Raw genomic sequence first — 113,475 nt, 5'->3', positions numbered from 1 at the left:
GTCGGCCACCGTGTGACTGCGGGCGCGGCGCCGTTCACACCGGCCAGGTGTGGACGGGGCTGCCCTCCCGCATGTTCTCCACGTACTGACGCAACATGGCGGCGAGGGCTTCCCGGCGGCTCAGCCCGGCGTTCTCGTGCCGGACCACCTGCGCGCGCTGCCACGACGCCCCCGTCTGCCGGGTGACGCACCGGCCCTCGATGACGCTGAGGTACCGGTCGCGGGCCTTCGCCGACAACCCGAACGCCGCGAGTCCCTCGTCTGCGATGGGCAGCAGCCGCCGCAGGACGAGTTCGTCGGCGCCCGCGAATCCGACACCGGGCCAGTACAGTTCGGCGTCCATGCCGTATTTCGCGCCGGCGTGCAGGTTCTCCTCGGCGGCGTTGAACGACATCCGCGACCACACCGGCCGATCCGATTCGGCGAGCCCGCGCAGCGCGCCGTAGTAGAACGCGGCGTTCGCCATCGTGTCGAGCACGGTCGGGCCCGCGGGCAGCACCCGGTTCTCGATGCGCAGGTGCGGTTTGCCGTCGTCGCTGTCGTACACCGGGCGGTTCCACCGGTAGATGGTGCCGTTGTGCATCTGCAGTTCGTTGAGGTCCGGCACCCGGCCCGCGTCGAGTTCGGCCGACGGGTCGACGTCGGACACCTCCGGCAGCAGCGCCGGGAAGTACCGGGAGTTCTCCTCGAACAGGTCGAAGACCGACGTGATCCACCGCTCGCCGAACCACACGCGCGGCCGCACACCCTGGTTCTTCAACTCCAGCGGACGCGTATCGGTGGCCTGCGCGAAGATCGGGATGCGGGATTCGTGCCACAACGCCTTGCCTGCCATGAACGGTGCGTTCGCCGCGAGCGCCACCTGGGCGCCTGCCAGGCACTGCGCGGCATTCCAGTGGGCGGCGAATTCGTCCGGCGCGACGCGCAGGTGCAACTGCAGCGACGTGCACGCGGCCTCCGGGAGCACCGAATTGGCGTCCACCTTCAGCTGTTCGGCAGACCGCCCCTCGAGCGGCACGCCCTCGAGGTCGAGTTCGATGTCCTCTCCGCGCGCGGCGAAGATCTGGTCGTTGAGCTGCTCGTAGCGGGGGTTCGCGGTGATCCACTCGCGGCCGAGATGCTCGAGTTCCAGCGTCGGCAGCATGCCGACCATCACCAACTGGGCGTCGTGGCCGTGGATCCGGGCGTCGGCGACGTGCAGCGACGCCCGCAGGGTGCGTTCGAGCTCGAACGTCCCCTCACCGTTCAGCGGACCGGGGCGGACGTTCATCTCGACGTTGAACTGGCCGAGCTCGGTCTGGAACACGGCATCGTCGTCGATCGACTCGAGGACCGCGAGATTGGACATCGCGGGCGTCATGTCGGAGTGGACGAGATTGAACTCGATCTCCATGCCCAGCATGGGCCTCGGCGGGTCGACGTCGTCGGCGAACGCCCCCTCCCGCAGCATCCTCTCGAGCGCGTCGACGCACATGAGCACCTTCTGCCGGAACAGGCGCCGGTCTTCTCGGGTGAATGTCCGAGACGTCACTTCGCGACCCATACCACTCCCCAACTGCGCGTCGAACTGCGCTCACGGGGGAGCATATCCGTTCAGCCCGCGCGAATGCGGGATGGCGGGCTAACCTCGAACCAGACGCTGGTGAGCGGAAGGACCGGAGATGACGCCTGATACCGACTCCAAGAAGAAACCAGAGTTCTCCGTGGGCACGCGCGTGAAAACGCGGCACTCGGCCGATCACGAACTGGCCGAGAAGAAGTGGCCCCTGGAGGCCGGCGTCATCGTCGACGATTTCGCCGGCGTCCAGGACATCAGCAACGATTCGTACGGCCGGGACTGGGCCGTGTCACGCCGCTGGGCGATCGCCCTCGACAGCGGACCACTCGTGTTCCGCAACGACGACGATCTCGAGCCGGAGTAGGCCCTTACGCGTTGGCGCCCGCGTTGCCCCAGGTGACGGACACGCCGCGCTCCTGCAGCCAGCGGCCAGGATCGATCTTGTTTCCGTTCGCGTCGTGCACCTCGAAGTGCAGGTGCGGTCCGGTGGACTGGCCGCGGTTGCCGACGTGGGCGATTTCCTGCCCTGCGGTGACGCGCTGCCCCACGCTCACGGTGTAGTCGTTGACGTGTCCGTAGACGGTGACGGTGCCGTCGTCGTGCAGGAGACGCACCCACAGTCCGAAGCCGGACGCCGCGCCGGCGTCGATGACCTGGCCGTCGGCCGCTGCGAGCACCGACGTGCCGATGGGCGCCGCGATGTCGATGCCGCCGTGGTGGGCTCCCCAGCGGGAACCGAAGTCGGAGGTCAGCTTGCCCGACACCGGCTGAACCGTGTGAGGCTTGACCGGGTTGACGGAGGACAGCCACTGCTGAGCCTGGGCGCCGAGGTCCGGGCCCCCGAGGTTCTGGGCGGCGGTGCCCAGGTCTGCGGGCAATTCGAAGCCGGCGGGAAGGACACCGGCCGGGATCTCGAACGGCAGGCCCGGCAGGGTCTGCGCACCGTTCGTCTCGTGGGAGTCGACGGGGGCGGCGGCGGCGTTTCCGGCACCCAGCTGGGCTGCACCGACGACGATGGCTCCGGTGGCGGCCGCGACAGTCGCGGCCTTGATGCCCACACCCGCTCCGGCCTGCTGGTTGCGATGGCGCCCGCGCGCCGCGTCCGGATCGATCTCGAAGCGAATGGAAGACCCGCTCGCCCGGTGGTGGGAACCCACAGTAAATACCTCGTCAGTCGTCGGATTGCAGCCCTCCCCGTCCGGGGTGGGCTCCTCTGTCTGGCGACGAATGTAACAAAACGATATAGGTCCGCGCCACCGTTACCGAACGTTTATGTTCGGCGCTCCTCGAGTTCCGCCTTGAAGGCGGCGTACCGAGCGCGGTGCGGGGCGCGCCGGCGAATTACCGCCCACGCGATCCCGAGCACGATGAACCATACCGGGGTGACGAGGAGCGCCTCGAGGGTGTCGTCCTCCTGGGTCAGGGCCCAGATGAGAAAGACGAAGAACGCCAGCACGACCCAGCACATCACCACACCGCCGGGCATCTTGAACTTCGAGGCCTCGTGCAGTTCGGGGCGGCGCTTCCGGTACACGAGATAGCTGGCCAGGATCATCGTCCACACGAAGATGAACAGCACCGATGAGATTGTCGTCACAGTCGTGAACGCCTCGATGACCGAGTCGCCGGAGAACAGCAGCGCGATCGCCGACAGCAGGAAGGCGCACGAGAACATCAGCGCGTTGGCCGGGACCTTGCGGGAGCTGAGCCTACCGAGTCGGGCCGGTGCGTCCCCCTCCTGCGCGAGGCCGTAGACCATCCGGGACGTCGAATAGATTCCCGAGTTGGCCGAGGACGCCGCGGACGTCAGCACCACGAACTGGATGACTCCCGCCGCGATTCCCAGACCTGCGAGCGTGAACATCGCCGTGAAGGGGCTCTCCCCGGGGACGACCTCACGCCACGGCGTGACCGAGATGATCACGATCAGCGACACCACATAGAACAGCAGGATGCGGATCGGGATGGAGTTGATCGCCTTCGGCAGGTTCTTCTCCGGATCCTTCGCCTCGGCCGCCGTGGTGCCGACGAGTTCGATACCGACGAACGCGAAGACCGCGATCTGGAATCCGGCCACGAAGCCCATCGCGCCGGTCGGGAACATGCCGCCGTCGTTCCACAGGTTGTCGAATCCCGCCTCCGAGCCGCCCGGCGACGTGAAGTGCGTGAACACCATCACGAGTCCGACGACGATGAGGCTGAGGATGGCGATGATCTTGATCAGCGCGAACCAGAACTCGGTCTCGCCGAACGCCCGGACTGTCGGCAGATTCAGCAGCAGCAGCGCCGCGATGGCGATCAGCGCCGGGATCCACAGCTGGAGGTCGGGCCACCAGTACCGCACGTAACCGGAGATCGCGATGATGTCGGCGATCCCCGTGACGATCCAGCAGAACCAGTACGTCCACCCCGTGAAGAACCCGGCCCAGGGGCCGAGCAGGTCTGCCGTGAAGTCGGAGAACGACTTGTAGTGCAGGTTGGAGAGCAGCAACTCCCCCATTGCCCGCATCACGAAGAACAGCATGAAGCCGATGATCATGTAGACGAAGATCACCGACGGTCCGGCCAGCGAGATCGTCTTCCCGGACCCCATGAACAGGCCCGTGCCGATTGCTCCGCCGATCGCGATCAGCTGGATGTGCCGGTTGGCGAGCTGCCTGGAGAGATGCGGTTCGCCGCCCGCTCCCGTCCCCGGGTCGCCGCCCGATCCGATCGAGTCCGTCGAGGAAGTGCGGTCAGCCATGGAACACCTGCAACCCTTCTCAGTCCTTGCTGTCACCGTCCGAAAGCGTGCGTCACGTTACGCCGGGGACTTGACAGAAGCCGAGTAGCTAAGGCTAACCTCATTTCGTTACTTCGAGGCGAGGAGCCTGCACATGATCGAGGACCTGATCGAGATCGCGTACGCCCAGGGCGCTGTCACCTGTGTGGCTCAGGCCGCAGGCGGCGTCGACGAGTACGAACTCGCTCGGGTCGATTCGGTCGCGTCCAGCGTCACGGTGTCGGTACGGGCCGACGGCAAATTCGCGAAGGCCACGAGCATCGAGGGATACCTCAGCCTCGGCCAGGTCGTCCGGGCGTGCGGACTCGACTACGGGCACGCCACCCGCCGGTACATCCACTGTTGACGTCCTCTCGGCCGTGAACGACCGAGATTCCCCCCGGGACTCGCGTCCCGAGGTTCCTGTTTCACCGACGGTTGCCGCCCCGCACCTTAGGTGCGGGGCGGTCTCACACCATCTCCGCAGGCTGCCACCGTCAGTCCGACGGCCAAAATATTCCTTGCCGCGTTCACATCCCGATCATGGACCGCGCCGCACCGGCACGTCCACTCCCGCACGTCCAGCGGCATCGCCAAGGCGACCTCCCCGCACACCGAGCAGGTCTTCGACGACGGATGAAACCGGTCGATCACCACCACCCGCCGCCCGTACCAGTCGGCCTTGTACTCGAGCATCGACCGGAACTCGGACCACCCCGCATCCGAGATCACCCGAGACAACGACCGATTCTTCACCATATTCCGCACACTCAGATCCTCGACGGCGATCACTTGATTTTCGCGCACCAGCCGAGTGGAGAGTTTGTGCAGATAATCGCGGCGCCGATCAGCGATCCGGCCATGAATCTTCGCGACCTTCAGTCGGGCCTTGGCCCGGTTCCGGGACCCTTTCTCCTTCCTGGCCAGTGCTCGTTGCGCCTTCGCCAGCCGCTCGCGGTCCGCGCGCTCGTGTCGCGGGTTGGTGATCTTCTCCCCCGTCGACAGCGTGTACAGGCTGGTGATCCCGGCGTCGAGCCCGACCACCCGATCGGCCGGCTCGAGTTCGCTGATGGTGTCCTCTACGAGGATCGAGATGTGGTACTGACCACGAGCATTACGCGACACCGTCACCTGCGACGGCACCGCCCCCTCCGGTAGTGGCCTCGACCACCGAACGTCCAGGGGTTCGGTCTGCTTGGCCAACCGGATCTGCCCATCCCTGAAAATGAAGCAGTTCGAGTAGTAGGTCGCCGAATCCTTCGACTGCCCCTCCTTCTTGAACTGCGGGTAGCGGGCCTGCGTGCGCCAGAACCTCTCGAACGCACCCTGCAACTGCCGCAGCGACTCCTGCAGCGGCCCCTTCGACGGCTCCGCCAACCACGCGGTCCCCGCGTCCCGCTTCCATCCGGTGAGCATCTTCGAGGTGTCCGCATAGGTGACCCGCCGCCGCTCCTGCGACCACGCCCGCGACCGCTCCGCCAACGCCCGGTTGTAGACATACCGGGTGCACCCGAACGTCCGAGCAAGCTGTTCCGCCTGCACCGCAGTCGGATAGAAACGGTACTTGAACGCCCGCTTCACCACCCTCCCCGCCATGACCCAGACACTAACCCCACAGTCCGACAAATCCAGATCAGCTATCCCGGACCTCAAGGACCGGGTCTGCGCCGAAAGACTCACGGATCAACCCAGGTGCTCCCCGAAGAAACCGTCGATTCTGGTCCACGCATCGGCGGCGGCTTCCGGGTCGGGCACCATCCCCGTGACCTTCATCAGGGGACGCATCACCTTCGGTCCGGCCAGTGCGTCGTTCAGGAACGTATGGCCGGCCGTCGGATACTCCTTCACGTCGTGGACCACACCGGCCCGGGTCAGCGCCGACTCCAACTTGGCCGCCGCGTTCCGCAGGGCGAAGTCCTTCCCGCCGTAACTGGCCACCACCGGACACGCCCCCGCCACCGCCGCGTCCAGGTGACGCGGCAAGACCCCGTAGTTCGGGGCTGCCGCGTCGAACCCGGTGCGCAGGGTCATCAGAGCGAACCCGCCGCCCATGCAGAACCCGATGACCCCGATCTTCCCCGTGCAGTCCGAAGACCCGGACAGCCACTGACGCGCAGCCTCGATGTCCCCGTACGCCCGGCCCTTCCCCGAGAGCATCGCCCGCATCGTCGACACCAGGCAACGTCGCGCACCGCCCGCACTGAACAGATCCGGCGCCAGAGTCAGAAACCCCGCCGACGCCAGCCTGTCCGCCTGACGCCGCATCACGTCGTCCAAACCGAACGCCTCGTGCACCATCACCACACCCGGCCACGGACCCTCACCCGACGGCCTCGCCAGATAGCCGTGCAAGTTCAGCGAACCGTCGTGCCGCGCAGCGAGGTCGGTCAAGTCGATCTCGGACATGTGCGTCTCCCGTTCCGTCGTCACTTCCAGAACTTCTGCGACAACCATGCCCTCCCCATCGCGAGCGCACCACCATTCCCGCTACACTCACCTCGGTGTGCGCCCCGCGCGTGCACCGCGCCTTCGTAGCTCAGGGGATAGAGCAACCCTCTCCTAAAGGGTAGGTCGCAGGTTCGAATCCTGCCGAGGGCACTCTCCTGCATACGGTCGTCCACGCGCCTCTGCTGCGGTAACGCAGGTCACGCCGCGGGCGATACGACGGGTAGGTCGGGACGACCGAGGAGAGTCTCATGAACCGGGTGGACATCGCCATGTTCCCACCGCCGATCGCCAACCTGCTGCGCCTGTTGGCCGCGCCGACGAGCAACGGGGCGGGATCATGATCGGCATGCTGCCCGACCTGCCGTACATGGGGTTGGACTGGGAGTTCTTCTTCCCGACCAATCTGTACATCGCGTTCATCAACTGGTGGAATCCTTTCTAGCGCACGGTAGCCCGGTCAGCGGGGCCCGCGTACGCGCCGCCACCACCTGGCCTTCCGCTCCGCCTTCTCTGCCTCCTCCATCTCGTGCCGCATCTGCTTCAGGACTGCCGGGGCCTCGAGCGCGCTGAACGCCCGGGATTCGGTTCTGAACTCCTTCAGGTACGTGCAGCACACGAATCCAGGGCCGAGCGAGCCGAGAGAGAAGGGAATCGACACCAGCAACCAGTTCCCGCCGTACGCGTGGCCGAGCGTCACACAGATCAGGGCGACAGCACCCAAGGCGAACTGGAGATACAGGAACTTCCCGCCCTGCCGCCTGGCATGTTCCATCCCCGACAGGTGATAGTCCATGTTCAGCCTGTGGATCTCGATCTCCCGCTGGGTCCGAATGATGTAGTCGTCGAACGTCTCGCCGTCATTGAGATAGTCATCCATCGGGCCGCCTTCGTCGCGTGGGAATCGCAGCGTAGGCGTGCCCACCGACATGTCGTGGACAGCCATAATCTTTGCGTAAGGGCGACGCCGCCATCATGGTCTTTCAGCGACGACGGCGACTACGACCGGCCGACGCTCCGGGACGAGACCGTCGGTCACGGCACCTCTCTCAGCGTCGGCAGCGACGGCGAGGTCGACGAGGGCGGCGAATGACGGTGTCAGTCGATCGCGAAGAGCCGCGCCGCGTTGTCGTGGCACACCGCCCGCAGCCACGGCTCGCCGAGGTCGAATCGGGTGAGACCCTCGAGCGCGTCGAGGTACGGATACGGAATGTTGGGGAAGTCGCTGCCGAACACGATTCGTTCCTGCAGTTCCGACAGCCGGTGCACCTGGTCGCGCGGAAACGGTGTCGCCGCTTCGGTGTAGTCCGTGAACGTCATCGTGGTGTCGAGATACACGTTGGAGTACTGATCGGCCAGGTCCAGGAATTCCCGGTACTCCGGCAGCCCCATGTGGGCGATGATCAGGTGCAGCCGCGGGTACCGCGACAGCAGTTCGGCGATCGGGCCCGGGCCCGTGTGGGTGCCGGGCGCCGGCCCCGATCCGCAGTGGATGACCACGGGGACACCCGCCTCCTGCAGCACACCCCACACGGGGTCGAGGAGGGCATCGTTCGGCGAGTAGTCGCCCACCTGGATGTGGGACTTGAACACACGCGTCCCCGACTCGATCGCCTCCGCGACGTACGCGGCCGCGGACTCCTCCGGGTAGAACGTGGACGTCCGCAGGCAGTCGGGGGTCTGCGCGGCGAATTCGGCCGACCACTGGTTGAGCCACGCGGCCATCTCCGGCTTGTGCGGGTAGATCATCGACGTGAACCGGCGGACACCGAACCCGCGGAGGTGCTCGACGCGGACGTCCTCTTCGTGCCGGTAGTGGATGGGCCACTCACGTCCGGTGAGGGGACCGACTGCGTCGAAGTAGCCCCACACCTTCTCCATCACGTTCGCGGGCATGAAATGGGTGTGGACGTCGATGATGCCGGGCAGCCCCAGCGCACGCCAGAACTCCCGCACCCGCAGATCCTCGGACAACACTCTTCTCCTCGACGCAGTGCCGGACCACGGAACCCCGGCGGATCGGAACGGGGGCCGACTCAGAACAGCGTGAACGCGTCCTCGGGCTCGGGTGCCGGCGCGACAGGCGCCGGTGCAGCGGCAGGGGCGGGTGCAGCGGCAGGGGCTGCGACCGGCGCCGGCGCGACCGCACCGGATGCGACGGCACGGGCCGCCTCGCCTGCGAGGACGTCGGCCATCTCGTTGTAGTGGTTGCCGACGTGGCCACGCACCCAGCGGAACCGCACGGGCCCGGGGCGTTCGCTGATGGCCCGGTCGATGGACTGCACCAGCGCGAGGTTCTTGACGGGAGCACCGCCCGCCGTCTTCCAGCCCTTGCGTTTCCACCCGGGCAGCCATTCCGACGCGCACTTGATGGCGTATTGGGAGTCGGATTCGATCAGCAGCGGATCGTCGCCGGGATGCGCGGTGATCGCTTCGAGCAGCGCCCGCAGCTCGGCGATCTGGTTGGTCCCGGAGGGTTCGCCACCCGATTGGCTGGGACCCTCGTGATTGACCCATGCCCAGCCGATCGCCCCACCGGGGTTGCGGAGGCAGGATCCGTCGGTACTCACGATGATCATGGCTGGGACTTTACGTGCGCGCTCCGACAGCCGCCGGTAGCGGTCGCCTTCACAGTGGATACGCTGCATTCGATGACGGCTTCGCTCGAGGTGGTCGAGACCACCGTGACCGCGCGGCGTCCCCTGGACGTCGCCATGTCGTTGCAGCCGCTGCAGCGCGGGAAGGGCGACCCCTGCCACCGCCGGACGGCCGACGGCGCGATCTGGCGGACGTCGGTGCAGAAGTCGGGCCCGGTCACCTATCGCCTCACCCAGATCGACCGTCATTCGGTGCGCTGCCAGGCGTGGGGTGCGGGTGCTCCCGAGCTGGCTGCGGGGCTGGGCCGACTCGTCGGCGAGCACGACGAGTGCGCGGACTTCGCCCCCGACCATCCGATCCTCGTCGAGGCGCACCGGCGTTTCCCGCACCTGCGGCTCGGCCGTACGGACCGGGTGCTGGAGGCCCTCGTGCCCGCGATCCTCGAGCAGCGGGTGCACGGCATCGCGGCGTTCGCGGCGTGGCGGCATCTCGTGTGGAAGTTCGGCGCGCCTGCTCCCGGACCGGCTCCGGACGGGATGCGACTTCCCCCGACCGCGGACGTGTGGCGGCGGGTTCCGTCGTGGGAGTTCCACCGGGCCAACGTCGACCCCGGCCGATCCCGCGCGATCGTGCGCTGCGCGCAGGTCGCCGACCGGCTCGAGAAGATCGTCGACCTCCCCCGCGAGGAGGCGAACCGCCGGCTGATGTCCATTCCCGGCGTCGGGGTCTGGACGGCGGCCGAGGTGTCGCAGCGCGCGCTGGGCGATCCCGATGCCCTGTCGGTCGGCGACTATCACCTGGCCGCGATGGTCGGGTGGTCGCTGCTCGGGAAGCCCCTGGACGACGCCGGGATGGTGGAGTATCTGGCGCCGCTGCAGCCGCACCGCCAACGCGCCGTGCGACTGCTGGAGGTGAGCGGGCATGCCGTCAAACCCAAGTTCGGCCCCCGCACGACGGTCGTCGACCACAGCTGGCACTGAACGTCATTCACGCACTCCACGTGGCCGCATTCCGCCACCTGTGAACACCTGTTCAAGTGTTCATACGAACAACTAGACTTCGAAGGATCAGCTGCCGGCCGGAGGAGACGCCGTGGAATCCGTGGCAATGCACATGAGCGACGGCCTGATCAACGCACCGACCTCCCTGCTGTTCGTCGTCGTCGCCGTGGCGGGACTGTCGATCGCCGCCTGGCGCGCGCGCTCGGAACTCGACGAACGCACCGCACCGATGGCCGGTCTCGTGGCGGCCTTCATCTTCGCGGTCCAGATGGTCAACTTCCCGATCCTTCCCGGTGTGAGCGGCCACCTTCTCGGCGGCGCACTCGCCGCTGTACTGGTCGGCCCGTACACCGGCATGCTCTGTATCTCGATCGTGCTGATCGTGCAGGCCCTGCTGTTCGCCGACGGCGGGCTGACAGCGCTGGGGGCGAACATCACCAACATGGCGATCATCGGGGTGGTGGTCGGCTACGGCGTCGCGGTGGCGTTGCGTCCGCTCGTCGTGCGGCAGGAGCGACTGCGCTTCCGCGTCCTCGGCGGGATGTCGTTCGCCGCGGCCCTGTGTGGAACGGTGGCGGCGGCGATGGGCTTCGTGCTCGAGTACGCGATCGGCGGACACGCCACGTCCGGGGAGTCGACCTCGCTGGGCGCGGTGGCCGCCTACATGCTCGGGGCGCACGTGCTGATCGGCATCGGCGAGGGCCTCATCACGGCCGTCACGGTCACGGCCGTCGCGAAGGCGCGCCCCGACCTTGTGTATCTGCTGCGGACGGCACCCCGGCGGGTGGAGGTGCGGGCGTGATCTCCCTCCGCCGCTTCCTGATCGGCTTCGCGCTGGTGGCGCTGCTCGTCGCCGGCGCGGTCTCCTACCTCGCCAGCTCCAGTCCGGATGGTCTCGATGCCGCGACGACGCGCGGATGCGAGACGGTGGAGACCGACAACGGGGAGGCGCTCGTGGGTGACTGCATCGCCCGGAACGCGTCCGCGCATCACCTGTCGGACTCGCCGCTCGCCGACTACACGGTGGGCGGCCGGGCGCATCTCACCGGGGTCGCGGGCGTCATCGGCGCGACCGCGACGTTCGCCGTCGCGGGTGGCCTGTTCTGGCTGCTCGCCCGCGCGCGGTGCAACCGAACGAGCCCCTGACCGTGGGAGCCGGTCACGCCCATCCGCTCTACCTCGACGGCGCCTCCCCCCTGCACCGACTGCCCGCCGAGGTCGAGATCGTCTGCGCCGTCGTCTTCGTCTTCGCGGTGGTCGCGACACCACGCGAGGCGTTCTGGGCGTTCGCCGGCTACCTCGCCGTCCTGATCGTGATCTGGCGGATCGCCGGCATCGCGCTCAGGTGGATCGGGCCGAGGATGCTGATCGAGTTGCCGTTCGTGACACTCGCGGTGCTGCTGCCGTTCGCCGAGGGCGGCGCCCGCGTCACGGTCGCGGGACTGTCGCTGTCCGTCGCGGGCCTCTATGCGGCCTGGGGCATTCTCGTGAAGGGCACTCTCGGCGTCCTCGTCTCGCTGACGCTCGCTGCGACGACACCGGCCCGGGACCTGCCCTTGGGTCTGGCGCGACTGCGCGTGCCCGCGATGCTCACGACGATCGTGGTTCTGATGCTGCGCTACCTCGACCTGCTCACGGCCGAGATCGAGCGGATGCGCACCGCCCGGCTGTCCCGCGGCGACGACCCCCGGACGTTCCGGCAGATCGGCGCCACCGCCCGGGGCGTCGGCGGTGTGTTCGTGCGTTCCTACGAGCGCGGCGAGCGCGTCCACCTGGCGATGCTGTCGCGGGGGTTCGCGGGTTCGGTTCCCACGATCGGGGCGCCCCCGGCGACCGCTGCGGCATGGCGGGCGGGGCTCGTGCCCGCGGTGTGCGCGGTGGGGATCTGTCTCACGGCGTGGGTGCTCCGATGACCGCGGCCGTGCACCTCGAGGGCGTCTCGTTCGCGTATCCGGACGGCCGGGCCGCGCTGCACCGGATCGACCTCACGGTGGAACCCGGCGAGCGGGTGGCCGTCCTCGGCCCGAACGGGGCGGGCAAGACCACACTGATGTTGCACCTCAACGGCATTCTGACGGCCACCGAAGGCAGCGTCACGGTGGGCGGGCTGGCGCTGTCGCGGGGTGCGCCGCGGGACACGTTGCGCGAGGTCCGGCGGCGGGTCGGCATCGTCTTCCAGGATCCCGACGACCAGTTGTTCATGCCCACCGTCGCGCAGGACGTCGCGTTCGGTCCGGTCAATTTCGGCGTCACCGGGTCGGCGCTCGACGAGCGGGTGCGCGACGCGCTGGCGGCCGTGGACATGACGGCGCATTCCGATCGCAACCCCGCGCACCTGTCGGTGGGCCAGCGACGCCGGGTCGCGCTGGCGACCGTCCTCGCGTGCGCCCCGAACGTCCTCGTGCTGGACGAGCCCTCGAGCAATCTCGACCCCGTCGCCCGGCGCGAACTGGCCGAGGTTCTGCTGGGTATCGACACCACGCACCTGCTCGTCACGCACGACCTCCCGTACGCCGCCCAGTTGTGCACACGCGCCGTGATCCTCGACGAGGGTTGCCTGGTGGCCGACGGTCCGATCCTGGACTTGCTCGGCGACCCCGCGTTGCTCGCGCGGCATCGCCTCGAGTTGCCGTGGGGTTTCCGGCTTCCCACCGCCGAGCCTCATTCGCCCGGCGAACGATCCGTGACACCGCCGACCGGGTAGCCCACGATGGGGTGACGAAGCTTCGCCCGCACTCCGACCGGAGGTCAGCGATGTCCACACCCGAAGCCGATGCCGCGACGGTGTCCCAGCGCATTTTCGACGCGTCGCTCGGGGCCATCGACCTTCTCGCCGTCCACCTGGGAGACCGCCTCGGCTGGTACCGCAGTCTCGCGTCGGAAGGCCCGGCGACGGCGGACGAACTGGCGGAACGCACCTCCACTCATCCGCGGTACGCGCGCGAGTGGCTCGAGCAGCAGGCCGTGTCGGGACTTCTTACGGTGGACGCCGCGGATCCACCGAAGTTCACGCTTCCGGCCGGTGCCGCCGAAGTGCTCACGGACGAGCAGAGTCTCAACTATCTGGCACCGCTCGCGCGGATCTTCGTCGCCGCGACCACGCAGATGCCCGCACTGCTGGAGGCGTATCGCACCGGCGGCGGCGTGGGGTGGTCCCAGTACGGTGCGGATGCTCGCGAGTCGCAGGCCGATATGAATCGGCCGTGGTACGAGCAGGTTCTTCCCGGCGCGCTGGCGTCGGTTCCCGAGGTGGACGCGTTGCTGGGGGCGCCCGGTGCCACCATCGCCGACGTCGGATGCGGCGGCGCCTGGTCCACGATCGCACTCGCGCGCGCCTACCCGGACGCCACGCTCCACGGCTACGACATCGACACCGCGACCGTCGAACTCGCGAGGTCCAACGTGCGCGAGCGGCCGGATGTCGCCGACCGGATCACGATCACCGAATCGGACGCCGCGGGAATCCCCGAGGGCAGTTGCACCGCGGCCTTCGCGTTCGAGTGCATCCACGACATGCCCGCTCCGGTCGAGGTGCTGTCCGCGGTCCGCAGGGCGCTGGCCCCCGGCGGTGCGATGATCGTGATGGACGAGGCGGTCGACGACGAATTCTCCGCGCCGGGAAGCGACGTCGAGCGACTGATGTACGGCTTCAGTCTCACCGTGTGCCTGCCCGACGGCATGAACCACACTCCGAGCGCGGGCACCGGAACGGTCATGCGCCCGAGCACATTGCGCGGCTACGCCGAGTCCGCCGGTTTCGGCACCATGGACGTCCTGCCGATCGAGGATTTCGGGTTCTTCCGGTTCTACCGGCTGACGGTGTAATCGTCGCACCGACACCCGATACGTACGTATTTTGCGGAAAGGCCGAAAACTGGGGCGTCCGAAGGGGGAAGATGTCTGCAGTAGGCAGGTTACGGACGCTTTCGCCGGTCGGGGCAACTGTGAAGCGCCAGGTCGAACCAGATTTGTCGTTTGTCATCCGCTACTACGCATGGGAAACACCATGAAACTGCATAGAGTGACAGCGCCGGCAGCGCTGCTGATCGCCACCCTGTGTGTCGGAATGGGTACCGCGTACGCCGCCCCCACTCCCGCCGACCAGGCCGTCATCTCGCACACCAGCCTCAGTGCCGACGGCCGATCGGTCGGCACCGCACTCGACGCGGGATATTTCACCCTGTCGAGGACGGCCGCCGCGGTCGACATCTCCAACGATTCCGGAACCACGGTGGCCACGATCCCACTGCGTTACTCGATCGCCGGCGTGCAGTTCGCGATCGATCCGCTCGTCACCGACGGCGGCCGGTTCCTGAGCCTGACGCCCACGACGACCCCGGTCGCGGGAACACTCGCCCTCACCCCGGTCGACAGGGATTCCGCGTACGCCAACATGATGACGCAGCTCGAGATCGGCTGGGTGAACGGCGGCGGGACCGCGACCGCGATCGGCGCGGGCATCGGATTCGTCGCCGGGTGCATCTTCCTCATCCTCGGCGGATGTCTCCCCGGTGCCGCGGTAGGCGCAGCGATCGGCGCCGTCACCGGTATCAGCAACGCGAACCCCGCTGCGACACCGGCGGTTTACGAATTCCTCGGAACCCTGTAGCGGGGCTTCCGTTCCGACCTCGAGCGACGATTCCGGGAGGACTATGGGTAAGTTCGCACACGGGGAGCATCACCGCGCACCCACATATGCATGTAGCCGTTCCGGTTTTCCAGCGAATATGGTCCACGCACAACGATGTTCGGTGCTCTCAGGTGGGGACCGTGTTCGTCCTACGACATGGTGGGAATTTCCATGAAACTCTTGAGAACTCTGGCATTGTCCATATTCGTCGTGTCCGCGATGGCCGTCGGGGCGGGAACGGCGTACGCCGATCCGGCACCGCAGGGAATCGACTGGTCGCAGCCGCTCATGACCCCGGCCGCCGATGGCGGTAGCAGCCAGGTGGCCGAGCAGTTCTTCCCGGAGAACGAGACCAAGCAGGACGCCTTCGACAAGATGACCAACGAGATCAATACCGGCTGGAACAACGCGGGCCTGCAGGGCATGGCGATCGGTTCCAACGTGGGCATGGCCATCGGGTGCGTGTCGATCTTCCCCAACTTCATCGCAGGCTGCATCGTCGGCGCAGTGGTCGGCACCATCGCCGGCGCCGTCATCGGCATCGGCGTGGGTAACCCCAATGCCCAGCCTGCCGTAGAGCAGTTCTTCGCTACACCCTGAGCGAAGAGCGGGCTGCAGCCCCGGCCTCACTCGGGCCGGGGCTGCGGCGTGTCCGCCCACGACTAGTTGATACATGACCAATTAGTGCGCTAACTGATCTGCTCGGTCAGCCGACGACACCCTCTGCACGCCGGTTCGCGATGTCCTCCGCCGACCAGCCCAACTCGCCGAGGATCAGATCGGTGTGCGCGCCGAGCGCGGGCACGTCCCCCATCCGCATCTCCACGTCGGAGAACGTCATCGGCGGCAGCATCGCCCGGATCGGCCCGGCCTCGGTGCCGACGTCACGCCAGCGGTCGCGCTGGTCGAGTTGCGGATGCTCGATCAGCCCGCCCAGGTCGTTGAGTTCCGCCGCCGGGATCCCGGAGTCCGCGAGCGCCTGGTCGAGAGCGGCGCTCGTGAAACGTTGCGTCTCCTCGGCCACCAGGGCGTCCACCTCCGCCCGGTGCTGCACCCGCAGCATGTTGGTCGCGAACCGGGGATGGTCGGCGAGGTCAGGGCGTTTGAACACGTCCGTCACCAGTTGCCGCCAGCCGCGGTCGTTCTGGACACCGATGAGGATCTGTCCGTCCAGGGTGGGATACGAGTCGTACGGGACGATCGCCGCATGACCGAGCCCGACGCGCGGGATCTGCTTGTCGGCGTACATCTTCATGTACATCGGATGGCCCAGCCACTCCGCGGTCGCGTCGAACATCGACACGTCGATCCGCGCTCCCACACCGGTGCGCTGCCGCCGGAACAGGGCACCGAGCACCGACGTCACCGCATACATTCCCGCGGCGATGTCGGAGACCGGGACACCCGTCTTGGTGGCGGTGTCCGGAGTGCCTGTCACCGAGATCATCCCCGTTTCCGCCTGGACCAGCATGTCGTACGCCTTGCGTTCGCGCCGGGGTCCTGCCGACCCGTAGCCCGACATGTTCACGACGATCAGTTCCGGATGCTCGGCGCGCAGTGCGTCGGCGCCGAACCCGAGACGGTCGGCGGCGTCGGGGGCGAGATTCTGGATGAAGACGTCGGCCTTCTCGATCAGCTTCGCGACGGTGTCCCGCCCGACCTCGGACTTCAGGTCGACGCCGATCGACTCCTTCGACCGGTTCAGCCACACGAAGTGCGAGGCCTGCCCGAACACCGCGTCGTCGTAGTTGCGGGCGAAATCGCCCTCCCCCACGCGTTCGATCTTGATGACCCGCGCGCCCATGTCCGCGAGATGGCGGGTGGCGAGCGGAGCGGCCACGGCCTGCTCGAGTGCCACGACGGTGATGCCGTCGAGCGGCAGCAGTCCGGGGTCGTTCTCCATGTCGGGATTCACCTTTCCTCTTCGGCTCCCGTGTGATTGTGATAGTGCGTGGCACCGATGGTGTGCAGCAGTTCGTGCACGGTGTCGTCGGTGAGCCGGTACCGCATCGAACGGCCGTCCCGAGTCGCCGACACCCATCCCTGGTTACGGAGCAGTCGCAGCGCGTGCGAGACGGCGGTCCCGGTCATGTCGAGGGCCGCCGCCAGGTCGCCGACGCAGATGTCGGGGGCGTGGTGCAGGCACAGCAGCAGCCGGAGGCGGTTGCCGTCCGAGAGCAGTTCGAACCGGTTCGCCCAGCCGTCGATGTCGGGGGTGTGCAGTGCCGCCGCCGCACGCCGAACGTCCTCGGGGTTCAGGGCGGGGGTGGCGGCCATCACGCCAGTCTACAAACGCCGCGAGCCCGCCCGGCCCGGCATCCATAGGCGATTCCTCACTGTCCGTTCGGCTCTGTGACTTTGTTTCGGCACGCACACCGGTGGTCGACTGGCACGACACGTCACCCGGTCCCCCGGCGGCGTCGACGACTCATCGAGGAGCCTGATGTGAGCGGTCTGCATCTTCCCCAGCGCGTGCGGCACCATGCCGCGGAACGGCCGGGAGCACCCGCGGTGACGTGCGGTGACACCACGCTGACGTACGCGGAGCTCGACTGGCGGACCAACCGGATCGCAACAGCGCTGTCGGCGTTGACATCCCGGGGCGGCCGGGTCGGGGCACTGCTCCGGATGCGCACCGAGGGCGTCGAGACGTTCGTGGCCGCCGCCAAGTCGGGGCTCGTGTTCGTCCCGCTCAACTGGCGGCTCCCGGCAGCCGAGGCCGCCGCGGTCGCGGCCGATGCCGGGCTCGAGGTGCTGATCGTCGAATCGGAATTCGCCGCCACCGCCGACGCAGTCCGCGACGCGCTCCCGCGGGTGGTCGTGGTGGTCGTCGACGCGGCCGACGGCGACACCCTTCCGCCCGGCGCCTGGTCGTGGGATCGGCTGGTCACGTCGGGCACCGCCACCGACCCGGGGCTCGGGGACGACCCCGCCGCCGAGGTGCTGCAGCTCTACACGTCGGGCACGACCGGGCTTCCGAAGGGTGTGGTCGCGACGCATCGCAACCTGCACAACGAGCCCGACGGCCTGCTCATCTACCACTGGAAACCCGGTTCGGTGGCACTCGACGCCTTGCCGCTGTTCCACATCGCGGGCGCCGGCTGGCTGAGCACCTGCCTGTCCGCAGGCGTCCACGTGGTGCTGCTCGGCACATTCGACGCCCGGCAGGTCGCCGAACTGATCGAACGGCACCGGATCACCCACGCCTTCCTGGTTCCCTCGACCATTCAGATGCTCCTCGACGTGCCCGACCTCGAACGCTACGACGTGTCGAGCCTCGAGCTGGTCGCGTACGGTTCGGCGCCGATCACCACCACGCTGCTCCGGCGGGCGATCGATCGCCTCGGCTGCGGATTCGTGCAGCGTTACGGCATGACGGAGACGACGGGCTCGGTCACCGCACTCGCCGCCCGGGACCACAACCCGTCCGGGGACCGCGCGCACCTGCTGCGGTCGGCAGGCAGGCCCATGCCCGGTGTCGAGGTCGAGATCCGGGACGTGGTGACCGGCGCCCGGCTCCCGGCGGGCGAATCCGGGGAAATCGTGTGCCGCTCACGCAACAACGTCGAGGGCTACTGGAAACGGCCGGACGAGACGGCGAACCTTCTCACCCACGACGGTTTCCTGCGCACCGGCGACGCCGGGCACATCGACGCGGAGGGCTATCTGTTCGTCACCGACCGGGTGAAGGACATGATCATCACCGGAGGCGAGAACGTGTACCCGATCGAGGTCGAAACGGTGCTCGCCGAGCACCCGGCGGTGGCCGAAGTCGCGGTGGTCGGTGTGCCGCACCGGACCTGGGGTGAGTCCGTGACGGCGGTCGTCCGGCTCGCCGACCCGTCGGACGCACCGGACGAGCAGGACCTGATCGCGTTCACCGCCACCCGGCTCGCGTCGTACAAGAAGCCGCGCGAGATCGTCTACGTCGCCGAACTTCCGCGGGGCGCGAGCGGCAAGGTCCTCAAACGCGCCCTACGCGAAGGACTCCGCGACACGGAGGTGCCGTCGTGATCGTCACCGAGGACGTCGGTACCGTCCAGCGTGAGGCCTGGGCCCGCGGCGTGCTCCCACCCGTCGAGCAGGTGCGCCCCGGATTGTGGTCGATCCCGGTGCCGATGCCACGAAACCCGTTGCGGTACGTCCTGATCTACGCGCTCACGATCCCCGACGGTCTCGCGCTGATCGACGTCGGCTGGGATTCCGAGGAGTCGTGGCGGGCGCTCGTCGACGGGATCGCGCAGACCGGGCACCACGTCACCGACGTCCGGTACGCCGCCGTCACCCACCTGCATCCCGACCATTTCGGCCTCGCACCCCGGCTGCGGGAGGTCAGCGGGGCGGCACTCGCGATGCACGGCGCGGATGCCGCACTGCTCGGCCACCGTTCGGCGGCGGACACCACCGCCGACGAACACACGTGGAACACCCAGCTCAACCAGCTCGGGGCACCCACCGGCATCCTCGCCGCCGCCCGCGTCGACCTCGTCCGGCTGGGGCCGGGCGAGTCCATGGACGTCGTACTCGGCGACAACACTCCGCTGGGCCTGCCCGGCTGGGATCTGCGCGCAGTCTGGACACCCGGGCACACGCCCGGTCATCTGACGTTCGTCGACGACACCCACGGGCTCATGTTCAGCGGCGACCACATGCTGCCCCGCATCAGTCCCAACATCTCCACCGTCCCCGGCGAACTGGAAAATCCGCTGCACCGGTACCTGCTGTCGCTGCACGCCACCACCACGATGCCCGACGGTGAGGTGCTGCCCGCGCACGAGTACCGGTTCCGGGGGATCGCCGACCGTGCCCGGCAGCTGATGGGTCATCACGAGGAACGCTTCACCGAGATCGTCGCCGCTCTGGCCGTGTGGCCCGAATCGACGGCGTGGGAGATCTCGCAACACATTTCGTGGTCGCGGCCGTTCGACTCCATGTCCGACCGCCTGCTCCGCCTCGCGGTCCGCGAAACCCACGCCCACCTGCTCGTTCTCGCCGACCGCGGAAGCATCCGCTCGCTCGGCGGCCGCCCCGAACGCTGGACCCCTACCTCCCGTAAGGAAGACACCCCATGAGCGTGGTTCTCACCGAATTCGCCGACGGCGTCGCCGTCATCACCCTCAACCGCCCGGAGGCGAAGAACGCCGTCGACCTCGAGGTCGCGAAGGCGCTCGCCGCCGCGATCGACGAATTCGAGGCGCGGCCCGACCTGACCATCGCGATCCTCACCGGCGCCGGGGGAACGTTCTGCGCGGGCATGGATCTGAAGGCGTTCAGCCGCGGCGAACGGCCGTCGCTGCCCGGCCGCGGATTCGGCGGACTCACCGAGGCCCCGCCGACGAAACCGCTGATCGCCGCCGTCGAAGGATGGGCGCTCGCCGGCGGTTGCGAGTTGGCGCTGTCGGCCGACCTGATCGTCGCGGCCCGCGACGCCAAGTTCGGCATCCCCGAGGTCAAGCGGGGGCTCGCCGCGGCCGCCGGCGGTCTGCTGCGACTGCCGAAGGTGCTACCCTATCCGATCGCGATGGAGATGGCGATCACCGGCGATCCCCTCACCGCCGAGGTCGCGCACGCGCACGGACTCGTCAACCGGCTCACCGAGCCCGGGCAGGCGCTCGACACCGCCCGCGACCTGGCGGCCCGGGTCGCCGCCAACGGTCCCCTCGCCGTCCGGGCCACCAAGCAGGTACTCGCGATGTCGGCCGCCTACACCGACCCCGACGCGTTCGCCGGGCAACGCCGCTTCCTCGATCCGGTGTTCACCTCCGAGGACGCCCAGGAGGGTGCGCGTGCGTTCGCGGAGAAGCGCCCGCCGGTGTGGCGTGGCCGATAGCCGCATGACCGGCACGGCCCGCGTCACAGCTTCCGTACGATGACGGCGTGGACCTGCATCTCGTCACCTACTTCGTCGCGGTAGTCGATCACGGCGGGATCACCAGGGCCGCGCAGTCCCTCTACATCTCGCAACCGTCCCTTTCGCAGGCGATCCGCACACTCGAACGCCGCCTCGGTGTCACCCTGTTCGACCGCACCGGGCGACGTCTCGAGCTGACCGAGGACGGCCGCACGCTCGACGTCGCCGCCCGGCGCATCCTCGCCGACGTCGAGCGGGCCAAGGCCAAGGTCGCTGCGGTGCGCGAACTCGTATCCGGCCGCGTCGACGTCGTCACGTACGCGGCGTTCTCGATCGATCCGATCGTCGACCTGGTGCGCCGGTTCCGTGAGCAGTACCCCCGGGTGACGGTCCGCGTCATCGACGCCGACGGCCCCACCGGCGTCCTCGGTGCCCTGCGCCGCGGCGAGGCCGAACTCGGGGTGATCGATTTGTCCGTCGACCACAGTGCACTGCACTCGGTCCCCATCGGCGATCAGGAACTGGTACTGGCCCTGCCGAACGCCCTCGCCGACACTCTCCCCGATCCGGTGCCCCGCTCGGCGGTCCGGGACATTCCCCTGATTCAGGATCTCGGGGACAAGAGCGACGCGGCCCTGATCACGGATCTGGTGGGTGATCCCGCGAACGTGGTCGTCGACTGCACCCACCCGGGCGCCACGTGGGAACTGGTGATGCGCGGCGCGGGGGCCACGGTCCTGCCCCGCCTGGTCGCCGAGGAACAATTGCGCGGGGTCGCGATCCGGTCGATGACGCCGAAACTGACCCGGCCCGTCGGACTCGTCCAGCGGTCCGGCCCGGGATCACCGGCAGCCTCGGCGTTCGTCTCGATCGCGCAGGCCACCCAGGCCACGGGCACCCGAGAGGGGAACTGACCGCATGGAGTTGCGTCAGGTCGAGTACTTCCTCGCCGTCGTGGAACACGAAGGCATCAACGGGGCCGCCGCGTCGCTCGGCGTCGCACAACCCACCATCTCGCAGGCACTGCGCGGGCTCGAGCGGGAACTGGGCGTGCAATTGTTCCACCGCATCGGCCGCGGCATGGTGCTCAGCGCCGCAGGCCGCAGTTTGGTCGGGCCGAGCAGGCAGATCCTGCGCGACGTCACCGCCGTCGAAGACCTCCTCGCCACCTCCGACGGGGCACTGGCCGGCCGGCTCGATGTCATGGCGTTTCCGGCGCTGGCGATCGGTCCCCTCGTCGACCTCGTCACCGAATTCCGGCGAACCCACCCAAATGTGCTGGTGCGCTTGGGTGAATTGAAAGACGAGGCCCAGGCAGCCTCGCTGATCGAGGACGGGCACTGCGAATTCGTGGTGGCCCACCTCCCGCTCGACGACGCCCGGCTGGACGTCCTCGAACTCGGCGAACAGGAGTACTGGCTCGTATACCCGCCGGGCACCGACCTGCCGGAGGGCCCGGTTCCGCTCGCCGACCTCCCCGACGTCCCGATGGTGTTCGTTCCCCGCGGCCACTCCGTCGCGGACGAGATCGAGGAATCGATCCGCCACGCCGGGGCACGACCGCACCTCGCGGCGCTGTCCGATCACCGCGAGGCGCGGCTTCCCCTGGTACTCGCCGGGATCGGCGGGACCCTGCTGGAACGGTCGATCGCGGAGGCGGCCCGGGACCGCGCCGTGGTCCGCCGGGCGGAGCCGACGTTTGCCCGCACCTTCGGGATCGCGTTCGACCCCGACATGCTCTCCCCCGTCGGGCACGCGTTCGTCGAACTGGTGCGGGCGCACACCTCGAAGACCTGAACACAGCTCATAGGTTTCGCCTCATCCTGTGTGTCCCAGAACGACATTGCGATGGAACGTTTCCGGTGATCGACTGACCGGGAGCGGCACGGCGCCGGCCAACCCGGGCGTCGCCGAGAACCGCGCCCACGTCTGGAGCCGCGCATGAGCATCGAATCCCTCCCCTCCACCGCAGGGGCCGCATCCGCAGAATCCGACGTCCTGGTCGGCCGGGACGGCGCGGTCGCGACGATCACGCTGAACCGGCCCACGCGGCGTAATGCGATGACCCTCGACTCGTGGATCGCCTTGCGCGAGACGCTCGCCGAACTCGCCCTCGACGACGCCACCCGCGTCGTGATCCTCACCGGTGCGGGCAGCGACTTCTGCACCGGCGCAGACCTCGACAAGCGCGCCCCGATGCACCCGCTGACCCGGATGCGGCAGATCAACGCGACGGCGCTCGCGGTCGCGGAGTTCCCCAAACCGCTGATCGCGAAGGTGCGCGGCTACGCCGTCGGAGCCGGCTGGAACCTGGCGCTGCTGTGCGATCTGCTCATCGCCTCGCGCGACGCACAGTTCAGCCAGATCTTCGCCAAACGCGGCCTGTCGGTGGATTTCGGAGGCTCCTGGCTCCTGCCGCGCATGGTGGGACTGCACCGCGCGAAGCGCTTGGTCATGCTCGCCGAGATGCTCGACGCCGAGCAGGCGGACGCGCTGGGACTGGTCAGCGAACTCGTCGAACCGGAAAAACTGGATGCCACGGTCGCCCGGTTCGCCGCCGGCCTCGCGCAATCGCCGACCGTGGCCGTCATGCAGTCGGCGCGACTGATCGAGGACGGCACGACGTCGTCGCTGCGGGACGCACTCGAGAACGAGTCCCGTTCGCAGGCGGTCAACTTCGCGACCGACGCACCGGCCGCATTGCGCGCCTTCGTGGAAAAGCGTCCCCCCTCCTTCAGCGGGGAATGGCAGGTGCCGCAACCGTCGTAGGAACCGCTAGATGATCGCACCGTCGATCGTGCAGAAGCTGTGGCACAGCCGGGTGACGATCCGCGGCCCGCGTTCGGGATCGAACCACCGATCGATGTGCGCCCAGTGGTAGGGGTGCGTCATGTACGGCCCGGACAGTCCGTCGAGGTCGGCGTACTCCTGCTCCCAGACGTGGGTCCACCGCGCGGCGCCGGCCGACTCGTGCACCCGGCTCAGCTGCGAGGTCCCGATGGTGCGGATGTAGTCCGACATCGCCCGCGTCTCGGATTCGAACTGCTGCACCACCGCCGGGTCGGCGGAATTTTCGACCGAGACGAGGAGCGTCCGGTACACGGCCGGCTCGAAAGCGCGTGGGGCGGGAGTGGGAACGCCCGTGTAGCCGACGCTGTCGACGTGCCCGATCTCGGGGACGGACAGCTGTGCGGCGATATCGGGTTCGACGGCGCGCCAGTCGGATTCGTCGTCGAAGTGAAGGTGCGCGATCACGTCGCCGCCGTTGATGCCGCCGGGCAGGGTCGGTGCCACGAGGACACGCCGGGCCCGGGAGGCCGCTACGTCCTGCAGCCTGCCTGCCACCGACGCAGCGGCGCTGCCGTCCGAGTCCGCGCCGAGGTGAATCAGCTTGGTCACCTTAAACATCGGTCGCGACCTCCACGTCCGCGGGCGAGCAGGACACCGTGCGTCGCCGGGTGGTGAGAAGCTGGTCGGCGTCCTCCCACCAGCCGAGCACCTCCGCGTCGTGGCGCGCGAGAAGGCTCTGATGCCACCAGGCGCGAGCGCCGCGCACGGTCCAGCTGACACTGACGGTGTTGGACTGGTCCTCGAGCCACACCGGCGGGGAGACGAGCACGCGATCGAGGGTCAGCCCGCGCGCAATCGCGCCGGGCGCATAGCGTTCCAGGTAAGCGTCGAGAAAAGCGCGCGCCCGACCGGGCGACACCACCATCTCGTCGACGACGTACACGATCGGCTCGGCCGAAACCATCAGCGCTCCCTCCTTCCCGCTACCAGGACGGTAGGGGACGAAGGGAGCGCGTCACAGGGTTGCGTCCACCCAGCGGGAGCTACGTCGCCGCGGTCGCGAGTTGCTCGCGCAGCTTCGTCTTGAGGATCTTCCCGGCCGCGGAGGTCGGCAACTGCTCGACCACCACGACGTCGCGTACCTTCTTGTACGGCAGCACCCGCTCGGCGACGAACGCGGACACCGCGTCCCCGTCGATCCTCACACCGGGCAGCGGCACCACGAACGCCACCGGCTCCTGGCCGACGCTGCCTGCCTCCCTGCCGACGACGGCGGCGGAGGACACGTCCGGGTGCGAGACGAGGATCTCCTCGAGCTCACGCGGATACACGTTGTAGCCCTTGTAGATCAGCATGTCCTTGGTGCGGTCGCAGATGAACAGGTACCCGTCCTCGTCGAGGTAAGCGATGTCGCCGGTGTCGAGCCAGCCGTCGACGAACTGCTGCGCCGTGATCTCCGGGTGGTTCAGGTAGCCGTCCGTGACCTGCGGTCCGCGGACCCACAGCTTGCCGCGGTCGCCGGCCTCCAGTACGGCACCGGAGTCGTCCTGGGCGCGGATCTGCACCTCGGTGTCGAAGACCGGCAACCCCACGCTGCCGAGTTTGTAGGCGACGGAGCCGGTCAGCGGTGCGGAGGCGACCAGGCAGGTTCCCTCCGTCAGCCCGTATCCCTCGACCACGCTCGCCGACGGGAACGCCCGGCTCAGCGCCCCGAGGGTCACGTGATCGATCGGTGCGGCACCCGAGGAGACCACCCGCACCGAATCGGTGTCCCGGGTCGCGGCGTCGGGATGCGTGGCGACCGCGTGCCACATCGCCGGGCTCCCGGTGATGTACGTGGCGCGGTGCGTCTCGATCAACTCCAGCATCCGCCCGGGCTCGAAGCGTCCGGCGAACACCTGCGTCGCCCCGCACAGCAACAGGAACGACATGTTGATCAGCGCATGCGCGTGGAACAGCGGCGACACGACGACGGTCGCGCCGTCGCCGGGCACCACCCCGCGGTCGCCGAGACTCTCGATGGGACGCAGTTCGATGCCGCCGTCGTCGGTGGCGCAGACCTCGTGGCCCGCCCGCCAGGCGATCATCTGGGTGACGTTGGCGAGGACGTTGCGGTGCAGCACCCGCACCCCCTTCGACAAGCCGGTGGTGCCGCCGGTGTACGCGAGGTGGGCCACGTCGTCCCCGGACACTGCCGGGGTGAACGGTGCGGCGGCGTACCCGCGGACGAACTCGTCGAACCCGAACTGGCCGCGACCGACGCCCGCGGGGAGGCCGGCCACCACGATGGTGCGCACGGTGGTGCCGCTCGCCGCCGCGGTGAGGGTGTCCAGTTGCCCGGGCTGGGTGACGGCGGCGACCGCCCCCGTGTCGATGATCTGCGAGCGCAGGCCGGGGCCCGGCTGCAACGGGTTGACCAGGGTGACGGTCGCGCCGGCCCGAAGCGCGCCGTAGTAGGCCACCACGAATTCGATGCAGTTGCCGAGGTGCAGGAGCACCACGTCGCGTTCGGTCACTCCCGCGTCCCGCAGCGCGGCGGCGAACGCTCCCGACCGCTGGTCCAGCTCGCGGTAGGTGCACACCGTGTCGCCGTCGACCACTGCGGCCTTGTCGCCGTACAGGTTCGCCATGCCGGACGGGAACGCCGCCAACGTCAGTTCGGGGTAATGCAATACCGGTGCAGCAGAATTCACGTTGGGTCCTTAGTTAGTCAGCGAGGTGCCATGCGGATGGCGCCGTCCAGGCGGATGGTCTCGCCGTTGAGGTAGCCGTTCTCGAGGATCTGGCAGGCGAGCTGCCCGAACTCGCTCGGCTTGCCCAGACGCGACGGGTTCGGCACCGACTTCTCCAGCGACGCCCGCACGTCGTCGCGCAGCCGGGCGAGGAGCGGGGTGTCCATGATCCCCGGGGCGATGGTGCACACCCGGATGTTACGGCTGGCAAGGTCCCGGGCCGCGGTGACCGTCATGCCCACGATGCCTGCCTTCGATGCGGTGTAGTTGATCTGGCCGATCTGGCCTTCGAACGCGGCGACGGACGCCGTCAGCACGACCGCGCCGCGCTCGCCGTCGATCTCCTCCTGCCGCGCCATCCGCTCCGCCCCGAGCCGCAGGGCGTTGAACGAGCCGACGAGGTTGAGCCGGATCACGAACTCGAAGTCCTCGACGGAGCCTGCCTTGCCGTCGGAGTCGAGGATGCGCATCCGGCGTCCGGCGCCGGCGCAGTGCACGAGGCCGCGCAGTCCGCCGCGGTCGTCGGCGACGTCGAGTGCGCCCGCGAACTGCTCGGAATCGGTCACGTCGGCGGGGGCGAACTGGGCGGCGCTGCCCAATTCCTTCGCGGCCGCCTCGCCGTCGGAGTTCGGCAGGTCGATGAGCGTGACCTGGGCGCCCGCGTCGACGAGCCGGCGGGCTGTCGCGAGGCCGAGACCGGACGCGCCGCCGGTGACCGCGGTCGAAATTCCCTTGAGTTCCATCGTGCGTGTGTTCCCTTCGAAAGGTGTTGTCGGATCAGAGAAGTTCGAGAATGGTGGCGTTGGCGAGGCCACCCGCCTCACACATCGTCTGCAATCCGTACCGAATGCCGTTGTCCCGCATGTGGTGGACGAGCCTGGTCATGAGGATCGCCCCGGAACCGCCGAGCGGGTGCCCGACCGCGATGGCTCCGCCGAGCGGATTGAGCCGGTCCTTCGCGGCGCCGGTCTCCGCCTGCCACGCCAGCGGGACGGGAGCGAACGCCTCGTTCACCTCGAATGCGCCGATGTCGTCGATCTTCAGTCCCGAGCGGGACAGCGCCTTCTCCGTCGCGGCGATGGGTCCGGTCAGCATGATCACCGGGTCGTCGCCCGCGACGGCGCACGTGTGGATGCGGGCCATCGGGGTCAGGCCCAGTTGGGCGGCCTTCTCGCTCGTCGTGACGAGCAGCGCACCGGCGCCGTCGGAGATCTGCGAGGAGTTGCCGGCGTGGATCACGCCGTCCTCCTTGAAGACGGTCTTCAGCTTGCCGAGCGATTCGAGGGATCCGCCGCGGCGGATCCCCTCGTCGCCTGCGAGGACGTCGGAGAGCGGTGCGAGTTGCCCGTCGAATGCGCCCCGGTCCGCGGCGTCGGCCGCGAGTGCGTGCGATCGCAGCGCGTACTCGTCGAGCGCCTGACGGGACAGCCCCCACTTCTCGGCCATCATCTCGGCGCCGGTGCCCTGGCTGAACCCGCCGACGCCGTACCGGTCGAGGACGGCCGCCGGGAAGTGTTCGCCGTTCGTGCTGGCGCTGCCCATGGGAACCCGGCTCATCGACTCCACACCACCGGCGACGACGATGTCCTCGTGGCCTGCGATGACCGTGGCGGCGGCGAAGCTCACGGCCTGCTGGCTCGATCCGCACGCCCGGGTGAGGGTGGTGCCCGGCACCGATTCGGGCCAGCCGGCGGCGAGCACGGCGGTGCGGGCGACGTTGCCCGCCTGCTCCCCCACCTGGCTGACGCAGCCCCAGACGACGTCGCCGACCTGATCCGGGGAGAGTCCGGTGCGCGCCGCGAGGGCCTCGAGGACGTGCGCCGACAGGTTTGCGGGGTGGATTCCGGACAGGGAACCGCCACGCCGCCCGATGGGCGTGCGGACGGCGTCGACGATCACTGCATCGCGCATGGTGTGTTCCTTCGATCTGAGGGGGTGACTCGAATCAATCACGGGCGAAGTCGTCAGCACAACGACTTTCGGCCGATCGCAGCGTTAGTTCGTGCCTATGCCCGCAGCGTCGCCCCGGACCAGTTTCTTGTCGCGCTCGGGGTTCGCGAAGAGCAGCGCCCCGACGGCGCACACGGCGGCGACGAGTCCGAGGGCCTGGAACGCGGTGGCGTACCCTTCGGCGGGCGAGGCGGCCGCGTCGACGATCAGACCCGTCGCGTAGGGGGCGACGAGACCGCCGATCGCCATGACGGCGAGGAAGACGCCCAGCGTGCCGGCGGTCTGGCGGGGCGGGCAGATCTCCGAGATCGCCGCGTTGAGCAGCGGGAACACCGACGCCGCGAAGCCGTAGCCGACGGAAACGACGAGGACGGCTACCGCGGGTGCGGTGATCGACGGGAGGGCCAGCAGGATCGCACCGCAGATCAGCACCCCGACGGCGGGGACGACGACACGGACCACGCGGGACGTCGAGCCGCGCGCGAGCAGGCGGTCGCCGATCACGGACGACAACAGCATCAGGATCAGCCCGGCGATGCTCGGGAACGCGAACATGGAGCCGGCCTGGAGGCGGCTGTACCCGAGGCCCACCTCGAAGTACGACGGCAGCCACGTCAGAACCACGGCGACCAGTGCGTACACGCTCATGACGAGAAGCGCGCCGAAGATGAACGTGCGGGTCCGGAAGATGCGGCCCCACGGCACCGCCGGTTCGCCCGCGTCACCGGCGGCCGCCGAATCGGCGCCCTTGCCGCTGCGGATGTACGGGCCTTCGCTCCAGACGGTCAGCCAGACGACGCACCACAGAACTCCGATGGCGGCCAGTGCGACCAGCGCGTAGCGCCACCCGAACGTGACGGTCACGAACGCGAGAGCAGGCGCGACGGCGATCTTCGCGATCGATGCGGCACCGGCGAGCAGCGCGCTCGGCAGTCCGCGCTTGGCGGGTGCGTGCCACGAGTACGCACCCGTGTGGAGCAGCGCGGAGCTCGGACCTTCCGCGAGCCCGAGCAACAGGCGACTGACCAGCAGCACCCCGAAACTCGCGACGACCACGAGCGGAAGAATTGCGACGGACCAGGCGATCGCGAGCAGCAGCAGCGCCCATCGCAGCGACATCCAGCGGTTCAGCGCGCCGGCGAAGAAGCCGCCGACGGTGAAGGTCAGGAAGAAGAGGCTGCCCACCAGCCCGATCTGCGAGGCGCTCAGCCCCAGTTCGTGGGCGAGGGGCTGGGCGATGATGCCGAGGACGGCCTTGTCGGCGTAGTTGACGACGTAGAGCAGCACGAGGAGCGCGGTCAGGCCCCAAGCGCGGCTGCGGGACTCGGAACCGATGGCGACGGTCCGGTCGAGGGTGGCAGTGGAGCGGGTCACGTGGTGATCCCTTCGAAGAATGTGGTGGCGTGGGTCACAGTATCTCGATTCATTGAACGGACCGGGAAGCCGTCGATCAATACGTACTCGGCGAAGGCACCGGCTACGTCTGCCTATGAGTCGCCGAGGTGCGGGTGCATTGGACTGCGCTATCCGACAGATAGCCCGAACGCCCCTAGCCGGGCCCCCGCGGATCGGGCATTCTGAATTCCATGAGCCGCCTCGCCCACACTCTCGATCTGACCGAGTTCCAGACCGAGATCGTCGACACCGTACGCACTTTCGTCGATCGCGACATCATCCCGGCCGCACAGGAACTCGAGCACTCCGACACCTACCCCCAGGCCATCGTCGACAAGATGCGCGACATGGGCCTGTTCGGGCTGATGATCCCCGAGGAGTACGGCGGGCTGGGCGAATCCCTGCTCACGTACGCGTTGTGCGTCGAGGAGCTCGCCCGCGGCTGGATGAGCGTGTCCGGTGTGATCAACACCCACTTCATCGTCGCGTACATGATCCGTCAGCACGGCACCGACGCCCAGAAGAACCATTACCTGCCGCGGATGGCGACCGGTGAGGTGCGCGGCGCGTTCTCCATGTCCGAGCCCGAGCTGGGTTCCGACGTCGCCGCGATCCGCACCAAGGCCAAGCGCAACGCCGACGGCGACTACGTGATCAACGGCCAGAAGATGTGGCTCACCAACGGCGGCAGCTCGACGCTCGTCGCCGCGCTGGTGCGCACCGAGGAGGGCGCCGCGAAGCCGCACGCCAACCTGACCACCTTCCTGATCGAGAAGCCCGCCGGTTTCGGTGAGGTCCTCCCCGGACTCACCGTCCCGGGGAAGATCGACAAGATGGGCTACAAGGGCATCGACACCACCGAGTTGCTGTTCGACAACTATCGCGCGGCCGCCGGCGACGTCCTCGGCGGAACCCCGGGCCGCGGGTTCTCGCAGATGATGGACGGCGTCGAGGTCGGCCGGGTCAACGTCTCCGCCCGCGCGTGCGGGGTCGCGATCCGGGCGTTCGAGCTCGCCGCCCGATACGCACAGCAACGCAGCACGTTCGGCAAACCGATCGCGGAGCATCAGGCGGTCGCCTTCAGCCTCGCCGAGATGGCGACGAAAGTGGAAGCCGCGCATCTGATGATGGTGAACGCGGCCCGCCTGAAGGACTCCGGGGAACGCAACGACGTCGCCGCGGGCATGGCCAAGTACCTCACCAGCGAGTACTGCTCCGAGGTGACCCAGGCCAGCTTCCGCATCCACGGCGGCTACGGCTACTCGAAGGAATACGAGATCGAGCGCCTGATGCGCGAGGCACCGTTCCTCCTCATCGGCGAGGGCACCAGCGAGATTCAGAAAATGATCATCAGCAAGGGCGTACTGCGCAGTTACGCACTGTAATCCGAAGGAGAAAACCCGTGCAGCGTACGGTGTTCAACGAAGATCACGACGCGTTCCGGAAGACCATCCGCGACTTCATCGCCAAGGAAGTCGCGCCCGTCCACCACGACTGGGAGGGCGAGGGACATCCGCCGCGCGACTTCTACCGCCGCCTCGGTGAACTCGGCGTGCTGGGCATCCAGGTGCCGGAGGAGTTCGGCGGAGGCGGTGAGAAGAGTTTCAAGTTCGCCGCGGTGGTCGGCGAGGAGACGGCGGCCGCCGGCGTCACGTTCGGCAGTTACTCCGTGCACACCAATCTGATCCTGCCGTACCTGCTCGAGTACGCCAGCGACGAGCAGAAGCAGCGGTGGCTCCCCGGATTCGCGTCCGGCGACATCATGTTCGCGATCGCGATGACCGAGCCGGGCACCGGTTCCGACCTCGCGAACATCGCGACGTCGGCGAAACTGTCGGCGGACGGGTCGCACTACGTTCTCAACGGCGCGAAGACGTTCATCACCGGTGGCGCGCTCGCCGACCGGATCCTCGTGGTGTGCCGCACTGCGCCCAGCACTCCGGAGGACCGCCGGGCCGGTCTCACCATTCTCGTCGTCGACACCACGTCCGAGGGTTTCGCGGTGGGCCGCAAGATCGAGAAGATCGGCCTGAAGGCGTCGGACACCGCCGAACTGTCCTTCACCGACGTGCAGGTGCCGGTGGCGGACCGCCTCGGCGACGAGGGGGCCGGTTTCAGCTACCTCACCCACAACCTCGCGCAGGAACGTCTGTCCATCGCGCTCGGCGGGTCGGCGACCGCGGCCGCGGCGTTGCAGCACGCGATCGCGTACGTCAAGGAACGCAAGGTGTTCGGCAAGCCCGTCGCGGCGTTTCAGAACACCAAGTTCGTGCTCGCCGAGTGCGCCACCGAGGTCGAGGCGATCCAGCTGATGGCCGACCGCGCACTCGAACTGCACGACGCGGGCGAACTGACGGTCGCCGACGCCGCGAAGGCGAAACTGTTCTGCACCGAGGCCGCGGGCCGGGTCATCGACAAGTGCCTGCAACTGCACGGCGGTTACGGCTACGTCCTCGAATACCCCATCGCGCGCCTGTACGCGGACACCCGCGTGTCCCGCATCTACGGCGGGACGAGCGAGGTCATGAAGACGATCATCGCGAAGGATCTCGGCCTCTGACCCCACACACCAACAGTATGGGCGTACTGTTTGAAGGCGTGGACGACATATGGGATCCGGACAAGTACCTCGCCTTCGCGGACCATCGGGGGCGCCCGTTCTACGAGTTGCTGTCGCGTGTCGACGCGCGGTCACCCCGCCGCGTGGTCGACCTCGGCTGCGGCCCGGGGAACCTGACCGTCAGCCTCGCCCAGCGGTGGCCGGACGCCGTCCTGGAGGCGTCCGACAGCTCACCCGAGATGGTCCGGGCCGCGCGTGACCGCGGCCTCGACGCCGCCCGGCTGGACGTCCGCGACTGGACGCCACAGCCCGACACCGGCGTCGTCGTCTCCAACGCCGCCCTGCAATGGGTGCCCGAACACCGGGAGTTGCTGCGCCACTGGCCGGCACAACTGCCGTCGGGGGCGTGGATCGCGGTGCAGGTCCCCGGCAACTTCGACGCGCCCTCGCACGCGATCGTCCGGGACCTCGCCGGGACCGAGCGGTGGTCCCGGTGGTTGACGGACGTGCCGTTCCGGGCGGACAACGTCGTCGACGATCCCGTCGGGTACGCGGGCCTGCTCGCGGACGCCGGGTGCGCCGTCGACGCCTGGGAGACCACGTACGTCCAGCAGTTGACCGGGGAGAACCCGGTGCTGGAGTGGATCACCGGAACGGCGCTCCGACCGGTCAAGGATGCCCTCTCGGCGCCGGACTGGGACCGCTTCCGCGAGGAACTCGTCCCGCTCCTCGACGAGGCGTATCCCCGGCGACCGGACGGGAGCACGTTCTTCCCGTTCCGGCGCATCTTCGTCGTCGCCCAGGTGCAGTAGAGACCGGCTCAGCCGTGGTGTCTCCGGTACGCGGCGGCCGCTCCGGGGTGCAGCGGCACACCTGCGGTGACGATCAACGACTGACGGTCCAGGAACTGGCTGCCGGTCGCCTGATCCGGCACCAGTTCCGCGGCGTGGTCGATGAGCACCTCGACGATCGCGCCCGCGGCGCCGTCGGACACGGCGGGGTCGGCGAGCAGCAGGTTCGCGAGACCGATCGTCGCGACCGACGTCTGCTGTCCGTACGTGCCGGGCGGAATCAGCACCGGCTCGTAGCGTGGGCCGAACCGCACCCGCAGTAGTTCCAGTTCGGCGGACAGGTCGAGCAGTCGCAGCGGGATCCCGAGATCCGCGAACGACGGTGTCGGCACCCCGCCCGCCCACAGCACCGCGTCGACGGTGCCGTCGCGCAGCGCCTGCCCCGCATCGGTCATCGACAGGTGCAGTCGCGTCACGTCTCCCCGGCCCGCCAGGCCCAGGACGTCGAGGATGCGTTCGCCCGTCAGTTCCGCTCCGGAGCCTGTGGCGCCCAGACTGATTCGGGCACCCCGCAGCTGCGCGGTGCCCGCGATCCCGGAATCGGCGCGCACCGCGAGCTGCATGTAGTTCTCGTACACCTTGCCGAGGGCGGTGAACGCGGCGCCGGCCTCCATCGCCGACACGGCGGCATCGGCGAGGCTCAACGCCAGTTCCGCGTCCCCGGACGCCAGCGCCGCCAGATTCTCCATCGACCCCGCGGTCCGGACCGGGACGATCCGCACCGGCAGTGCGGCACGTTCCGCGGCCGCGGCCGTCAACTGGGCGAACTCCCAGAAAAATCCGCCCTCCTCACCCGCGGCGAGTCGCAGCGGATCGGTACCGCTGTCCGAGCACGCGGCGAGTACCGCACCCGTGGCCGCGGTCGCACCCGCCGCGAGGACACCGCGCAGCAGTGTTCGTCGCGTGATCACGGCGCCACCGCCGGGAGTGCCAGCGTCACCCGGAGCCCGTGTGGCCGTTCCGCGACGACCGACAGCGTTCCACCGGCGCCCTCGACCAGTGCGGTCGCGATGGACAGTCCGAGCCCGGTGCCCTGCTGCGCCGCCCCGGACCCGCGGAAGAACCGCGCAGACAGTTTGCCGATCTCGTCCTCGCTCACCCCGACCCCGTCGTCGCTGACCCGGATCTCGATTCCGGCGGCGGACCGTCCCGTGTCGATCCGGACCGTCGAACCCCGACCGGCGTACGCGTGCGCGTTGCTGAGCAGGACGTCCAGGACCTGGGACAGGTGACTGTCCCGGAAGTCCGCGACCAGCGGTTCGGCCGGCGGCCGGAACACGAGGGCCATCCCCGATTCCCCGAGAGCCTCCGTCCAGGCGTCGGCACGGTCCGCGACGACGGCACCGACGTCGCACCCGCCGCGCGCGGACTCGTCCTCGCCGGCGTCGGCGGGTGATTCGGCGACGGCGAGCGCGAGCAGTCCGTCCAGGATTCCGCCGAGCCGATCGACCTCCATCCCCGTCCGGCGGTAGGTTTCGGCGCCGGCCTCGGCGACGTGCGGGCCGAGAGAGTCGAGCCGGATGTGCAGGGCCGCGAGGGGGTTTCGGAGTTGATGGGCGGTGTCGGCGATCAGCTGGCGCTGCGCCTGCCCGGACGCCTGGACGGCGCCCGACATGGTGTCGAACGCCTTTGCGAGTTCCTGCACCTCCGGCGGTCCGCTGTATCGTCCGGGCGGCCGCCCGGAGTTGCGACCCGTCCGCGGGCGGGGGGACGGGACCGCCTCGGTGAGGGCGCCGACCCTGGCGGTGAGCGCCCCGAGCGGGCGAACGGTCCACCGGGACAGCGCGATCGCGACGGCCGTGACCGCTGCAAGCGCGCCGAGCGCCCCCGCGACGATCACCAGCCACGACGTCCGGATGGATTCCCGTGCGGCGCGGGTGGACACGTCCAGGACGACGGCGCCGTCCACCTGCGCCCCGGTGCCGACGGGCACGGCCGACAGCACCCGGTTCGCCGACCACGGGGTCAGCGAACCGCTGATCCCCTGCTTCTGGTTGCGCAGTCCCGCCGTGATCGCCGCGGCGACGTCGGAGTCGTCCGGCGACAGTCCCGCCCCGGCGCGGACGTTTCCCCTGGCGTCGACGATGAGGACGCCCTCGCCGTACAACTCGTGGTAGCGGGCCACCTCCTCGCGCAGCAGCGTGGTACTTCCGGGGGCCTGGGTCTGCCCGGCGAGGCTCGCGAAATGCGTCGCGTCCGCCTCCCGGCTCAGCCGCAGGGCCTGGGTCCGTCCGGCACTGGTGGCCAGCGCCAGCGGGACCGCGAAGGCCACCACCGCGACGGCCGCGAACACCAGCAGGACGGCGAGCACACGGCGGCGCACGTCACGTGCCCCAGCGGTAGCCGTACCCGCGGATGGTCGAGATGAGGCCGGGGCGGCCCAGTTTCGCGCGCAGCCCCGTCATGTGCACGTCGAGGGTGCGGGAGATGGCCACGTACGCGTCGCCCCACACCGCGTCCATCAACTGCTGACGGCTCACCGCGGCGCCGGGACGGGTGACCAGTACCTCGAGAAGCTCGAACTCCTTGGCTGTCAACGCCACCGGAGCGCCGCCGACCTCCACCTCGCGTGCCGCCAGATCGACCACCACGTCGCCCTCGGTGACCGTCTGCTCTGCCGAACGTCCGGTCGCGCGCCTGCGCTGGGTCACGACGTCGAGCCGCGCAAGCAATTCCGCGAGCCGCGCCGGCTTGACGAGGTAGTCGTCCGCCCCGCCGCGTAGCCCCCGCACCACCGACCGTTCGTCGTCGCGGGCCGTGAGGATTACCACCGGAACGTCGCTGACGGCCCGCAGCTGCCGGAGCACCTGCAGGCCGTCCGCGTCGGGGAGACCGAGGTCGAGGATCACCGCGTCCATACCGCGATGGCCGAGAAGGAGATCGGAACCGCGGCGCATGCGCACCGCCTCGTGGCCGTGGGTTCCCAGCGCCTCCACGAGTGCGTCGCCGACTCCGTCGTCGTCCTCGACCACCGCGATCTGCACGTCACTTCCCTTCGATCAGCTCCGCGAGTCGACCAGCTCGACGTCGTCGTCCGGGGTGTCCGCCCGGCTGGACGTCCGGTCGAGGGGCGAACCGTTCGAAGTCTCACGCATGAAGACGTAGACGACGAGCGAGATGGCGATGCACCCCGTCACGTAGTAGAAGAATAGCGATTCGTGGCCTGCCCGCTTCAGGGCGAGGGCGACGGTCTCGACGGTTCCACCGAAGATCGCCAACGTGAGGGCGTACGGCAACCCGACACCGAGCGCACGAACCTTGGTCGGGAACAGCTCCGTCTTCACGATCGCGTTCACCGACGTGTATCCGGTGACGACGATCAGTCCCAGCATCATCAGCGCGAACGCGACCAGCGGATTCGTCGTCTTCCCGAGCACCGTCATCAGCGGCACGGTGAGGATGGTTCCGCCCACCCCGAAGAAGATGAGCAGCTTCCGGCGGCCGATGCGGTCGGACAGTGCGCCGCCGATCGGCTGCAACACGATGAACACCAGCAGGGCCGCGAAGTTGATCCACGCCACCGTGTCCTTGGAGATGCCGGACGTGTTGATCATGTACTTCTGCATGTACGTGGTGTACGTGTAGAACGCCACGCACCCACCGAGCGTCAGGGCGCAGACCAGCAGGCACTCGCGGGGGTACTGCAGCAGCATCCGCAGCGAACCCTCCTTCGGCCCACTCGCCGTCGCGTCGTCTTCGCGCTTGGCCTCCACCTCTTCGGTGAACGCCTCCGACTCGTCCATCGTGCGACGGAGCCACATCACCGCGACGGCACCGGCGGCGCCGATCAGGAACGGGATCCGCCAGCCCCACGACTGCATGGCCTCCGCCGGCAGTGTCAGCTGCAGAATGATCTGCACACCCAGTGCGATCAGCTGCCCGGCGACGAGCGTGACGTACTGGAAGCTCGAGTAGAACCCGCGCCTGCCCGGCGAAGCGACCTCGGCCAGGTACGTGGCGCTGGTGGCGTACTCGCCGCCGACCGACAGTCCCTGCAGCATCCGGGCGATCACCAGCAGCACCGGCGCCACGATCCCGATGCTCGCATAGGACGGCGTGACGGCGATGACGAGCGAACCCGCCGCCATCACCGTCACCGACAAAGTGAGCGCCGATCGGCGACCGCGGCGGTCCGCGTACCGTCCCATGATCCAGCCACCGATCGGCCGCATGAGGAACCCGACCGCGAAAACGGCTGCCGTGGACAGCAACTGCGCGGTGGTGTCGCCCTCGGGGAAGAACTCCTTCGCGAAGTACACGCTGAACGCCGCGTAGACGTACCAGTCGTACCATTCGATCAGGTTGCCGACCGAACCCTTCAAAACATTGCCGATGACTCGGCGCTCACCCGTCGATGTGGTGCTCACGCGGGACTCCTCTCGATGCCCTGGATCTCTGCGTTCACACCACAGTGGGTCACGTCACATCGATACGGAAGGGCCGCGGAGCCTTCCTAACACTCCCTTAGGAAAGAGCCCCCGTGAGTACTTGTTAACCGCGGGCGGTTAACAAGTACTCACGGCTGGGGTGTCCTCGCCCAGCCGCGGCGGCGCGCTGCGATAGCTCGCCGGGGTGGCGCTGAGCCGGATCGGGTTCGCCACCTGCCGCACCGGCCGGTCCCTGCGCGGGTCGTCGATCTCGACCACCGGGTTCAGCCCGAGCCGCTCGGCGAGCGCCACCGCGTCGGCGATGTCGTTGAGCGGCCCGCACGGGACGCCCTCGTCGGTCAGCTTCTCGAACCACTCGTCCGCCGAGCCCGCGGACAGCGCCTCGGTGATGTCCCGGACCAGTTGCTCGCGGTGCGCCACCCGTTGCGTGTTGGTCGCGTACCGCTCGTCGTCGGCGAGTTCAGGAATACCGAGAACCTCGACGAGAGAGGCGAACTGACGGTTGTTCCCCACCGCGAGTACCAGCGGACGGTCGCCGGTCTCGAACACCTCGTACGGCGCGATGCTGGGGTGCCGGTTTCCCATCGCCTGCGGGACGACACCGGCGCCCACATACCCCGACGTCTGGTTCGCGAGGGCGGACAGCAGCGACGACAGCAGATTCACCTCGACCCGCTGCCCCTCCCCGCTCCGGTCGCGGTGCCGCAGCGCCGCCAGGATCCCGACCGCGGCGTGCAGCCCGGTGATGACGTCGACGACGGCCACCCCGACCTTCGTCGGAACGCCGGGTTCCGGACCGGTGATGCTCATCAACCCGCCGACGGCCTGGATGAGCAGGTCGTATCCGGGGAGCTTGTTCTGGCCGCCGAACCCGGTCACGGAGCAGTAGACGACGTCCGGATTGATCTCCCGCACGGCGTCGTAGCCGAGCCCGAGCCGGTCCATCGTGCCGGGTAGGAAGTTCTCCACCACCACGTCGGCCCGGGCGGCCAGTTCCCGCGCCTCTTCCAGGTCGACGGGGTCGCGCAGGTCCCACGCGAAGGACCGCTTGTTGCGGTTGACGGACTGGAAGTAGGTGGACTCGTCGCCCACCCACGGCGGACCCCACTGCCGCGTGTCGTCGCCGACGCCGGCGCGCTCGATCTTCACGACCTCGGCGCCGAGATCGGCGAGCAGCATCGTGGCGTACGGCCCGGCGAGCACCCGACCGAAGTCGGCGATCAGCAGGCCCTCCAGCGAAGCAGTCACCGGAACGCTGCCTCGCCCGTCAGCGCACGGCCGATCACCAGCTGGTGCACCTCGGACGTTCCCTCGTAGGTCAGCACCGACTCGAGGTTGTTGGCGTGGCGGATCACAGGGTATTCCAGCGTGATTCCGTTGGCGCCGAGGATGGTCCGGCACTCGCGGGCGATGGCGATGGCCTCGCGGACGTTGTTCAGCTTGCCCGTGCTGACCTGCTCGGGGCGGGCCTCGCCGCGATCCTTCAGACGTCCGAGGTGGTAGGCCAGCAGGTGTCCCTTGCCGACCTCGAGGGCCATGTCGGCGATCTTCACCTGAGTGATCTGGTAGGCGGCGAGCGACTTGTCGAACACCTGACGGTCCTGAGCGTAGGAGATCGCGGACTCGAGGCAGTCGCGGGCGGCGCCCATCGCACCGAAGATGATGCCGAAGCGGGCCTCGTTGAGGCAGCCGAGCGGACCGGACAGTCCCTTGGCCTCGGGCAACATCGCGGATTCGGGCAGCCGGACGTCCTCGAGCACGAGTTCCGACGTGACGGACGCCCGCAGCGACATCTTGTGCTTGATCTCGGGCGCGGAGAAGCCGGGGGTGTCGGTGGGCACGACGAATCCGCGGATGCCGTCGTCGGTGCGCGCCCACACGACGGCGACGTCGGCGACGGATCCGTTGGTGATCCACATCTTGGTGCCGTTGAGGATCCAGTCGTCACCGTCCCGCTTGGCGTTGGTGCGCATCCCTGCGGGGTTGGAGCCGAAGTCGGGTTCGGTCAGGCCGAAGCAGCCGATCGCCTTGCCTGCGGCCATGCGCGGCAGCCATTCCTGCTTCTGGTCCTCGCTGCCGTAGTGGTGGATCGCGTACATGGCGAGCGAGCCCTGGACGGACACGAGGCTGCGGATTCCGGAGTCGACGGCCTCGAGTTCCAGGCAGGCCAGGCCGTAGGCGGTGGCGCTCATGCCGGCGCAGCCGTATCCCTCGAGGTGCATGCCGAGCACACCGAGTTCGCCCAGCCCTTCCGCCAGTTCACGCACGGGCAGCGCGGCCGCTTCGAACCATTCGCCGATGTGGGGCCGGATCCGATCGTCGGCGAATCGGCGCACGGTGTCGCGGATCGCGATCTCCTCGGTGTCGAGCAGCGAGTCGAGGGCGAACAGCTGGGACAGGGTCTGCGAGTCGGACATGTGTTCCTCCACGGGGCCGGTGGGGCTGGTGTGCAAACGTTCGCGAGAACGATTGCACGAACGATTTCGTCACGTAGACTAAGTCGCGTTCCGGCGGACGTCAACCACGAGGCCGCCGGGTCCCCGACCCCGAGCGCGAGGATTGCCCGTGAACCTGCCGGATCGCCCGACCCGCACCTCCGGGCGTCCGCCGACCCTCCGCGAGATCGCCGAACGTGCCGGCGTCCACGTGTCGACGGCGTCGCGGGTGCTCCGGCAGCCCGAACCCGCCGACGGCTGGTCCGACGCCGCGCTGCGGGTGCGCGAGGTGGCGGTGGAACTCGGCTACCAGCCCAACCTGTGGGCCGCGAGCCTGCGCACCCGCAAGACCACCACCCTCGGCGTCGTCATGCCGCGGCTCACCGACGGGGTGGTCGCGACGATGTTCCAAGGCATCGAGGAGACGGCCACGCAGGCCGGCTACTCCGTGCTGCTGTCGAGCCCACCCGACGACCTCGACGCCCAGCGCCGCGCCATCGAGTTTCTTGTCAGCAGGCAGGTCGACGGCCTGCTGCTCAGCAGCCTGCACAGCCCCGGCCGCGAGTTCGTCGACTCGCTGTCGGTGGGGGCGCTGCCGATGCTGCAGCTCAACCGGCACGCCGACGTCGGTCTGCCGTTCGTGTCCGGCGACGACCACCGGGGCGGCTACCTCGCCGGACGCCATCTCCTCGACCGCGGGTTCACCGAGATCGCCGCCATCGCCGGGCCCGACCACGCGAGCACCTCCCGCGATCGGCTCGCCGGATTCCGGGACGCGCTGGCCGAGAACGGCATCGAACTGGGACCGGAGCGCGTCGTCCGCTCCGACTTCGACGTGTCCGGCGGTGTCGCCGCCGCCACCGTTCTCCTCGAGTCGGATTCGCGCCCCGAGGCGATCTTCACCGTCAGCGACACCATCGCGATCGGCGTCCTCGGCGTCGCCCGCGACCTCGGGCTGCGGATCCCCGACGACCTCGCACTGGTCGGGTACAACGACATTCCGGTGGTCGCCCAGCTGCCGGTGCCGCTGACGACCGTCCGGTCACCCGCCCGCCTGATCGGCGCGACGGGGGTGCGTCATCTGCTGTCGCTCATCGCCGGCAACGACGTCGAATCGGTGAAGCTTCCGGTCGAGTTGATCGAGCGGGCGTCCACCAAGAAGTAGTGGTCAGAGTTTCGCCCGCAGTTCCCGCTTGAGCAGCTTTCCGCTCTGGTTGCGGGGCAACTCGTCCACGAACACCACCTGCTTGGGCACCTTGAACGGCGCGATGCGCTCCTTGACGTGGGCGATCAACCCGTCCCGCGTGATGTCGGACGCGTCCTCCCGCAGCACCACGACCGCGGTGATCGCCTCGATCCACTTGTCGTCCGGCGTCCCGATGACGGCGACCTCGGCCACGTCCGGGTGCGTGTAGATGGCGTCCTCGACCTCCCGCGACGCCACCAGGATGCCGCCGGTGTTGATGACGTCCTTGATGCGGTCGACGACGGTGATGTACCCCTCCGGGTCCCGCGTCACCAGATCGCCCGAGTGGAACCAGCCGTCGCGGAACGCCTCCGCGGTGGCGTCGGGGTTGTCCCAGTACCCCAGGCACAGTTGGGGCGAACGGTAGAGCACCTCGCCCGGCGTGCCGTCGGGAACGTCGTTGCCGTCCGGATCCACCACCCGGGTCTCGACGAAGAACACGGCCTTGCCGCACGACGACGGCCTCTCCTCATGCTCGGCGGGCTGCAGCACGGTGGCGAGCGGCCCGATCTCGGATTGTCCGAAGCAGTTGTAGAAGCCGAGGTCGGGGTAGCGTTCGCGCAGCCGGTTCAGCACCGTCACCGGCATGATCGACGCACCGTACTGCGCCTTCTTCAGCGACGACAGGTCGCGGGTCTCGAGATCGGGATGTCCGGCGAGCGGCACCCACACGGTCGGGGCCAGGAACAGCGAGCCGATGTGATCCGCCTCGATGCGCCGCAGGATCTCCGGAATGTCGGGGGTCTGCATCAGATTCACCAAGGCGCCCACCGACAGGTACGGCATCATGAACACGTGCATGCCCGCCGAGTGGTACAGCGGCATGCAGATCAGCGGATTGTCACGCTCGTCCAGCGCGAGGGCGATCACGGAGGACACGTACTCGTAGACGAGTCCACCGTGAGTCATCATGGCGCCCTTCGGCTTCGACGTCGTCCCCGACGTGTACAGCAGCTGCGCCAGGTCGGTGGACGCGACCGGCACGGCCACGGCGGGCACGTCGCCGGAGCCGCTGTGGGCGAGCAGGGAATCCTCGGCGTCACGCAACGGCACCACGTGACGCAGGTCCAGCCCGTCCCGGATCGAGTCGAGGGTGCCCCGCAGCGCCGGATCGACCAGCACCGCGGTGCTCCCGGACTGCGACACCAGGTAGGTCAGCTCTTCGCCCTTGAGCGCATAGTTGACGGGGACGTGCACGAGACCCGCACGCGCGCAGGCCAGGAACCCGATCGTGTACGCGTCCGAGTTGGTGCCGTACGCGGCGACGCGCTCACCGGCCGACAGTCCCAGCGACTGCAGGTAGGCGGCGGCGCGGCTGACCGCGTCGTCGAGTTCCCGGTACGTCCACGTGCGGTCCTCGAACGTCAGCGCCCTGCGGTCGGGGAACTTGGCGGCCGAGCGCCGCAGCACTCCGTCGACGGTATCGGTGCGCGCATCCAGACTCATGCACGAAGGTTATAGGACGTCCAACTACCTTGCCAGAGGTTTCGGGCTACCTCCCAGCCGACACCAGCATTGGCGAATGCATGTCGTAGTACGTCACGTCGTCGGTCAGCCGGCCCTCCTCCTCGAACAACGACCTCAGGTCGTCCGGTATCTCCAACTTCTCGTGGGAACGGGCCTCCGCTTCGGACGTGAAGTACACCGCCTCGACGTACCCGCCGTCGCCGTAGGTGCACAGCGTTCCACCGAGGATCTCCGGTCGCAGCTCGTGCACCCGGTCGGCGGACTCGTCCAGCAACTCCCGCATCCGGTGCGCGTCCGTCGTGTGGCCCTCCATGACCTGCACGAACGTCGCGTCGTCCGAACCGCCACCCATCCACTCGGCCACCTCGGGGCAGTCCATGAAGGACACCGGGCCGTCGAAGCACCGCTCGGTCTCCGCCCACCAGGCGCCCTGCTCGGGGCGCTCACTGTTGAGCCGGGCAGCCTCTGCCGATTCGAATCGCGCCAGCGCGATGAACGTTCCGTCGTCGCACAATCCCTGGGTGCATCCGAGGAAGCCCGTCGCCCCCGGACGCACGTCCTCGGTCCAGCGGTCCATGCACCGGACGAGGCCGGCCTCGTCCGACACCTTTCCTTGAATGATTTGGATGAACATCGATGTCACCTCCCGCGGGACCGTCGCCCGCAGTGAGAACATTCTCGGTGGCCGGCCTGTCGCGGTCCACCGTCGGCGGGCGCCGACGGCCCGCGGCCGCAGCCACTGCACCCCTGATCTTTCGCCGGTTCGCTACACCGCGCAATGCAGGCAGGGCCTGTCGCGGAGGGCTATTTGCCCTGCCACTGCGGGGTGCGCTTCTCGACGAACGCCTGCATGCCCTCCTGGGCGTCGCAGGTGACGGCGTTGGTCGCCATCGTCTCGGCCATCGCCTGGTACGCCTCGCCCTGGGGAAGGTCGATCTGGCGGTAGAACGCCTGCTTGCCGATCTTCACGGTGAGCGGGCTGGCCTTCGTGATCTTCGCGGCGAGCGCCCGGGTCTGCCCGTCGAGGTCCTCCGGTGCGACCACCAGGTTCACCAGGCCCCAGTCCGCCGCGGTCTCGGCATCGATCGTTTCGCCGGTGAGCAGCATCTGCAGGGCGCGCTTGCGTCCGATCGCGCGGCTGAGCGCCACCATCGGGGTGGAGCAGAACAGGCCGATCTTCACTCCGGGTGTCCCGAACACGGCGTTCGACGACGCCACCACGAGGTCGCACGACGCGGCGAGCTGACAGCCCGCCGCGACCGCCGCACCCTGCACGGACGCGATGACCGGCTGCGGAATCTCCTGCACGGCCTGCATCATCTCGACGCAGGTGTCGAAGATGGCCTGCTCGTCCTCGAGGGTGCGGCCGATCATCTCCTTCAGGTCGTGACCCGCGGAGAACACCGGTCCTGCAGCCCTGATGACGACGACGCGGGTGGTGTCGTCGTCGCCCAGCTTCCGAAGCGCTGCGGTGACGTCCCGCATGGCTTCGGACGACAGCGGATTGCGCTGTTCGGGGCGGTTCAGGGTGAGGAACGCGACGCCGGTGTCCGGCAAGGCAGTGGTCTCGACGAAGTTCTGGGCAGTGGTCTCGACGAAGTTCTCGGTCATGACTACTGCCTACCACCCGTGAGTACTTCTTAACCGCCCGCGGTTAAGAAGTACTCACGGGTGGAGCAATGCGGGCCCGCACCTCACCGAAGCCGATGCGGGTGCCGTTGGGGCCCGGTGCGGTGGCGGAGATGGCGATCTCGTCGCCGTCCTCGAGGAACGTGCGCTTCTCGTCCCCCACGACGACCGGATCCTGACCACCCCACGTCAGTTCGATGAACGCTCCGCGCTGGTCCTTCTCGGGTCCGGAGATGGTGCCCGATGCGAACAGGTCGCCCGTGCTGGCGGCGGCGCCGTTGACGGTGGTGTGCGCGAGCATCTGCGCCGGCGACCAGTACATCTGTGCGTACGGCGGCCGCGACACGACGTGCCCGTTCCACTCGACGGCCAGGTCGATGTCCAGACCCCACTTCTCCTCGCCGCGCAGGTACGGCAGCGGCTGCGGATCCTGCGTCGGGGTGTCGATGCGAGCCGCCTCGAGGGCCGCCAGCGGCACCACCCACGGGGAGATGGACGTCGCGAAACTCTTCCCGAGGAACGGGCCGAGCGGAACGTACTCCCAGGCCTGGATGTCGCGGGCGGACCAGTCGTTCACGACGACCGCGCCGAACACGTGGTCCGCGAACCGATCCGGCGTGATGGTCTCCCCCAGCTTCGTCGGGACGCCGACGAGGAAGCCCATCTCGGCCTCGATGTCGAGGCGGCGGGACGGCCCGAAGTCGGGCGCGTCCTGATTCGGGGCCTTGCGCTGCCCGCACGGCCGGACCACATCGGTGCCCGACACGATGACGGTGCTCGACCGCCCGTGGTATCCGACCGGCAGGTGCTTCCAGTTGGGCATCAGCGGCTCGGAGTCGGGGCGGAACAGTCGTCCGAGGTTGGTGGCGTGATTCTCGGACGCGTAGAAGTCGACGTAGTCCGCGATGGCCACCGGCAGGTGCATCGTCACGTCCTCAACCGCGAACACCGCGGTGTCGGCGACGTCGCCCTGGACGAGTTCGGTGACCTGCCGGCGAACCTCGCTCCAGCGGGCCGGGCCCTGCGCCATGAACGCGTTGAGGGTGGGCTGCGCGAAGACGTCGTCACCCAGGGTGACGGCGAGATCCACCACGGAATCTCCCACCCGCACACCGACCCGGGGGGCCGAGTCCGCGGTCGAGAACACACCGTACGGCAGGTTCTCCAACCCGAACAGCGAATCGGCGGGAATGTCGAGGACGGTCATGCGTGGGCTCCTTCATCGGCGGAAGCGTGTTCATCGGCGAGGGCGGACAACGGCACGAGGTGCAGTGCGACGAGATCCTCGAGGGGCTCGAGGATGCTGCACGTGCCGAAGGATCGGAAGGCGGTGCGGACGGCGCCGACGACGTCGGCGGGGAGGTCGCTCAGTTCGCGGGCGATCCGGGTGCCGTCACGTTCGGCGAGGGTCGCGGCCACCCGGTCGGTGTCGGCGCCGTCGAGTGCGTGCCGGGTGGCGAGAAGCACGTTGAGGAAACCGTGCTGCTCGAAACCGGTGCGCGGATCGGTGTTGCGGACGGCGTGGTGCAGTCCGGCCGTGGCCTTGAACGGGACACCTGTCGTGACGGCGGAGCGCACAGCGGACGCGAGTTCCCTCTCGTCCGGGTAGGCCTCGGCGACAACGCCTCCCGTGCGGAATTTCGCCGCGAACGGGCCTCCGACGAGTGCGGCGAGGAAGTCGGCCCGGCGCTCGCCGCGCGGAACCTCGACGAACACCTCACAGCCGGAGGTCAGCTCCGCCGCGGCGTCCAATGCGGCGAAGAACTCCGCGGCCGTCTGTTCGGCGGGCGGCGCGATCTCGAGCGCGACGGCGGTGGCACCGTCGATCTGCGCGAGGCGGTCGAGTGCGGGTTCGAGGGTGGCCGGGCCACCGGGCAGCGTCAGACTCAACTCGATCGCGCCGGCTGTCAGTTCGTCCAGTCGTGCGACGGGGAACACGAAGGGGCCGACGAGGTCCCCGTACGGCGCCGACAGATACCTGGTGTGCGCGGGCAGAGCGTCGGGTAGCGGCGCGTTTCCGGGTGGAAACAGGGCGGCGTCGTCGCAGAGACCGGAGAAGAGAGCGGGGATCACTGCTTCGGCCCCCGTCCTGCCCAGGTCCACGCGTAGCCCGAGTCCTCGCAGGCCAGTGCGCCCTCGCCGAGTTCGAGCGGACGGAACGTGTCGACCATGACGGCGAGTTCGTCGAAGAACTCGGCCCCGATGCTGCGTTCGTACGCGCCCGGCTGCGGTCCGTGCGCGTGGCCGCCGGGGTGGATCGAGATGGAGCCCTGCCCGATGCCGGAACCCTTGCGCGCCTCGTAGTCGCCGCCGACGTAGAACATGATCTCGTCGGAGTCGACGTTCGAGTGGTAGTACGGCACCGGAATCGACAGCGGGTGGTAGTCGACCTTGCGGGGCACGAAGTTGCAGATGACGAAGTTGTTGCCCTCGAATGCCTGATGCGCCGGCGGCGGCTGGTGCACGCGCCCGGTGATCGGTTCGTAGTCGGAAATGTTGAACGTGTACGGGTACAGGCACCCGTCCCAGCCCACGACGTCGAAGGGATGCTGCGGGTACACCATTCGCGTGCCGACGATCCCGTGCGACGTCCGGTGCTTGACGAGCACCTCGACGTCCGTGTCCTCGGCCTGCAGTGTGTCGGACGGTCCGTGCAGATCGCGCTCGCAGTAGGGCGCGTTCTCGAGCAGCTGACCGAACCGCGACAGGTACCGCTTCGGCGGGACGATGTGGCTGTTGGCCTCCATTGCGTAGGCGCGCAACGGTTCCGGGCCCTGCGGGATCCAGCGGTGCGTGGTCGACATCGGAATCAGGACGTAGTCGCCCTGCTTCGCCTCGAGCGCACCGAACACGGTTTCGACGGTGGCGGCCCCGGATTCGACGTACACCATCTCGTCGCCGATCGCGTTGCGGTACAGCGGCGACTCCTTGGCGGCGACCACGTAGGAGATGCGGACGTCGGCGTTGCCGAGGATCAGCCGGCGTCCGGTGACCACGTCCGTGTCGGCCCAGACCGTCTCCGGGAAGAGGTCGTGCAACTTCAGGTGGCGCGGCTTGAGCGGGTGATTGGGGGTGGTGCTCTGGTCGGGCAGCTCCCACACCGTGGCGTCGACGATCGCCGACGGGATGTGGCGGTGGTAGAGCAGCGAGGAGTCGGAGGAGAAGCCCTCTTCTCCCATCAACTCCTCGAAGTAGAGCTGACCGTTGTCGTCACGGTGCTGCGTGTGCCGCTTGGGCGGAATGTTGCCCACGTGCCGATAGAACGCCATGACCGGCCTCCCTAGAAGTGCGTGTCCGTAGTAGTAAACACATTAACTAAATTGGGGGCGTGATGGCAAGCACAGATTTTCCGGGAGGCGCAGCAGGGTCAGTTGCGGCCGCGGACGTCGAACTGACTGCGGTTGGTGATCAGCTTGTCGAGCAGCATGACGAGAATGCGCTGCTCCGGCTCGGTGAGGACGCTCGCCCACGCATGCTCGCGCTCGTTCTGCTCACGGTAGATCTCGCCGATCTCGCTGCGCCCCTTCTCCGTGAGCGACAACTGGACCGACCGGCCGTCCCGCTCGTCCGGGGACCGCTCCATCAGACCCCCACTGACCAGCGTTTTCGTCAGATTCGACACGGCGGCCCGGCTCATGCCGGTGAGCTTGGCGGCGGTCTTCGACTCGACCGGACCCGCCAGCCACGTCACGAACATCAACCGGAACGCCGACCACGACAGCCCGCGCGGTCGGTGGATCGACGACTCCAGGTCGTACGTCACCACGTTCGACGCGCGGTTCAACGTCAGGAGCACCTGGGTGGCGAGTTCGTGCGTCGAACCGTATTCGGTGCTCAGACGCCTGTTCGCCAGTTCGATGAACGACCAGAAGTCGAGGCTCTCGGGCACCTCGACAGGCACCGGCGCTACGTCATCGGTCATGGGGGAACCCTATCGCGAGCCGGTGGCAGGCCCAGCGCCCGCCACCTCCGCTTTTAGTATATCTATGAACTAGTTGCGCTGACGCACCCGTGAGTACTTATTAACGTCGGGCGGTTAATAAGTACTCACGGGCGCGTCAGCGCTCATAGCCCTTCCGCATGTCCTCGACGATGCGCGGGCGGTCGAGGGTCGAGGGCTCGAGTTCGCGGCGGGGACGGTCGCGCGGGAAGATCGCGGACGCGGCGAGGGTCGGTTCGTCGAGGAAGTGGAGTTCGGGGACGTCGCGGGGCAGGCGCAGCGCCGGCGGTTCGGGGCCGCGCCGGGCGAGGACGTACCCCCAGTCCCCGAAGCTCGGCACCAGCACGTGGTACGGCGTGACGGCCAGGCCCGCCGACGCGACGGTCGACGTGGTGCGCCAGAACGCGTCGGGCGTCGAGTAGGGACTGCCCGACTGCACGACCATCAGTCCGCCGGGGTTCAGGGCCGCGGCGGCGAGACCGTAGAACTCGGTGGAGTACAGGCGGCCGAGCGCCGGGGTGTCGGGGTCGGGGAGGTCCACGATGACGGCGTCGAATCCCGAGTCGGGTGCGTCCCGCAGCCACCGGAACGCGTCGTCCAGGACCACGTGCACGCGCGGATCCCGCAGAGCACCCTGGTTCAGCCCGGACAGTCGCGTGTTCGCGAGTTCGATGACCGCCGGGTCGAGTTCCACCTGCACGATCTCCTCGACCCCCGGCAGTCGCAGGACCTCTCGGGCTGCGAGGCCGTCGCCCCCGCCGAGGATCAGTACCCGTTTGGGGTCGTCCGCGATCGCGGGGTACACGAGCGATTCGGTGTACCGGTGTTCGTCGACGCTGGAGAACTGGAGGTCGCCGTCGAGGAAGAGCCGCACGTCTCCGCCGCGTTCGGTGACGACGATCTCCTGGTACTGCGACCTTTCCGCGGCGACGACGGGATCGGTGTAGAGGCGTTGCCGGGACGTGGTCTCGATGCCGTCGGCGCGGACCAGCAGCACGGCGATGCACGCGGCGGCGACGAGCAGCGCCACGACGGCGAGGAGCCGGGTGCGCAGGCTCAGCTGCCAGCGCAGCAGGATCAGCGCCACGACCGCGGCGGCGACGAGATTGATGATGCCGGTGATCGCGGCGCCGCGGATCATCCCGGCGACGGGCAGCAGGACGAACGGCCACAGCAGGCCGCCGACCAGGGCGCCCGCGTAGTCGGCGGCGTTGAGGTTTGCCAGCACCTTTCCGGTGCTCTCAGCGCCGGTGTCGCTGCGGCCCGACTGCAGCAGCGTCATCAGCAACGGCACCTCGGCGCCCACGAGCACACCGATCAGCGCGGTGGCGAGCACCAGAATAATTGCGCTGGAACCGAAGAACGTGAACGTCACGTACAGGGTCACCGCGCTGAACCCGCCGACGAGTCCGAGAACGATCTCGACGACCACGAACGACGCGGCCGCGGTGGACAGCAGCGGTTTGGCGGCGAGGGCACCGACCCCGAGTGCGGCCACGAAACCCGCGACGATCAGCGACGTCTGGGTGATCCCGCCGCCGGTCAGGCTGACCGACAGCGTCAGCAGGGCCAGTTCGTAGATCAACCCGCACGCGGCGCACGCGGCCACAGCGGCGAGCAGGAACGCCCTGGACCGTCCACTGAGAGCGCGGGTGGTGGAGGAATTCGGCTCTGCCGCTGTGGTCGTCACGAGATCAGGTGAGTGCGGCGGCGTTCACGAGGCCGATGGCGAAGAGGCTCGCACCGACCGCCCAGGCGGCACCGCACATCTGCGGGTTCCCGACCAGTCCGACCAACTGGCCGGGCAGCAGCACATTCATCAGTCGCAGCGCGATGACCTGCAGCAGTACCCCGAAGAGGCCGTAGACCGCGGAGTCGGCGAGTCCCTGTGCGAATCCGTCGGAACTGGTGAGGATCGCGGTGACCACGACGACGGCGAGGGCAAGGTGGTTCGACGCCAGGAGGATTGCCGCGTTGGGGTTCTTGTCGACGTACACCTGGTGCCGGAGATTGCCGGGGGTGGCGAGGTCGAGCACGGCGAAGCCGACGCCGAGGACGGCGATGCCGATGACGAAGTACGCCAGGGTGCCGAGCATGCCGACGGCGAGCAGTCCGACGTCGACGCTGCCGATTTCCGTTGCTGCCGCGGTGTAGGTGGTATTCACGCGCTTCTCCCGAGTCGAGTGGTCTCTGTCATTTCGCGCTGCCGGATCCGCCGCTGCCGCCGGCGCCGCCCGCCGGTGAGCCGGGGTGGAAACCGGGCCCCAGATAGGCGAACCCGCCGCTTCGGTAGCGTCCGTCGATGTCTTCGACGCGCACGAGGCTGCCGCCGCCCGGCGCGGCGCTGACCGTGACGATGTCGTCGTCGTAGCGCAGGTATTCGCTGCCGCCGTCCGCCTTCCGAGCCGCCGGGGGCTCCTCCGCGACGATCGACGAGACGGTGGTACCCACCGGGTCTTTCGACGTGTACGTCTTCGCGTCGCCCGCGGTGTTCTGCAGGGCGTACGTGTCGGCGATGTAGTCGCGCACCCCGCCGCCGCACGCGGTCGCGGCCAGCACCAGGAGCAGCATCGGGGCGAGCCGCACGCGTGTCCCGAACCTGCTCACGGCAGCCACCTGCTTCGCGTTTTCACGATCACCCCACCCTTGTCTACCGGATACAGATGCCAGGTCTGCCAGGCCCATCCGCCGGAATGCTCACGCGTCGCCGTGAGCGCGGTCAGCGCGGTGTGATCTCCGGGAAACGCCCCGCAGATCCACCCCTCCACCTCGGTGGCCTGCCGCCGCAGCCAGTCGGCGGTCTGCTCGAGGCGGGCGCGGTCGACGATGTCGGTGGTCGAGTCGAATCGGTACCCGCCCGCGCTGTCGGACACCGGGAGCGGTCTGCCGCCTGCCCGGATCGCGTCGCACGACACCTGCTCGGTGATCCGGCTGCCCGCCGCGGACGCCGTCACCGCGTGCGACGCCCCGAGCACGCCGAGGGTCACCCGCTCGTCGCCGTAGGTGATGGTGAGTTCGGCCAGCGGAAGCGGCGTTTCGGCGTTCACGACGAGACCGAGCGCCTCGGCCGTCACATCCCGGGATTCGATGTCGAGGACGTGCAGTGTCACTGCGGCGGACCGGAATGGATCACGGTGAGCTCGCCCCGGGTGACGGCGCGGCCCGTGGAGACCTCCCACGACTGCGTCCGCGCCCAGCGCTCGAAGGACAGCAGGCCGGTCTTGTCAGCGGTCGCGTAGTCGGCGTAGTCGACGATGCCCTGGGGTGCGGTCCCGGTGGTGCCTTCCGCCGTGAACGAGGCGGTGCCGCGCTCGATCTGCCGGTGCACGACGTCGTCGAGGATCACGTCACCGCCCGGTTCGAGGCCCGTGCCCTCGCGGCGCATCCACAGCGTCATGTCGAGGTTGCCCTCGTCGTTCTCGACGGTGAGCCATCGCTGGCCGGTCGACCCGTCGAGGAGGTGTTCGTGCCAGATGTATCCCTCTTCGTCGAGGGTGATGGTCCCGCGCACGACGTGATCGATTCCGGCGTACGTGATGATGTCGCCGACTCCGATCTTGTACGGGTCGTAGACCTCCGGGTAGTCGGCGAGCGGATCGACCCTGGCAGCAGGCGCCGTGTTCTTTCCGGACCGATTCCGCAGGATCAGCACGATGCCCACGATCACGACAACGATCAGCAGCAGTAACAGCAGCTTGGTCAACGATCTCTCCTGGTCGGCGGATCCGGCGCGGGAGGCCAGTGCCCGGCCCCCACCGGTCAGTCACCTTACTGTGCGCCGGACACCCGCACACCTGGCGATTGCAGAAGCCAGGTTGCAAAGGCTAACCTAACCGAATGCGCGAGTGGTGGGGCGGAGCGCTGTCGTTCACCGAGATTCGCGCGGAATACGCCCAGAAATCAACAGAACCGACAGTGAGGAACCATATGGCCATCCCACCCATTTCGACCTACACGATCCCGGAGATCCACGAGGTCCCCGAATCGAAGGTGACCTGGCGCCTCGACCCCCGGCGCTCCGCACTGCTGGTCCACGACATGCAGAACTACTTCATCGACGCGTACGACGTGCGTGCGGAGCCGATGTCGACCGCGATGGCCAACATGGTCCGGATCCGCGAACTCTGCTCGGAAGCCGGGATTCCCGTGATCTACACGATGCAGCCCGGCGACCAGCATCCGTCGCGTCGCGGAATCCTCGCCGACTTCTGGGGCCCGGGACTGACGTCGGGTCGCGACACCGAGGTGGTCGAGCCGCTCGCCCCCCGCGACGGCGACATCCAGGTGACCAAATGGCGGTATTCGGCCTTCCAGCGCACCGACCTCCGGCAGTTGCTCGGCCATCACGGCCGCGACCAGTTGATCGTGACGGGCGTCTACGCGCACATGGGCTGCATGCTGAGTGCCGCCGAGGCGTTCATGGCGGACGTCCAGCCGTTCCTGGTGTGCGACGCGACTGCGGATTTCAGCCGTGACGAGCACCTCATGGCGCTCACGTATGCCGCGAAGCGCTGCGGTTCGGTGACCACCACGGATGCACTGGTAACCGCACTCTCCCCGCTCGAAGTCGGCTGAGCCGCGGCGGTCGGATCACCACAGTTTATGTGGTTAGGCTAACCTGATACGCCGAGCAGCTGAAAGCCCGAAAGCCCCAAGCCCGAAAGCCGAAAGCATCAGGAGCGCCTGTTAGATGTCCCTTTCGATATCGTCGCCGTCCACCCTGCAGACCGGGGCGGACACCGACGTCAGCTTGACCGCCGCCCAGCGCGAACTGTGGGCCGGGCACCAACTGGACCCGACCCGGTCGGCGTTCACGACGGCCGAATACGTGGAGGTCGCGGCCCCTGTCGACCTCGACGCTCTCGCCGCGGCGATACACACGGTGATCGCGGAGGCCGAGGTGCTCTCGACCCGCTTCGTGGCCGAGCCCGACGCCGATTCGGCCGACGTGATCCAGGTGCACGATCGACATCACGCGCCCGAACTCGAGCGCCTCGATCTCGACCGGGCCGCGGCGGTGGAGTGGATGTGCGAGGACGTGCGCCGACCACTCGACTTCGACACCGCTCCCCTCGTGCGCACGGCACTGATCACGGCCGAATCCGGTGCAATCTGGTACCTTCGCGCCCCGCACGCATTGCTGGACGCGTACGGGTATTCACTGCTCACCCGCCGTGCCGCGGCGCTGTACGCGGCCCGGCTCGCGGGCACCGAGCCCCGACCGGCGAAGTTCCCGCCGCTGCGGGAGCATGTCCGGGCGGCACACGAGTTCGACGCCGCGACCCCCGAGGGCGCGCCGCCTGCCGCCTCGCGTCCGGTCGGATTCAGTGACACGGTACGCAGACCCGTGCCCGATCCGCATCGGCACACGATCGCGATCGACCCCGACGTCGCTCAGAGCCTGCGCGCCGCGGCCGCCACGCAGGCGACCACGTGGGCGGAGGCGGTGTACGCAGCCGCCGCCGCGTACCTGGGCTCCCACACCGGCGCCGAGGAGGTGACGCTCCGCATTCCGGTGCTGGCCCGCAACGGAATCGAGCTGGCGTCGCCCGTGACGGCCACGAACATCGTGCCGCTCCGCATTCCCCTCCACGCACGACCGACGTTCGCCGACGTGACCGGCCGGGTGGCCGCGGCACTGTCCGACACCCGGCCGTTCCAGCGCGTCCGGGACGCCGGGAGCCGCGTCACCGGCGGAGCGGTGGTGAACGTCAAACCGTTCGCCGCCAGAATCGCTTTCGGCCCCACCTCCGGGTCGGTGCACCAACTGGCCACCGGTCCGGTGGAGGACGTGGTGATCTCCGCCTCCGGCGCCGGCGACGAACTCACGCTCGAATGGGCCGGAAACCCCGAGGTCTACACGGACGTCGAGATCCGGAACCACGCACACCGCTTCGCGCACTACCTCCGAAGCATCTCCGTGGCAACGGAACCCGTCGCGGTCGTGGACGTCTGCGCCCCGGACGAACTGCACTTGTGGCGGTCGGCGGCCGGACTCGACCGGACCGGCACGGCAGCGGCACTTCCCGACAGCATCGTCTCCGCCGTCCTCGCGCAGGTGCGCACCCACCCGCACCGGGTCGCGGTGAACGATCTGACGTACCGGGAACTCTCGGAGCGCAGCGCCGCCCTGGCGCGCCGGCTGAGGTCGGCCGGTGCCGGACGCGGCACGGTCGTGGCCGTCAGCCTCCCCCGCGGCACCGATCTGATCGTCGCCGTCCTCGCGATTCTCCGCAGCGGCGCGACCTACCTGCCGATCGATCCGTCCTCCCCGGCCGAGCGGGCCCGGTTCATCCTGCGGGACGCGCAGCCGACGCTGGGAATCGGATCCGCCGATCTGCTCGGCGACCTCCCCCGCGTCGAGGAGGGCGCGCCGCAATCCGGCGTCGGAGAACTCGAAAACCCGGTGCGCGCCGACGACATCGCGTACATCATCTATACATCCGGATCCACCGGTGTGCCCAAGGGCGTTCCGATTCCGCACCGCAACGTGATGCGCCTGTTCGAGGTGTCCCGGGAATGGTTCACGTTCACCGAGGACGACTGCTGGCCGCTGCTGCATTCGTATGCGTTCGATTTCTCCGTGTGGGAGATCTGGGGCGCACTGCTGCACGGCGGCCGCCTCGTCACGGTCGACGAGACCACCCTCACGTCACCGGCCGACCTCGCCGCCCTTCTCCTCGACGAGGGTGTCACCGTCCTGAACCAGACGCCGTCCGCGTTCGGGCATCTCGTCGACGCTCTCGTCCGCGCGGACTCGTTCGACCGACTGCGGCTGCGGTACGTCGTGTTCGGCGGTGAGGCCCTCGATCCGGCCGTCCTGCGCGCCTGGTTCACCGCCTCGGGTCCGGGTGCGGAAACGACCCTGATCAACATGTACGGCATCACCGAGACCACCGTCCACGTCACCGCCACGAAGGTCACCGGCGCCGACGTCGTGGACATCGGGGCGCCGCTCGGCGACCTGTGCACCTACGTTCTCGGGCCGGGACTGCGCCCGGTGCCGCCCGGCGTCACCGGCGAAATCTACGTCTCCGGGCCCGGACTGTCCCCCGGCTACCTCGGGCGTCCCGACCTGACGTCGGCGCGGTTCGTCGCCGACCCGTTCGCCTCCAGTGGGACGCGCATGTACCGGACCGGCGATCTCGCCCGGTACGACGCGACCGGTGCCCTCCACTACCACGGCCGGATCGACGACCAGATCCAATTGCGCGGCTACCGTGTCGAACTCGGCGAGATCACCGCCACGATGACCGCGGTTCCCGACGTGCAGGCGGCGGTCGCGACGGTGCACGAGCAGGCCGGCGGCGACCAGCGGATCGTCGGATATGTCGTTCCCCGGCCGGGCAGCACGCCCGACACGGTCGAGGAGGACGTGCGGGCACACCTCGTCCGCACGCTGCCCGGGTACATGACGCCGTCCGCGCTGGTGCTGCTCGACCGGTTGCCGTTGACCCACAACGGCAAGGTCGACAAGGACGCGCTGCCCGCCCCTCGTTGGCTCGGACAGTCCGTCGACACACCGCGGACCGACACCGAAGCCCGGATCCTCCCGCTGTTCACGTCGATCCTCGGCGCCGAGCAGGTCGGCGTCCACGACGACTTCTTCGCGCTCGGCGGAAACTCCCTCCTCGCCGCCGCCCTCGTGTCCGCGATCACCGCGGAACTCGGTGTGCCGCTGCGGGTCGCGACGGTTTTCGAGAACCCGACCGTGGCCGCCGTCGCCGCGCAACTGGAGGACGCCGGCGAGCGGGTGCAGGCCGGCAGGCCGTCCCCGCGGGACCTCCCCGAGGGCACGCCGGTGCCGTTGTCACCCGCGCAGGAACGCCTGTGGTTCCTCGACAGCGCGGCCGGTGGCGGAACGTACCTGCTGGCACTGGCGGTCGATTTCGGGGACGGCCTCGAACCGGATGCGCTGTCCGCGGCGCTCGCGGACGTCGTGACCCGGCATCAGTCGTTGCGGACGGTGTTCCCCCTCGTCGACTCCATGCCCCACCAGGTCGTGCTTCCCGCGGCACACGCGAAGGTCCGGCTCGAACGCGTCGACAACGTCGGCAACATCGAGGGGCACATCGCGGCGATGACGACGGTGGGGCTCGGACTCACCGACCAGCCGCCGCTGCGCGCGGTGCTGTACGAACCGCAGCACACGCTGGTCCTGTTGATGCACCACATCATCGGCGACGAATGGTCGCAGTCGAAGCTGCTGGACGATCTCGCGTTCGCGTACAACGCCCGCCGCGCCGGACGGGCACCGGAGTTCACGCCGCTGCCGCTGCAGTACCCGGACGTCGCCGTGTGGCAGCGCGAACGCATCGGCGCCGGCGACGACGCGACCCCGCTGCTGACCGGCCAGCTCGACTACTGGCGTGAGCAACTCGCCGGGCTGCCGCTCGAACTGGGCTGGCGCACCGACCGCCCGAGACCTGCCCTGCCCACCAATCGCGGCGCGAGCGTGCACCGCACGCTGTCGCCGTCGCTGCACGCGGCCGTCGATGCGCTGGCCGCCGAGCGGCGCGCGAGCTTCTTCATGATCGTCCATGCCGCGGTGGCCGTACTCCTCGAAAGGCTCGGCGCCGGGGAGGACATCGCCCTCGGGGTGCCCGTCGCGGGTCGTAGTCACCCCGACCTCGACGCGATGGTGGGCTGCTTCATCAACACAGTGGTGCTGCGGACCGACGTCTCGGGCGACCCGACGTTCGACCAGTTGCTGGACCGGGTCCGGGCTGTCGACCTCGACGCCGTCGACCACGCCGACGTACCGTTCAACCGCATCGTGGAACTGGTCAATCCCCCACGGTCGTCGGCCCGCCACCCCCTGTTCCAGGTGATGCTCTCGCACTGGAAGCAGGACGCCGCGGCGGAGCAATTCGACGGAACGACCGCGGCCGTGCGGATGCTCGACGCGACGTCCGCGAAATTCGATCTGGCGCTCCGCTTCCAGGAACGTCCGGAGAGCGGCGGCGTCGACGTCACGTTCGAGTACTCCACCGAACTCTTCGACGTCGCAACGGTCGAATCCCTCGCCGACCGACTCGCCGTGGTGATCGAGCGCCTCGTCGCGAATCACGAGCAGCGGATCGGTTTGCTCGACGTCCTGACCCCGCAGGAGCGGGAGCGGGTGCTCGGCGAATGGTCGCACTCGGAGCACTCCATTCCCGCCCGCACGTTCGACGAGTACTTCTCGGAGCAGGTGGCCCGCACCCCCGACGCCGAGGCCCTCGTCGTCGGATCGAGCGTGCGGCCCGCCGTCTCGCTCACCTACCGGCAGCTGGACGAACGCGCGAACCGGATTGCCCACCTGCTGATCTCGCGGGGCGCAGGCCCCGGCGACGTGGTCGCGCTCGCCCTCGACCGATCCGCCGAGCTGATCATCAGTGTCCTCGCCGTGCTGAAGAGCGGTGCCGCATATCTTCCCGTCGACCCCATGTACCCGGCCGACCGGATCGCGCACATGCTCGCCGACGGCGCCCCGATCGCGATTCTCACCTCGTCCGTCGGTGTGCCCGACCGCACGCCGCTGGGCACCGCCGTGCCCGTTCTCGACCTGGACGATCCGGACCTGCAGGCGCTGCTCGACACCCAGCCGGTCGGCACCCCCACGGACGCCGACCGCACCAGGCCGCTGCAACTCGACGACGCCGCGTATCTCATCTACACGTCCGGGTCCACGGGAGTTCCCAAGGGCGTGGTCGTCCCCCACCTCGGCATCGCGGACCTGCTGTCGCTGCAGTCGGACGTGATCGGCATGGACCACACCACGCGTGCGCTGCACTTCTCGTCCATCAGCTTCGACCTCGCGTTCTGGCAGATCATGTGGGGGGTGCTCTCGGGCGGGACGCTGGTGGTCGCGACGGACGCCGACCGCATCCCCGGCGAGCCCCTCGCCCGGGTCATCAACGAATACGACGTGAACTTCGTCGGTGTGCCACCGTCTTTCGCCGCCGCGTTCCCGCCGGAGCATCCCATCCCGGAGGGCGTCGACCTGATGCTCGGCGCCGAGAAGCTCACCCCGCAGCTGATCGAGCGGTACGCACCCGGCCGCCGGCTGTTCAACGCGTACGGACCCACCGAGTGCACGGTCAACGCCACCCTCGCCCTCGTCGAACCGGGACACGAAGGTCCCGTCCCCATCGGCGTCGTCGATCCGGGCAAGCACGCCTACGTCCTGGACCACGCGCTGCGGCCGGTACCCCCGGGCGTGTCCGGCGAGCTGTATCTCGCGGGCGACAGCGTCACCCGCGGATACCGCAACCAGAGCCCCAAGACGGCGGAACGGTTCATCGCCGACCCGTTCGCGGAGCCGGGCAGCCGCATGTACCGGACGTCGGATGTGGTGTGGTGGGGCCGGGACGGTCAGATCTACTTCACCGGCCGGGCCGACTCGCAGGTCAAGGTGCGCGGATTCCGTATCGAACTCAACGAGATCGAGGCCGTGCTGTCCGGTGACCCGGACGTCGAGCACATCGTCGTCGTGGTCCGCGAGGACCGGCCCGGTGATCAGCGGCTGGTCGCGTACGCCACGTCGGTGCCGGGTGGCCGGATCGACCCCGACCAGTTGCACCGCCGCGCCGCCAGCCGGTTGCCGGACTACATGATCCCGGCGGCGTTCATCGCCGTCGACGAGTTCCCCACCCTGCCGAACGGCAAGCTGGACCAGTCTTCGCTCCCCGTTCCGCACCTGTCCCTGCAGGTGTCCGAGCGGGGGCCGCGCACGGCCCGCGAAGAGGTGCTGTGCCAATTGTTCGCGGAGGCCCTCGGCATCGAGCGGGTCGGCATCGACGACAGCTTCTTCGACCTCGGTGGCCACTCGCTGATGGCGGCCGGGTTGATGAGCGCGATCTCGAAGCGGCTGTCCGTCACCGCGACGGTGGCCTCGCTGTTCGCGGCGCCGACCGTGGCCCAGCTGGCGGGCCGTCTCGACGACGATCACGACGCCGACGCACTCGCCGTCCTGCTTCCGTTCCGCACCGAGGGATCCAAGGCGCCGGTGTTCTGCTTCCACCCCGCCGGCGGAATCAGCTGGGGCTATTCAGGCCTGCTGCGGCACATCGACGACGACTACCCGCTGTACGGCGTGCAGGCCTCCAACCTGTCGACGTCCAAGCGGCCGCCGGAAACGCTCGAGGACATGGCCGCCGAATACATCGAGCACATGCGGACCGTGCAGCCGACGGGCCCGTACCACCTCCTCGGATGGTCGCTGGGCGGCGTCGTCGCGCACGCCATCGCGGGCGCACTGCAGGATCAGGGCGAGAAACTCGGCATGCTCGTCATGCTCGACTCCTTCCCGTCGGACGCGTGGGCGTCGATGCCGACGGAGCAGGACGCGCTCGCCGCGCTGCTCTACATGGTCGGCTACGACCCCGAACCGCTCCTCGCCTCCGACACCGAGCCGCACCGCGGCGGTGGACTCGACCGGCAACAGGTGATCGACATCCTGCGCGGCGAGGGCAGTGCCCTCGCCGGGATCAACGAGCACACACCGGCCGCGATGATCGACAACTTCGCGAACGCCGTGCGCCTCGAATCCGAACCCTCACAGATCGTCGTGGACTCCGACATGCTCTTCTTCACCGCGGCCAGGAATCCTGCGACCGCGGCGACGTACGACTTGTGGCGGCCCTACCTGACCGGGACCATCGTCAACCACGACCTCGACTGCGAGCACAAGGACATGACTCAGCCGCGGTGGATCGGCGAAGTCGGTTCCGTCGTGAACGAGGCGCTCGCCTCGTTCGGCTCGCCCATGAACCCCATCAACAAAGAACAGGGAGATCGATGAAAACGTCCGGAAGATACTGGCGTAGAGCCGGAATCGTGATGATGGCGGCAACCGCGCTGTTCGCGGGTGCCTGCAGCGAGTCGACGTCCGACTCGACCGACGCGGCGGGATCCGCCACCGGACAGGCCGACGCGTCGGCCTTTCCCGTGTCGATTCCGTCGGCGCTCGGCACCGCCGAGATCCCGGAGGCACCGGAACGCGTCGTCACGCTCGGCTGGGGCAGCGAGGACGCGGCACTGTCGCTCGGCGTCGTGCCCGTCGCCGTGCAGAACATGAAGTCGGACACCGGAACCGACGACGGCCTGCTGCCGTGGTCGCGTGCGAAGCTCGAAGAGCTCGACCCGAACGCGGAACCCGCGTTGCTGACGGCGTCGAGCAAGGAGATGCCGTACGAGCAGATCGCGGCACTCGACCCCGACGTGATCCTGGCCGTGCACTCCGGTGTGAACCAGGAGCAGTTCGACAAGCTGTCGGCGATCGCCCCCACCGTGGCGTACCCGGAGCGTCGCTGGGCGACCAGCTGGGAAGACCAGATCACCACGGTCGGCAAGGCCCTCGGCCGGTCGGCACAGGCCGAGGCGCTGGTGACGCAGACGCAGGACACCCTGGCGCAGGCGAAGTCGCAGCACCCCGAGTTCGCCGGGAAGACGGTGGCCTTCGGCAGCGGCACCGAGCCGGGGTCGTACAACTTCTACTTCGACACCGATCCTCGCCTGAAGATGCTGGCAAGCCTCGGATTTACGGTCGACCCGCTCGCCCAGAAGTTGCGTGAGAGCAGTGACCAGACCAAGTTCGCCGCTCCGGTCAGCATGGAATTGCTGCCGACGTACAACCCGGATGTGCTGCTCGCCTGGTACCTCTCGCCCGAACTGCAGAACGAGGTCCAGTCGAACCCGCTGTTCGCCGGGGTGAAGGCCGTGCGCGACAACGCCTACGTGGGTCTGACCGATCCGCCGCTGGTGTTCGCGTCGAGCTCGCCGAACGTGCTCAGCGTGCCGTGGCTGCTCGACAAGCTGCTCCCGCAGCTGTCGCAGGCCGCGAACAACGCTCAGGCCAGCTAGTTCCCACCTGAGCGCGTCACTGTGCCGCTGCCGAGAGGTCGTCCTCTTCGGCAGCGGCACTGCTGTAGGTGCGCAATCCCTTCAGGCCCAGCGCGAGAACCGTCAGCACCACGATGCCGCCGGCTCCGTAGAGCAGGAACGCCTCCCGCGGTCCCACCGCCGCGCCGACGGCGCCCGCGACGAGCGCACCGGCAGCCGAGCCCGTGGAGATCTGGGCGCCCCACACGCCGGCGACGCGTCCGCGGTACTCCTCGGGAGTCTCGGTCTGGATGACGGCGTACCGGAGGATGTCGCCGAGCACCCGGCCGAAGCCGTGCGCGGCGAGACCGAGGAACGTGACCGCGATCATCGGGACGGCGCCGACGCCGATCAGTCCGGCCGACGCGATCATGGCCGCGAGGAACACGATCAGGCCCCCGCGACGAGCCGTTCCCGTCCAGCCGCTCGTGAGTGATCCGGTGAGGGCACCGACGGCGGGGGCGCTGTAGAGCAGTCCGGTGGCGGCCGGCCCGGCGTGGAGGACCTGGCTCGCGTAGGCGGGCAGCAGCACGTTCCAGCCGGTCAGCATCATCGCGCAGAAGCCGACCAGCAGCGTCCCGCCGACCACGGAGTCTTTGGCGGCGTAGGTGAAACCGCTGGCGATCGACCGCAGCGGACTCTCGGTGTTCTTGACCGGCGGCGGCAGCGACGGCAGCCTGGCGATGCAGTACGCGGTGATCCCCGAGGACAGTGCGGCGAGAACGTAGTTGGTGCCCACGGACGTCGCCGCGATGATCACACCGCCGATGGCGGGTGACGCGACCGTCCCGAGATCGGCCATCACGGTCATCAGAGCACCTGCGGCGGCCATCTTGTCCTTGGGCAGCAGCGACGGGATCACCGCCATCAGTGCGGTCGCGGAGATGCCGCCTGCGAGGCCCTCGATCACGCCGCACAGGTAGATGATCCACAACTGGGGCGTGGGCAGGAACGCGTTGACCGCGAGAATAGCGAAGGCAACCCCTGCTGTGGCCCGTGCAAGCGAGATGACCGGCCTGCGGTCGTACCGGTCGGCGATCACGCCGCCGAACAGGGTGCCGATGAACACCGAGGAGCCCACGACGATGCTCGCCGCGCCCACTGCCAGTGTGGAATTCGTCATGTCGTACACCTGCAGCGGCACCGCCACCAGCAGCAGGCCCAGACCGAAGATGGAGATCGTGCGGGCGATGAAGATGTATCGGAACTCGCGACTCGTCCGGAGAGGCGTCAAGTCGATTGCGTATCGCGATAATCCAGCCATTGTCTTCCATTCACATTCGGTTGCAACAGCTCTCCGTTTCGCCGTTCGCGCGGAGAGCAACTATGCTTAGGCTTCACTAACCCAGCAACCTACCCCATGTGGTCGGACCGGCTCAACGCGCCGGGGTCCGGCCGACGCACCGGAGGATGACAGTGAGTTCCGCTCCCAGCACAGTTCCGACCCGCGACCGAATCCGCGCCGATGTGGCCGACGTCCTCGACGTCCCGGTCACCGACATCGACGACGACGCGAACCTCCTCGACGAGGGAATGGACTCCGTGCGCGTGATGGCGCTGGTCGAACGGTGGCGCGCGGACGGAGTCCAGGTCGATCTCGTCGACCTCGTCGGTGAGCCGACGCTCGACGCCTGGTTCGAGGTCACTTCGGCGCAGTGAGCGATCCCACCGCCTACTCTTGATCCGGCTGGTCGATCCGGGGAGCGACACGGACACGGGAGGACGCGAGGGGCCATGGCACACGAAACCAGCGATACCGGCAAGATGAGCGTGCTGCGGACACCGCGGTTCTGGATAGCTCCCGTGCTCCTGGTCTCCGTCGTCATGTCCCTGCTCGCCGCGTTGTACATGGGCGGCATGCTCAATCCCCCCGAGCACCTCCACCACTTCCCCATCGCCCTCGTCAATCAGGACGAGGGCGACACGGTGCCCAACTCCGATCCGCCGCAGCAGCAGAACTTCGGCAACCAGATCGCCGCAGGCCTCCTCGACGGCGTCGATCCGAACAAGATCGAACTGCGGCAGATCGGGATCGCGCAGGCCCAGTCCGCACTGGACAACGGGGAGATCTACGGCGCCATCGTCATCCCGAGCGACTTCACGAAACGCACACTCATCCTCGCCCAGGCGAGCGTGATCCCCGGGGACGTCGAACGACCCGTGATCACCATCTACACGAACCCCCGCGCCGGCACGATCAGTGCGAACCTCGTCCAGAACATCGGCGAGATGGCGATGGACAAGGCCAACCAGGCGATGGGCGAGCAACTCACCACCCAGGTGACGCAGCAACTCCAGGCGACGGCCCCCGGCCTCCAGCTGTCGGGGGCCAGCCGGCTGGTGCTCGACGACCCCATCGACGTGCGGGTCGTGGCCCACAACCCGCTACCGGACGGCACCGGTTTCGGCCTGGCGGCGTTCTACTACGCGCTGCTGATCGTCCTGGCGGGATTCACCGGTGCGACCATCGCGAGCACCCTGATCGACGGCATGCTGGGATTCACCCCGACCGAGGTCGGGCCGCTGTACCTGCACAACGAGGCGGTCCCGATCTCCCGTTTCAACACCCTGCTGATCAAGTGGGCGGTGATGGTACTGCTGGCGATGATCGTGTCCGGGCTGTACCTGTGGATCAGCTCCGCCCTCGGGCTGCCGATCACCGATCCGCTCGCGCTGTGGGAGTACGGCGCGTTCGCGATCGCCGCCGTCGGGATCACGGCGATGTCCGTGATGGCCGCGTTCGGGAACCTGGGCCTGCTCATCAACCTGATGGTCTTCGTCGTCCTCGCACTCCCCTCGTCCGGGGGCACGATCCCGCTCGAGGCGGCGCCGCGGCTGTACAGCTGGCTCGGTGAGTTCGAGCCGATGCACCAGATCTACATCGGGGTGCGCGCCATCATGTTCTTCGGCGCCTCGGGCGACGCCGGCCTCATCCACGCCGTGTGGATGACTTTCGCCGGCCTGCTCATCGGCCTCGTCTTCGGCGCCGTCATCACCCGGTTCTACGACCGCAAGGGTCTGCACCGCCGCCACAAGGCACAGACCGAACCCGACGTGGACGCGGCCGGGGCGTGAGTCACGCGGGCGCGGACGACCAGGCCGTACCGAACTGTTCGTACCAGGGATGCGGGGCGGGCACCGCCGCCAGGATCCGCTCGACGAACCGATCGGGGTCGCCGAGTTCGGTGAGTCCGACTCCGCGGCGCTCGTAGTCGGCGAATCTGTCGTGCAGTCCGGCGATCACCTTGTCGGTCACCGTCTGCTCGAACTCTTCGATGGTTGCCATCGGATGCCCCTCCTTCCGGCGAGAAGCGTCTGCGTTCAGTGTAGTGCCGACCTGCGGATTCACCCCCGTCCGGCGGCGGATTATCGCCTGTCGGTGGCGCAGAGCAGACTGGGCCCGTGAGAGTGGTCATGGTTCCCGGCGCCGAGGGTGGCGCGACGACCGTGCGCACCGATCCCGCGGGAGTCCCGGTCGAGTCGCCGCGTCGGCACTCCGACGGCGTGGCCGCGGTCCGCGACATCGAAGCAGCCGAGCACCCCCGCTGGGTCTGGACGAGTACCGCCGCCGTCTATCCGGCGCTGCTCCGGGCCGGGGTGCGGGTGCGGCGCTGCCACGACCTCGCACTCACCCATGCCGTCCTCAGCATGCGCGACGGCGTTCCGGCGCCGCCGGCCGACGAACCCGTCGACGAACGCCCCGGTCTGTTCGACACCGCACCCGCCACGGATCCGGCGCAGGTGGTCACCGATTTCGCGGAACAGCGGAAGACGATCGGTGACGATGCGAAACTCGACCTGCTGGTGGCCGCCGAGTCCGCGGGAGCGCTGGCCGCCGCGGAGATGAGTTTCGACGGGCTGCCGTTCTCCACGGCCGCCCACCGCGCCTTCCTCGAGACGACGCTCGGGCCCCGCCCCGCCGGGTACGACCTGCCGCAGCGCATCCAGGACGTCACCGTCGAGATCGGGGCGGCGTTCGGTCGTCGCATCAACCCGGCGTCCCACGTCGAAGTCGTCGACGCCTTTCGCCGTGAGGGCATCGAACTCGCGTCGACCCGCAAACACCTGCTGCGCGAGGTCGATCACCCCGCCGTCCCGCTCCTCCTGCACCATCGGGATCTGTCCAAGCTGTTCAGCACGAACGGTTGGCAGTGGCTGGAGAGCTGGGTCCGCGACGACCGGTTCCGCCCGGTCTATGTCCCCGGCGGCGTGGTGTCCGGCCGCTGGGCGAGCCGCGGCGGCGGCGCACTGCAGATTCCGAAACCGCTGCGGTCGAGCGTGATCGCCGACCCGGGTCACACGTTCGTCATCGCCGATGCCGGCCAACTCGAACCCCGCATACTGGCCGCCATGTCGGGTGACACCCGCATGGTCGCCGCCGCGGGCGCCGACGACCTGTACGCACCGGTCGCGGCGGAGACGTTCGACGGCGACCGCGGCAAGGCCAAGGTCGCGATCCTCGGTGTGCTGTACGGCGCCACCGCCGGCGAGGCCCGTTCCCTGCTCACCCTGCTGCGCACCCGCTTTCCCGTCGCCGTCGAATACGTGGAGAGGGCGGCCCGCGCCGGTGAACGCGGCGAGATCGTGCACTCGTGGCTCGGCCGCGCCTGCCCGCCGCCGTCACCCGACTTCTGGTCCCACGGCGACGCACGGTCCCGCGGCCGGTTCACCCGAAACTTCGTGGTGCAGGCCACGGCATCCGAGTGGGCGCTGTGCGTGCTCGCCGATCTGCGACGCCGCCTGGCCGACGAACCGGACAGCGAACTGGTCTTCTTCCAGCACGACGAGGTGATGGTGCACACCCGGAATCCGGAGTCCGCGACGCGGCATGTTCTGGGCGCCGTCGACGTAGCCACCCGGTTGCTGTTCGGCGAGACGCGGGTGCGGTTTCCGATGGATGTGGCGGTGCGGGACTGCTACGCCGAAACCTCCGACGAGGCCTGACCCGCGCAAGTTTCCGGTGTCGTGGGTGCGCTCGGCATGGTGTACTGGGACGCACTGCTGGCGGGGGCGGCGAAGGAGAACCCATGACGAAGTTGGATTCGACGGACTCGAGCACGAGCGGCGAGAAGTCGCGCAGATTTCGCTGGCCCGCGTTCACCATCGTGGCCATCGCGATCGTCGCGTTCTTCGCGGGCGGATTCGGGGGGACCTTCCAGGGGAAGCTCACCGAGGTCCAGAAGAACGACAACGCCGCCTACCTGTCGAGTTCCGCCGAATCGACGATCGTCACCAACGAATCGTCCAAGTTCCTCACCGTCGAAACCATCCCCGGTTTCGTGCTGTTCCACAGCGACGCACCGCTCACCGACCAGGACAAAGCGGCCGTCGCTCAGGCGCACGACGCCATCGCGGCCGTCGACGGCGTCGACGCCGAAGGCATGTCGCAGCCGCAGTTCTCGGAGGACGGCACCACGGCGTCAATCTTCGTTCCCCTCGTCGCGAAGGAGGACGGCACGGCGGTCGCCGGTGACGTGCTCGCCGCCACCGAGGAGAACGTCCTCACCGCCGCGAAGAGCGCGGCCACCGGGCTCGAGGTGCTCCCCGCCGGTCCCGGCGGTCTGCTGGTGGCGTTCATCGACGCGTTCGCCGGTCTCGACGGCGCCCTGCTGGGCGCGGCCCTGCTCGTGGTGGTCCTCATCCTGCTGGTGGTGTACCGCTCCCCGGTGCTGTGGTTCTTCCCGCTCTTCTCGGCCCTGCTCGCGCTCGGTCTGGCGTCGATGGTCATCTACTTCCTGGCCAAGGCCGAGGTGCTCACGCTCACCGGGCAGAGTCAGGGCATCCTGTTCGTCCTCGTGATCGGGGCGGGCACCGACTATGCGCTGCTCCTGATCTCCCGCTATCGGGAAGAACTGCACTTCTATCCCAGCCGGTTCGACGCCATGATCAAGGCCTGGAAGGAATCCGCCCCTGCCATCACGGCGTCGGCGGTCACCGTCATCCTCGGTCTGCTGTGCCTGACGTTTTCCGAACTGAACTCCAACAAGAGCCTCGGTCCGGTCGCCGCGATCGGCATCGCGTGCACGTACCTCGTGATGATGACGTTCCTGCCGGTGGCGCTGTCCGCGGCGGGACGGTGGGTGTTCTGGCCGCGGAAACCGAAGGTGGACGAGGCCGCCGACCTCACCACGCACGGTCTGTGGGGCAAGATCGCCGTCCAGGTCGGAAGCAAGGACCGCTCCCTCTGGATCGGGACGACGGTGCTGCTGGCCGTGCTGTTCCTGGTCGGTATCGGCAGCCTGAAGACGGACGGGCTGTCCTCTTCGGAGAACTTCACCAACCGGCCGGACGCCGTCGTCGGCCAGGAGTTGTACGACTCCAAATTCGATCCGGGCGCCGGCGCACCCGCCGTCATCGTCACCAACGCCGATCAGACGGACGCGGTCATCGCAGCCGTGAGCGGCGTGGAAGGTGTGTCGACGGATCCCGGCGCGGTGTGCCCGCAGGTCGATGTCGAGAAGCTGTCCGCCCTCGTCAAGTCGAACCCGGCGGCGGTGGCTTCGGCGGCCGGACAGGGGTGCGCACCCGACTTCCTCACCGCCGCACCGATCGACGGGCGAATGGTCGTCAACGTGACCCTCGCCGACTCGTACGATTCGCCGGAAGCTCTCGAGACGGTGAAACGACTGCGGGACGCGGCGCACGCAGTGCCCGGCGCCGACGCGCTCGTCGGTGGCAGCACGGCAACCACTCTCGACGTGCAGACGGCGTCGGTGCACGACCGGAACCTGATCATCCCGATCGTTCTCGTCGTCATCTTCGTCGTGCTGTCCCTCCTACTCCGCGCGCTGCTCACGCCGATCATCCTCATCGCCACCGTGGTCCTGTCGTTCGCGGCCACGCTCGGGGTGTGCGGGCTCTTCTTCACCCACGTCTTCCATTTCGCGAACGCGGATCCCGCGTTCCCGCTGTTCGCGTTCGTGTTCCTGGTGGCCCTCGGCATCGACTACAACATCTTCCTGATGACGCGGGTCCGCGAGGAAACCGAGGAACACGGCACCAAATCCGGTGTGCTGCGCGGTCTGGCGGTGACCGGTGGGGTCATCACGTCGGCCGGTGTCGTGCTCGCCGCGACGTTCGCGGTCCTCGGTGTGCTACCGCTGGTGTTCCTCGCCGAGGTCGGGTTCGCGGTCGCGTTCGGCGTGCTGCTCGACACGATCGTCGTGCGCAGCATTCTCGTCCCAGCGCTCTCCCACGACATCGGCAAGAAGATCTGGTGGCCGTCGGCGCTGGCGAAGGCCAAGGACTAATACGCCTCAGCCGTCCACAGGTGGAACAGGGCGTACGCCCGCCAGGGCCGCCACGCCTCGGCGAGTTCTGCTGCCTGCCTGCCGGTCTTCACCCCCAGCGCCCGTTTGAGGACGAGGTCGTCGGGTGTGAACGCGTCCGGGTCGCCCAGTACCCGCACCGTCAGATAGTCCGCCGTCCACGGACCGATGCCGGGCAGCGCGAGCAGACCGGCCCGGAACTCGGCCGGGTCGGTGTCCGCGCCGAGGCGCAGTCCGTTCGACGCGGCCTCGGCGAGCGCGAGCACCGTCCGGGCCCGGGCCCCGGTGAGACCGAGGGTCGAGCGGAACTGTTCGGGTGCGAGCGCCGCCAGCGTCTCCGGTTCGGGGAACGCGAAGAACCCGTCGTGGACCGGAAGGCCGTACGCGGCCACGAGCCGGCTGCCGAACGTCCGGGCAGCGGCCAGCGAAACCTGTTGTCCGAGAACGGTCAGGACCGCCGTCTCGAACCCGTCCACGCTCCCCAGGCGCCGCAGTCCCGGCCGTTGCGCCACGAGCGGAGCAAGCTGCGGGTGGCGGCTCAACGCGGCGTCGATCGGCAGCGGATCCACGTCGAGGTCGAGCCAGCGCCGGACCGTGGCGGTCAGTGCCTCGACGTCGTCGTGATGCGCCGGCGTCACGCGCGCCTCGACATACCCGTCGGCGGGTCGCACGAGAACGGACACCAGCGCAGGCCCGTGCGGTCCCTCGACCACCCGGGTGTGAGTTCCGTCGGGGTCGTGCCGCTCGAGCCCGGACACGGTGTGCGCGCGGAGCGCACCCCACAGCGGCGCATGGGTGAACGGACCCCGATACGGCAGTCGCACTCTCATGTGTCCACGAGTCCCGTCACCCGCAGCGTGATGTTCAGTCGCCCCGTGGTCAACCCGCAGCCCGGATCACTCGTGCCGGGAAGCACTTTCGGCACTCCGTGATACGCGAAGCGCGACTCGCCGCCGAACACGAACAGGTCGCCGGACAGCAATTCGACGTCGGTGTACGGCTTGGTGCGGGTGGCGGTGTTCCCGAACCGGAACGTGCACGTGTCGCCGATGCTCAACGACACCACGGGCGCATCGGATCGTTCCTCCTTGTCCTGGTGCATGCCCATCTTCGCGGCGTCGTCGTAGAAGTTGATCAGCGCGGCATCGGGCGTGTACCCGGCGGCGGGCTCCCCGTAGGCGTCGCCGACCGCCCGCCGGCCGAGTTCGACCAGCCAGTCGGGTAGCGGCGCGACGCGCCCACCGCCCGCGTCGTCGGCGGTGCGCGAGTAAGAATACGGCTTCCAGTGCCAGCCGAGGCACACTGTCTGCACCGACATGCGGTGTCCCGTCGGCAGTTGCGCGGCCCGCATCGGGACCGGCGCGGTGGCCCAGCGCCGGCATTCGGCCACCAGGTGGCGTTGCTCCTCCGGCGTGAGCCAGTCGGGGACGTGGACGGCGCCGGGCGCCACCACGGTCCGGGGTCGGGGTATCAAGGCGGATATCACGGTCACTCCGCGTCGTGCAGGACCAGGCCGAGGGTCCGGCGGGTGCCGCGTCTGATGGTGCTGACGCCGTGCCGTACCGGTCCCGTCGACCAACCGCGGGTCGAGCGCACGGGACGGTCCCGGGTGGTGAAGATCAGCGCGTGACCCTGCCGCAGCGTCGTCACCGTTCCTCGCGACTGGGCGCGGGGCCGCTGCTCGACGAGCATGAACTCGCCGCCCTCGTGGTCCACGCCCGGTCGGTCGAGTCCGATCACCACCTGCAACGGGAACACCAGGTCGCCGTAGAGGTCGCGGTGCAGCGCGTTCCAGTCGTTCGCCCGGTAGCTGAGCAGGATCGGCGTCGCCCGTTTCTGACCGGCGTCGTGGCACATGTCCAGCCATTCGTCCAGGGTGTCCGGCCACGGCGACGGCTGCCTCAGCTTGACCGCCCAGTCCCGTGCCACGGGAAGCAGTTTCGGGTAGAAGGCGGCGCGGAGTTCGGCCACGACCTCCGGTAACGGATAGTCGAAGTACCGGTACTGTCCCGAGCCGAAGCGGTGCCGGGCCATGTCCACGGTGGACCGGAAAAGCTCGACCTCCTCGTACATGTCCGCGATCTGCCCGCATTCCTCGGCGGTCAGGATCTGCTCCGATTGCGCGCACCCCGCGGCGTCGGTCTCGGCGTGCAGCGTCGGCCAATTCAGAGCGTTCACGCGCTGCGTCACGGTGGTCATGCCGCCGCCTCCAACGTCAGCAGAATCGACTTGGCCTCCGGCCCACCGGCGTACTGGCCCATGCTGCCGTCGCTGCGGACCACCCGGTGGCAGGGCACCACGACGGGCAGCGGATTCAGCGCACACGCGGTGCCGACCGCGCGCACCGCTTTCGGACTGCCCGCGGCGACTGCGACCGCCGCGTAACTGGCGGTGTGCCCGTAGTCGATGTCGGGGAGATGGCGCAGCACCTCGAGCCGGAATCCATTGGACAGCCGGAAGTCCAGCGGGACGTCGAAGCTCGTGCGCCTGCCGAGGAAGTATTCGTCGATCTCGTGGGCGACCCGGTCGAGCCGGGCCGGTGCGCGCAGGATCCGGGGACTGATCTGCTCGGCGAGGGTCTGCAGCACGGCGTCGTGATCCTGGCTGGGGAAGGCGACCCGCACCAGCCCGCGATCGGTGGCGGCGAGCAGCAGCGAACCGACCGGGGTGTCGAGTGTCCGGTACGCGACGTCGAGGAGCCCGGCTTCGGCGGCGGCGACGGCGAGACGCTCACGCAGTTTCTGCTCGACCGGGGAGTCCAACGGGTACAGGGAGTAGACGATGTCGGGCATGTTCATGTGATGTCTCCACTCACAGAAATCGAGAGGGTCTTGCGTAGCGCCGCAACGCCGTCCGCGGCCGCCCGCCGCGACGCGGCCGGGGAGTTGCCCAGGATCACCGCGATCTCGGTGTACGGCAGCCCGGCCAGGTAGTGATACGCCACCGCCGCCCGCTGCTTCATCGGCAGGGCACCGACCGCCTTCCACAACTCCGGGTCGTGGCCGCCGGGAAGTCCGCGGTCGGTCGTCTGCTCCGGCAGTTCGTCGGTGGGGACGGGCCGCCGGTCGCGCGCACGGATGTGGTCGAGCGCCTTCCGGTGCGCGATCGTCACCAGCCACGCCTCGACGTTGCTCTCCGGACCCAGATCGGGGTACGCGCGCATCGCGGCGATGAACGTCTCCGACCAGGCGTCCTCGGCGTCCACCGGACCGACCACGGCCCGGCAGACCCGCAGGACCGTCCGGCCGTGCTCGGCCACGACGTCTTCGAACGGCTTCAGCGTCATCGGCTCAGCCGGAGCCCCGCCCGTTCCGCTTCGCGTTCGAGCAGGAACCGTTTGCGGTCGAGACCGCCCGCATACCCCGTCAGGCTGCCGTTGCTCCCGATCACCCGGTGACACGGGATGATGATGCTGATCGGATTCCTGCCGTTCGCCGCCGCCACCGCGCGAACCGCGGTCGGAGTGCCGAGGGAATCGGCCAGCTGACCGTACGTCCAGGTGTCGCCGTACGGGATGGTGCGCAGAGCGTCCCACACTCGTTTCTGGAACGGGGTGCCCCGCGCAGCGAGCGGGACGGTGAAGTCGGTCCGCCGGCCGTCGAAGTATTCGGCGAGCTGGGTGGTTGCCTCGTCGAACCCTGCGGTGTCGCGGTCGCCGAACGTCGCGGGATTCGGCTGATGCCGGTGTTCGACCATGTAGATGCCGCTCAGCACCCCGTCGACGCTCACCAGCGTCAGGGGGCCAATCGGCGAATCGATGACAGTGTGTGCTGCTCGGTCGGCATTCACGGTGCCAATCCTTCCAGGTGTACGGGCCTCTGGAAGGTAGACGTCTGCCACGACCGAAACGTGAGGTGCGGAATGCATCAGGCAGGATGGGCCGATGGCTCTCGTACAACTCGGCACCCGCGACCTGGTGCGTACCGTCACCGGTGTCGCCCGGTGGTCGGTGGACACCGCTGAACTCGTCGTCTCCCTTCCCGGCCGGATCGGTGTCCTCCTGGACCAGGTCGAGGCACTGATCGCCCGCATCGAGGCGATCTGCGACGGCGCCGAGATCGCGGTGGCGCGGGCGAACGGGGTTGCGGAAGCGGCGGCCACCGTCGTCGCCACGGCGGGGAACACGTCCGCGTCGGCGCAGACGCTGATCGGCCTGTACGAGCCGCTCGCGACGAAGGCCGCCCCACTCGCGCAGCGGTTCGTCGACGACCTCACCGAGGAGGAGATTCACGCCGCGATCGGGTTGGTGAACCACCTGCCCGAGCTGACGATGCGCATGGAGGGGCTACTGCCGATCCTGGCGACCCTCGACACCGTGTCGCCGGAGATCCACCAGCTCCTCGAGGAGGTCCAGGGGGTGCGTCAGGCGATCCAGGGCGTCCCCGGGTTCAAGTTCTTCCGCAAGCGCGGCGAGGCGCAGGAAGACGAGGACTAGGCGCGGTAGCCGTCCGTTCCGGCCCGTCCGACGACGATCTTCGGGACCACCGCGCGCGAGGACAGCCGCAGCAGGGCGTCGACGAGTTCGACGATGTCGTTCACCTCGATCATCGTCTCGGGCGGAATCGTGTCGTGCGTCCACGCGGCCATGTCGGTGTCGACGTACGCCGGGGCGAGGGCGGTCGCGGAGATCCCGTTGCCCGACTCCTCCACGTTCAGCGTCTCGGTGAGCGAGATCAGCGCGGCCTTGGTGGCCCCGTAGACGGCAAGCCCCGCCTCGGCGTACACGCCGGTGATCGATGCCAGGGCGACGACCTTGGATCCGCGTCCCGGGTTCTCCGCCGCACCGGTCCGGAGCAGAGGCAGCGACTGCTGCAGCAGGCTGAACGGCGCCCGCAGGTTGACGCCCAGGCTCTTGTCGAATCGCCCCATCGGGAATTCGCCGATGGCGCCGGCGGTACCCACCCCCGCATTGAGTACCAGTGCGTTCAGCGAACCGAAGGCGTCGGCGTGCGCCTCGACGACCCGTCCCGCCGATTCCTCGTCGGCGAGATCCCCGGCGACCACGACGACGTCCTTCGCTCCTGCGGTCCGCAGGTCGGCGCCCACCGCTTCGAGCCGCTCACGATCGCGAGCCGTGATCGTCAGCCCGTACCCCTGCTCCGCGAGGCGGGTGGCGATGCCGAGTCCGATGCCACGCGAGGCACCGGTGATCAGTGCGCTGCGGCTCATACCGTCTGTCCTTTCAGGGCGCGCAGGCCCGCCGCGATGAATTCGGGCACCGCGTCGCCTGCCTTGTCGAAACCGTCACCGACGGTGGCGCCGGCCCGGTAGCGGTGGTTGATGCCCTCGGCGATGACGGCGAGCTTGAAGTTCGCGAGCGCCAGATAGAAGTTCCAGTGCACCAGTTCACGCCCCGACGCCACGGTGTAGCGCTGCGCCAGATCGTCGGCCGACTGCAGTCGCGGGCTCGTCCACGCCGCCGGTTCGCCGAGCACCAGGTCGAGAGCCGGATGCCGGTAGACGCACATCAGAGCGACGTCGGTGAGCGGGTCACCGAGGGTCGAGAGTTCCCAGTCCACGACCGCCGCCACGGTGCTCACGTCACCGGGCGCCAAAATCGTGTTGTCGATGCGGTAGTCGCCGTGCACGATCGACGACTCCGACTGCTGCGGAATCGACTCGGCCAGTGCGGCATGCAGGCGGTCGACGTCGGCGGAATCCGTCGTCTTCACCCGCCCCCACTGACTCGCCCACAGCTTCACCTGCCGGGCCACGTAGCCGTCCGCGCGGCCGAGCTGACCCAGGCCGACGGCGTCGTAGTCGACGTTGTGCAACGCGCCAAGCACGCGGACAAGTTCGTCGGTGCACGAATCGATGTCCGCGTCGGACAGAGCATCGAGGTCCGATTTGGTCCGGATCACCTGGCCCGTCACGTGTTCCACCACGGTGAACGGCGCGCCCATCACGCTGTCGTCCTCACACAGCGCGACGGTCGCGGCGACCGGCACGTCGGTGCCCTGCAGCGCCGAGGTGATGCGGAACTCGCGGGCCACGTCGTGCGCGGAGGGTGTGAGCCCCGCGGTGGGCGGCCTTCGCAGCACCCACCGCGAGGAGTCGTCGAGAATGGCGTACGTGAGGTTGGACTTGCCGCCCGAGATCAGGTCGGCCCGCAACTCGCCATTCAGAGGGACATTCGAGTCGGACAGGAACTTCTGCAGAGCAACGAGATCGAGGCCGCGATGTTCACTCATGCGCCTGCCTCCCGCGCGGCCTTCTTCGCGGCACCCACCACGCGCTTGGCAATGGCCCAGCGATGCACCTCGGACGGGCCGTCGTACACGCGGAACGGCCGCACCTCACGGGACAGCCGTGCGAGTGGCAGGTCGCCGGACACCCCGAGGCCGCCGCACATCTGCACGGAGTTGTCGACGATCCGGAAGATCGCCTCCGCGGCGTAGGTCTTCGCGATCGAGGTCGAGTTGCTCGCGTGGCCGCCCTGATCGAGTTCCCAGCAGGCCCGCGTCAGCAGCGCCCGGGTGGCGGCGATGTCGATCTCGTTGTCCGCGATCATCTTCTGGACCATGCCGAGATCGCCCAGCTTGCCGCCGAAACCGTCACGCTGCGCGACGTGCGCCACGGCGACGTCGTGGCCGCGGCGCGCGGCGCCCAGCCAGCGCATGACGTGCGTCATCCGGGCGGGCCCGAGCCGGACCTGGGCGTAGGCGAATCCCTGGTCCACCTCGCCGAGAACCCCGCTGTCGGGGACGAACAGATCCTCGAAGAACACCTCGCAGTGCCCGCCGATCATCGCCCGGTCGAGGGTGTCGATGTGACGCCCCACCGTCAGCCCCTCCGCGTCGGCCGGCGTGAGGAACATCGTGGCGCCGCCGCGGTCGCCGGGCACGCCGGACGTGCGAGCGAAGATGATGAAGAATCCGGCGCCGTCGGCTCCGGTGATGAAGTACTTGTGGCCGTTGATCTTCCACCCGCCCGGCACCTTCTCGGCGCGCGTGGTCAGCGCGGACGGGTCGGAGCCGGCTCCGGGCGACGGCTCGGTCATTGCGAACGCCGACCGCACGTCGCCGTGCGCGAGCGGGGCGAGGAACCGCTCCTTCTGCTCGGGGCTCGCGATGTGCGCGAGCATGTGGACGTTGCCCTCGTCGGGTGCGCCGATGTTCAGTGCCGTCGGGCCGAACAGCGAGTAGCCGGCGGCCTCGAAGACGGGCGCGCGGTCGGTCATGTTCAGGCCGTGCCCGCCGTACTCGACGGGTGCGTGCGGGGCGAAGACTCCGGCGTCCTTGGCCGCCTTCTGCATCTGCACGCGCAGGGTGTCGCCACCGGCGGCGGTGATGTCGCCGCCGTGCTCGTCCTCGATGGGCAGCACGACTTCGCGGATGAACGCCTCGGTCTTCTCGACGAGTGCGGTCACCTCGGGTGCATAGGACAGATCGATCGCCACAACTACCTCCAGTCAGTACGGCGACTCCGGTACCGACCGATCACTCGCTCGGTCGAAGTCGTTCCCGAGAATCCCACAGGTTCGGAACGGGGTCAAGCCTCAGTCGGATGTGCCGACGGCACTCCTCGCGATCGCCAGGTACCGCTCGACCAGTTCGTCGGGCGACAACGGCCCGTCCTCGCGGTACCAGGTGGACACCGCGACGCACATGGTGACCACGGCGCGGCTCGCGTCCTGCGGGAACGGTGTCCGGAAATGCCCGGCCGCAACCCCGTCCCGGACGATGTCGTCGAGCATCTCCTGCTGCTCGTCGCGCAGCGCGATGTACGCCCGCCTGCTCTCCGGTTCCATGCTCCGCGTCTCACGGGACGCGACGAAGGCCTGTTCCCGGCGGAACATGTGGAACCGCAGCAACGACTCGATGACCGCGTCGAACCGCTCCCCCGGCGTCGGGCCCGCCTCGGACACCGCCGCGCGACTGCGATCGAGGAGATCCCGCATCACGACATTCGTCAGCCCCACCAGCAACGCCTGCTTGGAGGGGTAATGGTGATAGAGACCGGGGACCGAGAGGCCGGCCCGCGATGCGATCTCACGGATCGACGCGCCGTCGTAGCCCTTCTCGACGAACGCCGCCAGCGCCGCGGCCAGAACCTTCGACAACCCCTGGTCGGTGTACTCACGCCACGAACTGCCGCGCTGGGTGCCCTCTACCGTCATGGGTCCTACGGTAGAACAGGAACCCGCCGCTCCCCTGCCGTGGTCGCGGGAGTTGACTAGAGTCGAACGAGGTCGCCCAGATCGACAGCCTTCTCCGACAGAGAGCCAGGGACCACCCGATGATCCACGTCCGTCACTCCGCGATCGCAGCCGTGCCCCTCCACGTGGCATTCGCGTACATCGACGACTACCGGACGGTCCCCGACTGGATGTTCGGAGTCTCGGAATTCCGTCCGATCGGCGAATTCGACCAGGGGCTGGAGTCGACATTCGACGCCGCGATACACATCGGCCCGAGCACCCTGCGCTCCCGCCTCGAGGTCACCGAGTGGGTGCAGGACCGGGTCATCACCCTGGCGTCGCTCGACGGCGCCGCCAACTCCTCCACCTGGGAGTTCACCGCGCACGGTGAGGACAAGACCGAGATCAGCGTGGACTTCGCGTACAAACTCCCCGGCGGTCTCACCGGCAGGGCCCTCGGTCTCATCGTCGAACCGTTCGTCGAAACGGCCGTGAAGAACACCGAGGCCACCCTGCGGCACAACCTCGAGGAGCTGTACGCGAAGCGCGCCCGCTAGCGTCCGGGCAGGAACGCCAGCCGTCCGACCGTCGTCCCCTCGCCGAGGCGTCCGATGCCGGCCGCGACGTCGGTGAGCCCGAGTCGCTCGCTGATCATCGGTTTGATCTCGCCGGCCGCCGTCATCCTCGTCAGCTCGTCGTGACACTCCCGGATGGCGGCGGGGTCGTAGGCGTTGTACAGACCCCAGTGCAGCCCGATGATCGAGTAGTTCTTGATCAGCGCGTGGTTCAGCCCGGGTGACGGGATGGTGCCACTCGCGAACCCGATCACGATGATGCGCCCCTCGAACGCGATGCATTTGGTCGACTTCGTGTAGGAGTCGCCGCCCACCGGATCGAACACGACGTCCGCACCGCGGCCGTCCGTGAAGTCCTTCACGGCCTGGACGAAGTCCTCGCTGTGCCGGTCGATGACGAGGTCGGCACCGAGTTCCCGCGTGTAGGCCGCCTTCTCGGGCCCGCCGACGACGCCGATCACCTTGGCGCCTGCCGCCTTGCCCAGTTGCACGGCCGCGCTGCCCACTCCACCTGCCGCGGCCTGCACGAGCAGGGTTTCGCCGGGCTGGATCTGCGTTCTGCGGTGCAGCGCAAACCATCCCGTCTGGTACCCGATCGACAGGGCCGACGCTTCGGCGTCGTCGAGGGCCTCCGGGGCGGGGAACGCGGTGGCCGCCGACATGACGGCCAGCTCCGCAAATCCGCCGTTCGGCAGGCTCGGCATGCCGATCACCCGCTCGCCGACGGCGAACCCGGTGACGCCCTCCCCCAGCTCCACCACCTCGCCGCACAGCTCCACACCGGGCGTGAACGGAAGCGGCGGCTTGATCTGGTACTCACCGCGGCACAACAGCACATCCGGGAAGTTGGCGGCCGCGGAGAGCACCTTGACCAGCAACTCTCCGGGCTTCGGCTCGAGGTCGGGGATGTCCTCGAACGTCAGGACGTCCCGCGGCTGACCCAGTTCGTGTACACGCCACGCCTTCATCGATCAGTCCTTCGGTCCACCGGCGACGTAGACGACCTGACCCGACACGAATCCGGCGCCCTCGCTGACGAAGAACGACGCGGTGTGCGCGATGTCCTCCGGTTGCCCGACACGGTTGACGGGGATCTGCGACGCCGCCGCCTTCTTGAAGTCCTCGAAGCCGACACCCACCCGCTCGGCGGTCGCGGCCGTCATCTCCGTCTCGATGAACCCGGGGGCGATCGCGTTTGCGGTGACACCGAACTTGCCGAGTTCGAACGCCAGGGTCTTGGTGAAGCCCTGCATACCCGCCTTCGCGGCGGAGTAGTTGACCTGCCCGCGGTTGCCGAGCGCGGACGTGCTCGACAGGTTCACGATCCGGCCGAACTTGGCGTCCACCATGTGCTTCTGCACGGCCCGCGACATCAGGAACGCGCCACGCAGGTGCACGTTCATCACGGCATCCCAGTCGTCGACGGTCATCTTGAACAGCAGGTTGTCGCGGGTGATTCCGGCGTTGTTGATCAGGATCGTCGGGGCGCCGAGTTCGGTCGCCACCCGTTCGACTGCGGCGGCGACGGACGCCTCGTCGGCGACGTTCGCGCCCACGGCCAGGGCTTCGCCGCCCGCGGCCTTGATCGCGTCGACGGTGCCGGCACATGCTGCCTCGTCGAGGTCGAGCACGGCGACGGCGTACCCGTCGCTCGCCAGCCGCTTCGCGACGGCGGCGCCGATGCCCCTGGCGGACCCGGTGACGATGGCGGTTCTACGTTCCTGGCTCACTTGTTTCCTCCATGCTGGTTGTTCTCGGTCTTCGTACGGTATTTGCGCAGTTCGCTTCTCGGTCAGGTCAGGACGGCTGGGCCAGGAGCGTCGCCTGGTAGCGGCGCATGCCCCGGATCCATCGGTCGTAGTCGGCGCCCTTGTGCCGGTACATCTCCAGCACCTCGGGGTGCGGAAGGATCAGGAATTGTTCGGCTTCCATTGCGGCGAGCACGCATTCGGCCACCTCGGCCGGTTCGAGCACCGAACCCGCGGTGGTGACGGCGCGTGCGGCGGTGGCCGACAGGGCGGCGTCGTCGGTGAGCAGTTTGGTGTTGACGCCCATCGGGCACAGGCAGCTGACGCGGACGCCTTTGTCGCCGTACGTGACCGACAGCCATTCGGCGAATCCGACGGCGGCGTGCTTGGTCACCGAGTAGGGGGCGGAACCGATCTGAGTGAGCAGCCCGGCGGCCGACGCCGTGCTGACGAAGTACCCCTCCCCGCGCTCGATCCAGCCGGGAACGAGGCGGCGGGCCGCCCGGATGTGCGCTCGGACGTTCACATCGAGGGCGAGGTCCCACACGGCGTCGTCGGGTTCGAGTTGGTCGCCTGCCGCGACACCCGCGTTGGCGAAGTAGAGGTCGACGGGCCCGAAGGCCTGCTCCGCGGCGTCGATGACCGACGCGATCTGAGCGTCGTCGGACGCGTCGGCCTGCACTGCCAGCGCAGCGCCGGGATGCTCGGCGTCGATTCTCCGGACGATCGTTCCCAGCCCGGTGCCGTCGAGGTCGGTGACGACGACCTTGGCACCCTCGGCGGCGAGCCGCTCCGCGAGTGCACTGCCGATTCCACCTCCGCCACCGGTGACGACGGCGACCTTCTGCGCAACCTGCACGAGATTCCTCCCTCGAGGGGACACGGACGTGGCCCCAGTCTTCCACAGAAATCACCTGAACCCGGTGTCGGATTCAGTTTTGTGGACCGAAGTTCCCCATACGCTCACGCCGCCGGCGAGAGCTCAGCTCCGCTCGGGGAACCTCAGTCCGTTCGCCCAGATCCGCGTCGTCGTGAACACGACGTCGTCGAAGTCGACAGGAGTGCCGTCGGTCCCGTTCACGCTGGCCACGAACACGTTGTACGCCAGCCTGCTGACCATCCCCGACAACGCCCTCGACGCCAGCATCGGGTCCAGTTCCTTGTCGGCGATGCCCCGCGCCTGCAGCTCGGCGATCCCCCGCGCGTTGCGCGCGATGAACGCGTCGGCCCGCTGACGCCGCAGGTCCGCGAACGCCGGGTCGATGTGCGCCACCTGCTCGAGCAGCCCCATCAGCTTGGCGTTGCGCCGGTAGGCCTCCAGGTAGGCGCGGTTGCTCGCCTCCAGCACCGCGTAGGGGTCGTCGGTGTCCTGCACCCGCTTCATGCCCGGGTGCATCATGTCTTCCTGCGCCACCTCGAGGACGGCGACGAAGACCTGCTCCTTGTTGTCGAAGTAGGTGTAGAACGACCCCGTCGAGCAGTTCGCTTCCTTCGTGATGTCGGTGAGCCTGGCGTCGAGGTACCCGGACCGCTCGAACACCGTCCGCGCGGCCGCCACCAGCGCCGCGCGCGTGCGTGCACCGCGAGGGGTCGCCGGAGGCTCCCGCAGCAGATCGGTGGCCGCCATCGACGGGGCGGGCTGGTCGTCCCACTCTTCATGGACGGTGCGCGTGGTCATTTCCTACTTATACGCCAGCACCGCAGCCCCGCCCAACCCGGCGCTCAGGTGATGGTGATGCCGCCGTCCACCGCGATCGTCTGACCGGTGACGTACGCCGCGGCGTCCGACGCGAGCCAGACCACGGTCGCGGCCAGCTCCTCCGGGTCACCGAAGCGACCGAGAACCAGACGCGATTTCATCGATTCGAGGTACCCGTCCTGGTACTGGTCCGTCATCTCCGTCTCGAAGAATCCGGGAGCGATCGCATTCACGCGGATGCCCTTGCGGGCACCCCACTGCTGCGCCAGATCGCGGGTCAGACCGATGACCCCGGCCTTGCTCGCGGCATACGCGGCCTGCGGAAGTCCCGCGGTCGTGAGGCCCAGCACGCTCGCGATGTTCACGATCGCGCTGCCCGGCTTCATGACCCTGCCCGCCGCCTGCGCCGCCCAGTAAGAGCCGTTCAGATTGATGTCGACGACCTGCCGGAACTGCTCCGGCGTCTCCCTCGTCGCGGGAACGGCAGTACCGACGCCCGCGTTGTTGACGAGAACGTCCACGCGGCCGAACTTCTCCATCGCTTCGTCGATCATGTTCTGCGCCTGCGCCGGGTCGACGATGTCCATCGCGACGCACAACGCCTGACGTCCCGCGGCCCGAACCAGTTCCGCGGTCTTCTCCAGACGGTCGGTACGGCGCGCAGCCAGCACCACGTCGGCGCCCGCCTCCGCCGCCGCCTGCGCGAACGCCACCCCGAGGCCCGACGACGCACCGGTCACGACGACCACCCGATCGGTCAAGCTGAACTTGTCGAGAACGGACATACGAAGCGACTCCTTTGTCGTCGGGCTGTGGGGGTGCGGACTCAGAGGCCGAGGTCGCGGCCGATCAGTTCCTTCATAATCTCGTTGGAACCGGCCCAGATCTTGGTGACACGGGCATCCATCCACGCACGCGCGGCACGGTATTCGGTCATGAACCCGTAGCCACCGTGCAGCTGTACGCAGTGGTCGAGGACCTCGTTCTGCACCTGAGCAGTCCACCACTTGGCCTTCGCGGCGTCCACTGCCGTCAGCTCGCCGTCGGCATGTGCGGCGACGCAGTTGTCGACGTACGCCTGGGTGACCTCGACACGGGTGACGAGGTCGGCGAGAAGGAACTTGTTCCACTGCAGCGACCCGATGGGCTGCCCGAATGCCTTGCGGTCCTTGGCGTACTGGATCGTCTCCTCGAGAATCGGCGCGGCGTGCGCGATGTTCGAGACGGCGGCGCCGACACGCTCCTGCGGCAGCATCTCCATCATGTGGATGAAACCGCGGTCGATCTCACCGATGATGTTCGTCGACGGCACGCGCACGTTCTCGAAGAACAGTTCGGCGGTGTCGGACTCGTGCTGGCCGACCTTGTCGAGCTTGCGTCCGCGCTCGAAGCCCTCCATGCCCGTCTCGACGGCGAACAGCGTGATGCCCTTGGACTTCTTCTCGGGGCTGGTGCGCGCGGCGACGATCACCAGGTCGGCGTTGTAGCCGTTGGTGATGAACGTCTTGGAACCGTTGATGATCCAGTCGTCGCCGTCCTTGACCGCGGTGGTCTTGAGCGAGGCGAGGTCCGAGCCGCCGGAAGGCTCGGTCATGCCGATCGCGGTGAGCAGTTCACCGGTGCAGAACTTGGGCAGCCAGCGCTGCTTCTGCTCCTCGGTCGTGAGCTGCACGAGGTACGGCGCGACGACATCGGCGTGAATGCCGAAGCTCGACGACACTGCGGCGCTTGCGCGTGCGAGTTCCTCCCCGAGGACTGCGTTGAACCGGTAGTCGCCGGCCTCGCTTCCGCCGTACGCCTCCGGGACCTCGAGGCCCAGGAAGCCGTTCCGGCCCGCTTCGAGCCAGATCTCGCGGTCGATGAAGCGCTGCGCGATGAGCTTGTCTGCCACCGGCAGCAGGTTGCGGTTCACGAACTCCCGGACCGATTCGCGGAATGCCTCGTGATCGGGGCCGTACAGGGTGCGTCGCATGACCGCTCCTTCTGGATGTCGAGCTTTGACTGGTTCACGCTTCGAGCATGTAAGCGTCTGCTTATTTTCTAAGCGCTTGCTTATACTGATGGGGTGACGCGGTATTGTCAACAGCCGCGCAGCCGAGGATGGAGAAAGATATGAGCGAATCACCCAGCCAGGTGATCAGCCCGTCCAAGGCTGCCGCCCGCATCCGAGCTGCAGCCGTCGACGCGTTCGCTACCAGCGGATACGGAGGCACCACCACTCGCGAGATCGCCGCCCGCCTCGACATGAGCCCGGCCGCGATGTACCCGCACTACCGCTCCAAGGAAGAACTGCTCTTCGCGATCAGTTACGAAGGCCACACCGCCGCGCTCGACGTCGTCGTGAGTGCAGACCTCCCAGACGAGGCACCCTCGACGAGACTGCAAGCGCTGATCGGCGCGTTCGCGAGCTGGCAGGCCACCCACCACGCACAGGCCCGCGTCGTCCAGTACGAACTCAACGCCCTCACGCCGGAGCACTACCGCGACGTGGTCAAACTGCGCCGCGACATCACCCACATCGTCCGCTCCGTCGTCGACGCCGGAGCAGCATCCGGCGAATTCACCGTCCCCGACGGCGAAGGCGTCACCCTCGCCCTCATGTCACTGTGCGTCGACATCTGCCGCTGGTTTCCTGCAGGCGCCTACACCGAGCCGGAGGCCGTCGCGGACCTCTACGCCGGCCTCGCCATGCGACTGGTCGGGGCAGCGTAGGTATTGCGTTGGGTATTGCCGGGGTCCCGTGGCCGGGTTAAGATAGAACATACGTTCGATTCGGGGGATTCGGCAGTCGTGGGGGGTCGGGGTGGATACAGGGGCGGTAATCGCGTTTCTGGCCGAGGTGCCGAAACTCGATCGGGATATCGACGATGCGACGCGCATCGATGTACTCCGGGCACTGGAAGAGGTGAAGGCCGCATGCGCCGGCGCGCAAGCCCGGGTGACCGCAGACCTCGACGCCTCCATCCGAGCCGAACGAGCGGACCGCAATGTGCCGCTGCCGCAGCGCGGGCGCGGTATCGCAAACCAGGTTGCGCTGGCACGACGGGACTCACCATTTCGCGGTGGTCGCCATCTCGGCATGGCGACCGCTCTCGTCCACGAGATGCCCTGTACCTTGGCCTTGCTCGAACGAGGGTTACTCAGCGAGTGGCGAGCAACGATCCTCGTCCGCGAAACGGCATGCCTGACTCGGGAAGATCGCACAGCGATCGACTACCTGCTGTGCGGCGACCCGGCAACGTTGGACGGGCTCGGCGACCAGGCGGTGTGCGCGAAAGTTCGCGCGGCAGCCGCGGAAGTCGACGCCGAGGCCGTGGTGCGGCGGGCGCGCAAGGCCGTGTCGGATCGGCGGGTCACCTCCCGTCCCGCACCGGACACCATGGCCTACGTCAGCGCCCTGCTACCCGTCGCGCAGGGGGTCGCGGTGCACGCCACCCTCGCACGTGACGCCGACTCGATCCTCGCCGCGGGCGACGAACGCACGCGGTCGCAGATCATGGCCGACCTCCTCGTGTCCAGAGTCACCGGCACACACCACACGGCGACGACACCGCCGATCACCGTGAACTTGGTGATCTCCGATCGCGCCCTCCTCGACAACGGATCCGAACCCGCCCACGTGCAGGGATACGGGCCTGTCCCCGCCGAACTGGCGGGGCACTGGATTTCCGAGGCAGTCCAGGCAGCGATCGATCCAGACACCGGAGATGCGACGCGGGTGAACCTGCGCCGTCTGTACGCCAACCCACAGTCGGGAGCGCTGACCGCGACCGAATCCCAGGCCCGCTGCTTCCCCGCCGGGTTGGCGAGGCTCATCGATCTACGCGATCGAACCTGCCGGACACCCTGGTGCGATGCCCCGATCCGGCACCACGACCACATCCAGCCCCGCGAAAGCGAGGGCCCGACGACCGCGCACAACGGCGCCGGTCTGTGCGCAGCCTGCAACTACGCCAAACAAGGCGCAGGATGGAACGCCACCCCTCATCAGTTGCCCGGAGGACTGCACCACATCGAGGTCTACACCCCCACCGGACACCGGTACCGATCGACAGCACCACCACTACCGAAACCATTGCCATTCCACGAGCTTCAGACCGACTCACCCGTCGAACGCATCCTCATCGAATTCCTCAACGCAGCCTGAACATTGCAGCGCTGCGCACTAGACCGAATGACACACCCGTGCGGTAGCATCTCCGCACGCGGCCGAGGGGGTCCTGTCGAGCACTGGGGGGATGGGAATGAGCAAAACACTGCGTCTGGAAGATGACGCCATCGAGAAGTGTGTCGGCGTGTGCAACACGATGCTGGAGCAAGTGAGAGATGCGATAAAGGAAGCGGACAGCCTTCGCATGGTCACCGGGTTCGGCGGATTCACCTCCGCGCAAGAGCTGCAGAATGGCTATCAATCGAAGTTCACAGGCGACGCTGGGTCGGTGCACCAACGGCTTAGTCAATTTCGCGACGCAATCATTCTGATGCGCGACACATTCGCGGCCGGTGGTCAAGCCTTCGGGGACGCCGACAGCGCAATCCGAGAAGCCCTCGGCGCCATTCAGGAGGACACACCAGCATGAGGCAGCCTCTTTTGTGGATCGGCATTACATCGACCGCCATAGCTCTGGTTGGGTGCACGGCGTCCGCGACGACAGAAACAGATCCCCACACGTCATCCACCCGAATTCCACGCCACGTCGACCAATCGACTCGCCCTCAGGTTGCCTTCGATCCGTGCCTCGACATTCCCGACGAAGCCCTGTTGAAGGCAGGGTACGACGCGAGCAGTGAAAAGAACGCCGACTTCCCTGCGGGGAGCTATACCTTCCTAGGCTGTTCGTACGATTCCGTCGACGACCTTTACGGGATGAATGCGTTGTCAGGGAATATCAGCTGGGCTGAAGAGCAAGAAAAATCCAAGGACCATGCCACACCGATCGAGATTAACGGTCGTCGAGCGCTTCTGAAGTTCAATCCTGAAGTCAGAAATTCGTGCGATCTCAGCATGGAAACTTCATACGGCATGTTCGGATTAACTCGAAGCATCTTCCCCGACCACGCTGGGCCCGCTCCCGAATCTGAATGGTGCGCAGGCTTGGAGGACATCGCCCGGATCTTCGAACGCTACATTCCGAAGGAGGGCTAAGCCGTGCCGCCCAATGATGTTGTGTCCACGATCCTCGACTCGATAAATCCGAATGGAGCAGGCGAGCAACGCCGCACGGGCTTACAGAACTCGGCGGACAAGCTGACCGCAGGATCAGGAACAGACGAACCGTACATCCGCACCATGGAGAGCTTCCACGGTATGGATCACGAAGAAATGTACGCAAAGGCGCAGACCATGGTTCCCGACGCCATCAGTCAACTCGCCCAGGCCTGTCACAGCATCTCGAATGCGCTCCCTTTAGCGTTCGGGTTCGCGATCCTCCGAAATACCATCTCCGAACGCTGGGAGGGTGCGGCGGCGGATGCCGCGGCGCAAGCTACCGAGAAACTCGCTGCAACGAGCGGTCAACTGACATCGAGCATCGCGGCAATTGCCGTCAAGCTCGACATCCTGAGCAGTGCGGCTGCGGATGTGAAAGCCTCTGTGCCTCAGCCGGCCAGTGCCGAAGGTGTCCTGTCTCAACTCCCGCTGAGCCCGCTTGCGGCCGAAAGGTCCGAGACTGAGAGGGAAGCCGCACGTCTCGAGGCGGTTCGGAGGTTGGAGGCGATCTACGTGCCGAACTACCGGGACGTCGGCACGAATGTCCCGCAGTTACCGGAGCCCTACACGCCATCTGGCGACGGTTCCGGCTCCGGCGGCATGCCGAGTTCGTACGGAACGGTGCCACAGGGTTCAAATCCGTGGAACACATCCGACAGCAGTACCTTCTCCGCGCCGAGCGATGGCGATGCGTCTGTGAATGGTGAGACCCCTGGGGCCGAGGGTTCCGCGGAGGATGATGCCGCGACCACGTCTGCAGCGAATGCCGAGGCTGCTGCCAATCAGGGCGCCGGTGCCGGATCCGGTTCGGCCGCACAGACTGCGGCTGCGAATGCGCAGAACGCTGCTGGTGCAGGTTCGCAGTCGGGCAACGGCGCGGGCGGAGCGGGTTATGGCGGAATCGCCGGCGGATCGGGCGCCGGTGCATCCGGTGCCGGCGGATCGGGTGTCGGGGGTTCGGCGTCGAGCACGCGCCGGAAGAACGACAAACGCGAGTCCGAGTCCAACTCGGGCGCTGTGGTTCCGGGTGGCCCGATCCCGTCGGGTGGTGCGGCGGCGGGTGCAGGGGCGGCGGCCGCTGCCGCGGCGGCGACGCCGGTGAAACCGAGCATGAGTCGCCCCGGGATGGGTATGGCACCCGGCATGATGGGTGCGCCCGGCCGGGCAGGCGGAAACGGCGAGGGCGACACGGAGCATCAGACGCCGAGCTACCTCATCACCGTCGACAACGGCAACGACCTGATCGGTAAACTCGACCCCGTCGCACCGCCGGTGATCGGCGCATGAACTGGCGGCTGACGTCAGCTCAATTCATGTGCCTTTGGGAGGCAACCGATCTCGACTGGATGCCGTACCCGCTGAAGTACCGGTCCGCCGCGGCAACGGAAGACCAGTACGCGATCCAGCAACGCGAACTGGAGCAGTGGCGGTCCGCGCTCGACGAACCGAAACTGGTCGCGGCGATCCAGGTGCTCCGGAACCCGCAAGTGTCCGTCACGGTGCTCGCCCCCTCCCCCGAACTCGACTCCGGGATCCGGCGGAGGGGCAGCATCCGGGGCCGGGTCGCCGTCGTCGCCGAACAGCTCCGCGGCGAACCGGGACGCGGCGACATCCGGATCGACGCGGGCGTGGAGAGCGTCGACGGGTTCGTCGCCCGACTCCTGGACGACTTGCCCGACTGCGCTCCCGGACGAACCCCGTCGCTGACCGCGCACCCCGACGACATTCAGAGCCGAAGCGCCACGACGTCCGTCCTGCAGAACGCCCGGGCCTCCGACGGCACTCTGCTGCGACGGATCGTCGGCCGACCGCGAACCGGGATCGGTTACATCTGCATCCGTGGTGCGCGCAGCGGACTCGACGAGCCCGTTCTGGGTGAACTGACCTGGATCGACGTGGAACAGGACGGCCGGTACCTCTATCACCAGGACGACCGTGTTCACCTGCGGTCGGCGACGGTCCGGGTGGTTCGCGACGAGTTGTCGAAACGCGTGTCTGCGGCCCTTGCCAACCCTTCGCCGACCCGCGGCTGAGCGTTACCCTTGTCCCATGACCGATCGGGACAGGGACGGGACGGGGAAGCCGCTCAACGCACGCCCCCGCGACGAGCTTGGCCGGCCCCTGCCTCACGACGCCGAGGGTGTGCCGCGCATCCCCGACGACCTGCGGTTACCGCCCGACGAGGCGATCACCGAGGCTCAGCGGCTACTCGACCACGGCATGCCGTTCCACGCCCACGAAATCCTCGAAGGCACGTGGAAGATCGCACCCGAGGACGAGCGGGAACTGTGGCAGGGGCTCGCGCAGCTCGCTGTGGGTCTCACCCACCTGATGCGGGGCAACAAGACCGGTGCGCGGTCGCTGCTGCGCCAGGGCCACGACCGGATCCGGCATTACGAGGTGGAGGCGCCACACGGCCTCGACATCGCCGGCCTCCTGACGTGGTCGGAACACCTGACGGACGAGATCGATCGCGTCGACCCGTTGCCGGCGACGCCCGTACCCCGATTGAGAATCCCCTGATGACTCTGCTCCCCATGTTCCCGCTGGGCTCGACGATGCTGCCCGGTCAGCAGCTCCCCCTCCACGTCTTCGAACCCCGCTATCAGGAACTGGTCCGCGACTGCCTGGACGCACCGGACGGTCCGCGATTCGGGGTCGTGCTCATTGCTCGCGGCAACGAGGTGGGTGGCGGCGACGTGCGCCACGACGTGGGCACGATCGCGCGGATCGAATCCCACGCGTCGATCGGCGACGGCCGGTACGAGTTGTTCTGCCGCACCGAGGAACGCATCAAGGTGTCGAAGTGGTTGCCGGACAACCCGTATCCGATCGCCGAGGTGGATGTGTGGCCGGACGAGAACTCCGGCACCCAGACGGCGGATTACGAATTCCCGTCGCTGATCGAGAGACTCGAATTCCTGTACGGCCTCCTCCGACGTCTCGCGACGGAGACCGGGAACGTCCCGCCCGACGTTCCGGTCATCGGCGGGTTCCGCGGGTCCCTCGGCACGAGGCTGTACGAGATCGCCACGTACATTCCGATGGGCGACGCCGACCGCCTGCAGATTCTCGCTGCGGCCGGCGCGGACGAGCGCTTGCGGGAGGTTTCCGAGGCGATCGAGAACGCCATCGAAATGGTCCAGTTCCGGTTGATGTGACCTAGCCCTCCCCGGGGTTGGTCAAGAGCACTCCGGGAAGGGTGTAGTGTTGTCAATGCAACGCGGGGTGGAGCAGCTCGGTAGCTCGCTGGGCTCATAACCCAGAGGTCGCAGGTTCAAATCCTGTCCCCGCTACCAAGTGGAAACGGCTCCGGAGATTCAATTCTCCGGGGCCGTTTTCGTTGTCCCCACATCCTCCAGGACTAGAACGTATTCTCGTACGTGAGGCCTCAGGAGGGACCGTGAAGCTCGCCGACGTCGATCTCTACAACCCGGACACCTTCGTGCAGGGCGTGCCCCACGAGATGTTCGCCACGTTGCGGCGCGAGGCTCCGGTCTACCGGCACCTCGACGAGCGCGGCGACCCCTTCTGGTGCGTCACCCGGCATGCGGACATCGTGACCGTGAACCGGGACGCCGAGACGTATTCGTCGTGGCGGGGCGCCACCTACATCGACGACCTTGCCCCCGACGACCTGGCGGGCCAGCAGTTGATGATGCTGAACATGGACCCACCGGACCACACGGCGCTGCGGAAGATTGTCAGCAAGGGCTTCACGCCCCGCCGCATCGGCCAGCTGCACGACATTCTCGCGCAGCGCGCCACGAGCATCGTCGACGCGGTGATCGAGCGTGGCGAGTGCGACTTCGTCGTCGACGTCGCGTCCGAACTGCCGTTGCAGGCGATCGCCGACTTCCTCGGCGTGCCCCAGGAGGACCGCAAGCTCATCTTCGACCTGACGAATCAGATGATCGGCTCGTCCGATCCCGAATTCCACCTCGAGGAAGGTCAGGAACGCGCGGCGGCCGGACAGATGTTCGCCTACAGCCTCGAGATGTTCGAGGACCGCAAGCGGCACCCGCGCGACGACATTGCGACAGCTCTCATCCAGGCCGACGTCCACGGCGAGAAGCTCGGCGAACTCGATTTCAACATGTTCTTCATGCTGCTCGCGGTCGCGGGAAACGAGACCACCCGCAACGCCATCTCGCACACCCAGCTGGCGCTGATGGAGCATCCCGAGGAGCGCCGGAAGGTGCTCGAGGATCCGTCGAAGCTCGACGCCCTGATCGAGGAGGGGTTGCGGTGGGCCACACCGGTCATGCAGTTCCGCCGGACCGCGACCAGGGACACTGTGCTGCACGACGTCGAGATCTCCGAGGGCGAGCGGGTGGTCATCTGGCACATGTCGGGGAACCGTGACGAGGCGGTGTTCGACGATCCGTACACGTTCGACATCGACCGTCCCACCGGCCACTACTCGCAGCACATCGCGTTCGGCGGCGGCGGTCACCATTTCTGTCTCGGCGCCAACCTCGCTCGCGCCGAGATGAAGGTGATGCTGAGTGAGATTCTGCGTCGGATGCCCGACATGGAGCAGACGGCGCCTGCCCAGCGGCTGCGCTCCAACTTCATCAACGGACTGAAGCATCTGCCGGTGACGTTCACGCCGTCGTCCCTTTGAGCATCGAGCGGAGCGCTGACTTTTCTGACAGCCTGGTCGGGTGAGCAACGTCGACGCAGTGGTCATCGGATCCGGTCCCAACGGGCTCGTCGCGGCCGCGACTCTCGCCGATGCAGGCTGGGACGTCGCGGTCGTGGAGGCGCAGCCGACGCCCGGCGGCGCGGTGAGGTCGGCCGAACTCGTCCCAGGCTTCACGTCGGACCTGTTCAGCGCGTTCTATCCCCTGTCGACCGTGTCCCCCGCGCTGCGCGGGCTGGACCTCGAGTCGCACGGGTTGCGCTGGAGTCACGCGCCCCGCGCGGTCGGGCACGCCCGCTCCGCTGCAGACGAGGACGCGCCGGTGATTCATCCCGACCCGGCCGACACGGCCGCCGACCTCGAACGCAGGCAACCCGGCGACGGCGTCGCGTGGACGGCGCTGGTCGAGCAGTGGCACCACATCAAGGAACCGCTGCTGAGCATCCTGTTCAGCCCGTTCCCTCCCGTGCGGGGCCCGAGCGCCCTGCTGCGCCGGCTTGGCACCGCCGAGTCGCTGAGGGTGGCGCGATTCCTCCTCCTTCCTGCGCGGCGGATGGCGCACGAACTGTTCCGCGACGAGGCGGCACGACTGCTGTTGCTGGGCAACGCGATGCACGCCGACACCCCTCCGGACGCACCGGGCAGCGGCGTCATGGGGTACATCCTGACGATGCTCGCCCAGGACGGTGGGTACCCCGTCCCGGTGGGCGGCGCGGGCGAGTTGTCGGCCGCGATGGTACGCCGGGCCGAGCACGCGGGCGCGCATTTCCACTACGGCGACGCGGTGACTGGGATCGAGGTTCGGTCCGGTCGCGCCGTCGGCGTGCGGACGGCGTCGGGTGCCCGCTACACGGCACGCCGGGCGGTGATCGCCGACGTCTCGGCGCCCGCGCTGTACGGGTCGCTGCTGCCGGACCATGCCGTCCCCGCCCGGGTGCGTGCCGATCTCGACCATTTCGAGTGGGACACGCCGGTGCTGAAGGTCAATTACGCCTTGTCACAGAAGATTCCGTGGCGTTCGCCCAGCCTGAGCGGTGCGGGGACCGTCCACCTCGGCGCCGACGACAACGGCCTCGTCCGGTGGATGGCCGACCTGACCACCGGCACCGTCCCGGCCCGCCCGTTCCTGCTGTTCGGGCAGATGACGACCGCCGATCCCAGCAGGTCACCGGAGGGCACCGAAAGCGCCTGGGCGTACACGCATCTACCGCGCGACATCATCGACAACGCGTCTGCCGACCTGCTGGCGGCGCGGGTCGACGACGTCCTCGAGGCACACGCACCCGGTTTCGCGGATCGGGTCGTCGGGCGCGTCGTCCAGCGCCCGTCGGATCTCGAGGCGGCCGACGCGAATCTCGTGGGCGGCGCCGTCAACGGGGGGACGGCGCAACTCCATCAGCAACTGGTCTTCCGGCCCGGGCCGGGCATCTCCCGCTCGGAAACCCCGGTTCAGCGCCTGTACCTGGGCAGCGCCTCGGCGCACCCGGGCGGCGGTGTGCACGGGGTGTCGGGCTTGAACGCCGCCCGCGCCGCGCTCGGCGAGGACGGGCCGCGTGGATGGCTGCGGCGACGCACCTCCCGAGCCGTGATCGACCTGTTGTCGAAGGGACCGATCCCCTAATTTTCCGCTTGTCGGGGTACCTCACCGTGCAATGATCTGAGTCGTCGAATTCGGACCACGAAGGGGCATCATGCAGCATCGAGAATCGTCCTTCGCCGGCGTCGGCGGAATTCCCATCGTCTACGACGTGTGGCTTCCCGAGCGGCGCCCGCGCGGCGTGCTGGTGCTGTGCCACGGCTTCGGCGAACACGCCCGGCGCTACGACCACGTGATCGAGCGACTCGGCGAACTCGATCTGGCGATCTACGCGCCCGACCACCGCGGACACGGGCGGTCGGGCGGCAAACGGGTCCATCTGAAGGACTGGCGCGAATTCACCGACGACCTGCACCAGCTGTTCGGCATCGCGTCGACGGACTGGCCGGGCACCGACCGGTTCCTCCTCGGGCACAGCATGGGCGGTTCCATCGCACTGACGTACGCCCTCGACCACCAGCAGGACCTGAAGGCACTCATGCTGTCCGGACCCGCGGTCGACGTGACGAGCGGGACACCGCGCGTGGTGGTCGAGATCGGCAAGCTGGTGGGCCGCTTCCTCCCCGGCGTACCCGTCGAATCACTCGACGCGAAGCTGGTGTCCCGCGATCCGGCGGTCGTGGCGGCCTACGAGGAGGATCCCCTCGTCCACCACGGGAAGGTGCCTGCGGGGATTGCGCGCGGAATGATTCTGGCTGCCGAACATTTGCCGGAGCGCCTGCCGTCGTTGAAGGTTCCCCTGCTGCTGCAGCACGGGCGGGACGACGGGCTCGCGAGCGTGCACGGCACGGAACTCATCGCGGAGTACGCCGGTTCGGAGGATCTCACGGTGGAGATCTACGAAAACCTGTTCCACGAGGTGTTCAACGAACCGGAGAACGAGGAGGTACTCGACGATCTCGTCGAGTGGTTGCGGCCACGCGTTCGGGCCTGACTCCGCCGGGGATTCTGCACCCCCGGACGCGGGATGCCAGGATGGGCTGATGAAACGTCACGTCACCGCCACTCTCGACATCGAGGTCACCGACCCCACCAGTCTCGAATTCAAGATCGCGGTGGCCCGGACCCCCGGTTCGGAGCTGTCGGAGTCGCTGACGTTCACCCTCGACGGTAACCCGGTCGAGGCACGGGAGATGGTGGCGGAGCACGGAACTCGCGTCCACCTGCTGGACAGCCCACGCGGCTCGCTGCACGTCGAGTACTCGGCTTCGGTTCTGGGCAAGGCCGATTCTCCTCCCGTCACCGACTACGACCTGTCGAAGTACCTGCGCCCGAGCCGATATGCCGAGGCGGACAAGTTCTTCGGGTTCACCGGCGGGGAGTTCAACCTGTCGAAGCCGCACCCGGAACTGCTGCAGGACATCACCACGTGGGTGGGGTCACGGCTGCTGTACCAGGCGGGGTCGAGCAGATCCACCGACAGTGCCGTCGACACGATGCTGTCCGGGGCCGGGGTGTGCCGTGACTTCGCCCACCTCACGGTCGCGCTCTTGCGGGCCGTCACCATCCCGGCGCGGCTGGCGGCGGTGTATGCGCCGGGCTGCGATCCGATGGACTTCCACGCCGTCGTCGAGGCGTTCGTCGATTCCGAGTGGCGGGTGGTCGACGCCACCCGGCTGGCCCCGCGTTCGGCACTGCTGCGGATCGCGACGGGGCGCGACGCCGCGGACACCGCGTTCCTGGACAATCACGGCGGGGCGATCACGCTCGAGAACACGGTGGTGACCGCCGTCGTCGACGGCGAGTTCCCGTCCGACGACTACGCGACACCCACCTCGTTGACGTGACGAATCAGGTTGCTTCCGAAAGCCTTTCGGTGAGTACGCCCAGCTGAATCTTCTTGGCGTCGGCGTGTACCTCGCGGCCGGCGTCGGTGACGTCGACGAAGACGCCGCGCCGGTCCGCCTCGCACAGCGCTCTGGCGACCAGGCCCGCCTTCTCCAGTCGGGCCACGCTCCGGGACAGAGCACTGGGGCTGAGGTACATCTCGGCCGCCAGGTCCTGCATCCGTGGCCGGTCGCAGGTGGTGTCCATCAGTCGGTCGAGTGTCTCGAAATCGCTCATGCTCAGGCCGTGCGCGTGTTGCATCTCACGATCCAACTCGCAGGCGATCGAGTTGTATCGGCTCGCGAGCAGCCGCCACGTGCCGCGCAGGTCCGCTTCTGAGCTCATGGTCCGCACCCTAGCGCGCGCACGAAAAACGTGCAAGCGAATTAAATGCAAACGAAATTAATGCTTGCGCATTGATTGCACGTGCATCTACATTCTCCCTGTGACTATCAGCGACGCCACCCCGGACCTCGCCACCTCGTCGGGCGCCACCACCGCCCCGTCGACCGACCAGGCCTGGACTCCCCGCCTCTGGGGCGTCCTGGCCGTGCTGTGCCTCGTGATGTTTCTCGACGGTCTCGACGTCTCGATGGTGGGTGTTGCGCTGCCCTCCATCGGAACCGAACTCGGGCTGTCGACCACCTCGCTGCAATGGATCATCAACGGATATGTCCTCGGATTCGGTGGTCTGCTCCTGCTGGGCGGACGCACCGCCGATCTCCTCGGACGCCGCCGCGTCTTCCTGATCGCGCTGACCGTGTTCGCGATCGCGTCCCTGGTCGGCGGACTCGTCGACAACGGCACACTGCTCATCGCGAGCCGCTTCGTGAAGGGACTCGCCGCCGCGTTCACCGCGCCGACCGCGATGTCGATCCTCACCACCACGTTCAAGGAGGGGCCCGCCCGTAACCGGGCGCTGTCGATCTTCTCCGTCTTCGGAGCCAGCGGCTATTCGTCCGGACTGATCCTGGGCGGGCTGCTGACCAGCGCCGGGTGGCGCTGGACGTTCCTGATGCCGGTGCCGTTCGCGGTGCTCGCCCTGGTCGCAGGCGCCGCCCTGATCCCCCGCGACCGAGCCGCCGACACCGGCGGACACGACATCGTCGGAGCCGCCACGCTGGTGTCGGGCATGCTGCTCGCCGTCTACACCGTCGTGTCGGCGCCGGCTCGCGGCTGGGCCGATCCGCTCACGCTGGGCTCGTTCGCACTGGCCGCTGCCCTGTTGGCGTCGTTCTTCGTCGTGGAGAACCGGGTCGCGCACCCGCTCGTGCGGCTGAGCATTCTGCGGGTCGGCTCGATCGTGCGGGCGAACCTCAGCATCGTCGCGCTGTTCGGCTCCTACCTGAGCTTCCAGTTCATGATGACGATCTTCCTGCAGTCGGTGCTCGGATGGTCGCCGCTGGAGATGGCGCTGGGTCTTCTCCCCGCGGGCATCATCGTGGCCTTCGGGTCGCCGTTCGTGGGCCGTCTGATCGACGCGTTCGGCACCGCCCGCATGATCATCGCGGCGCTCACGTCGCTGAGCCTCGGCTACCTGTGGTTCCTCTTCGCCGGGAGCGATCAGCCCGACTACACGATCGCGATCCTGCCGAGCGTGGTGCTGCTGGGCGTCGGTTTCGCGCTGGGCTTCACGTCGATCATGGCCCAGGCCACGTCGGGTGTCGACGACTCCGAGCAGGGGTTGGCGTCGGGGCTCGTGCAGACGTCCGCACAGGTCGGTGCCGCGCTCGTGCTGGCGCTGACCACCGCGCTCGTCACCGCAGGCTCGCACACCGCCACCGGCATCAGCGGCGCCGGGTTCCACCAGTTCCACTCCGGCCTCGTGCTCGTCACGGGTGTCGCCCTGCTGGGACTGCTGATCACGGTGTCACCGCTGCTGCGCAGGGTGCTCAACCCCGCATAGTCCGCGGACGGCAGAACGGGTGGGCACAGGCCCACCCGCTCTGCCGTTCAGGCCGAGTGCCGCTTCGACTCCGTGAGTGCGCGGGACGCGAAGTCGACCGTGAGCCCGATGATCGTGCGGCTTTCCCGCAGCACCTTGCCGATCACCGGGAACGCGTGGATCTGTCCACTCCAGATGTGGGTCTCGATCGGCCGTCCCTCTCGATCGAACCGGTCGGTGATGATCTCGACGTCGGGCCGCATGATCTCGTACTCGGCGGCGGTGAGGAAGACCGGCGGGAACAATGCGGGATCCGCGTTCACGGGCGACTGGGCACCGGGAATCTGGTCGGGCCCGGCCAGCCAGCGGTCCTTCAGCTTGGCCACCTGCGACATCGGCAGGTACGCGTCGCGCTTCATGAAATCGGGGTCGTGATCCTCGAGGTCGAGGTTGAGCAGCGGCGAGTATCCGATGACGGCCGCCGGCCGGGTGATGCCCCGCAACGCGGCGACTTCGGCGACCTTCATCGCGAGATACCCGCCCGCCGAGTCCCCCGCGACGATCACCCGGGTGGGGTCGTCGCAGACCTTCAGCATCTCGGTGTATGCGGTCATGGCGTCCACCAGCGACGCCCCGATCGCCCCCTTGGGAAGCTGCCGGTACTCGACCGAGACGACGGGCGCACCCGAACGCGCGGCGAGCAGACCGCACAGCGCCCGGTGGGTGGCGAGCCCGCAGAACACGAATCCGCCGCCGTGGAAGTAGAGGATGGTGGCGCCGTCCATCGAGGTGACGGTGGGTCGCGGGTGGGTGATCTTCTCGCACGGCACCCCGCCGAGCGAGATCGCCTCGATGTCGAGCCCCTTCGGCTTGGGTAGCCGGTCGATGAGTTCGTCGAGAGCCGCGAGTAGTTCGATGCCGCGGTCCGTCGTCGGCCATATCGTGAACAGCGGTTTGACGAAAGCCCTGGCGAACCAGAACGTCATGCGCGCCCGCCGACTGACATCCCAGTGCCACACGATCGATTCACGCGTTCGCATACTGCCCTCCGTTGTATCGGACGCTTGTCCAGCTAACTGGACACCCTAGGGCGATCCGGGGAGAAACACACCCATATCCCCCGAGACCACACGCCACGGTAAGTCGAAGCCGCCCGTTACCGAGCGACTTCGACTGAATTTCCGTCCGATTACCGGAAGTTCACCGGCCGAGCCGCTGCTCCAGTCGAGCGATGATCTCGGTCGCCACCTGCGTCGGCGATCCGCCCACGTCCACCACGATGGCGTCCTCGTCGGGCTCGATCGGCTCGAGCGTCGAAATCTGCGTGTCCAGCAACGACGGGGGCATGAAGTGGTCGAGCCGGGCGGTCAGCCGTTCGCCGATCTGCGCCCGCGACCCGGCGAGATGCACGAACACGACGTTGTCTCCGCGCAGGACGTCGCGGTAGCTGCGCTTGAGCGCGGAGCAGGTGATGACCCCGGGAAGACCGTTGTCGGTGTGGTCCCGGATCCACCCGGCGACGAGATCGAGCCACGGCCAGCGGTCCTCGTCGGTCAGCGGCTGCCCCGACGCCATCTTCGCGACATTCGCCGGAGGATGCAGCGCGTCGCCCTCCTGCAGGTCCCAGCCCATCGCGCCGGCGATGATTCCCGCGACCGTCGACTTCCCGGACCCGGACACGCCCATCAGCACCAGGACGGGATCCGCGGTCTGCGGCGTGCGTCCTACCGGTTCGCGCGTACTCACGTGCATCTCACCAACCTCACTCGACATTCTCGACCCCCTTTAGATGAACACGCTCAGCGCGAGGACACCGGCCAGACCGGTGACGGAGATGATGCACTCCATCACCGTCCACGTCTTCAGGTTCTGTACCACCGTGACGCCGAGGTATTCCTTCACCAGCCAGAATCCCGCGTCGTTGACGTGCGACAGGAACAGCGAGCCGGAGCCGATCGCCAGCACCATCAGCGAGACGTGCGTGGACGTCAGCTCGGCAGCGACGGGCGCGAGGATGCCGGACGCGGTGACGGTCGCGACGGTGGCCGATCCGGTGGCGACACGGATCAGCACGGCCACGAGCCAGGCGAGGAACAGGACGGGGAGGGCGCTGCCCTTGATCGCTTCGGCGATCACGTCGGCGATGCCGGTGTCGATCAGGACCTGCTTGAATCCGCCACCCGCACCGACGATGAGGAGGATTCCGGCGATCGGCGGCAGCGAGCTCTCCAGCGACGCCGCGATGGCGTTGCGATCCATGCCACCGCCCCGGCCGAGGAGCAGCATTCCGGCGAGCACCGCGAGCCCGAGGGCCACGACCGGCGTTCCGAGGAAGTCGAGCAGTGCCTTCGCGGGCGACTCCGAGCCGGCGGCGACGACGTCGGCAATGGCCTTGCCCAGCATCAGGACGACCGGGAGCAGGATGGCGGAGAGGGTGGCCGCGAAGCTGGGGCGGCGACGCTCGGCGGCGGCCTCGGCACCTTCCCGGTCTTCGACGGTCACGTAGAGCTCGGGGACGGGGACGTCCACCCAGCGGGCCGCCAGCTTGCTGAACAGCGGTCCGGCGACGATGACGGTGGGAATCGCGACGACAACGCCGAGCGCGAGGGTGAGTCCGAGGTTCGCGTTGAGCGCCGCCACCGCGACCAGCGGCCCGGGGTGGGGCGGAACGAGACCGTGCATCGCCGACAGGCCTGCCAGGGTGGGAATCGCGATGCGCATCAGCGACAGCCCCGAACGGCGCGCGACGAGAATGATGACCGGCATCAGCAGCACGAGGCCGATCTCGAAGAACATCGGCAGGCCGATCACCGCGCCGACCAGTGCCATCATCCAGGGCAGCGTCCGCGGTCCGGCGCGCCCGACGAGGGTGTCGACGACGCGGTCGGCGCCACCCGAATCGGCGAGCAGCTTGCCGAACATGGCACCGAAGCCGATCAGGATTCCGACACTCCCCATCGTGGCGCCGAAGCCCTCGACGAACGATTTCACCGAGTCCGTGGCGCCGAGACCTGCGCCGATGCCGACACCGACGGCGCCGATCGACAGTGCGAGGAACGGGTGGAGTTTGAGCCAGGTGATCAGCGCGATGATGGCGGCGACGCCGACGACGGCGGCCGTGATCAGCTGCGCGTCGGTGCCGGCGCTGTCGGCCGCTGCGAGTAGTGACGCGGTACTCATTCTGTTGCTCCAGGGAGATCGGTATTGGAATGGCCGTTGTTCGTGACTCAGGTCACTCTGCCTTATAAACCATATGATTTCAAGGTGAAATCCGAATAAGTACTACTTAGAGTCTGAAGAGCGCGCCAACGTGTGTTCAATGGGGGCAACCGTGGGACCATCGGCGGATGACCAACGCAGAGGGCGCCGAGTACCGGCAATTGCACGAAACGGTGCTCGATCGGCTCGGCGGCGACATCGTGGCCGGAGCCCTGGCACCCGGCACCCGCATTTCCGCCGACGACGTGGTCACCCAGTACTCCGTCTCCCGCACCGTCGTCCGCGAGGTGGTTCGGGTTCTCGAATCCCTCGGACTTCTGGCGGTCCGCCGTCGCGTCGGGATCACCGTGCTGAGCGAGGAGCACTGGAATTCACTGGACCCGAGCGTGATCCGCTGGAAACTCGCCGGACCGCAGCGGTTCGACCAGCTGTCGAGCCTGAGCGAACTGCGGTCGGGTATCGAACCGCTCGCCGCGCGTCTCGCGGCGACCCGGGCGACGCCGGAGCAGTGCGGGGCGCTGACGGCGGCCGTCATCGGAATGTCGTCGACGTCCCGCGCGGCGGACACGGATGCGTACCTGGCCCACGATTCCGACTTTCACCGCACACTGCTGACCGCGTCGGGCAATCCCCTGCTGCGTGCGATGTCGCAGATCGTCGTGGAGGTGCTCGAGGGCCGCACCCGGCACTCGCTGATGCCGCACGTCGCGGAGACCGAGGCGATCCGCCTGCACGGCGTGGTGGCGTCGTCCATCCAGATGGGCGACGCGGATGCGGCGGAGGCGGCCATGCGCGCGATCGTGAGCGAATCCGCGACGGCCGTCGAGCAGATGAAGGACGACGAAGACACCCGCGAGTGAGATCCTCGCGGGCGTCTTCGTCGTGGCGGGAAAGGCCTACACGATCGAATCGGAGTGCATGGCTTCGAGTTCCACGCCCTTCGTCTCCTTGACCCAGCGCAGCACGAAAACGAGCGACAGCACCGCGCAGACGGCGTAGAAGCCGTACGAGATTCCGAGCGAGAAGTCCTTCATGGACGGGAACGTCACGGTGATCAGCCAGTTCGCCGCCCACTGGGCACCCGCGGCGAGCGACAGCGCGGCGGCCCGGATGCGGTTGGGGAACGCCTCACCGAGCAGGACCCACACGACCGGGCCCCAGGACATTCCGAACGCGACCACGAACAGGTTGGCGGCGACGAGCGCGATCGGCCCCTGCAGCCCGGTCAACTGCGGCGTCGTGACACCGTTCACGACCGTGGTGGAGGCGGTTCCGAAGATGAACGCCATGGTCGCGAGCGTGACGGCCATGCCGGCGGAGCCGATGATGAGCAGCGGCCGGCGGCCCACCCGGTCGATGTAGGCGATGGCGATGAGTGTGGTGGCGATGTTGACCACCGACGTGATGACCGTGATCTTCAGGGAACTGCCCTCGTCGAAGCCGACGGCCTGCCACAGGACGCTCGAGTAGTAGAAGATCACGTTGATACCGACGAACTGCTGGAAGACGGAGAGTCCGATACCGATCCACACGATCGGCATCAGGCCGAACGCGGAGCCCTTCAGGTCGCGGATCGACGGCTGCGTCTCGCGGGCCAGCGTCGAACGGATGCTCTCGATCTTGAGGTCGAGGCCCTTCTCGCCGAGCAGGACCGCGAGGATGCCGCGGGCCTCGGCGATGCGCCCCTGAGCGATCAGGTAGCGGGGGGATTCGGGAATCGTCAGTGACAGCAGACCGTAGGCCAGCGCGGGCACACACATCGCGAGGAACATCCACCGCCACGCCTCGAGCCCGAACCACAGTTCTTCCTGCGACCCGCCGGCGAGCGCGGCGAGGGCGTAGTCGACCAGGAGCGAGACGAAGATGCCGGTGACGATCGCGAGTTGCTGCAGCGACCCGAGACGTCCACGCACCCGGGCGGGCGAGATCTCAGCGATGTAGGCGGGTGCGATGACCGAGGCCAGACCCACACCGATGCCGCCGACGATCCTGAACGTCACCAGCATCTCGACGTTGGCCGCGAATCCGGTGCCGATGGCGCTCAGCAGGAACATCACCGCGGCGGCCCGCATCGTGACGAGGCGTCCGTACCGGTCGGCGATCCGCCCGGCCAGCATCGCTCCCGCCGCGGCACCGAGCAGCGCCGAGGCGATCGCGAAGCCGAGGAGAGCGGACTCGACCTGGAACTTGCCCTCGATCGCCGACACGGCGCCGTTGATCACTGCGCTGTCGTAGCCGAACAGCAGGCCGCCGAGTGCGGCGACGACCGCGAACCGGACGGGAACCGAAGTGCCCTCTGCGGTGTCGCCGGGCGATTCCGCGCCGGGCAACAGGACGTTTTCAGTCATGGGACTCCTCGTGAGCAAGGGGTGATCGAGACTCGGATCGGGCCGAGGCCTGCGCAAAGTGCGCAGTCGTTGTGGTGTGGAACACAGTAGGCAACGAAACCACGAATCGTCAAGACATGAACATAGGAAGGCGTGTTTGTCCGATTTATATTCACCAATGAACACGAGAGACGCGAAGAACGCAGGGCTCGCGCCCTGACCGGAGCGGGAATTCAGCGGCGAACAGTCAGGCGGGAAGCGCGGATCGCAGACCCAGGGCGACGGCGCCGAGCACCTGAGCGCGGGGGCCGAGTTCGGCGACGCGGATGTCCAGGGAGCGGACCGCGCTGGGCACCGCGTAGCGGCCGACGACCTCACGCATCGGCCCGAGGAGCAGTTCGCCGGCCAGTGCGAGTTCGCCGCCGATGACGAGTCGTTCGGGATTGACGAGATTGCACAGGCTCGCTGCCGCGACGCCGACGTGGCGCCCGGTGTCGGCGAGCACCCGGATGCAGGCGGCGTCGCCGCGCTCGGCCATCGCGACGATGTCGGCGATGCTCAGATCGGGACCGCGACTCGGGGCGAGCAGCCCGATCACGACGTGCGAGGCGACGAGAGTCTCGAGGCAGCCGCGGTTGCCGCAGCGGCACACCTGCCCGAACTCGTCGAGGGTCAGGTGGCCGATTTCGCCTGCGGTGCCGCCTCTTCCGCGGTACAGCCGGCCGTCGAGGACGAGGCCGGCACCCACGCCGTCGGACAGTTTGATGTAGGCGAGGTCGGTGGTGCCGCGGCCGGCTCCCCACATGTGTTCGGCGAGCACACCGAGGTTCGCGTCGTTGTCGACGTGCACGGCGGTGCCGAGATACTCCGACGCGATGGCGGCCGCGTCGACACCGACCCAGCCGGGGAGGATGGACGGGCCGCCGACCTCGCCGGTGTCGGTCTCGAGCGGTGCGGGCAGACCCATGCCGACCGCGAGGACGGACGTGCGGTCGCAGCCGAGTCGATCGAGGGCCGCGTCGAGAAGGGCGCCCGCCTGCACCACGCCGTCCTCCGCGCGGTGACCCGCACCGAGTTCGACGCGTTCCTCGGCGAGCACCTGGTGTGCCATGTCGGCGACGGCCACGGTGAGATGGCGGTGCCCGAAGTCGATCCCGACCGCGAGGCCCATCCGGCGGGTCAGCCGCACCGCCCGGCCGCGCTGGCCGGGGTGGTCGCCGCCCGGCACGGCGACCATCCCGGCCGCGGTCAATTCCTTGACCATGTTGGAGACGGTTGCGGGGGCCAATCCGGTGCGACGCGCGATCTCCGCCTGGGTGAGCTCACCCGACGTCTGGAGCGCGCGGACCACACGGTGCTGGTTGGCGGATTTCAGCGAGGACTGAGAACCCGGCCGCTGGGAATCACCGTTGTCACTGTCGCGCACGATTCACCGTACCGCGCCGCCTCACGCGCTATCGGGCGAGTGCCGCCGCCTCACGTGCGAGTCCGCTGATCCGGTCCCAGTCCTGCTGCTTCACGGCGTCGGCGGGCGTGAGCCAGGATCCGCCGACGCAGCCGACGTTAGCCAGCGACAGGTAGTCGCCGACGTTCGACGTCGAGATGCCGCCGGTGGGACAGAACCGCGCGGCCGGAACGGGTGAGTGGATCGAGCCGAGGAACTTCGCGCCGCCCGACGCCTCGGCGGGGAAGAACTTGAGTTCGCGGTAGCCGTGCTCGAGCAGGAAGAGCACCTCGGAGACGGTCGCCGCGCCCGGGAGGTGCGGCAGTCCGGTGTCCGTCATCGCCTTCAGCAGGGTTTCGGTGCTGCCCGGCGAGACGAGGAACTGCGCTCCCGCGTCGGCCGCCTGCGCGGCCTGCACCGGTTCCACGATCGTGCCCGCGCCGACGCAGATCTCCGGCACCTCGGTCGCGATCGCCTTGATGGCGTCGAGGGCGCACGGCGTCCGCAGGGTCAGTTCGATCATCGGGATGCCGCCGGCCACCAGCGCGCGGGCCACCGGCACCGCGTCGCCGAGGTCGTCCACGACGACGACGGGGATGACCGGGACGCGGTCGAGGAGGGAGGGGCTGTTCGTCACTGAATACTCCTTAGACGGGTTGGGGGTGGAAAACGCTGGCGCCCTGGGTCGCCGGTCCGACGGCGGCACGCAGGCCGGCGAAGAGTTCGCGGCCCGTGCCGACCCATTCATCGGCACTGAGCGCACGACCGGTCGCCGGGCGGGCGGCCAGTTCCTCGTCGCCTACGTGCACGTTCACGGATCCGGTCACGGCGTCGACGGTGAGGACGTCGCCGTCACGCACCCGCGCGAGCGGTCCGTCCGCCGCCGCCTCGGGGGTGAGGTGGATGGCCGCGGGCACCTTCCCGGACGCGCCGGACATCCGGCCGTCGGTGACCAGCGCGACCTTGCGGCCCTGATCCTGCAGAACGCCGAGCACCGGTGTGAGCTTGTGCAATTCGGGCATGCCGTTGGCGCGCGGCCCCTGGTACCGGAGCACGGCCACGAAATCGCCGGTCAGCGTGCCCGCCTCGAACGCGGCGAGGAAGTCGAGCTGATCGTCGAACACCCGGGCCGGGGCGGTCACCACGCGGTGGTCCGGGTGGACGGCCGACGTCTTCATCACGCACGAACCCAGGTTTCCGGTCAGCATCTTGAGGCCGCCGTTGACGTCGAACGGATCTTCCGGTCCGCGCAACACGCTGGTGTCGAGGCTGATTCGGGTGCCCGGCTGCCATTCGACGCCCTCGCCGGACAGCTTCGGCTCCTCGGTGTAACGGCGGAGTCCGGCGCCGACGACGGTCTTCACGTCCTCGTGCAGCAGTCCCGCATCCAGCATCGACGACACCACGTAGCCGAGGCCGCCCGCCGCGTGGAAGTGGTTCACGTCCGCCGAGCCGTTGGGGTAGATCCGGGCGAGCAGCGGCACCACCGCGGACAGTTCCGACAGGTCGTCCCACGTGAGGGTGATGCCTGCGGCGCGGGCGATCGCCACGAGGTGCATCGTGTGGTTGGTCGAACCGCCGGTCGCGAGCAGTGCGACGCAGCCGTTGACCACGGCCTTCTCGTCCACGACCTCACCGACCGGTGTGTAGTCGTCGCCGAGCGAGGTGAGACCGGTGACGCGCTTTCCCGCCTCCCACGTGAGGGCCTCCCGCAGCGGGGTGCCCGGGTTCACGAAGCTGGATCCGGGCAGGTGCAGGCCCATGACCTCCATGAGCAGCTGGTTGGAGTTGGCCGTGCCGAAGAACGTGCAGGTGCCGACACCGTGGTAGGACGCAGCCTCGGCATCGAGCAGTTGCTCGCGGTCGGCCTTGCCCTCGGCGTACAGCTGGCGGACGCGCGACTTCTCGTTATTGGGCAGACCGGACGTCATCGGCCCGGCGGGCACGAAGATCGTCGGCAGGTGGCCGAATCCGAGTGCGCCGATGAGCATTCCGGGCACGATCTTGTCGCACACGCCGAGCATGAGGGCGCCGTCGAACATGTCGTGGGACAGGCCGATCGCCGTCGCCATCGCGATGACGTCGCGACTGAACAGGGACAGCTGCATTCCGTCGCGGCCCTGGGTGATGCCGTCGCACATGGCGGGGACGCCGCCTGCGAACTGGGCGATGCCGCCGGCCTCCATGACCGCGGCCTTGAGCTGCCGGGGAAAGTGTTCGAACGGCTGGTGCGCCGACAGCATGTCGTTGTACGACGAGACGATCGCGATGTTGGGCTTGACGAACGCGCGCAGCGCCTTCTTGTCGGCCGGGCCGGACGCGGCGAAGCCGTGCGCCAGGTTCGCGCAGGCCAGCTTGCCGCGCGCCGGACCGCGGTCGGCGGCCTGCCGGATGCGGTCGAGGTAGATCGTGCGCTCGGGCCTGCTGCGCTCGATGATGCGTTCGGTGACGGCGGCGAGGACGGGGTGTACGTCGGCGGTGGGTGTGGGCGCGTCGGTCATGCGGTAACTCCTTCGTGCCAGGCGCGGCCGTCGCGCTCGATCAGGATGGTCGCGTCGGTGGGTCCGTTGGTGCCCGCCGGGTACCGCCGCGGTCCACGCTCGGACTTCTCCCACCCGACGAGGATCTGCTCGACCCACTCCCAGGCGGCCTCCACCTCGTCGCGGCGCATGAACAGGGTCGGGTTGCCCCGGACCACGTCCATCAGCAGCCGCTCGTAGGCGTCGGGCGACGGACGCTTGAACGTTTCGATGTAGTTGAGGTCCAGCGACACCGGCTTGAGGCGGATACCGCCGGGGCCGGGTTCCTTCGCCGTCATGTGCAGACGCATGCCCTCGTGGGGCTGCAGCTGGATGACCAGGCGGTTGGGTTCGCTGTGGCCCTCGCTGCCCGGGAACATGGGGTGCGGGACGGGCTTGAACTGCACGACGATCTCCGAGCAGCGCCGGTCCATGCGCTTGCCGGTGCGCAGGTAGAACGGCACGCCGGCCCACCGCCAGTTCTGGATCTCGGCCTTGACGGCGATGAACGTCTCGGTGGTGCTGTCCGGGTTCTCGACGTCGTCCTGGTATCCGGGGACGGCTTTCCCGTCGGCGAGCCCGGGGCCGTACTGGCCTGCGACCGTGCAGCGTTCGACGTCCTGCGGGCTCATCGGCTTGAGGGCCTGGAGCACCTTCAGCTTCTCGTCGCGCACGGTCTCGCGGTCGACGTAGGTGGGCGGCTCCATCGCGACGAGGCAGAGCATCTGCAGGAGGTGGTTCTGCAGCATGTCGCGCAGCGCGCCCGCCGACTCGTAGTAGCCGCCGCGGCTGCCCACTCCGAGCGACTCGGCGACGTTGATCTGCACGTGGTCGATCGACGAGGAGTTCCACAGCGGCTCGAGGAACGTGTTGGCGAATCGAGTGACCAGCAGGTTCTGGACGCTCTCCTTGCCGAGATAGTGGTCGATGCGGAAGATCTGCGATTCCTCGAACACTGCGCCGACCGCGTCGTTGACGGCGCGAGCCGAGGCGAGGTCGTGACCGATGGGCTTCTCCAGCACAACGCGGGACTGTGCGTCGGCGAGACCGTTCAGGGCGAGGTTCTCGCAGATCGGCCCGAACAGGCCGGGAGCGCACGCCAGGTAGAACACCCGGATGGCGCCTTCCCGGTCGGCGAGACAGTCCTGCAGGCCCGTCCAGTTCGCCGGGTCCGCGACATCGACGGTGACGTATTCGAGGCGATTGAGAAATCGCTCACAGGTGTCCGAATCCAGCTGATCGCCGGAGACGAAACGCGCGAGTTCTCCTCGCACCTTGTCGCGGTAGCCGTCGGTGTCGAGACCGGCTCGCGAGGCACCGATCACGCGGGTTTCGGCGGGCAGCTGACCGTCCCTGTCGCGCAGGTAGAGCGCGGGAAGCAGCTTACGAACCGCCAGGTCGCCGGTGCCGCCGAACACGACGAAATCGCACGGTTCCACGGTGGTCGCTGGTGACATGTCATCTCCCTCTGAAAGCCGGATGTGTGGGCCATCACAGACGAGAGTAGGCGACCTTTGGCTTTTGATCAATACAAACTTAAGTATTTCGACGAACAAAGATCTGAACCTTACGTTGTCAGACGCGTGTCCGGTTGGTTGAATGGCCTGCATGCGGACGCCTCGCTCGACGACCTCCCCGGCGACGGGTGGCGACGTTTTCGCCCTCATTCGCGCAGGGCTAGCCACCACGCGCACCGAGATCGGCAACCTCACGGGGCTGTCCCGCACGGCCGTCGCGGCCCGGGTGTCGTCGCTGCAGGCGTCGGGACTCGTCGTCGAACGCGAAGAGGGCGTGTCGACCGGCGGACGCCCGCCGGTGAAACTCTCGTTTCACGTGCAGGCCGGAGTGGTGCTGTCGGCCGCCATCGGCCGGAGCCGCACCCAGCTGGCCATCTGCGACCTCGCAGGCGACGTCATCGTCGCCGAGGATGTGGAGCAGGAAATCGGCACGAGCCCGGCCGAGCTGATGCCCGTCATCGCGAGGCGTCTCATCGCGCTGCGCGAGGGCCTGGGCGAGACCGCGGGGCGGACGGTCGGGATCGGGATCAGTCTCCCCGGCACCGTCGACACCGAGCGCGGGTGCAGCCTGAACTCTCCCATGATGTCGGGCTGGGACGGCGTTCCGCTGCAGCCGTTCCTCGCCGATGTCACCGACGCGCCCGTCTTCGTCGACAACGACGCCAACGTCATGGTCCTGGCCGAGCGACGCGGGGAACGCCGAGACTTCGCCGACATGCTGCTCATCAAGGCGTCGACCGGGCTCGGCGCCGGACTCGTGTCCGGCGGCGTGCTGCAGCGGGGCGCCCTGGGCGCGGCAGGCGAGATCGGACACACGAAAACCGCAGCGGCACAAGGGGTGGTGTGCCGCTGCGGTGATGTGGGATGTATCGAGGCCGTCGCCGGCGGGTGGGCGCTGGTCCGCAACCTGCAGGAGCAGGGACGCGAAGTGACGCACATCCGCGACGTGATCACCCTCGCCCTCGCCGGCGACGCCGAGGCCCGGCGGATGATCCGCGAGAGCGGGCGCCAGATCGGCGAGGTCCTGTCGGGGGCGATCAACCTCCTCAACCCGGAGGTCGTGATCGTCGGCGGCGACATGGCGCAGGCGTACGACACGTTCGTCGCCGGGCTACGCGAAACCCTGTACGGCAACGCGATCGCCGTCGCCACCCAACAGCTTCAGATCCTCCCCTGGACGCACGGGGAACTGTCCGGCGTCGTCGGCAGCGCCACCATGGCACTCGACCACGTCCTCAGCGTGCGCGCCGTGGACCAACTGCTCGCGCGGCAGAAATAGGCGGCTCCGCCGCCTGTGCGTGGTTGACGAGTCCAGAGACTCGTCAACCACGCACGGGCCGGAGGCCTACTTGACGTCGGAACCGTGCCGGGTGAGCGGCATGATCTCGATCTTCATGTACGGGAACAGTGGAAGGTTCCACAGGATCTCGTGCAGTTCGTCGGCCGACTCGACGTCGAAGATGCTGATGTTGCTGTACTGACCGACGATCCGCCAGATCTCGGGCCACTTGCCGGAGCGCTGAAGCTCCTGCGAGTAGGCCTTCTCCTTGGCGATCGTCTCGTCCCGGACCTTCGGGTCGAGGTCGCGGGGAATGGCGACGTCCATGCGCACGTGAAAGAGTGCCATCGGGTGGTGTCCTCCTCAGTTCCTGGTCCAGGTCTTGACTGCGTCCATGTTGAGCTCGACTCCGAGTCCGGGGCCTTCGGGCAGGGACACCTGGCCGTCGGCGTAGCGAAGCGGTTCCTGCAGCAATTCCTCACTGAACAGCAGGGGCCCGAACAGTTCGGTGCCGAAGTTGATGCCGGGCTCGGCGCAGGCGAACTGAATGGACGCCGCGGTCCCGATCGGGCCTTCGATGGACGTGGCTCCGTGGCAGGCGATTCCGGCTGCCTTGGCGATCGCGACCACTTCGCGGCTCTTCGCGAGGCCACCGCATTTGGTGGTCTTGAGCGCGATGACGTCGGCGGCGCCGCGGCGGGCGACCTCGAGGGCGTCGTGCGGAGTCTGGACACTCTCGTCGGCCATCACCGGGACGGGGACGAGCCGGTTCAGCTCGGCGAGGACCTCGAGTTGCTCACCGGGTGTGGGCTGCTCGATCAGTTCGACGCCGCCGTCGACGAGGCGGGGCACGTACTTCAGCGCGGTCAGCCGATCCCAACGGGCGTTGACGTCGATCCGGACGCCGGCCTTGCCCTCGAGCGCCTGGGCGATCCGGACCACCCGAGCCGTGTCGACGGCAGGGTCGAGCGCACCCATCTTCAGCTTGAAACTGAAGTGCCGCTTCGACTCGACCAGGCCGAGGGCCTCCTCGATGATCTCCTCGGCGGGTGCGGCGCCGAGGGCCCAGGTGACGTCGACGCTCTTCCGGAAGGCGCCGCCGAGCAGCGTGTGCACGGGTACGCCCAGGCTGCGGGCCCAGGCGTCGTGCAACGCGACGTCGACGGCCGCCTTCGCGAAACGTGCATTGGCGACCACCCTTTCGATGTCCGACATGATGCCGGTGATCTCGTCGACACGCCGCCCCAGCAGGACCGGGGCGATGTACTTCTCGATGATCGCCTGCATCGTCTCCACCGACTCGCCGCCCCACCAGGGGCCGCCGGGGACGACGCCCTCGCCGTGGCCGGTCACGCCGCCGGCGGTCTCGACCGCGACCAGCAGGAGCGGCTGCGCGGTCATCGACGTGGTCGCGAACTTGTGGGGACGCACCAGCGGCACATCGAGGATCGTCGTTTCGACGGAGACGATCGACAGGTCGGTCATCGGATCACTTTCTGTACGGGTGGAACGGGTCACGCGGGGTCGAGCACGAAGTTGTAGGTGACGTAGTTCTTGCCGTCGTCGCCGGTCTTCGGGTCGAGGATCAGTTCCGGCTTGGTGGCCGACGCGACGTCGCTGTCGATCCACTCGCCGCCCTTGAAGTACAGCTGCGTGGTGACCGACTCCTTGCCGGGCGCCGACACGATGAGGTGCAGGTGCGCGGGACGCCACGGGTGGCCGTTCTGCGCCTCGATGAACTGGCCGGTCGGGCCGTCGGTCGGGATCTGGTAGGGCGCAGGCTGGATCGTGGTGATCTCGTAGCGCCCCTCGTCGTCGGCGATGATCGTGCCCCGCAGGTTCCACTCGGGCAGGTGCGGTGCGAACTGCGAGTAGTAGCCGTCGTTGTCGGCGTGCCACAGTTCGACCTTCGCCCCGGCGAGCCCGTTGCCGCCGAGGTCGGTGACCTGGCCGGCGAAGACGAGCGGGGTGATCTTCTCGTCCTCGGCACGCATCGGCAGGGTGCACGTGGACGGCAGTTCCGGCGAGTTCTCGATGTAGTACGGGCCCTCGATGCTGCCCTTGGTGCCCTTGCGGGAGCGGGCGAGGACCTCTTCGACGGAGTGCTCGATGAACACGTCGAGGAACAGCGGCCACTCGCCGCCCTCGCCGACGTCGATCAGCCACTGCTTGAACACGCGGTATTCGGGGTAGGTGACGCCGTGCTTGAGGATCACGTCGTTGAGCGCGCCGAGGGCGTCCTTGGCGATCGCCGCGAGCCGCTCGGGCGAGGTGTCGGCGCTGACGCGCTCGGCCTTGAACTTGTCGGTGGCGGCGGAGCCGGATCCGGCTGCGGTGGGGCTCTCGGTGGTGGTCATCGTTTCTCCTCGGGCTGAAGGAATTCGGACAGGGCTGGTATCGAGTTTTGGGCGACGCGGTGGGTGTTCACACGCCGGAGGGTCTTGCATATGTACGCTGTGCGTACTAACATCACGCTGTGCGTACACCACTACTGTGCGCGCAGTCACATTGAAATGTCAACCCCGAGTCCGAAGACGCACACGAATCGCTGGTGGAGGCCGCAATGACCGAGAGCGATCGCGATTACATCCAGAGCATCGAGCGCGGTTTCGCCGTGCTGCTGGCCTTCGACGCCCAGCGCCCGAACCCGACGCTCGCCGAACTCGCGACGGAAGCGGGACTGTCGCGCCCCGCCGTCCGCCGGATCCTGCTCACCCTGCAGAAGCTGGGGTACGTCGCGGGGGCGGGAGGCCGGTGGTCGCTCACCCCCCGCGTGCTCAGCATCGGACAGCACTACTCGGAGTCGCACGCGCTCATCGAGGCCGCGATGCCCCGGCTGCTCGAGGTGGCCGAGAAGACCCAGGAGTCCGCGTCGCTCGGTGTGCTCGACGGCGCCGACGTGGTCTACGCGGCGCGCGTCCCCGTCCGGCGGATCATGAGCATCAACGTCTCCGTGGGCACCCGTGTCCCCGCGTACGCCACGTCCATGGGCCGTGCGCTCCTGGCCTGGGCCCCCGCCGACGTCGTCGAGCAGGTGGTCGCCGAGTCCACGTTCCAGAAACTCGGGCCCGAAACCATCGGCTCCGCGGCCGAACTCGAGCGGGAACTGACCAAGGTCCGCGAGCAGGGGTTCGCCCTGACGGCCGAGGAACTGGAGAAGGGGCTCATCTCGCTCGCCGCACCGGTCCGCGACGCCGGCGGCACGGTAGTCGGCGTGGTCGCGTGCTCCACGTCGTCCGCGCGCAACACTCCGGCGCAGTTCCGCGAACAGGCCGTTCCGTGCGTCCTCGCCGCCGCGGCCGCCCTGAGCGCGGACATGGGTTACGCCGGCTGACGGCGGCACGCCGGTCAGATCGGATCGAGCACGAAGTCGCAGGAGACCACTCCATCGGCACCGACGTCGACAAGCGTCTCGACGGCGGAACTGCCCACTTCTCTCGACGCGCCGGGCGTAGGGACCAGCCTCGTCGCGAGCGGGCGGAACCCGCGCGCGTGCACGATCACGTTGAGGTGCCCCACGTCGGCATCGCCTCGGGCGCTGGAGAATTCGCACGGCGCGGGCTGCACCGTCGCGATGTCGAAGCGACCGCCCGCGCAGGTGACGACGATGCCGCGCAGGTTGTTGCGGAGGATCTCCACGGAATACCCGGAATAGCATCCGTCGGCGTCCGCGTGCCAGATCTCGATCTCCGCACCCGACAGCGGTTCGCCGGTGCGGGACCGGACGACGCCCGTCATCCGCAGCGGCGTTCCGGGTTCGCCGGGAAGTGCCGCGAGGTTCGCGGTCCACGGCAGCACCCGCTGCGCGGGGAGGTAGAACTCCCGGTCCACGTAGTCGAGGCAGGCCCGGTCGGCCCGGGGTGCGGTCGTCGTCGACGTTGAGGTCATCACCTGATCCGATCACTCGTGCACGCTGTGCGTACACAGGGAACGCTGTGCGGTCGTGGTCGAGTGTGCGCGCAGTCACAGGCGTTCGTCAACTGCGCTCCGTTCACATCGCGAACGGGTCGGTACGGGGCAACTGTGGGATAATTTCCCGGCCACCGGCGGACAACGACGTTTCGCCGTCGCCCGGTGCGCGCCCTCGCGCCGGCCACGTCGAACACCCGAGGAACACATCGATGACCACCCCTCCCCGCAGCATCACCCTCCGCTTCCTCGCCGCACCCACCGAGGTCGCGACACTCGGAGGTGCAGTCCAGGGCGGCCGCATCCTCGAATGGATCGACAAGGCCGCGTACGCCTGCGCGGTCGGCTGGAGCGGGAGTTACTGCGTCACCGCGTACGTCGGAAACATCAAATTCACCCGGTCCATCGAGTCCGGACATCTCGTGGAGGTCGAAGCGCGCCTCGTCCACACCGGGCGCTCCAGCATGCACATCCAGTGCACGGTCTCGTCCGCCGACCCTCGGACCGGCCAGTTCACCGAGGCCAGCAACTGCCTGATCATCTTCGTGGCCGTCGACGACTCCGGAAAGCCGACGACCGTGCCGCCGTGGAAGCCCGTCACCGCCGCCGACCACGCCGAGTCCGAGGAGGCCGTCATGCGCATCGGCCTGCGGGCCGACATCGAAGAGGCGATGAGCAAGCAGAGCTACACCGACGCGGGCACCGCACCGGAATCGCTGACCCGCTTCCTGGCCGCGCCCACCGACGTCAACTGGGGCGGCAAAACGCACGGCGGGACCGTGATGCGCTGGATCGACGAGGCCGCCTACCTGTGCGGCACGTCGTGGAACGGCACCCCGTGCGTGTCCGTGTACGCCGGCGGTGTCCGGTTCTACCGCCCGATCCAGATCGGGCACGTCGTCGAGGTCGACGCCCGCCTGCTGCACACGGGCGCGCAGACCATGCACATCTCGGTGCACGTGCGATCGGGCGACCCGCGCACCCGGGAAATGAACCTCACCACCCACTGCCTCACCGTCGTCGCCGCTGTCGACGACGACGGCGCGACCACGGCTGCGCGGCAGTGGGTTCCGCAGTCCGACGAGGATCGCAAGCTGGAGGCGCACGCCCGCGAACTCATCGCCCTCCGCGACCGGGCGCGAATCGGCGCCCTCGCGTAACCCACCCGGGTAGCGTCACGGGAAATGGTCTACCCGCGGAAGGAGCGGGGGATGCCCGGCGACCGTCCACTCGACGTGCAGTTGTCCCGGCGGCACGTGCTGCAATGGGGCGCGGGAGCCGCGCTGCTCGGACTCACCGCGGCCTGCGCCCGCAACGAGAACACCGAGGCGGCGATCGGACCGGATTCGCCGCAGGTGCGGACGTTCGCCGAGGCCGAGTCGCGGCGGTTCCCCGGCGGCCGTCCGGTCGCCTACGAACTGACCGCGGCGCAGTCCGACGTCGACCTCGCAGGTACGCGCACCGCGGCGTGGCTGTACAACACGCAACTGCCGGGCCCGGTCGTGCGCGCGAACGTCGGCGACCGGGTCCAGGTGCGGTGTCGCAACCAGCTCCCGGACCCCACGACCGTGCACTGG

General features: G+C 68.3%; 114 protein-coding genes and 2 tRNA genes (2 of these 116 running past the window's edge). 51 read left to right on the top strand and 65 right to left on the bottom strand.

The annotated features are described in order from the left end of the window. Positions 1-16: the 3' portion of a globin domain-containing protein gene (locus tag BLV94_RS35570; protein WP_072947177.1), read on the top strand. 1,166 nt of this gene lie to the left of the window's left edge; only the last 16 of its 1,182 coding nucleotides appear in the window; the start codon falls outside the window, past its left edge; the stop codon is at positions 14-16. A gap of 18 nt (positions 17-34) precedes the next feature. On the opposite strand, the gene BLV94_RS35565 is transcribed toward BLV94_RS35570, so the two are convergent. Then, positions 35-1,543 carry a glutamate-cysteine ligase family protein gene (locus BLV94_RS35565; protein WP_072947178.1) on the bottom strand — a complete coding sequence of 503 codons (1,509 nt, stop codon included), beginning with the start codon at positions 1,541-1,543 and terminating at the stop codon, positions 35-37. A gap of 118 nt (positions 1,544-1,661) precedes the next feature. Here BLV94_RS35565 and BLV94_RS35560 point away from each other — a divergent pair, with 118 nt between their 5' ends. Next, positions 1,662-1,922, top strand: coding sequence for a hypothetical protein (locus BLV94_RS35560; protein ID WP_005251602.1), 261 nt, complete (start codon positions 1,662-1,664; stop codon positions 1,920-1,922). A 4-nt stretch (positions 1,923-1,926) separates the two neighbouring features. Here the strand turns inward: BLV94_RS35560 and BLV94_RS35555 are convergent, their stop codons facing one another. Further along, complete coding sequence (locus BLV94_RS35555) at positions 1,927-2,715, bottom strand: M23 family metallopeptidase (RefSeq protein WP_072947179.1); 789 nt, start codon at positions 2,713-2,715, stop codon at positions 1,927-1,929. A 113-nt stretch (positions 2,716-2,828) separates the two neighbouring features. Continuing rightward, positions 2,829-4,301: a D-serine/D-alanine/glycine transporter gene (gene cycA, locus BLV94_RS35550; protein ID WP_072947180.1), complete on the bottom strand. Its 1,473-nt coding sequence runs from the start codon at positions 4,299-4,301 to the stop codon at positions 2,829-2,831. 133 nt (positions 4,302-4,434) lie between these two features. Between cycA and BLV94_RS35545 the strand changes: the two genes are divergently transcribed. Further along, the gene (locus BLV94_RS35545; RefSeq protein ID WP_072947181.1) at positions 4,435-4,686 is read left to right on the top strand and encodes a hypothetical protein; all 252 of its coding nucleotides are present in this window, start codon (positions 4,435-4,437) and stop codon (positions 4,684-4,686) included. An 86-nt stretch (positions 4,687-4,772) separates the two neighbouring features. On the opposite strand, the gene BLV94_RS35540 is transcribed toward BLV94_RS35545, so the two are convergent. Together BLV94_RS35540 and BLV94_RS35535 are read right to left on the bottom strand one after the other, a co-directional pair. Next, complete coding sequence (locus tag BLV94_RS35540; RefSeq protein ID WP_072947182.1) at positions 4,773-5,915, bottom strand: RNA-guided endonuclease InsQ/TnpB family protein; 1,143 nt, start codon at positions 5,913-5,915, stop codon at positions 4,773-4,775. An 87-nt stretch (positions 5,916-6,002) separates the two neighbouring features. After that, on the bottom strand, positions 6,003-6,773 hold the full coding sequence (locus BLV94_RS35535; RefSeq protein WP_072947183.1) for a dienelactone hydrolase family protein: 771 nt from the start codon (positions 6,771-6,773) through the stop codon (positions 6,003-6,005). Positions 6,774-6,844: 71 nt separating this feature from the next. Between BLV94_RS35535 and BLV94_RS35530 the strand changes: the two genes are divergently transcribed. After that, positions 6,845-6,917, top strand: a tRNA-Arg gene (locus tag BLV94_RS35530). Positions 6,918-7,224: 307 nt separating this feature from the next. Here the strand turns inward: BLV94_RS35530 and BLV94_RS35525 are convergent. Further along, positions 7,225-7,644, bottom strand: a complete 420-nt coding sequence (locus BLV94_RS35525; RefSeq protein ID WP_072947184.1) for a hypothetical protein — start codon at positions 7,642-7,644, stop codon at positions 7,225-7,227. 54 nt (positions 7,645-7,698) lie between these two features. Between BLV94_RS35525 and BLV94_RS35520 the strand changes: the two genes are divergently transcribed. Then, complete coding sequence (locus BLV94_RS35520; protein WP_241031324.1) at positions 7,699-7,857, top strand: hypothetical protein; 159 nt, start codon at positions 7,699-7,701, stop codon at positions 7,855-7,857. Positions 7,858-7,862: 5 nt separating this feature from the next. Here BLV94_RS35520 and BLV94_RS35515 read toward each other — a convergent pair whose 3' ends face one another. Then, positions 7,863-8,738 carry an amidohydrolase family protein gene (locus tag BLV94_RS35515; RefSeq protein WP_072947218.1) on the bottom strand — a complete coding sequence of 292 codons (876 nt, stop codon included), beginning with the start codon at positions 8,736-8,738 and terminating at the stop codon, positions 7,863-7,865. A gap of 62 nt (positions 8,739-8,800) precedes the next feature. Next, positions 8,801-9,343 (bottom strand): ribonuclease H family protein, encoded by a 543-nt coding sequence (locus BLV94_RS35510; protein WP_072947185.1) that lies wholly within the window; start codon positions 9,341-9,343, stop codon positions 8,801-8,803. Between the two features lie 72 nt (positions 9,344-9,415). Here BLV94_RS35510 and BLV94_RS35505 point away from each other — a divergent pair, with 72 nt between their 5' ends. The 8 genes from BLV94_RS35505 (at position 9,416) to BLV94_RS35470 (ending at position 15,593) form a co-directional block, all read left to right on the top strand. Beyond that, complete coding sequence (locus BLV94_RS35505) at positions 9,416-10,342, top strand: DNA-3-methyladenine glycosylase family protein (protein ID WP_072947186.1); 927 nt, start codon at positions 9,416-9,418, stop codon at positions 10,340-10,342. A gap of 127 nt (positions 10,343-10,469) precedes the next feature. Then, positions 10,470-11,165, top strand: a complete 696-nt coding sequence (locus tag BLV94_RS35500) for an energy-coupling factor ABC transporter permease (protein ID WP_072947187.1) — start codon at positions 10,470-10,472, stop codon at positions 11,163-11,165. Further along, complete coding sequence (locus tag BLV94_RS35495) at positions 11,162-11,509, top strand: PDGLE domain-containing protein (protein ID WP_072947188.1); 348 nt, start codon at positions 11,162-11,164, stop codon at positions 11,507-11,509. Before BLV94_RS35500 ends, BLV94_RS35495 begins: the two co-directional genes overlap by 4 nt. 2 nt (positions 11,510-11,511) lie before the next feature. Then, complete coding sequence (cbiQ, locus tag BLV94_RS35490; RefSeq protein WP_072947189.1) at positions 11,512-12,276, top strand: cobalt ECF transporter T component CbiQ; 765 nt, start codon at positions 11,512-11,514, stop codon at positions 12,274-12,276. Further along, positions 12,273-13,067 carry an energy-coupling factor ABC transporter ATP-binding protein gene (locus tag BLV94_RS35485; RefSeq protein ID WP_072947190.1) on the top strand — a complete coding sequence of 265 codons (795 nt, stop codon included), beginning with the start codon at positions 12,273-12,275 and terminating at the stop codon, positions 13,065-13,067. Before cbiQ ends, BLV94_RS35485 begins: the two co-directional genes overlap by 4 nt. 50 nt (positions 13,068-13,117) lie before the next feature. Beyond that, complete coding sequence (locus BLV94_RS35480) at positions 13,118-14,188, top strand: class I SAM-dependent methyltransferase (protein WP_072947191.1); 1,071 nt, start codon at positions 13,118-13,120, stop codon at positions 14,186-14,188. A 181-nt stretch (positions 14,189-14,369) separates the two neighbouring features. Continuing rightward, positions 14,370-14,972 (top strand): DUF8020 domain-containing protein, encoded by a 603-nt coding sequence (locus tag BLV94_RS35475; RefSeq protein WP_072947219.1) that lies wholly within the window; start codon positions 14,370-14,372, stop codon positions 14,970-14,972. A 192-nt stretch (positions 14,973-15,164) separates the two neighbouring features. Further along, complete coding sequence (locus BLV94_RS35470; RefSeq protein ID WP_072947192.1) at positions 15,165-15,593, top strand: hypothetical protein; 429 nt, start codon at positions 15,165-15,167, stop codon at positions 15,591-15,593. Between the two features lie 106 nt (positions 15,594-15,699). On the opposite strand, the gene BLV94_RS35465 is transcribed toward BLV94_RS35470, so the two are convergent. Both BLV94_RS35465 and BLV94_RS35460 read right to left on the bottom strand, forming a co-directional pair. Beyond that, positions 15,700-16,896, bottom strand: coding sequence for a CaiB/BaiF CoA transferase family protein (locus BLV94_RS35465; protein WP_072947220.1), 1,197 nt, complete (start codon positions 16,894-16,896; stop codon positions 15,700-15,702). A gap of 8 nt (positions 16,897-16,904) precedes the next feature. Continuing rightward, positions 16,905-17,270 carry an ArsR/SmtB family transcription factor gene (locus BLV94_RS35460; protein WP_072947193.1) on the bottom strand — a complete coding sequence of 122 codons (366 nt, stop codon included), beginning with the start codon at positions 17,268-17,270 and terminating at the stop codon, positions 16,905-16,907. Between the two features lie 168 nt (positions 17,271-17,438). Between BLV94_RS35460 and BLV94_RS35455 the strand changes: the two genes are divergently transcribed. The 6 genes from BLV94_RS35455 to BLV94_RS35430 all read left to right on the top strand — a co-directional run bounded on the left by BLV94_RS35455 (position 17,439) and on the right by BLV94_RS35430 (position 23,613). After that, on the top strand, positions 17,439-19,007 hold the full coding sequence (locus tag BLV94_RS35455) for a long-chain-fatty-acid--CoA ligase (RefSeq protein ID WP_072947194.1): 1,569 nt from the start codon (positions 17,439-17,441) through the stop codon (positions 19,005-19,007). Continuing rightward, positions 19,004-20,065, top strand: a complete 1,062-nt coding sequence (locus tag BLV94_RS35450) for an MBL fold metallo-hydrolase (RefSeq protein ID WP_072947195.1) — start codon at positions 19,004-19,006, stop codon at positions 20,063-20,065. Before BLV94_RS35455 ends, BLV94_RS35450 begins: the two co-directional genes overlap by 4 nt. Continuing rightward, positions 20,062-20,823, top strand: coding sequence for a crotonase/enoyl-CoA hydratase family protein (locus BLV94_RS35445; RefSeq protein ID WP_072947196.1), 762 nt, complete (start codon positions 20,062-20,064; stop codon positions 20,821-20,823). The genes BLV94_RS35450 and BLV94_RS35445 overlap by 4 nt, the downstream gene beginning before the upstream one ends. A gap of 47 nt (positions 20,824-20,870) precedes the next feature. Further along, the gene (locus tag BLV94_RS35440; protein WP_072947197.1) at positions 20,871-21,758 is read left to right on the top strand and encodes a LysR family transcriptional regulator; all 888 of its coding nucleotides are present in this window, start codon (positions 20,871-20,873) and stop codon (positions 21,756-21,758) included. Between the two features lie 4 nt (positions 21,759-21,762). Further along, entirely contained in the window at positions 21,763-22,641 is an 879-nt protein-coding gene (locus BLV94_RS35435; protein WP_072947198.1) for a LysR family transcriptional regulator, read from the top strand. Between the two features lie 144 nt (positions 22,642-22,785). Further along, positions 22,786-23,613 carry an enoyl-CoA hydratase/isomerase family protein gene (locus BLV94_RS35430; protein ID WP_072947199.1) on the top strand — a complete coding sequence of 276 codons (828 nt, stop codon included), beginning with the start codon at positions 22,786-22,788 and terminating at the stop codon, positions 23,611-23,613. A 6-nt stretch (positions 23,614-23,619) separates the two neighbouring features. Here BLV94_RS35430 and BLV94_RS35425 read toward each other — a convergent pair whose 3' ends face one another. The 6 genes from BLV94_RS35425 to BLV94_RS35400 form a co-directional block, all read right to left on the bottom strand. Further along, a complete protein-coding gene (locus BLV94_RS35425) occupies positions 23,620-24,252 on the bottom strand; it encodes a Dabb family protein (protein WP_072947200.1) in 633 nt (210 codons plus the stop codon). Next, positions 24,245-24,598, bottom strand: a complete 354-nt coding sequence (locus tag BLV94_RS35420; protein WP_072947201.1) for a hypothetical protein — start codon at positions 24,596-24,598, stop codon at positions 24,245-24,247. Before BLV94_RS35420 ends, BLV94_RS35425 begins: the two co-directional genes overlap by 8 nt. Positions 24,599-24,677: 79 nt before the next feature. After that, positions 24,678-26,327: a class I adenylate-forming enzyme family protein gene (locus tag BLV94_RS35415; protein ID WP_072947202.1), complete on the bottom strand. Its 1,650-nt coding sequence runs from the start codon at positions 26,325-26,327 to the stop codon at positions 24,678-24,680. Positions 26,328-26,344: 17 nt separating this feature from the next. Continuing rightward, complete coding sequence (locus BLV94_RS35410) at positions 26,345-27,109, bottom strand: SDR family NAD(P)-dependent oxidoreductase (RefSeq protein ID WP_072947203.1); 765 nt, start codon at positions 27,107-27,109, stop codon at positions 26,345-26,347. A gap of 34 nt (positions 27,110-27,143) precedes the next feature. Beyond that, positions 27,144-28,277, bottom strand: a complete 1,134-nt coding sequence (locus tag BLV94_RS35405; RefSeq protein WP_072947204.1) for a thiolase family protein — start codon at positions 28,275-28,277, stop codon at positions 27,144-27,146. An 84-nt stretch (positions 28,278-28,361) separates the two neighbouring features. After that, a complete protein-coding gene (locus tag BLV94_RS35400; RefSeq protein WP_072947205.1) occupies positions 28,362-29,690 on the bottom strand; it encodes an MFS transporter in 1,329 nt (442 codons plus the stop codon). Between the two features lie 212 nt (positions 29,691-29,902). Between BLV94_RS35400 and BLV94_RS35390 the strand changes: the two genes are divergently transcribed. The 3 genes from BLV94_RS35390 to BLV94_RS35380 are packed head-to-tail and all read left to right on the top strand — an operon-like array spanning position 29,903 to position 33,083. Further along, positions 29,903-31,096: an acyl-CoA dehydrogenase family protein gene (locus BLV94_RS35390; RefSeq protein WP_072947206.1), complete on the top strand. Its 1,194-nt coding sequence runs from the start codon at positions 29,903-29,905 to the stop codon at positions 31,094-31,096. Between the two features lie 17 nt (positions 31,097-31,113). Then, entirely contained in the window at positions 31,114-32,271 is a 1,158-nt protein-coding gene (locus BLV94_RS35385) for an acyl-CoA dehydrogenase family protein (RefSeq protein ID WP_072947207.1), read from the top strand. Positions 32,272-32,318: 47 nt separating this feature from the next. After that, entirely contained in the window at positions 32,319-33,083 is a 765-nt protein-coding gene (locus BLV94_RS35380) for a trans-aconitate 2-methyltransferase (protein ID WP_072947221.1), read from the top strand. Between the two features lie 8 nt (positions 33,084-33,091). Here the strand turns inward: BLV94_RS35380 and BLV94_RS35375 are convergent, their stop codons facing one another. The 6 genes from BLV94_RS35375 to BLV94_RS35350 form a co-directional block, all read right to left on the bottom strand. Further along, complete coding sequence (locus BLV94_RS35375; protein ID WP_072947208.1) at positions 33,092-34,033, bottom strand: TAXI family TRAP transporter solute-binding subunit; 942 nt, start codon at positions 34,031-34,033, stop codon at positions 33,092-33,094. Next, positions 34,030-35,445, bottom strand: a complete 1,416-nt coding sequence (locus tag BLV94_RS35370) for a sensor histidine kinase (RefSeq protein WP_072947209.1) — start codon at positions 35,443-35,445, stop codon at positions 34,030-34,032. The genes BLV94_RS35375 and BLV94_RS35370 overlap by 4 nt, the downstream gene beginning before the upstream one ends. Position 35,446: 1 nt before the next feature. Then, complete coding sequence (locus BLV94_RS35365; protein ID WP_072947210.1) at positions 35,447-36,106, bottom strand: response regulator transcription factor; 660 nt, start codon at positions 36,104-36,106, stop codon at positions 35,447-35,449. Positions 36,107-36,121: 15 nt separating this feature from the next. Beyond that, entirely contained in the window at positions 36,122-37,489 is a 1,368-nt protein-coding gene (locus BLV94_RS35360; protein WP_072947211.1) for an MFS transporter, read from the bottom strand. Between the two features lie 138 nt (positions 37,490-37,627). Beyond that, on the bottom strand, positions 37,628-38,758 hold the full coding sequence (locus BLV94_RS35355) for a CaiB/BaiF CoA transferase family protein (RefSeq protein WP_072947212.1): 1,131 nt from the start codon (positions 38,756-38,758) through the stop codon (positions 37,628-37,630). Next, entirely contained in the window at positions 38,755-39,927 is a 1,173-nt protein-coding gene (locus BLV94_RS35350; RefSeq protein WP_072947213.1) for an acyl-CoA dehydrogenase family protein, read from the bottom strand. The genes BLV94_RS35355 and BLV94_RS35350 overlap by 4 nt, the downstream gene beginning before the upstream one ends. A gap of 148 nt (positions 39,928-40,075) precedes the next feature. Here BLV94_RS35350 and BLV94_RS35345 point away from each other — a divergent pair, with 148 nt between their 5' ends. Next, positions 40,076-41,110 carry a LacI family DNA-binding transcriptional regulator gene (locus BLV94_RS35345; protein ID WP_072947214.1) on the top strand — a complete coding sequence of 345 codons (1,035 nt, stop codon included), beginning with the start codon at positions 40,076-40,078 and terminating at the stop codon, positions 41,108-41,110. A gap of 3 nt (positions 41,111-41,113) precedes the next feature. Here BLV94_RS35345 and BLV94_RS35340 read toward each other — a convergent pair whose 3' ends face one another. The 12 genes from BLV94_RS35340 to BLV94_RS35285 all read right to left on the bottom strand — a co-directional run bounded on the left by BLV94_RS35340 (position 41,114) and on the right by BLV94_RS35285 (position 51,930). Next, on the bottom strand, positions 41,114-42,637 hold the full coding sequence (locus tag BLV94_RS35340) for an acyl-CoA synthetase (RefSeq protein ID WP_074933892.1): 1,524 nt from the start codon (positions 42,635-42,637) through the stop codon (positions 41,114-41,116). A 46-nt stretch (positions 42,638-42,683) separates the two neighbouring features. Beyond that, positions 42,684-43,292, bottom strand: coding sequence for a hypothetical protein (locus BLV94_RS35335; protein WP_072947808.1), 609 nt, complete (start codon positions 43,290-43,292; stop codon positions 42,684-42,686). A gap of 170 nt (positions 43,293-43,462) precedes the next feature. Further along, positions 43,463-44,269, bottom strand: a complete 807-nt coding sequence (locus tag BLV94_RS35330) for an enoyl-CoA hydratase (protein WP_072947798.1) — start codon at positions 44,267-44,269, stop codon at positions 43,463-43,465. Between the two features lie 43 nt (positions 44,270-44,312). Beyond that, positions 44,313-45,494 carry a fumarylacetoacetase gene (gene fahA / locus BLV94_RS35325; RefSeq protein WP_072947795.1) on the bottom strand — a complete coding sequence of 394 codons (1,182 nt, stop codon included), beginning with the start codon at positions 45,492-45,494 and terminating at the stop codon, positions 44,313-44,315. Next, on the bottom strand, positions 45,491-46,360 hold the full coding sequence (locus BLV94_RS35320) for a hypothetical protein (RefSeq protein ID WP_072947806.1): 870 nt from the start codon (positions 46,358-46,360) through the stop codon (positions 45,491-45,493). The genes fahA and BLV94_RS35320 overlap by 4 nt, the downstream gene beginning before the upstream one ends. Continuing rightward, complete coding sequence (locus BLV94_RS35315; protein ID WP_072947793.1) at positions 46,357-47,556, bottom strand: homogentisate 1,2-dioxygenase; 1,200 nt, start codon at positions 47,554-47,556, stop codon at positions 46,357-46,359. The genes BLV94_RS35320 and BLV94_RS35315 overlap by 4 nt, the downstream gene beginning before the upstream one ends. A gap of 98 nt (positions 47,557-47,654) precedes the next feature. Further along, positions 47,655-48,209: a MarR family winged helix-turn-helix transcriptional regulator gene (locus BLV94_RS35310; protein ID WP_072947791.1), complete on the bottom strand. Its 555-nt coding sequence runs from the start codon at positions 48,207-48,209 to the stop codon at positions 47,655-47,657. A 136-nt stretch (positions 48,210-48,345) separates the two neighbouring features. Further along, on the bottom strand, positions 48,346-49,917 hold the full coding sequence (locus tag BLV94_RS35305; protein WP_072947789.1) for a polyamine aminopropyltransferase: 1,572 nt from the start codon (positions 49,915-49,917) through the stop codon (positions 48,346-48,348). Between the two features lie 4 nt (positions 49,918-49,921). Beyond that, positions 49,922-50,392 (bottom strand): DUF350 domain-containing protein, encoded by a 471-nt coding sequence (locus BLV94_RS35300; protein WP_072947786.1) that lies wholly within the window; start codon positions 50,390-50,392, stop codon positions 49,922-49,924. A 28-nt stretch (positions 50,393-50,420) separates the two neighbouring features. Further along, positions 50,421-50,843, bottom strand: a complete 423-nt coding sequence (locus BLV94_RS35295) for a DUF4247 domain-containing protein (protein WP_072947783.1) — start codon at positions 50,841-50,843, stop codon at positions 50,421-50,423. After that, on the bottom strand, positions 50,831-51,337 hold the full coding sequence (locus BLV94_RS35290; protein WP_072947780.1) for a DUF2617 family protein: 507 nt from the start codon (positions 51,335-51,337) through the stop codon (positions 50,831-50,833). Before BLV94_RS35290 ends, BLV94_RS35295 begins: the two co-directional genes overlap by 13 nt. Next, positions 51,334-51,930, bottom strand: a complete 597-nt coding sequence (locus BLV94_RS35285; protein ID WP_072947777.1) for a DUF4178 domain-containing protein — start codon at positions 51,928-51,930, stop codon at positions 51,334-51,336. The genes BLV94_RS35290 and BLV94_RS35285 overlap by 4 nt, the downstream gene beginning before the upstream one ends. A 224-nt stretch (positions 51,931-52,154) precedes the next feature. Here BLV94_RS35285 and BLV94_RS35280 point away from each other — a divergent pair, with 224 nt between their 5' ends. From BLV94_RS35280 to BLV94_RS35270, 3 genes are all read left to right on the top strand, one after another. Beyond that, positions 52,155-52,802, top strand: a complete 648-nt coding sequence (locus BLV94_RS35280) for an isochorismatase family protein (RefSeq protein ID WP_072947774.1) — start codon at positions 52,155-52,157, stop codon at positions 52,800-52,802. A gap of 115 nt (positions 52,803-52,917) precedes the next feature. Beyond that, entirely contained in the window at positions 52,918-60,012 is a 7,095-nt protein-coding gene (locus BLV94_RS35275; protein ID WP_072947771.1) for an amino acid adenylation domain-containing protein, read from the top strand. Next, complete coding sequence (locus tag BLV94_RS35270; RefSeq protein WP_072947768.1) at positions 60,009-61,073, top strand: iron-siderophore ABC transporter substrate-binding protein; 1,065 nt, start codon at positions 60,009-60,011, stop codon at positions 61,071-61,073. Before BLV94_RS35275 ends, BLV94_RS35270 begins: the two co-directional genes overlap by 4 nt. Before the next feature lie 16 nt (positions 61,074-61,089). Here the strand turns inward: BLV94_RS35270 and entS are convergent, their stop codons facing one another. Beyond that, positions 61,090-62,355, bottom strand: a complete 1,266-nt coding sequence (entS, locus tag BLV94_RS35265) for an enterobactin transporter EntS (protein ID WP_072947765.1) — start codon at positions 62,353-62,355, stop codon at positions 61,090-61,092. Positions 62,356-62,501: 146 nt separating this feature from the next. Between entS and BLV94_RS35260 the strand changes: the two genes are divergently transcribed. Together BLV94_RS35260 and BLV94_RS35255 are read left to right on the top strand one after the other, a co-directional pair. Then, on the top strand, positions 62,502-62,750 hold the full coding sequence (locus tag BLV94_RS35260; RefSeq protein WP_072947763.1) for a phosphopantetheine-binding protein: 249 nt from the start codon (positions 62,502-62,504) through the stop codon (positions 62,748-62,750). 75 nt (positions 62,751-62,825) lie between these two features. Beyond that, on the top strand, positions 62,826-64,166 hold the full coding sequence (locus tag BLV94_RS35255) for a YhgE/Pip domain-containing protein (protein ID WP_072947760.1): 1,341 nt from the start codon (positions 62,826-62,828) through the stop codon (positions 64,164-64,166). 1 nt (position 64,167) lies between these two features. Here the strand turns inward: BLV94_RS35255 and BLV94_RS35250 are convergent, their stop codons facing one another. Next, a complete protein-coding gene (locus tag BLV94_RS35250) occupies positions 64,168-64,377 on the bottom strand; it encodes a hypothetical protein (RefSeq protein WP_072947758.1) in 210 nt (69 codons plus the stop codon). Positions 64,378-64,493: 116 nt separating this feature from the next. Here BLV94_RS35250 and BLV94_RS35245 point away from each other — a divergent pair, with 116 nt between their 5' ends. Together BLV94_RS35245 and BLV94_RS35240 are read left to right on the top strand one after the other, a co-directional pair. After that, positions 64,494-66,035: a bifunctional 3'-5' exonuclease/DNA polymerase gene (locus tag BLV94_RS35245; protein WP_072947755.1), complete on the top strand. Its 1,542-nt coding sequence runs from the start codon at positions 64,494-64,496 to the stop codon at positions 66,033-66,035. An 83-nt stretch (positions 66,036-66,118) separates the two neighbouring features. After that, entirely contained in the window at positions 66,119-68,341 is a 2,223-nt protein-coding gene (locus tag BLV94_RS35240; RefSeq protein ID WP_072947752.1) for an MMPL family transporter, read from the top strand. On the opposite strand, the gene BLV94_RS35235 is transcribed toward BLV94_RS35240, so the two are convergent. Genes BLV94_RS35235 through BLV94_RS35210 form a run of 6 tightly spaced genes read right to left on the bottom strand, consistent with a single transcriptional unit; the run spans position 68,338 to position 72,148 of the window. Further along, the gene (locus BLV94_RS35235) at positions 68,338-69,189 is read right to left on the bottom strand and encodes a DNA-3-methyladenine glycosylase family protein (protein WP_072947749.1); all 852 of its coding nucleotides are present in this window, start codon (positions 69,187-69,189) and stop codon (positions 68,338-68,340) included. The two genes, BLV94_RS35240 and BLV94_RS35235, sit on opposite strands and share 4 nt — an antisense overlap. After that, the gene (locus BLV94_RS35230) at positions 69,186-69,851 is read right to left on the bottom strand and encodes an alpha-ketoglutarate-dependent dioxygenase AlkB family protein (RefSeq protein ID WP_083395775.1); all 666 of its coding nucleotides are present in this window, start codon (positions 69,849-69,851) and stop codon (positions 69,186-69,188) included. Before BLV94_RS35230 ends, BLV94_RS35235 begins: the two co-directional genes overlap by 4 nt. Then, positions 69,848-70,558, bottom strand: a complete 711-nt coding sequence (locus tag BLV94_RS35225) for a 2OG-Fe(II) oxygenase (RefSeq protein ID WP_072947746.1) — start codon at positions 70,556-70,558, stop codon at positions 69,848-69,850. The genes BLV94_RS35230 and BLV94_RS35225 overlap by 4 nt, the downstream gene beginning before the upstream one ends. Continuing rightward, complete coding sequence (locus BLV94_RS35220) at positions 70,555-71,157, bottom strand: methylated-DNA--[protein]-cysteine S-methyltransferase (protein WP_072947744.1); 603 nt, start codon at positions 71,155-71,157, stop codon at positions 70,555-70,557. The genes BLV94_RS35225 and BLV94_RS35220 overlap by 4 nt, the downstream gene beginning before the upstream one ends. After that, complete coding sequence (locus tag BLV94_RS35215) at positions 71,154-71,645, bottom strand: RNA polymerase sigma factor (RefSeq protein WP_072947742.1); 492 nt, start codon at positions 71,643-71,645, stop codon at positions 71,154-71,156. Before BLV94_RS35215 ends, BLV94_RS35220 begins: the two co-directional genes overlap by 4 nt. Beyond that, the gene (locus BLV94_RS35210) at positions 71,642-72,148 is read right to left on the bottom strand and encodes a methylated-DNA--[protein]-cysteine S-methyltransferase (RefSeq protein WP_072947739.1); all 507 of its coding nucleotides are present in this window, start codon (positions 72,146-72,148) and stop codon (positions 71,642-71,644) included. The genes BLV94_RS35215 and BLV94_RS35210 overlap by 4 nt, the downstream gene beginning before the upstream one ends. Before the next feature lie 94 nt (positions 72,149-72,242). On the opposite strand from BLV94_RS35210, the gene BLV94_RS35205 reads away from it, so the two are divergent. Then, entirely contained in the window at positions 72,243-72,794 is a 552-nt protein-coding gene (locus BLV94_RS35205) for a ribulose-1,5-bisphosphate carboxylase/oxygenase large subunit (protein ID WP_072947736.1), read from the top strand. On the opposite strand, the gene BLV94_RS35200 is transcribed toward BLV94_RS35205, so the two are convergent. The 4 genes from BLV94_RS35200 to BLV94_RS35185 all read right to left on the bottom strand — a co-directional run bounded on the left by BLV94_RS35200 (position 72,791) and on the right by BLV94_RS35185 (position 76,478). Next, complete coding sequence (locus BLV94_RS35200; protein ID WP_072947733.1) at positions 72,791-73,528, bottom strand: SDR family NAD(P)-dependent oxidoreductase; 738 nt, start codon at positions 73,526-73,528, stop codon at positions 72,791-72,793. The genes BLV94_RS35205 and BLV94_RS35200 overlap by 4 nt on opposite strands. Beyond that, a complete protein-coding gene (locus BLV94_RS35195; protein ID WP_072947731.1) occupies positions 73,525-74,550 on the bottom strand; it encodes a phosphotransferase family protein in 1,026 nt (341 codons plus the stop codon). Before BLV94_RS35195 ends, BLV94_RS35200 begins: the two co-directional genes overlap by 4 nt. Next, positions 74,547-75,758, bottom strand: coding sequence for an acyl-CoA dehydrogenase family protein (locus BLV94_RS35190; protein WP_072947728.1), 1,212 nt, complete (start codon positions 75,756-75,758; stop codon positions 74,547-74,549). Before BLV94_RS35190 ends, BLV94_RS35195 begins: the two co-directional genes overlap by 4 nt. 99 nt (positions 75,759-75,857) lie before the next feature. Next, positions 75,858-76,478 carry a TetR/AcrR family transcriptional regulator gene (locus BLV94_RS35185; RefSeq protein WP_072947725.1) on the bottom strand — a complete coding sequence of 207 codons (621 nt, stop codon included), beginning with the start codon at positions 76,476-76,478 and terminating at the stop codon, positions 75,858-75,860. 119 nt (positions 76,479-76,597) lie between these two features. On the opposite strand from BLV94_RS35185, the gene BLV94_RS35180 reads away from it, so the two are divergent. Next, positions 76,598-77,056 carry an SRPBCC family protein gene (locus BLV94_RS35180; protein ID WP_072947722.1) on the top strand — a complete coding sequence of 153 codons (459 nt, stop codon included), beginning with the start codon at positions 76,598-76,600 and terminating at the stop codon, positions 77,054-77,056. Here BLV94_RS35180 and BLV94_RS35175 read toward each other — a convergent pair. From BLV94_RS35175 to BLV94_RS35150, 6 genes are all read right to left on the bottom strand, one after another. Then, positions 77,053-78,042: an NADPH:quinone oxidoreductase family protein gene (locus tag BLV94_RS35175; protein WP_072947719.1), complete on the bottom strand. Its 990-nt coding sequence runs from the start codon at positions 78,040-78,042 to the stop codon at positions 77,053-77,055. The two genes, BLV94_RS35180 and BLV94_RS35175, sit on opposite strands and share 4 nt — an antisense overlap. A gap of 3 nt (positions 78,043-78,045) precedes the next feature. Then, entirely contained in the window at positions 78,046-78,804 is a 759-nt protein-coding gene (fabG, locus tag BLV94_RS35170) for a 3-oxoacyl-ACP reductase FabG (RefSeq protein WP_072947717.1), read from the bottom strand. A 67-nt stretch (positions 78,805-78,871) separates the two neighbouring features. Beyond that, complete coding sequence (locus tag BLV94_RS35165; RefSeq protein WP_072947715.1) at positions 78,872-79,681, bottom strand: SDR family oxidoreductase; 810 nt, start codon at positions 79,679-79,681, stop codon at positions 78,872-78,874. A gap of 123 nt (positions 79,682-79,804) precedes the next feature. After that, positions 79,805-80,500: a TetR/AcrR family transcriptional regulator gene (locus BLV94_RS35160; protein ID WP_072947712.1), complete on the bottom strand. Its 696-nt coding sequence runs from the start codon at positions 80,498-80,500 to the stop codon at positions 79,805-79,807. 44 nt (positions 80,501-80,544) lie between these two features. Continuing rightward, positions 80,545-81,306, bottom strand: a complete 762-nt coding sequence (locus BLV94_RS35155; protein ID WP_072947710.1) for an SDR family NAD(P)-dependent oxidoreductase — start codon at positions 81,304-81,306, stop codon at positions 80,545-80,547. 41 nt (positions 81,307-81,347) lie between these two features. After that, complete coding sequence (locus tag BLV94_RS35150) at positions 81,348-82,493, bottom strand: acyl-CoA dehydrogenase family protein (protein ID WP_072947707.1); 1,146 nt, start codon at positions 82,491-82,493, stop codon at positions 81,348-81,350. A gap of 140 nt (positions 82,494-82,633) precedes the next feature. Between BLV94_RS35150 and BLV94_RS35145 the strand changes: the two genes are divergently transcribed. From BLV94_RS35145 to BLV94_RS35085, 13 genes are all read left to right on the top strand, one after another. Continuing rightward, complete coding sequence (locus tag BLV94_RS35145; protein ID WP_072947705.1) at positions 82,634-83,233, top strand: TetR/AcrR family transcriptional regulator; 600 nt, start codon at positions 82,634-82,636, stop codon at positions 83,231-83,233. Positions 83,234-83,324: 91 nt separating this feature from the next. Next, complete coding sequence (locus tag BLV94_RS35140) at positions 83,325-84,668, top strand: HNH endonuclease (protein WP_072947703.1); 1,344 nt, start codon at positions 83,325-83,327, stop codon at positions 84,666-84,668. A 91-nt stretch (positions 84,669-84,759) separates the two neighbouring features. Continuing rightward, positions 84,760-85,101, top strand: coding sequence for a hypothetical protein (locus tag BLV94_RS35135; protein WP_072947700.1), 342 nt, complete (start codon positions 84,760-84,762; stop codon positions 85,099-85,101). Then, positions 85,098-85,667 (top strand): DUF3558 domain-containing protein, encoded by a 570-nt coding sequence (locus BLV94_RS35130; RefSeq protein WP_072947698.1) that lies wholly within the window; start codon positions 85,098-85,100, stop codon positions 85,665-85,667. The genes BLV94_RS35135 and BLV94_RS35130 overlap by 4 nt, the downstream gene beginning before the upstream one ends. Positions 85,668-85,670: 3 nt before the next feature. Then, positions 85,671-87,017 (top strand): hypothetical protein, encoded by a 1,347-nt coding sequence (locus tag BLV94_RS35125; protein WP_072947695.1) that lies wholly within the window; start codon positions 85,671-85,673, stop codon positions 87,015-87,017. Then, on the top strand, positions 87,014-87,763 hold the full coding sequence (locus BLV94_RS35120) for an ESX secretion-associated protein EspG (protein WP_072947692.1): 750 nt from the start codon (positions 87,014-87,016) through the stop codon (positions 87,761-87,763). The genes BLV94_RS35125 and BLV94_RS35120 overlap by 4 nt, the downstream gene beginning before the upstream one ends. A 16-nt stretch (positions 87,764-87,779) precedes the next feature. Then, a complete protein-coding gene (locus BLV94_RS35115; protein ID WP_007297214.1) occupies positions 87,780-88,253 on the top strand; it encodes a DUF309 domain-containing protein in 474 nt (157 codons plus the stop codon). Then, entirely contained in the window at positions 88,253-88,891 is a 639-nt protein-coding gene (locus BLV94_RS35110) for an LON peptidase substrate-binding domain-containing protein (RefSeq protein WP_072947689.1), read from the top strand. The genes BLV94_RS35115 and BLV94_RS35110 overlap by 1 nt, the downstream gene beginning before the upstream one ends. A 61-nt stretch (positions 88,892-88,952) precedes the next feature. After that, positions 88,953-89,029, top strand: a tRNA-Met gene (locus tag BLV94_RS35105). A 104-nt stretch (positions 89,030-89,133) separates the two neighbouring features. Then, positions 89,134-90,357 (top strand): cytochrome P450, encoded by a 1,224-nt coding sequence (locus BLV94_RS35100; RefSeq protein WP_072947686.1) that lies wholly within the window; start codon positions 89,134-89,136, stop codon positions 90,355-90,357. A gap of 40 nt (positions 90,358-90,397) precedes the next feature. Beyond that, a complete protein-coding gene (locus tag BLV94_RS35095; RefSeq protein ID WP_072947683.1) occupies positions 90,398-91,996 on the top strand; it encodes a phytoene desaturase family protein in 1,599 nt (532 codons plus the stop codon). Between the two features lie 70 nt (positions 91,997-92,066). After that, entirely contained in the window at positions 92,067-92,906 is an 840-nt protein-coding gene (locus BLV94_RS35090) for an alpha/beta hydrolase (protein ID WP_072947680.1), read from the top strand. Positions 92,907-92,955: 49 nt separating this feature from the next. Further along, the gene (locus BLV94_RS35085; protein ID WP_072947678.1) at positions 92,956-93,759 is read left to right on the top strand and encodes a transglutaminase-like domain-containing protein; all 804 of its coding nucleotides are present in this window, start codon (positions 92,956-92,958) and stop codon (positions 93,757-93,759) included. A gap of 4 nt (positions 93,760-93,763) precedes the next feature. On the opposite strand, the gene BLV94_RS35080 is transcribed toward BLV94_RS35085, so the two are convergent. Further along, positions 93,764-94,144 (bottom strand): MarR family winged helix-turn-helix transcriptional regulator, encoded by a 381-nt coding sequence (locus tag BLV94_RS35080; RefSeq protein ID WP_072947675.1) that lies wholly within the window; start codon positions 94,142-94,144, stop codon positions 93,764-93,766. 64 nt (positions 94,145-94,208) lie between these two features. Between BLV94_RS35080 and BLV94_RS35075 the strand changes: the two genes are divergently transcribed. Continuing rightward, positions 94,209-95,705, top strand: a complete 1,497-nt coding sequence (locus BLV94_RS35075) for an MFS transporter (RefSeq protein WP_072947673.1) — start codon at positions 94,209-94,211, stop codon at positions 95,703-95,705. A gap of 47 nt (positions 95,706-95,752) precedes the next feature. Here BLV94_RS35075 and BLV94_RS35070 read toward each other — a convergent pair whose 3' ends face one another. From BLV94_RS35070 to BLV94_RS35060, 3 genes are all read right to left on the bottom strand, one after another. Continuing rightward, positions 95,753-96,724, bottom strand: a complete 972-nt coding sequence (locus tag BLV94_RS35070) for an alpha/beta hydrolase (protein WP_072947671.1) — start codon at positions 96,722-96,724, stop codon at positions 95,753-95,755. Positions 96,725-96,884: 160 nt separating this feature from the next. Further along, positions 96,885-97,436, bottom strand: a complete 552-nt coding sequence (locus tag BLV94_RS35065; protein WP_072947669.1) for a gluconokinase — start codon at positions 97,434-97,436, stop codon at positions 96,885-96,887. 33 nt (positions 97,437-97,469) lie between these two features. Continuing rightward, the gene (locus tag BLV94_RS35060) at positions 97,470-98,864 is read right to left on the bottom strand and encodes a GntP family permease (RefSeq protein WP_072947666.1); all 1,395 of its coding nucleotides are present in this window, start codon (positions 98,862-98,864) and stop codon (positions 97,470-97,472) included. A gap of 167 nt (positions 98,865-99,031) precedes the next feature. Between BLV94_RS35060 and BLV94_RS35055 the strand changes: the two genes are divergently transcribed. Beyond that, positions 99,032-99,763 (top strand): FadR/GntR family transcriptional regulator, encoded by a 732-nt coding sequence (locus BLV94_RS35055; protein WP_072947664.1) that lies wholly within the window; start codon positions 99,032-99,034, stop codon positions 99,761-99,763. A 36-nt stretch (positions 99,764-99,799) separates the two neighbouring features. On the opposite strand, the gene BLV94_RS35050 is transcribed toward BLV94_RS35055, so the two are convergent. The 5 genes from BLV94_RS35050 to zwf all read right to left on the bottom strand — a co-directional run bounded on the left by BLV94_RS35050 (position 99,800) and on the right by zwf (position 106,650). Further along, on the bottom strand, positions 99,800-101,251 hold the full coding sequence (locus BLV94_RS35050) for a sugar porter family MFS transporter (RefSeq protein ID WP_072947662.1): 1,452 nt from the start codon (positions 101,249-101,251) through the stop codon (positions 99,800-99,802). A 226-nt stretch (positions 101,252-101,477) separates the two neighbouring features. Then, positions 101,478-102,656, bottom strand: a complete 1,179-nt coding sequence (locus BLV94_RS35045; RefSeq protein WP_074933891.1) for an ROK family transcriptional regulator — start codon at positions 102,654-102,656, stop codon at positions 101,478-101,480. A 28-nt stretch (positions 102,657-102,684) separates the two neighbouring features. Then, entirely contained in the window at positions 102,685-103,311 is a 627-nt protein-coding gene (gene eda, locus BLV94_RS35040) for a bifunctional 4-hydroxy-2-oxoglutarate aldolase/2-dehydro-3-deoxy-phosphogluconate aldolase (RefSeq protein ID WP_072947649.1), read from the bottom strand. 10 nt (positions 103,312-103,321) lie between these two features. Continuing rightward, positions 103,322-105,175 carry a phosphogluconate dehydratase gene (gene edd, locus BLV94_RS35035; protein ID WP_072947647.1) on the bottom strand — a complete coding sequence of 618 codons (1,854 nt, stop codon included), beginning with the start codon at positions 105,173-105,175 and terminating at the stop codon, positions 103,322-103,324. Beyond that, positions 105,172-106,650 carry a glucose-6-phosphate dehydrogenase gene (gene zwf / locus BLV94_RS35030; RefSeq protein ID WP_072947644.1) on the bottom strand — a complete coding sequence of 493 codons (1,479 nt, stop codon included), beginning with the start codon at positions 106,648-106,650 and terminating at the stop codon, positions 105,172-105,174. The genes edd and zwf overlap by 4 nt, the downstream gene beginning before the upstream one ends. Positions 106,651-106,801: 151 nt before the next feature. Here zwf and BLV94_RS35025 point away from each other — a divergent pair, with 151 nt between their 5' ends. Next, positions 106,802-107,989, top strand: a complete 1,188-nt coding sequence (locus BLV94_RS35025) for an ROK family protein (RefSeq protein WP_072947641.1) — start codon at positions 106,802-106,804, stop codon at positions 107,987-107,989. A gap of 66 nt (positions 107,990-108,055) precedes the next feature. Here the strand turns inward: BLV94_RS35025 and catC are convergent, their stop codons facing one another. The 3 genes from catC to catA are packed head-to-tail and all read right to left on the bottom strand — an operon-like array spanning position 108,056 to position 110,346. After that, on the bottom strand, positions 108,056-108,337 hold the full coding sequence (gene catC / locus BLV94_RS35020) for a muconolactone Delta-isomerase (protein ID WP_072947638.1): 282 nt from the start codon (positions 108,335-108,337) through the stop codon (positions 108,056-108,058). 15 nt (positions 108,338-108,352) lie between these two features. Further along, positions 108,353-109,474 (bottom strand): muconate/chloromuconate family cycloisomerase, encoded by a 1,122-nt coding sequence (locus BLV94_RS35015; RefSeq protein ID WP_072947635.1) that lies wholly within the window; start codon positions 109,472-109,474, stop codon positions 108,353-108,355. Positions 109,475-109,503: 29 nt separating this feature from the next. Beyond that, complete coding sequence (catA, locus tag BLV94_RS35010; protein ID WP_072947632.1) at positions 109,504-110,346, bottom strand: catechol 1,2-dioxygenase; 843 nt, start codon at positions 110,344-110,346, stop codon at positions 109,504-109,506. A gap of 206 nt (positions 110,347-110,552) precedes the next feature. Between catA and BLV94_RS35005 the strand changes: the two genes are divergently transcribed. Continuing rightward, positions 110,553-111,323 carry an IclR family transcriptional regulator domain-containing protein gene (locus tag BLV94_RS35005; protein WP_072947631.1) on the top strand — a complete coding sequence of 257 codons (771 nt, stop codon included), beginning with the start codon at positions 110,553-110,555 and terminating at the stop codon, positions 111,321-111,323. A 14-nt stretch (positions 111,324-111,337) separates the two neighbouring features. On the opposite strand, the gene BLV94_RS35000 is transcribed toward BLV94_RS35005, so the two are convergent. Next, positions 111,338-111,877 (bottom strand): dioxygenase family protein, encoded by a 540-nt coding sequence (locus BLV94_RS35000; protein ID WP_072947628.1) that lies wholly within the window; start codon positions 111,875-111,877, stop codon positions 111,338-111,340. Positions 111,878-112,110: 233 nt separating this feature from the next. On the opposite strand from BLV94_RS35000, the gene BLV94_RS34995 reads away from it, so the two are divergent. Next, the gene (locus tag BLV94_RS34995; protein WP_072947625.1) at positions 112,111-113,058 is read left to right on the top strand and encodes an acyl-CoA thioesterase; all 948 of its coding nucleotides are present in this window, start codon (positions 112,111-112,113) and stop codon (positions 113,056-113,058) included. A gap of 51 nt (positions 113,059-113,109) precedes the next feature. Next, positions 113,110-113,475 carry the 5' end (the start) of a multicopper oxidase family protein gene (locus tag BLV94_RS34990; protein WP_072947622.1) on the top strand. 1,119 nt of this gene lie beyond the right edge of the window, so only the first 366 of its 1,485 coding nucleotides appear in the window; it begins with the start codon at positions 113,110-113,112; its stop codon lies beyond the right edge, outside the window.

It is taken from the genome of Rhodococcus koreensis (genome assembly GCF_900105905.1).
GTDB classification, from domain to species: domain Bacteria; phylum Actinomycetota; class Actinomycetes; order Mycobacteriales; family Mycobacteriaceae; genus Rhodococcus_F; species Rhodococcus_F koreensis.
The sequence above is the reverse complement of the archived record's forward strand: the minus strand, read 5'-3'. Positions and strand labels throughout refer to the sequence as shown.

Bases quoted from the DNA above. Each gene is read 5' to 3' on its own strand.
- BLV94_RS35565 (WP_072947178.1), bottom strand. From the start codon at position 1,543: ATGGGTCGCGAAGTGACGTCTCGGACATTCACCCGAGAAGACCGGCGC.
- BLV94_RS35560 (WP_005251602.1), top strand. From the start codon at position 1,662: ATGACGCCTGATACCGACTCCAAGAAGAAACCAGAGTTCTCCGTGGGC.
- cycA (WP_072947180.1), bottom strand. From the start codon at position 4,301: ATGGCTGACCGCACTTCCTCGACGGACTCGATCGGATCGGGCGGCGAC.
- BLV94_RS35545 (WP_072947181.1), top strand. From the start codon at position 4,435: ATGATCGAGGACCTGATCGAGATCGCGTACGCCCAGGGCGCTGTCACC.
- BLV94_RS35540 (WP_072947182.1), bottom strand. From the start codon at position 5,915: ATGGCGGGGAGGGTGGTGAAGCGGGCGTTCAAGTACCGTTTCTATCCG.
- BLV94_RS35535 (WP_072947183.1), bottom strand. From the start codon at position 6,773: ATGGTTGTCGCAGAAGTTCTGGAAGTGACGACGGAACGGGAGACGCAC.
- BLV94_RS35525 (WP_072947184.1), bottom strand. From the start codon at position 7,644: ATGGATGACTATCTCAATGACGGCGAGACGTTCGACGACTACATCATT.
- BLV94_RS35510 (WP_072947185.1), bottom strand. From the start codon at position 9,343: ATGATCATCGTGAGTACCGACGGATCCTGCCTCCGCAACCCCGGTGGG.
- BLV94_RS35505 (WP_072947186.1), top strand. From the start codon at position 9,416: ATGACGGCTTCGCTCGAGGTGGTCGAGACCACCGTGACCGCGCGGCGT.
- BLV94_RS35500 (WP_072947187.1), top strand. From the start codon at position 10,470: ATGCACATGAGCGACGGCCTGATCAACGCACCGACCTCCCTGCTGTTC.
- BLV94_RS35485 (WP_072947190.1), top strand. From the start codon at position 12,273: ATGACCGCGGCCGTGCACCTCGAGGGCGTCTCGTTCGCGTATCCGGAC.
- BLV94_RS35480 (WP_072947191.1), top strand. From the start codon at position 13,118: ATGTCCACACCCGAAGCCGATGCCGCGACGGTGTCCCAGCGCATTTTC.
- BLV94_RS35475 (WP_072947219.1), top strand. From the start codon at position 14,370: ATGAAACTGCATAGAGTGACAGCGCCGGCAGCGCTGCTGATCGCCACC.
- BLV94_RS35470 (WP_072947192.1), top strand. From the start codon at position 15,165: ATGAAACTCTTGAGAACTCTGGCATTGTCCATATTCGTCGTGTCCGCG.
- BLV94_RS35465 (WP_072947220.1), bottom strand. From the start codon at position 16,896: ATGGAGAACGACCCCGGACTGCTGCCGCTCGACGGCATCACCGTCGTG.
- BLV94_RS35460 (WP_072947193.1), bottom strand. From the start codon at position 17,270: ATGGCCGCCACCCCCGCCCTGAACCCCGAGGACGTTCGGCGTGCGGCG.
- BLV94_RS35445 (WP_072947196.1), top strand. From the start codon at position 20,062: ATGAGCGTGGTTCTCACCGAATTCGCCGACGGCGTCGCCGTCATCACC.
- BLV94_RS35435 (WP_072947198.1), top strand. From the start codon at position 21,763: ATGGAGTTGCGTCAGGTCGAGTACTTCCTCGCCGTCGTGGAACACGAA.
- BLV94_RS35430 (WP_072947199.1), top strand. From the start codon at position 22,786: ATGAGCATCGAATCCCTCCCCTCCACCGCAGGGGCCGCATCCGCAGAA.
- BLV94_RS35425 (WP_072947200.1), bottom strand. From the start codon at position 24,252: ATGTTTAAGGTGACCAAGCTGATTCACCTCGGCGCGGACTCGGACGGC.
- BLV94_RS35420 (WP_072947201.1), bottom strand. From the start codon at position 24,598: ATGGTTTCGGCCGAGCCGATCGTGTACGTCGTCGACGAGATGGTGGTG.
- BLV94_RS35410 (WP_072947203.1), bottom strand. From the start codon at position 27,109: ATGGAACTCAAGGGAATTTCGACCGCGGTCACCGGCGGCGCGTCCGGT.
- BLV94_RS35405 (WP_072947204.1), bottom strand. From the start codon at position 28,277: ATGCGCGATGCAGTGATCGTCGACGCCGTCCGCACGCCCATCGGGCGG.
- BLV94_RS35390 (WP_072947206.1), top strand. From the start codon at position 29,903: ATGAGCCGCCTCGCCCACACTCTCGATCTGACCGAGTTCCAGACCGAG.
- BLV94_RS35350 (WP_072947213.1), bottom strand. From the start codon at position 39,927: ATGTCCGACTCGCAGACCCTGTCCCAGCTGTTCGCCCTCGACTCGCTG.
- BLV94_RS35340 (WP_074933892.1), bottom strand. From the start codon at position 42,637: ATGAGTCTGGATGCGCGCACCGATACCGTCGACGGAGTGCTGCGGCGC.
- BLV94_RS35335 (WP_072947808.1), bottom strand. From the start codon at position 43,292: ATGTTCATCCAAATCATTCAAGGAAAGGTGTCGGACGAGGCCGGCCTC.
- BLV94_RS35330 (WP_072947798.1), bottom strand. From the start codon at position 44,269: ATGACCGAGAACTTCGTCGAGACCACTGCCCAGAACTTCGTCGAGACC.
- fahA (WP_072947795.1), bottom strand. From the start codon at position 45,494: ATGACCGTCCTCGACATTCCCGCCGATTCGCTGTTCGGGTTGGAGAAC.
- BLV94_RS35315 (WP_072947793.1), bottom strand. From the start codon at position 47,556: ATGGCGTTCTATCGGCACGTGGGCAACATTCCGCCCAAGCGGCACACG.
- BLV94_RS35310 (WP_072947791.1), bottom strand. From the start codon at position 48,209: ATGACCGATGACGTAGCGCCGGTGCCTGTCGAGGTGCCCGAGAGCCTC.
- BLV94_RS35280 (WP_072947774.1), top strand. From the start codon at position 52,155: ATGGCCATCCCACCCATTTCGACCTACACGATCCCGGAGATCCACGAG.
- BLV94_RS35275 (WP_072947771.1), top strand. From the start codon at position 52,918: ATGTCCCTTTCGATATCGTCGCCGTCCACCCTGCAGACCGGGGCGGAC.
- BLV94_RS35270 (WP_072947768.1), top strand. From the start codon at position 60,009: ATGAAAACGTCCGGAAGATACTGGCGTAGAGCCGGAATCGTGATGATG.
- entS (WP_072947765.1), bottom strand. From the start codon at position 62,355: ATGGCTGGATTATCGCGATACGCAATCGACTTGACGCCTCTCCGGACG.
- BLV94_RS35260 (WP_072947763.1), top strand. From the start codon at position 62,502: ATGACAGTGAGTTCCGCTCCCAGCACAGTTCCGACCCGCGACCGAATC.
- BLV94_RS35255 (WP_072947760.1), top strand. From the start codon at position 62,826: ATGGCACACGAAACCAGCGATACCGGCAAGATGAGCGTGCTGCGGACA.
- BLV94_RS35250 (WP_072947758.1), bottom strand. From the start codon at position 64,377: ATGGCAACCATCGAAGAGTTCGAGCAGACGGTGACCGACAAGGTGATC.
- BLV94_RS35240 (WP_072947752.1), top strand. From the start codon at position 66,119: ATGACGAAGTTGGATTCGACGGACTCGAGCACGAGCGGCGAGAAGTCG.
- BLV94_RS35235 (WP_072947749.1), bottom strand. From the start codon at position 69,189: ATGAGAGTGCGACTGCCGTATCGGGGTCCGTTCACCCATGCGCCGCTG.
- BLV94_RS35225 (WP_072947746.1), bottom strand. From the start codon at position 70,558: ATGACCACCGTGACGCAGCGCGTGAACGCTCTGAATTGGCCGACGCTG.
- BLV94_RS35220 (WP_072947744.1), bottom strand. From the start codon at position 71,157: ATGAACATGCCCGACATCGTCTACTCCCTGTACCCGTTGGACTCCCCG.
- BLV94_RS35215 (WP_072947742.1), bottom strand. From the start codon at position 71,645: ATGACGCTGAAGCCGTTCGAAGACGTCGTGGCCGAGCACGGCCGGACG.
- BLV94_RS35205 (WP_072947736.1), top strand. From the start codon at position 72,243: ATGGCTCTCGTACAACTCGGCACCCGCGACCTGGTGCGTACCGTCACC.
- BLV94_RS35200 (WP_072947733.1), bottom strand. From the start codon at position 73,528: ATGAGCCGCAGCGCACTGATCACCGGTGCCTCGCGTGGCATCGGACTC.
- BLV94_RS35195 (WP_072947731.1), bottom strand. From the start codon at position 74,550: ATGAGTGAACATCGCGGCCTCGATCTCGTTGCTCTGCAGAAGTTCCTG.
- BLV94_RS35185 (WP_072947725.1), bottom strand. From the start codon at position 76,478: ATGACGGTAGAGGGCACCCAGCGCGGCAGTTCGTGGCGTGAGTACACC.
- BLV94_RS35180 (WP_072947722.1), top strand. From the start codon at position 76,598: ATGATCCACGTCCGTCACTCCGCGATCGCAGCCGTGCCCCTCCACGTG.
- BLV94_RS35175 (WP_072947719.1), bottom strand. From the start codon at position 78,042: ATGAAGGCGTGGCGTGTACACGAACTGGGTCAGCCGCGGGACGTCCTG.
- BLV94_RS35160 (WP_072947712.1), bottom strand. From the start codon at position 80,500: ATGACCACGCGCACCGTCCATGAAGAGTGGGACGACCAGCCCGCCCCG.
- BLV94_RS35155 (WP_072947710.1), bottom strand. From the start codon at position 81,306: ATGTCCGTTCTCGACAAGTTCAGCTTGACCGATCGGGTGGTCGTCGTG.
- BLV94_RS35150 (WP_072947707.1), bottom strand. From the start codon at position 82,493: ATGCGACGCACCCTGTACGGCCCCGATCACGAGGCATTCCGCGAATCG.
- BLV94_RS35145 (WP_072947705.1), top strand. From the start codon at position 82,634: ATGAGCGAATCACCCAGCCAGGTGATCAGCCCGTCCAAGGCTGCCGCC.
- BLV94_RS35135 (WP_072947700.1), top strand. From the start codon at position 84,760: ATGGGAATGAGCAAAACACTGCGTCTGGAAGATGACGCCATCGAGAAG.
- BLV94_RS35130 (WP_072947698.1), top strand. From the start codon at position 85,098: ATGAGGCAGCCTCTTTTGTGGATCGGCATTACATCGACCGCCATAGCT.
- BLV94_RS35120 (WP_072947692.1), top strand. From the start codon at position 87,014: ATGAACTGGCGGCTGACGTCAGCTCAATTCATGTGCCTTTGGGAGGCA.
- BLV94_RS35115 (WP_007297214.1), top strand. From the start codon at position 87,780: ATGACCGATCGGGACAGGGACGGGACGGGGAAGCCGCTCAACGCACGC.
- BLV94_RS35110 (WP_072947689.1), top strand. From the start codon at position 88,253: ATGACTCTGCTCCCCATGTTCCCGCTGGGCTCGACGATGCTGCCCGGT.
- BLV94_RS35090 (WP_072947680.1), top strand. From the start codon at position 92,067: ATGCAGCATCGAGAATCGTCCTTCGCCGGCGTCGGCGGAATTCCCATC.
- BLV94_RS35085 (WP_072947678.1), top strand. From the start codon at position 92,956: ATGAAACGTCACGTCACCGCCACTCTCGACATCGAGGTCACCGACCCC.
- BLV94_RS35080 (WP_072947675.1), bottom strand. From the start codon at position 94,144: ATGAGCTCAGAAGCGGACCTGCGCGGCACGTGGCGGCTGCTCGCGAGC.
- BLV94_RS35070 (WP_072947671.1), bottom strand. From the start codon at position 96,724: ATGCGAACGCGTGAATCGATCGTGTGGCACTGGGATGTCAGTCGGCGG.
- BLV94_RS35065 (WP_072947669.1), bottom strand. From the start codon at position 97,436: ATGCACGTGAGTACGCGCGAACCGGTAGGACGCACGCCGCAGACCGCG.
- BLV94_RS35060 (WP_072947666.1), bottom strand. From the start codon at position 98,864: ATGAGTACCGCGTCACTACTCGCAGCGGCCGACAGCGCCGGCACCGAC.
- BLV94_RS35055 (WP_072947664.1), top strand. From the start codon at position 99,032: ATGACCAACGCAGAGGGCGCCGAGTACCGGCAATTGCACGAAACGGTG.
- BLV94_RS35050 (WP_072947662.1), bottom strand. From the start codon at position 101,251: ATGACTGAAAACGTCCTGTTGCCCGGCGCGGAATCGCCCGGCGACACC.
- edd (WP_072947647.1), bottom strand. From the start codon at position 105,175: ATGACCGACGCGCCCACACCCACCGCCGACGTACACCCCGTCCTCGCC.
- zwf (WP_072947644.1), bottom strand. From the start codon at position 106,650: ATGTCACCAGCGACCACCGTGGAACCGTGCGATTTCGTCGTGTTCGGC.
- BLV94_RS35025 (WP_072947641.1), top strand. From the start codon at position 106,802: ATGCGGACGCCTCGCTCGACGACCTCCCCGGCGACGGGTGGCGACGTT.
- catC (WP_072947638.1), bottom strand. From the start codon at position 108,337: ATGGCACTCTTTCACGTGCGCATGGACGTCGCCATTCCCCGCGACCTC.
- BLV94_RS35015 (WP_072947635.1), bottom strand. From the start codon at position 109,474: ATGACCGACCTGTCGATCGTCTCCGTCGAAACGACGATCCTCGATGTG.
- catA (WP_072947632.1), bottom strand. From the start codon at position 110,346: ATGACCACCACCGAGAGCCCCACCGCAGCCGGATCCGGCTCCGCCGCC.
- BLV94_RS35005 (WP_072947631.1), top strand. From the start codon at position 110,553: ATGACCGAGAGCGATCGCGATTACATCCAGAGCATCGAGCGCGGTTTC.
- BLV94_RS35000 (WP_072947628.1), bottom strand. From the start codon at position 111,877: ATGACCTCAACGTCGACGACGACCGCACCCCGGGCCGACCGGGCCTGC.
- BLV94_RS34995 (WP_072947625.1), top strand. From the start codon at position 112,111: ATGACCACCCCTCCCCGCAGCATCACCCTCCGCTTCCTCGCCGCACCC.